Raw genomic sequence first — 115,343 nt, forward strand, 5'->3', positions numbered from 1 at the left:
GTACCTTATATCGAAAATTACAACGCTATGGTTTAAAGCTTAACTAGCCACCACAGCGCTGTGATAAAACACCCCAAGCGATCATTAATGAGCAATTAGTGAATGTTTTTTATTGCAGCAACGTTTCATTGTTGTGGTTTCATTCGCCAATTCAGATTTAGACTCGCAGCAACGTATATGTGTCCCCGAGTCAGATTGGTTATGGCAGTCTTCTTCACCATGAGCGTGTTGATGATCATGGTCATGGTTATGGTTATGCTCATGGTTACAGCAACCACCAGTGGCTTTCTTAGCAATATTATTGATGGATGGTCGCCCCTGACTTGCCTCGGTAAATGGCTCACAGTCCGCTAAATGACTACTGGCAAAATACTCTATTGCAGTACGACCATTTTTTGCGTGAAATACACTCAATTGTTGACTTAATAACTTAGATAAAAGCTGTTGGCCAATGTTACGCACGATGACGCGATCCGCTCCATTTGCCAGTATCATACTGACTAATTGTTGCTTACCCTCACATCCTTCTGTTAATGCTGGGTTGGCAAAGCGCCCTTTTACTTGGCCTTGCTCATCAATGAATAGCATCTCATCGGCACGGCTAAAGTGGTTGGCAATATGTTGGTCTTTCATAGGTATGGCAGTAATCATCATGTCTCCTCATGTGCATTTTTAACAAATCGATTAAACGCAGTTGTTCCAACTTGGTTTATCGACATGCCACTGGGCTTAAAACAGCTTTTGCCGAGAGCGTCCTAGAATCTTCGTTTATTTTTGGAGGCTTGGCATTATCTGCTTAAATTAATCGAATAATAGTAATTGGCATATGCAATATATACGCTTATTAATGGCATATGCCAATAATAATTTCGATTCTGGTTTGAGTTTTGTGACGCGTGACATTATTTATGATGACAAGTATTTTACCTGTCATAAGGCGTGCGAGGATGTAGATAACGATAGAGCGCTATGTAAGCGCCCTATCAATTTTACTATTGTTGCATCATTTGACTGTGTTGTTTCATGATAATAGCCATTAACTCTTCGTGATTAACTAATTTGACGTCTTCACCTTTTACGCTGGCGCGGTCTAAGGTTATCACCGGTGATGCAATAAATTTCTTTGCATTGGTTGAAGAGAAAATCTCTTTGCTACGCACTTGAATATCTTCATCTTTGGTTAGATGTAGACTCCAGTATAACGCATCGGACTTAATAAAATTCGTATCATCTGCTCCTGATGAAAACACATCATAAAACTGTAATTCTATTAAATGTTGACCAGGAGACACCTCCATTTGAGTTTTATTTGATGCCGATTTGCCATCGACCGCAGTAAAGATTAAATAGTCAGGTAATGAGATAGTGGCAGCCATTGCTGCTGAGCTGGCTAAAGATAATAGTGTGATCGCAATGAATTTTTTCATAATAAACTCCGTTAACTTTTTGATGCTTATAGTTTTTTGATGCTTATAGTTGAAGCAACAAAAATCTTTATAAATTAATGTGGGTAACTAATAAACATAAAGAATTAAGCTATCGGAGGCGGATTTTGGCTTACTAGAATAGTGGGTGTTGATGTCCATAAATGCGAACTCACTTTGGCACTCGTTAGTAGAGCATCGGTGAGGTTTGTTGCTGATAACAAAAATGCATTCGCGACCGCATGACAATGGCTAATGCATTGACTCATATCGTTTAAGCAACAGTCATCGTTAGTGTCGCAGTCACTTTGCATCATCGTTGATTGATGCATACTACTCGACTGCATGTCTGACATGGCCATTTCATTAGACATAGCAAAACTTGGAACAAGTAATTGTCCAAGTAGTGAAATTATCATTGCTATGTTTAACAGCGTATTTCGCATTATGTAGGCCATATGATGAGTACGATTCAACATTAACAATTTAATTAGAGTGATAATCAGAGCTGAATCACATTTTAAGGTTTAGCCATAGTTGAATGCCCCAACCTTGCATGTGTTATGGCAGAGCAATACCACTGTTATAATAAACCTTAGTAATATAAAACCTTAGCATTTAATGCTGGGTAAGCATTTCCATTGGGTTGAATATTGAGGTGTGAGTAAATCACGGCGCATGGCCCATTTTTGTTCTATTCCTTGTGCTGCCAGAAACACTGTATCGCGGCCATATCGTTGGTTGATGCCGTCAAGCGTATCCATCAAGGCATAATTGACCTTAGCGGTATTAAATAAATCAAATTGAAAATGTTTCTCGCTGGCTAAATCAACCAGGCCTACACCAATTTTGTAATAACGAACACCATTGCTAAATAATCTCGGGGCGGCGTCTGTCATGGCTTTGGTGAGTTCAATGGTGCAATTGGTTGGACACGGAAAATGTACGATAACTCTATAACTCACAGGCCGCTCGTCGTGGGGCGAATTACTGGCAAATAACAACATGGTTTTGCAATGTGAGCCTTGTTGACGAGCTTTACTTGCTGCGATGCCAACATGTTTACTCAATGCCTGTAATAGCGATTCAAAATCGCAAATACGTTCACCCACACTACGAGTGGAAAAAATTTGTTTTTTATCTGCCCTAGCCTCATCCCATTGTTTACACACTTCGCCGTTAAGTTCTCGCACGGTGCGTTCAATTTGAATACTAAATTGTTTTCTGGCTAGACTCGGTGGCATAGAGGCGAGATCGTATGCGCTGCGAATATTCATCAATTCAAGCTTTTTACTGATGCGCCTGCCAATCCCCCACACCTCTTTAACGGCAAGCTGGCGTAAAATGTCATTACATTGCTGCGCAGTGTCGATAACGCACACTCCTTTGTATCCCGGGATTTTTTTAGCGGCGTGATTGGCTATTTTAGCTAAGGTTAACGTTTGCCCCATGCCCACACAAACCGCCAGGCGGGCTTCTTTCCAAACGGCGCGACGAATTAACTGACCCTGGGTATGTAGGCATTTGATTGCGGGATAACAATGTTTAAAAGACAGAAAGCTTTCATCGATGGAGTACACATGTTGCTCTGGCGCAAAACGGCCTATTATTGCCATCATCTTTGCCGATAAATCGGCATACAATTCATAATTAGATGAACACACAATGACATTGCGCTGAATGCATAATGCTTTAGCTTGAAAGTAAGGCAAAAACTTCTCAATACCCGCCTCTTTTGCTTGCCGATTAGCCGCGACAATACAGCCATCGTTATTGCTCAATACAATAATCGGTCTGCCGCGCCAGTCAGGACGAAAAACCTGTTCTGCACTACAATAAAAAGCATTGGCATCGACTAAGGCAAACATTGTTACCTAACCTTTTTTGCTGATAAGCAGTGGGCTTTGACGATGACAACGAATTGAGCGAATAACCACACCTTCAATACTAAAGTCATCATAGTCGCAGATGGTCACAGGTAAATGTTGCTCATTAGACGACATCAGCATTCGCCGATGCATGTCGAGAATTTTACACACAAACTCACCATTAAAATTAGCCACTATCACGTCGCCATTTCTAGCCGTTTCATGACGATCGACAATCAATAAGTCACCATCATATATTCCCACACCTTGCATCGACTCACCTTGGGCTAAGCCGATAAAAGTGGAACTTGGATGCTGGATTAATATCTCATCAAGGCTGAGGCCTAATTGAAGGTACTCAGCGGCAGGAGATTCAAAACCGGTAATGCCGGCACTGGCTGCAATGGGAATAACGCGCATATGACAATCTCTAATATATATACTGTATAAAAACACAGTATATATTAGCGTTAAATTTTGTCAGCGCAAGTTTATTTGCTTTAAACCGCGACAAGCGGCAGTTATGTTCAATCGTTAACGCCGTTTTTATTGCCTCTGCACAACAACATCGGTCCATAACTAATGCTTCTTCAATGTAGCAAAGCGTCAATACATCAAAGTGATAGCTTCATTATTGATGAAATAATATGTCCAAGGTCAAAATATAATCAACGAGCTTGGTCTACACTGATAACAGGATCAAAAATCAAGCTAACCTATTTATTAAACAAACGAATAGACTTATTTCATATTGGCTCGGGGGTCTAGCATGACACTCGCAACATTCCATATCGACATGCACGATGATAACTGCTTACTGAACCTTGCTGGTGATTGGCAATTAGGCCAAGCACCGCTAGGCGCAGATATTTGTGCTGAGCTGCCATCTAATTGCCAATCTGTCACTTTAATCACCACAGAGTTGTCTCATTGGGATTCAAGCCTCGCCATTGCCTTATTACAATTATCTCGCTGGTGTGAGCAACATAAACTATCACTAGACACTCAACAAACACCTCAAGGGTTGCAGCAACTACTGCTGCTCGCTACCGATGTTGCGGTTTATCAACCCACTAATGAGGGTGCCCTAGGCGGGCTATGGCCGACCTTACGTCGAGGATTGATTAACCAAGGCTTACAAGTACACGATGGATTAGTATTTGTCGGTAACTGCACTTTGGCACTCGGGCGTTGGTTGGTTGGCAGAGCAAGAACTCGCCGGAGTGATATCGTTTTTTTTATCGAACAAGCTGGGCCTAAAGGGCTTGCGATTGTCACCTTAATTAGTCTGCTAGTGGGAATGATTTTGGCTTATTTAGGCTCGGTACAGCTGCGTCAATTAGGCGCCCAGGTATATGTGGCTAATTTAGTGGCTATCGGAATGGTGCGTGAAATGGGTGCCTTAATGACAGGCGTTATTATGGCTGGCCGAACTGGAGCCGCTTATGCTGCGCAATTAGGCACCATGCAAGTTAATGAAGAAATTGATGCGCTGCGAGTGATGGGCATTCCCACTATGGAGTTTCTGGTTTTACCGCGGTTATTAGCATTAATTTTTATTATGCCGCTAATGTGTATTTATTCGGATGTAATAGGCATGATTGGCGGTGCGTTAGTTGCTAACGGCATGGGCGTGAGTTATACCCAATATATTTTGCAAACCCAGGTTGCGATTGATTGGGTAGATATTTCCACTGGTTTAATAAAGAGTTTAATTTTTGGGTTTTTAATTGCGATTGCGGGTTGTCAGGCAGGACTGCTTTGCGGACGTGACTCGAATGCCGTTGGTTTAGCGACGACCCACGCAGTGGTTAAGGCCATTGTTTTTTTGGTTGTCTCCGATGCAGCGCTTAATATCTTATACGATAAATTAGGGATCTAACCATGGTTGATGATGCCTTTATCAGTGTACGTAATCTATCAGTCGGCTACGGCAGTACCGAGGTGCAAAAAAAACTCAACTTCGACATTAACAAGAATGATATCTTTTTTGTCATTGGCGGCAGTGGTTGTGGCAAAACAACCTTGCTCAAATCGATGGTGGGATTACTCACGCCACTACAAGGCGAAGTACTCTATCAAGGCAAAAACTTTTATCAAGCAGATGAACCCGAGCAGGTAGCAATGCTCAAAAATTGGGGGATTACCTTCCAAACAGGCGCATTGTTTTCGAGCATGTCGCTTGGCGAAAATGTGGCTTTACCCCTGCAGCTCTATACCGACCTTTCGGAGCGACAAATTGCAGAAGCCGTTGCCTATAAGCTAGCATTAGTTGGCTTAGCGGGCTTCGAGAAGTTTTACCCTGCCGAGTTAAGTGGCGGTATGCACAAACGCGCAGGATTAGCGCGGGCGCTGGCATTAGACCCTCAATTGTTATTTTTTGATGAACCCTCTGCGGGTTTAGACCCTATTAGCTCGATGCGTTTAGATCAATTGATCGTGCAAATATGCCAGGCGCTAGACTCTACCGTGATCATCGTGTCCCACGAGCTGCCCAGCATATTGTCAATCGGCACTCGCTGTGTGTTTTTGGATAATGAAACCAATACTATGCTCGATTGTGGTGACCCACGAGAATTAAAAATACACAGTAGCCAGCCTAGGGTTCGTCAATTTCTCAATCGCACCGAAAAATCGGAGATATCATGAGTAAAAGCCAACGACTTCCGCTTGCGATTGGTGCCTTTATTTTTGGCGCTATTATCTTAGTGTTTATTGCATTACTGTTCTTTTCTGGGGGGCGTATATTTGCAGAGAAAGCCCCTGTAGTGATGTTTTTCAACAGTTCAGTGCAAGGGTTACAGGTCGGCGCACCGGTAAAATTAAAAGGGGTCATAATAGGTGAAATAAGCGATATCAGTATCGATTTCCCTAACGACAGTAGCCAGGGTGTCACGGCTGCAGTTCATGCCGACTTATTGTTGAAACGTATCAATATTAAGGGGATCCAAGTAGGTGAAGAGTTTTTTTCACATGCCATCGATAACGGCTTACGCGCCCAGCTGAATTATCTGAGTTTACTCACCGGACTGCTATATGTTGAACTGGATTTCTTTCCCAACACCTCGCCGTTATTCCATGGCGAAAAAGACCAATTATTAGAATTGCCGACCATCGCGACTGATTTCGAATCGTTGTCCAAAGATCTGCAATCGTTAAACTTAAAAAGTTTAGTCAACAATGTCGACAATTTAGCCCAGCAGCTCAGTGACATTGCTGCCAGCGGAAAAATACAGCAAGCATTGGATAATTTTGATCATGCTGCCATCGCAGTTAAAAATACCGCGGTTAATTTGGACAGCACTCAGGCAGCGTTAGGTAAAAATGGGCTTGAAGTACTGTTAAAACTCGATAATTTACTGGTGCAATTAAATAATGATGAACCCAAGCTCGTTGAGTCGCTGAACCATAGTTTAACTGAATTACGCAATACACTATTAAGCATGAATCAGCTTGCAAACCAAGCAGGTAACACACTCGACCAAAACTCGCCCTTGTTGATAGAACTCACCAGTACCTTGGAAGAAATCCGCCGCACAGCTCGATCATTACGTAGCTTGACTGAAACCTTAGATGAACAACCTGAGGCCATCATACGCGGTAAAAAAGCCCTACCTTTAGGAGAATAATGTCATGGGGAAATATGGAGTTTGGACCATTAACTGGGGGATCGGTTTACTGCTATTGAGTTTAGTGAGTGGCTGCCAAAGCTCTCCCGAAAAACAGTACTTTGTGTTAACTGCAATACCCAACCAAATAGTGTCGGGCAGTACTGCGTTAGAGTATGACATTGGTATAGGGCCAATTGACGTCGCCGAATACTTACATTTTACACAGCTGATGTATCAACTTGACGATGGTAACCTGCAACGATTTGCCAATAGTTATTGGGCTGAACCGCTTGAACAAGGAATCAGCCGGGTCATGAGTATCAATCTCAGCCAAAGCGATAACCGTCGTAACCTAGTGTTATTTCCTTGGCAAGCAGACAACAGCCCCCTGTACAGCATTAAAATCAAGGTTATTTCCCTCAACCGAGATGGCAATAATGCCAGACTCAATGCCAACTGGGAGCTAACAAACAATCCATTAAACCAAACATTGGCAAAACAAAATTTTATCGCGGTCACTAATGCAGGTTCGACGGCAGCGGAGTTGGTCAGCGCGTACAGCAACTTATTGGCTCAGTTGGCAAAGGAAATTGATAAATCATTACCACAACATTCAGATTAAACACTCCAGCCTACTGTCAGCATTCTCGCGTCAGAGTTGTCGCGTCAGAGTTGTCGCGTCAGAGTTGTCGCGTCAGCGATGTTGTGTAAGCTTTGTTGTGTAAGCTTTGTTGTATGAGCGGTGGTGTGAGCGGTGGAGTAAATCATAAATCTAACTATTAAGCTGTTTTACAGCGTATTGAGTAAACAAACTCAAACAATAACGCTATCTATAGCACTACTTATAGCACTATCAATACTGATGCCAACCCCAAGAAAATACCAACCCAACACAGTTAGGTGGCTTAAGCACTGGCAGCGTTAATATTACAAAGCCTAACTCACTTTTATCCCAAGTTTAGGTTAATTATGCTGATGATAATCAACTGCTCTTATCTGTGCCTCTCAAATAAACAATACAGCCAATAAACATCAAACCAGCACATATTCAGCCACGCATTTCATTGCTTAACTTAGCGTTAGTTAAATTTGCTAACAATTCGAACATTGACATTTTTTGTCAGTCTTTCAATATGGCTAGGCAAATAATTCTGTAAAAATAGACCAAGGAACACGATAACAATGAATAAATCCTTAATTGCGATTGGATTAACCACAGCACTATTAAGTGGTTGCGGCGTATCTGATACAAATAACACTAAGCTTGCAGCCGTGACCTCACCGGCCCCCGCTAAAGCAGAGTTAGGTACTTTTGGTGTGGATTTAGCTGCACGAAATGAAGCCGTTAAACCTGGCGATGACTTTTTTATGTATTCAAGTGGCACTTGGTACGACAACTTTGTCATGCCTGCCGACAAAACTCGTTATGGCGCATTTAATGCCTTAGCTGAGCGCAGTGAAAATCAAGTGAAAGCAATTATCGACGATATTGCCAGCCGCAGCGACTTAACTGCCGAAGAACAATTAATTGCTGATTTTTATCATGCCTATATGGATACCGACACCATTAATAAACTAGGTATCACACCAATTAAAGCCACCTTAGATCAAATTACTGCGATTAGCTCAACTCAAGATTTAACCAAAGTATTCGGTGAAGCATGGCTTACTGGTGCATCGTCCCCTATTTGGGGTGGAATGTGGTTTAACCGTATAGATCCCAATCAATATGAAATGACCATCGGTGCTGGTGGTTTAGGCCTGCCCGATCGCTCGTATTACCTCGAAGACAGTGAGCGTTTCGTTAAAATTCGTAAAGCTTATGTTGAGCATATCGCTGCAATGCTGGCTTTTGCTGGTATAAACGACGGTGCAAAACGTGCCGAGGCAATTCTTGCCCTTGAAACAAAAATAGCACAGGCACAATGGCCTAGAGAAAAACGCCGTGACCGTGATTTAACCTTAAACCAACTCAAACGTGAAGAATTGGTTAAGCAATATCCTGGATTTGATTGGGATATCTATTTCGCACAGAGTGGTTACCAAGTACCACAACTCAACATATCTGAACCTGAACCGGTTAAGGCTATGATTGGCTTAATTAACCAACAACCGCTCACTGTGTGGCAAGACTATTTAACATTCCACACCATTAGTAATAATGCAGGGTTATTGTCTGAAGACATTTTTAATACCAATTTTGCTTTTTTTGGCAAAGAACTCACTGGTCAAGAGCAACCTCGTCCACGCTGGAAACGTGCAGTTGAAGAAATGTCTGGCACTCAGTCTCTAGGTTTCGCTATTGGTAAAGTCTATGTGTCGCGTTATTTCCCTGAGTCGTCTAAACAAAAAATGGCCGAGTTAGTTAAGAACCTGCGCACAGCATTAGGCCAACGCATTGATGGTTTAGATTGGATGGGCGACGAAACTAAAGTGAATGCCCATGCTAAGTTAGCGGCATTTAACCCTAAAATTGGTTACCCTGATGTGTGGCAACAGTTTGATGGCTTAACCCTCACTAAAAATGATTTAATGGGTGATATTAAGAATCTGCGCAAATATTTCCAAGCCGATAGCGTAGCGAAAGAACTGCAAAAAACGGATCGTAATCGTTGGGGTATGACACCGCAAACGGTCAATGCCTATTACAACAGCTCGTTTAATGAAATTGTGTTCCCTGCGGCAATTTTACAACCGCCATTTTTCGATCCAAACGCAGATGCAGCAGTTAACTATGGCAGTATCGGTGCCGTAATTGGTCACGAAATGGGCCATGGTTTTGATGATCAAGGTTCTAAATCAGACGCCAATGGCGTTCAGCGTAACTGGTGGACAGATGAAGATCGTGCCGCTTTTGATGCTAAAGCCGATAAGCTCGCTGCGCAATACAACCAATATGAACCAATCCCTGAAAACTTTGTTAACGGACGTAACAGTCTCGGAGAAAACATTGGCGATGTGGGCGGTTTATCAATGGCATACCATGCTTACAAATTAAGCTTGAATGGTAAAGAAGCCCCGGTGATAGATGGCGTTACTGGCGATCAACGTTTCTTTTTAGCTTGGGCTCAAGTGTGGAAAGAAAAACGTACCGAGCAAAGTATGTTAACTCAGTTACGTGCCGGCACTCATGCACCAGGTCGTTACCGTGCCCTCGCCCCGCGTAACCACGATGCTTGGTATAAAGCCTTTGATGTTAAACCAGGTGATAAGTTGTACTTGCCTGAAGATCAGCGCGTACGTATTTGGTAATTTAGTGCATAAATAGCTGCAATAACGTGCCGCGATAGCAACAAGCAGCCGACATAAAAATGCCCGTCAGTTAACTGACGGGCATTTTTGTATCACTATCTATGCCAATTCCTAAAATAATATCAGCAAGCTTATGGTTAATAGCAGAGGCGAGTGAAGACCTAGACAAACATTCGGATTGATTAATCAGCTACTGGTAATATCGTTTGAACACTTTTCAAGTCGGTTAACAATTTTCTCTTGATAAGCTTTTACCGTAGAGAAACTGTGTATTTTCATAAATAAGTCCGAAGCAGTTTCTTTAGATACACAGGCCGTCCATGGTCTGCTAACGTATTCTTTTATAAAGAGTCTTCAACGGCCTCAAGTTCAGAGTTGAATTTATCAATTTTCAAGTAAGGCATCTAACTCATTTAAGGACATTTACAAGCTAAGGCATCTACTCATATATGAACAGATGATTGCTAACAGCCTTCTTGTCGCCCCAACCTTCACGTCATCCCGGTAATGCTTTTGAGCCGGGATCCAGGTGTTTTTTTGTTTTGTATTTATGGCCTTTATGTATTTATGGCCTGCGGCCACTAACGTCGTGGCGCGTCGCCCACACCAGACTAACATCGCAAGGTTCCACCCTGCACGGGCCAAAAGGGGATCAACAGCAATCCCCTCTTGGATCACCCCTGCCGTTCCGGCAACATTCTCGCTTTTTAACCAAACAACAGCAGCGAAAAAATTGCCACGGAAATTGATCGAGCTTCTGACAGCGTATGTAACCATCTTCGGCCTTATTCGAAAATGCTAACGCTTTCGATGGTACATCCTGTACCGCGAAAGCTAGCCTGACGTCCTGTCAGGCTAACGCTATTTTCTTCAACGGCCTCAGGTTCAAAGCTGAATTTAGACATTTTCAAGCAGTGACTAGCTCGTTTTTGGACAAAAGTTACTTAGAGTAGATCGCACGAAATGTCTCTTTCAGATAATTCTTAGTATCCCAAAACGCCATATAACACACTCTCAATGGTAGATGCTTTTCACCAAGCTCTATTGATCATTTTAGAGTTGATATTTTACCTGTTAGGTTTTGTGGTTATTATCATGCCCAATTTTTCTTAACACGACATGTATTGTCGACAAATAGAAATAAAACATCCAACTAAGCCAGATGGCTGAATCATAAGCTGTTTGCTGCTTATCATTGTGATGCCTTACACCAAAGTTATTGGCAATATTGAATAAATCTTGCTCATCCTTTCTTGATAGCAACTTTTTAACCTTAGGCTTTAAATACTCTAGAACATCAGCAAGATCTCTTACAGCTTGCCGCCTATCATCAAGAGTGGAACCATGGCGTCTAAACTTTGTTGTTGCAGCATTTATTCTATTAACAATGTTGTCGTCTTTAGATGGAACATCTGCTTTGAATATTTGTTCAAAGCCTTCCTCTGGTTTACTTAATACTTGGCCACAAGTGTCCAACTCGTATTTGTTTTTATAGTGTCCCAATACCGTATTAAGTTTATCTAAAAACACAACTTGTCCATCTTTTTTATTAAATGTTTCCCAGTGCATTCCACAATCACCATAGGAGTGCACAGTTCCATCTATAGGTTTAGAAACGTGCTGATAAAGAAACTCAATAACATCTAAAAAGTCATCTTCTTGTATATGACGATGAATATTCGGGAATCGGCCAGAGGTTTTTTTTACGAATAGTCAATAACATTTCAAGCTCAACATCCTTGATCAAACCTTCTATATGGTCGTTATCAATGCACCAAAAACCAAAAGCTTGAGTAAAATAGCCGTCCGATTTAAGTTGATTGTAGACACGTACAAACAAATCAATTGTGTCCGACAATGGCAACCCATCAAGATTTGGATTACTATCATTTCTCTGTGAGTAATACTGGTGATTCATTATTATCCCCGTAAATACTAACGCCAAAATTTGGGAATCATTCTCAAGAGCCTACTACATTATTGTTTTAATCAGCAATAACATAAAGCTTGCTAGCCGATGAAAGAGATACTCGATATGGTCACTGTCAGTAAGCTTAACCTGACTTATCTCTGAGTGACGAATGAAGAAGGCGTTTCCTATGTTTGTTAGAGTTTGAGCTTCTTTTTCAAGTTCTGCTCGAAACATAGGATCAGATGAACAGTTGTCCAGTAAGAGGGTCATTGATTGTTTTTTATTTTTCTCTGGGTCAGACACTGTCTTCATACGTTCATACGCATCCCATAGCTCTTTTATAGCTTCATACCTAACCCGTACATCAGTATTACAAATTTTTCTATTGGCATGTTCAATTAAGTCATTCAGTTCCTGTTCTAATGTTTTCGGCGTTTGTCGAATGACCGAACTTAAAGAACCGCTCACAACTCTTTTAATTTGCCCATCAACTAGCAACTCGTAAGCCAAACCATTTCGAGAAAAAATGGTATCAACTTTTGCCAAGAACTCATTTTGTGCTGATTGGCGGTCAAAAGATGCTATATGGTGGTGACCATAGTACGGATGATATTGACCTAATGTAGGCTTACTCACATTGGCATAGCAAAACTGAATAAGATCAAGCACCTCTAAATAGCTCGGTGTAAACGGCACCATTTTAGAAGCCCAACTATCTTGATCATCTTCTTTCTCTATTACAAAAGGATATTCAATCCCTAAGATTTCGGCTTGAAGAGCTAATGAAAAAGTTCTCTCATTGGTGCCATAGCAACCTTGTCCATCAGGGCAGAGTTCAGGAAATTTCTCACCAAACCATCCACTATCAATCAATCCCTGAATGTATGCAGTCAATCAGAGCCATACATTGTGTGGAATTTCGTTTTTTGTACGAGGCAAAGCACCTCTTTCTGAATCACTAAAATATTTCATAGTCACCTAAGTTCATTAAACGCTAACTATATGGAACACTAAGTTGCCACCAATAAGGTAGACACAGTGAAACATTACTAAAATTTGGTCAACTAGAAACTATCGGCCCTCACAATCTGGAATGCTGCTAGCTTGGAAAGGGGCATAAATGATTTGCATACCTTGCTCGCAATTGGTGTGATTCAACTCTGAACTTGAGGACGTTGAAGAAAATAGCGTGAAGCTCACATGGATGTGAGCTTAGCTTTCGCGGTACAGGATGTACCATCGAAAGCGTTAGCATTTTCGAATAAGGCCGAAGCAGTCTGCAAATGCAGGTCAAAGTTAAATTTAACCCCATGGCGACTTTTCGCAGCTCTTGTTTTGTAAATAGCGAAAATGTTGCGGGGCGGCTGGGTGATCCAAGAGGGAATAGCCGTTGATTTCCTCTTGGTCTGGTGTGGGTGAAGCGCCACGACGTTAGTGGCCACAGGCCATATTCCAAACACATTTTGGGGCAAAACGAGTTAGTTTTCTTGACTTGGAAATGGTGTGATTCAACTCTGAACTTTAGGACGTTGAAGAAAATTGCGTGAAGCTCACATGGCCTTTCTCGCACATCCATGTGCTACAAGGCATTCAGGCATCCTGCCTATCAGATGTGAGCTTAGCTTTCGAGGTACAGGTCGTTTCTTGGCGTCCAGCCATCACGACATTCGTGAATCCATTCACATCAGATGTACCATCGGAAGCGTTAGTATTTTCACTCCTTAATACAAGATGGGCCGAAGTGAGGCTACAAACGAAGTTCAACGCTGGATAAATCCCCATGGCGACTTTTCGCATCTAATATTTAAGTCAATTGGAAAATGTTGCCGGGTGGCTGGGCTAATTCTTTTATAAAGAATAAAGAGGGAACAGCCGTTGGTTTCCTCTTGGTCTGGTGTGGGTGAAGCGCCACGACGTTAGTGGTCGCAGGCCATATTCCGAACTAACTTAGGCCATACATGAATCAGAGTGGTAAACGGATAAACAATAATGCCTACAGCAACTAAAGCCGGATAAAGTACGGTATCGCAACTAAGATTATTCCCATAATCAGCAAAGTAGTCACGCTGGCAACAAAATAAGGAAACACGATTAATGCCATTCCTACACACAAGGGAACAATCGCCCTTTGGCGCTTACCATAAACAAAATACCCCATGCCTATAGCGCCAAATAGCACACTCCACATGATCATTGATGCACTGCCCATCTGTGTTCCTCTTATCTAATCATCTTGCTATTTAAACCTTTAAATAAGGTTATAGCATGATTATTGTTTTTCTATCACGTCTCTATGATAAATCCAGATCATCGTTGGTGACATTATTCAGGCAGTAGAGTTAATCAAACTGCCCTCCCCAGTCCTTAATAACCAACCCTTAATCCTTGAACACTGAAACACTGAACACTTAGCAGAATACATCACCCATATGGATAACATTAATACCTAACATTAGTCGGAGAAGATAAGGCTGTGGTTGTAGAGTGACACACTCAAAAAATCACTGGTGAAAATTGGCTAAAACAAACAGATTTAATCAATATAACTCACGCTATGTGCTCAATGACTCTGCCGTTTTCAATCAATATCGAGCTCATGCTCTACAATCTATATCTGCACGAATGAGGCTATTTAGGGACATAAGGCCCATTTTAAAATGATATTTTATCAATCAAAAACCTAAAAATAACTGCAGCTGTAATGATTTTATGTAAAATCTCTTCGTTTTTTACAACAAACCATCAACCAAAGCCAGATAACATTTAACCTATACAGAACAGTGTCTTATTTTTTATAATTAGTTTCCTATCTTATTTTGTCACTGGAATGTTGTGATCTATATCAAGTTATAACTTGATAATTACAGCACTAATCATTAGTATCGTTATTAATTGAGCGTTCAATTAACAACTCTTAATACAGATAACGGACCCCTTTTATGTCAAGACCTACAATGAAAAACGTCAGACAACAACAGCTGATAGATGCCACGTTAATGTCAATCGAACGTCATGGGTTACAAAACACTACTATTAATACCATTAGTGGATTGGCGGGAATGTCATCAGGGATCATCAGCCACTATTTTGGTGGTAAACAAGGGTTAATTGAAGCCACGCAGAAATTTCTGTTAGAGGAATTGAAGCAAGCATTACTGACAAGAACGTCAGGCAAAACATTAACCCCAATAGATCGGCTTTCAATGATCGTGGAAGCAAACTTTACCGAATTACAACGTTCAACAGCCGCGACAAAAACATGGTTAAGCTTCTGGTCCCAAGCGATGCACGATCCTGGGTTAGCAAGATTGCAAAACATTAATAGTCAGCGGTTATACAGCAACCTGCTTTTTTCGTTTAAACAATTATTACCCAATGCAGCAGCTGTTAATGCAGCCAAGCAAACAGCGGCAGTAATTGATGGTTTTTGGTTACGCAGTGCGTTGAGTACCACCCCAATAGAAGATTTTAAACAAGCCCAAATTTTATCTAAAGCCTTTATCAAGGCTGTGATCGTGCACAACGGAGTAGAATAATGTCATCGTTAGTTATTTATCAAAATTATATCCATGGAAAATACCAATCAAACGGTACAGGCGAAACATTTGAAGTGATCAATCCTGCTACTGGAGAAGTCAGCTATTTAGTTGAAGTAGCAACCGAGTCTGTGCAAAAAGCCGCCATAGAGAGTGCCAAAGCAGGTTTTGCAGTTTGGTCAGCTATGATGCCGATAGAACGTAGCCGCATTTTATTAAAAGCCGTTGCCCTACTCCGTGAGCAAAATGATGAGCTTGCGGCAGGTGAAGTATTGGATACCGGTAAACCATGGCAAGAAGCCTCGGTTGTCGATATCGTTACTGGCGCCGACTCTATAGAGTTCTTTGCCGGACTCGCCCCAAGTATTGAAGGCAATCAACAGCCTGTTGGCGCTGACTTTTATTATACTCGCCGTGAGCCATTAGGTATTTGTGCTGGTATTGGCGCATGGAACTACCCGTTACAAATTGCTTGTTGGAAAGCAGCCCCTGCATTGGCTTGCGGCAACGTAATGATTTTTAAACCTTCAGAAGAAACACCTCGTGGCGCAATGCGTTTAGCAGAAATATTCACTCAAGCGGGTGTACCAAATGGCGTATTTAACGTTGTTCAAGGTGACGGTAGAGTTGGCGCATGGCTAACCACCAATGAAGATATCGCTAAAGTGTCATTTACGGGCGAAGTCGGAACCGGTAAAAAAGTGATGGCCGCTGCTGCGGGTTCACTAAAAGACGTGACCATGGAGCTAGGCGGAAAGTCGCCATTGATTATCTTTAATGATGCCGATGTTGAAAATGCGGTATCTGCAGCAATGTTAGCGAATTTCTATACTCAAGGTGAAGTGTGTACCAACGGTACTCGCGTGTTTGTGCAGCAAGATATTTATCCGCGCTTTATCCAACGCTTAAAAGAACGTACCGAACAAAACATCGTTTGCGGCGACCCAATGCACCCTGACACCAATTTTGGTGCATTGATTTCACGCGACCATCAGCAAAAAGTACTCGACTACATTGAAATCGGTAAAAAAGAAGGTGCCACCTTATTAACAGGCGGAACAGCATTAACGCCTGACAATGCACCGAATGGTTTCTTTGTGGCGCCGACTGTATTTACGGATTGCACTGATGAGATGACGATTTCGAAAGAAGAAATATTCGGCCCTGTGATGTCAGTATTTACCTTTGCTGATGAAGATGAAGTTGTTAAGCGTGCCAATAGTACTCACCTAGGCTTAGCAGCAGGTGTATTTACGCAAGACATTACCCGTGCACATCGTGTTATTCATCAAATGCAAGCCGGTATTTGTTGGATAAATGCTTATGGTGCCTCTCCTGCAGAAATGCCGGTTGGTGGTTACAAGATGTCTGGTATTGGTCGTGAGAATGGCTCTGAAACATTAAAAGCATACACCCAAATAAAAGCTGTTTACGTTGGTATGCAGTCACTTGAAAGCCCATTTTAGGAGTGACCCATTAATGTCTACGCAAATATCTCATGAATACGATTATATTATTGTTGGTGCCGGTAGCGCAGGTTGTGTATTAGCCAACCGCTTAACGGAAAATCCAGACAATAAAGTCCTGATACTTGAAACCGGTGGTAGCGACAAAAGCATTTTTATTCAAATGCCTACGGCGCTATCTATCCCTATGAATACTAAAAAGTATGCATGGCAGTTTGAAACACAAGCCGAACCACATTTGGACAATCGCCGTATGCATTGCCCGCGTGGCAAAGTGTTAGGCGGTTCATCATCAATTAATGGCATGGTCTACGTACGTGGTCATGCGCGTGATTTTGACGAGTGGCAGCAACAAGGTGCAAAAGACTGGGATTACGCTCACTGTCTGCCTTACTTTAAAAAAGCAGAAACATGGTCTTTTGGCGGTAATGTTTATCGCGGTGATAAAGGTCCATTAGCGGTTAATAACGGTAATGAAATGAAAAACCCGTTATATCAAGCTTTTGTGGATGCAGGTGTCGATGCCGGCTATCTAGCCACTGATGATTACAATGCTAGTCAGCAAGAAGGCTTTGGCCCAATGCACATGACCGTTAAAAACGGTGTGCGTTGGTCTACGGCAAATGCGTACCTTCGCCCTGCGATGAAACGTCCGAATTTAACCGTGGTCACTCATGCGCTTGTACATAAAGTGATTATGCAAGGCAAAACGGCTGTCGGCGTTCGTTACGAACGTAAAGGCGAGCTAATAGATGTTAACTGCAATAAAGAAGTGATTTTATCTGCAGGTTCTATTGGTTCACCGCATATTTTACAACTGTCGGGTATTGGTGATTCAAGCACGTTAGCTAGCGCAGGCATTGAACAAGTACATCAATTACCCGGTGTGGGTCAGAATCTGCAAGACCACTTAGAGTTTTACTTCCAATTTAAGTGCTTAAAGCCTATTTCGCTCAATGGCAAAATTGACCCGTTAAACAAATTGTTTATTGGTGCTCGCTGGATTTTTAATAAATCAGGTTTGGGCGCAACTAACCATTTCGAATCATGTGGATTTATCCGCTCAAAAGCGGGTTTAGAGTGGCCGGATCTACAGTACCATTTTTTACCTGCTGCTATGCGTTACGACGGTAAAGAAGCATTTGCTGGCCATGGTTTCCAAGTTCATATTGGCCACAATAAACCTAAAAGCCGTGGTGCCGTAACGGTTGTATCAAATGATGCCAAGGTTGCGCCACAAATTCAGTTCAATTATTTATCGCATCAAGATGATATTGAAGGCTTTAGAGCGTGTGTGCGCTTAACCCGCGAAATTATCAATCAACCGGGTTTAGATGAGTATCGTGGTGAAGAAATTCAACCAGGCTTATCAATACAGACAGATGAAGAAATTGATCGCTTTGTTAGAAGCTCAGTAGAAAGCGCTTATCACCCTTCTTGCTCATGCAAAATGGGTGAAGATGAGATGGCTGTTGTCGACTCTGAAACAAAAGTTCACGGTATTCATGGTTTACGAGTGGTTGACTCGTCAATTTTCCCGACCATTCCAAATGGCAACTTAAACTCCCCGACTATTATGGTCGCCGAGCGCGCTGCCGACATCATTTTAGGCAACAAACCTCTTGCGCCAAGTTTGGCAAAAGTGACTATTGCTGATCAATGGCAAACATCACAACGATTACAAGCGCCTAAACGACAAATTGATTAACACCCATTCGTCGATGTGTATTCATTTATACACATCGACAACAGGTTGATGGCCAACCTACATTTTTGTAAATGGTCTATTTAGCCAAGTTCAATCTATCAGGGTTTAACTATCGTCATCACGATACTTAAGGCTTGAGGGCGTTTTGCCTTTAAAAATTGTTCTATGGCATAAAAAACATACAACAAGGAGCCAACATTATGTTCGCACACACTATTCACCCGGGAGTTAAATAATGACGACCTGGTTATCAATAGGCATTTTATTCACTTTTGCCGCTATCGCATTTGTTATTTATCGTTGGGGTAACATGCAGTGCATTGGTGTGACACCGGTGCGTAAATTTACCTTTATTGCCATTTTGTTCACTTCAGGGCTTGATGTTGGCTTAATCATGTTTCCGTTAACTGAATTTGCTGGTTATGCAGATTTGGCAACCAGTCCAGAATATGGATTTAGTAATCCGTTAGCCATAGAGTTTGGTTTTTGGGCCTGCTTAATTTGGGCGTTTTACTTTTTAACCTGCTTCTACTTTTGTGTTATTGAACCAAGAGTAAAGTATTTTGAAATTCCATTGATAAAGTTTATTAATAACGTAGTGATCATTGGTACATGTGCCTTTACCGCTTATTTATTATTAACTAACTTACCATGGTATTTACCGCAATTAGGTGATGGTGAAACCGTTGTCAGCAGCTTCTATTTAATCGTGTTTATGGTTATTGCCGCCGCAGTGTATTCAAGCACCAGTATTCGCTATGTTCGTTATCTTAGTTTAGGCAGTACCTGGTTGTTCTTTGGTTTAATCGCCATAATGTGGGCGGGCGCATTTTTATCAGACGATTCTAGTGTGGGTGAGTTCTTTACTACATTTGCATTAATTGGTGACTATTTTGGCAACATCCATAACTTTGTACTTCCAATAAACGATTACCACGAATTTTACCTATTCTGGTGGTTTGCATGGAGCATTATGATTGGTCAATTTACCGCTCGTTTTGTGGGTGGAATGAAAACCTATCAAGTATTAATAGCCATGATGGTATTCCCTTCAATCCCAATCGCGATTTGGTTCACGGTTCTGTACTACTACAGCGCGAATGGTATTGATACGTCAGGTTTTTATAATCTAGCAATGGTGATTGTAGGGGTAATGTTTGTTATTAACTCACTCGATTCACTGGTTCGTTTATATACAGATAACTTAAACCTTACCGTTGAACGTTTTGGTAAAGTACCTTATATCATCGGTAATGTAGTGGTACTGAGTGGCTTAACCTTGTTATTCAAACTAGACTTTTTACAAATTCAATGGGTTGGCGCTCTCGCTATTGCCTTGATATTAAGTTGTTTCGGATACATTTTAAAATCGCACTACCGTAAAGTGACTGATATAGAACGTTCTCCAAAAGAAAATAAAATCGATTTTACTAAAATCGAATTAGCAGACTAAACAATAATAATGATCCAAGGAATAATGATGAACACCACAATGAAAAAATTAGCCTTATTAAGCTTATTTGCTTTACCGACTTCAGTGATGGCTGGTGAGTTAAGCACAACCGTTAATGCAACCTCTGACTATACCTTTAATGGTGTTAGCCAAACAGACAATGACCCTGCCTTACAAGCTAGCCTAGACTATGCTGCCGATGACGGTTGGTACGTTGGAGCTTGGGCATCGAATGTTGACTTTGGCAGTGCTGATGACACTTGGCTAGAACTTGATTTTTACGCAGGTAAATATTTTGAACTAACAGACAGAGTGTCTGTAGATGCGGGTATTGCATATTACACTTACCATGGTGATGATGCCTCTGATGAGTATTACTACCCAGAGATTTACACTAAGTTTGGCTATGCTTCATCGCTTGGTCAAAGTGAATTAAACTTTTGGTATTCATGGGATTACTTTGGTGTTGATGCTGACCATTACATCATGATGGTTGCTCATACCTTTACCATTGCAGAAGGTCATGACATCCGTGTTAGTTTTGACCGCTCTACTTCGCAAGACGAAGACAAATGGGCATGGGACGGTGACAAGTCTTACAACCATTATCGCGCAGAGTACTTAACCAGCTGGGAAGGTTTTGACTTCAACGTTGCAGTTGAAGACACGAGCATGGACACAGACTTAAGCGATACCCGCGCAGTATTATCGGTATCACGTACTTTCAGTCTTTAAGTTGTAATTGCTGATAAAATAGCTAAGCAGAATAATGTCTATGACATTATTCTGCTTTTTTTGATATTGGACATGAGTAATAAGCCGAATTCTGCTAAGGTGCATAGTGAATTATGAGGGGATTATGGAAAAATACGAACAACTATTAATTTCATTGCGCCGGGTGATCAGAGCTATTGATATACACTCACGTCAATTAAATAAACTATCGGGTCTAACTGGACCACAATTAATGGTCATACAGAAAATTGATCAACTTGACGCTCCACTGGCCAAACAAATAGCTCAAGAAATTAATTTGAGTGCAGCGACAGTGACGACCATTATTGATCGATTAGAAAATCGTGGCATGGTGATTAGAACGCGCAGCGAAACCGACAAACGGAAAGTTCATTTATCGTTAAGTGACGCAGGTAAAACGTTATTAAATAGCGCACCTAAACCACTGCAAGAACATTTTATTATGCGTTATCAAAACCTTGAAGAATGGGAACAAAGTCAATTATTGTCTGCCGTTGAGCGGATAGCTACCATGATGGATGCCAATGAAATTGATGCTGCCCCTGTTTTATATGTAGGCCAAATTCAACTAGACGATCAGTCTTAGTCACCACCCTTTTCTATTCATAACGTGATGGTTCATAGAGTTACAGGCCTCTCACGTTATGTTTCATTCCTAGACAAGCCTAGCTTCAAGCTAACATTTGATTCCAAAGTGTGACCAGCTATCCGAAGATCTTATTATCAACACCTACTTCTATCGTATTTCCTCATACATCCAATAAAATTAATATTCAGCTCAATTTTCTGAGGATTGCTATTAATACAGCTAGGCAAGCCTGATGTTCAATAAGAGTGCGAGGGATTTTATTCTTTCGATCTAATTCACACATTTCAGACGTAAAAAAGCCCCAACTAATGTTGAGGCTTTTTTACACCACTCTCTATTACTAGAGATTATAATGGTACCCGAGGCCGGACTTGCGCCTGTACGCCTGATGTTCAACCAGAGCGCGAGGGATTTTATTCTTTCGATCTAATTCACACATTTCAGACGTAAAAAAGCCCCAACTAATGTTGAGGCTTTTTTACACCACTCTCTATTACTAGAGATTATAATGGTACCCGAGGCCGGACTTGCGCCTGTACGCCTGATGTTCAACCAGAGCGCGAGGGATTTTATTCTTTCGATCTAATTCACACATTTCAGACGTAAAAAAGCCCCAACTAATGTTGAGGCTTTTTTACACCACTCTCTATTACTAGAGATTATAATGGTACCCGAGGCCGGACTTGCGCCTGTACGCCTGATGTTCAACCAGAGCGCGAGGGATTTTATTCTTTCGATCTAATTCACAAATTTCAGACGTAAAAAAGCCCCAACTAATGTTGAGGCTTTTTTACACCACTCTCAATTACTAGAGATTATAATGGTACCCGAGGCCGAACTTGCGCCTGTACGCCTGATGTTCAACCAGAGCGCGAGGGATTTTATTCTTTCGATCTAATTCACAAATTTCAGACGTAAAAAAGCCCCAACTAATGTTGAGGCTTTTTTACACCACTCTCTATTACTAGAGATTATAATGGTACCCGAGGCCGGACTTGCGCCTGTACGCCTGATGTTCAACCAGAGCGCGAGGGATTTTATTCTTTCGATCTAATTCACAAATTTCAGACGTAAAAAAGCCCCAACTAATGTTGAGGCTTTTTTACACCACTCTCTATTACTAGAGATTATAATGGTACCCGAGGCCGGACTTGAACCGGCACGCTTATTCAGCGAGGGATTTTAAATCCCTTGTGTCTACCGATTCCACCACTCGGGCAAAGTGTTGTTTTAACCGTTACTAAAAGTAACCATCAAACGCAATTTCGTGGAGGCGCGACCCGGAGTCGAACCGAGATCGACGGATTTGCAATCCGTAGCATAGCCATTCTGCCATCGCGCCATGCTTTAACCAAATTCAAATCCATCGGATAAGATAAGAAATTGGAGCGACATATCGGGTTCGAACCGATGACCTATACCTTGGCAAGGTATCGCTCTACCAACTGAGCTAATGTCGCATTTGTATCGCCTATAACCTTTACTAAATTTGTAAGAACAATAACGCCTTTCAAACTTAACAGCTGAAGAAGTTTCCCCTGACTGCGGAATGGCATTCTACCGTTTTAGCCCCGATAGTCAATCAATAAAAACACATTTATTGCAACATAATGACTGTTTGATGCATAAATCATCATTATGATTAAATAAATTACAACGCGCATAAAAAAGCACCTCCAAAGAGATGCTTTATCATAAATATGACGGTAAGTACTCAATAAACAGCGATATTAAGCTTGTACGCCTTTCGAGTATTCACCACCATGAATGGTTAGTTTTTATAACACATTAGCTTTTTGGTAATGATAATGTGGTTAAACCAAGCATTTTTTGCATAACGCCAACAACCTGGCAGCTATAGCCAAATTCGTTGTCATACCATACGTATAAAATGGCACGTTTACCCTCTGCTATCGTCGCTTGCGAATCAACAACTCCGGCATAACGTGAACCGACTAAATCGCTAGATACTATTTCAGTTGATTCAGTAAAATCAATTTGATTTTGTAATCCAGACTGTAATGCGACATCTTTTAAATATTCATTCAGTTCATCACGATTGGTTTCATGTTGTAAATTAACACTAATAATCGCCATTGATACGTTAGGTGTTGGAACTCGGATTGCGTTACCGGTTAGCTTACCCGCTAATACAGGCAATGCTTTAGCAACAGCTTTAGCGGCACCCGTTTCAGTAATCACCATGTTTAACGGTGCACTGCGACCACGACGGTCGGCACTATGGTAATTATCGATTAGATTTTGATCATTCGTATACGAGTGAATCGTTTCTACGTGGCCATTCTCAATAACGTATTTGTCATTAACCGCTTTCAACACTGGCGTAATAGCGTTTGTAGTGCAGCTTGCCGCTGAAACGATTGTGTCTTCATCAAGAATATCGTTTTCATTCACACCATAGACGATATTTTTAATAGCGCCTTTAGCGGGTGCCGTTAACAATACTTTTGAAGCTCCTGGGCTTTTAAGGTGTAAACCTAAACCCTCTTCATCTTTCCAAATACCAGTATTATCGACAATTAATGCATCTTTAATATCATACTGAGTGTAATCAACTTGATCAGGAGAATTTGCGTAAATAATCTGAATATAAGTGCCGTTAGCGATGATTGCGTTGTTTTCTTCATCAACTTCGACAGAGCCATTAAATGGTCCGTGTACCGAGTCACGACGCAATAAGCTAGCACGTTTCTCTAAATCACCCTTTTTACCACCGCGCAACACAATGGCACGCAGACGCAATTTGTTGCTTTTACCGGTACGTTCAATTAATAAACGTGCCAGCAAACGGCCGATACGACCAAAACCATAAAGTACAACATCACGAGCCGGGGTATCATCACCGTGATTAACCGCTTCTGACAATTCTTGTGTCATATAAGCTTCAATACCGCTCGCATCCTTGTTATTACGCCAGTAATTAATCGCTAATTTACCAATATCCACTCTGCAATGTTTAATCGCTAATTTGCTAAGTGCTACAACAAATGGGAAACTTTCACGAAGACGTAATTTTTCACCGACATGACGACGTACTAAACGGTGTGACTTAATGATTTCGATGGTTGATGCATTAAGCAATGGTTTACCATATACCATTACTTCAATGCCTTGGTTACGATACAACTTGCCAAGCAACGGTTGCATTGCTTCTGCCATTTCGAAACGTTCTTGCCAGCTCTGTAAATGTTTATCTGCGCTCATGTAGGGATCCTTTATCTCACTTTTCTCGTTTTTTCAGAAAGGTTTGAGTAACAAAAAGAAAAGACCAATAATTTAGTATATTGTATGGGGGTGGCCCCCTGTTGGTCGCCGACATTGTAATGAAATACAGGTTATTTCGCTAGTAACAAATTTTCGGTAAATGTGTAATTTTATTAGACAATTTACCTCTCGGAGACGATTTTGAGCAAAAATTTTGTATTAATTACATCATTTATAGTTATTGGGGCATTATTTGGCCTTTTTGGCTGCGATAATGACCGTAATAGCGACCTCATTTGTAAAAATAATCCCGAACTTTGTAGCGATTTACACAAAGATAGTTGGTGCCGATTTGAAAAAGGCGACTTGATCCGTCATCGATACGCGTTAAAACAGAGTTCGACACCCACTGGGAAACAACTTTATCAGCAGCTGGTTTATCTAGAAAATTACAGTAACTGCATCGAATTAGCCGCAGGGGTTCAACATAAGTTGAATACCGACCGTACACGAGATCGCGAGCGAGCATTTGCGGTAAGTACTCAAACATTATCTGAACTTCAAGAATTTACCCGCACTAATAATGAGGTGCATTTGGCATTTTATCGTTGGACGCGTTTCAACGATCAAGACGCATTCGCCATTGTTGAACGCACCTATAAGCAAGGTGAACTCACCGACAATGACATTATTACCCAACTAGCAGCTTATTATGTGCGAGTCTCACCTAACGACGCTAAAACGCTTTATTTGCATTTGTTAGCCACAACAGAACCAGCCAAAATCGATGCTGATTGGTTTTTAGCGTTAGCATCAATATATCGGCAACAACAAAATGCTGAAAAAGAATACCTGTTAACTCGAGCAAATTTGTTAATGAGTGACAACCATGCCGATGAAGAAAAGTTATTGGCCATTATTAAAGGTAATAAAACATTAGCGACAGAACTCGATAAACAAGCACTTGAATTAATCTCTGCGGTAATGAGTAAACAATTTGCACAGAGTCGCAGCGAGATGTTACTAAAGTAAGCATAAATCACCTCACTAATCGGCCAATATTATCTCGCTTACGTTAGTGTACAACTTACAAAACTGTGCTTAATTTATATTCAAAATGAGCTTAATGTAAAAAAAATACAAAATTATTGGCTTAATTCGGCATATTTAGGTGATTTAGCTTGATTATTACAGCCAATTTGGTAATTTTACAACCAGGCGATTTACATGCCACCAAATTATTTTAACTTGAGGGATATGAGATGACTATCCGTGTAGCAATTAACGGCTATGGCCGTATCGGTAGAAATGTTTTACGTGCTCTATACGAAAGCGAAAAAAATTACCCAATCGAAATCGTTGCATTAAACGATTTAGGTGATGCATCAATTAATGCTCACTTAACTAAGTACGATACTGTACATGGTCGTTTCAACGCAAAAGTTGATCACGACGATGAAGCTATCTATGTTAATGGCGACAAGATCTTAACTTTCCAAGAACGTGACCCATCAAAGTTACCTTGGGCTGAGTTGAAAATTGACATCGTTTTCGAATGTACTGGTATTTTCACTTCTAAAGAATCTGTGCAACCGCACCTTATTGCTGGCGCTAAGAAAGTACTTATTTCTGCTCCAGGTAAGAATGTTGATGCCACTGTTGTTTACGGCGTAAACAACGAAGTATTAACTGCTGATATGACAGTAGTTTCAAATGCTTCTTGTACTACTAACTGTTTAGCGCCTATTGCTAAGCCGTTAAATGATGAGCTTGGGATTGAGTCTGGTTTAATGACCACTATCCACTCTTACACTAACGATCAGCGTTTATCTGATGTGTATCACACAGATTTACGTCGTGCTCGTGCTGCGGCAATGTCTATGATCCCAACCCAAACCGGTGCAGCTGCTGCAGTAGGTTTAGTGGTTCCTGAGCTTCAAGGCAAATTTGACGGTTTAGCGGTACGTGTACCAACAATTAACGTATCTTTAGTTGACTTAACCTTCTTAGCATCTCGCGACACTACTGTTGAAGAAGTTAATGCCATCATTACTCGTGCTTCACTACAGTCTCCAATGTCTGAAGTATTAGCGATTAATGTAGAACCATTGGTGTCTATCGACTTTAACCATAATCCTTTCTCTTCGAATTTCGACGCAACACAAACTCGTGTTAATGGTCGTTTAGTGAAAGTGATGTCTTGGTATGATAACGAATGGGGTTTCAGTAACCGCATGTTAGACAACGCTGTTGCACTAATGAACGCTAAGTAATCTACAAATATTATTTAATACTTGATAGAAATCTAGTTAGCTTAAGAGCCTCGCATATATGCGGGGCTTTTTGTTTTGGCTGCTGGGTGAGCAACATCCCCTTCTCTTATTGTTTCGATGCAGTGTTGATTTCTGTTTATTAACTTTCTTTTGATCTATGCGGCCTTCGGTCGAGAAGCTAGTGGCGTTTCGCTCACACCTAAGTCAAAGGGTAAAGCGATTGATCCCCTCATCGCTCCAACTAAATATTAATAAAAAAACAAAAAACGACATTAAGTCTGCTGTTAATCATATGTACAAGCTTAAGCGTAGCACTTCACTTTCATATTCAATTCTTTGGCATAATCTAGAATTGAGGTGAGAATGATGAGGGCTTTTATAATTAGCTTTTCGCCGGCGAAGGTCTCATCTGCTTTCGATATGTCTGCTTGGCGCACTGAAATACAATTACTGTGAAGGAATTCATAAATCATTAGCAAAGACCGCTTATTTTTATAACCACAAATGGCATGTGAGCCATTGAACACGGTTTTTTAATAATTTATAGATAGTATTGCGTTCTATAAAAATATTAATTAATGCTAGCTTAAATTTTAAAATCGCTAAAAGGAACAGTACATGGTCAATACATTTAATCTCAATATCGGCAACCGTATAATCTTAGGTATTACGGTCATATTGATCTTGGTCATGGGTACTGTTATCCCCTTCGTACTATCAGAATTCACAACCAATATTGATAGTGCAGAGCAACGCGAGTTACATAAACTCTATGAAACCGCTACCGCTGAAATTGAGTCAACTGGGAAATTAGCCCAAGCGTTGGCAACCGTCGTTGCTCGCAATTCAGACTTACAAAAGTTGTTTGCCGAAGGCGACCGAGAGACGTTAGCATTAAAAACATTACCATTATTTGAAACCTTGAAAGAAGATTATGCCGTTCGTCAATTCCAGTTTCACTTGCCACCTGCTACCTCATTCTTAAGAGTACATAAGCCTGAGAAGTTTGGAGACGATTTATCATCATTTAGACAAACCGTTATCGTTACCAATAGAGACCAAAAACCAGTAAGAGGGCTAGAGAAAGGTGTTGCAGGCATCGGAATTCGTGGGATTATGCCTGTCAATTATCAGAATGCACATATTGGTTCTGTAGAGTTTGGTATGTCTTTCGGCCAGGCATTTTTTGACCAATTTAAGAATGATTATAAGGTCGATATTGCGCTTTACACTCAAAAAAATGGACAATTTGAAGCATTTGGAGCGACGACTGAACCTCATAGTTTTTCTGATAATACTCGTCTAGCACAAGCATTCAATGGGGTAATACTTAACAACCAATCTACATTACATGACACTTCCTATGCTGTTTATTTACATCAAGTAAAAGATTTCTCTGGACAGCCAATAGGTGTCCTAGAAATAGCGTTGGATCGCACACACAATGTAAATGCTATCAATGATGTGACCTTTACTATGATTAGTGTTGGTGTCATTGCCTTGTTATTAGGTATCGCTATTGCTTGGGTTATTAGCAGAAGTATCACCACCCCAATAAATATGACAACCCATACAATGAACAACATTGCCGATGGCGATGGTGATTTAACGCTCCGTTTATCAGTAAGCGGAAATGATGAAATTACCGCATTATCCAAAGCATTCAATCAATTTGCAACAAAGGTACATAATACAATTAATCAAGTTATGTCCGCCACACAGCAACTGAATCACTCTGCCGAGCGTTTATCAGGCATCACACTCGAAACTCAAGCTGATGCAGTAAAACAGCAGCAAGAAACTGAGCAGGTTGCTACAGCAATGAATGAAATGAGCGCGACAGTTCAAGATGTTGCACAAAATGCAACAGAAGCTGCTGATGCTGCTCAAAAAGCAAATGAGGCTACTCAAGCAGGTAAGCAGGTAGTTAGCAAGGTTTCATCGGAAATCAATCAATTGGCTTCTGAAATCAATATTGCAACACATGCAGTGTCCGATTTACAAAACCAAACGACAGCCATTGATAGTGTTCTAGAAGTTATTCGAAATATTTCAGACCAAACAAATTTATTAGCGCTGAATGCAGCTATCGAAGCAGCCCGAGCAGGAGAGCAAGGTCGAGGATTTGCAGTTGTTGCCGACGAGGTTCGTACCTTAGCCAGTCGCACACAAGCTTCCACGCAAGATATACAAGCAATGATAGAACAATTGCAAAGTGGTGCGGCTAAAGCTGTTCAAGTAATGAAAGATAGCGGTAAAGTTACAGACTCATGCGTTACTCAGGCAATAAATGCAGACCATGCCCTCGATGACATTTTTGCAGCGGTAAACACCATTACAGAAATGAATATTCAAATCGCCAGCGCAGCAAACGAACAATGTGCAGTCTCAAATGAAATAAATAAAAACATTACCAATATCAACGATATTGTTACCAAAACAACCGAAGGGTCAATGCAAACAGCAAGTGCAAGTGAAGATCTGGCTGATTTATCTAAACAACTGAATTCCTTAGTAGGCCAATTTAAGATTTAAACAAAACGAAATACAACAAACCAATTTGATAATTAACAAAAAACCAAGTCTACACCACTTGGTTTTTTTGCTTATCCTATAATGGCTCGCTTGGGCATTATATTAATATTTAAGGCTAGCGTACATTAGCGTAAAAGACCCAATAAAAAGCCGACGAGATGTCGGCTTTATGTTTTTATGATCACTAAACCCAAGCTTTTAGGCGTTGCCCTTCACTTTCATGTTCAATTCTTTGGCAAAATCGAGCATGCGGGTGAGTGGGATGAGTGCTTTAATGCGAAGTTCTTCACCCACAAATATTTCATGATTGGTTTTATCGGCATCGACTAATGAAGCTTCGATAGCGGGTAAACCGTTCATGGCCATCCATGGACAGTGGGCGCAGCTTTTACAGGTTGCTCCATTGCCGCCGGTTGGGGCTTCAAGTAATATTTTACCAGGAGCCGCTTGCTGCATTTTATAAAAAATGCCGCGATCGGTAGCGACGATAAACTTGTCGTTTGGCATGGTTTGCGCAGCTTTAATCAGCTGGCTAGTAGAGCCTACAGCATCAGCAAGTTCTACTACACTGGCAGGTGATTCTGGGTGTACTAGAATCGCCGCCGTAGGATGCTGTTTTTTAAGCTCACGAAGTGCTTTGGCTTGAAACTCATCATGCACAATACAATCGCCTTGCCATAACAGCATGTCGGCACCAGTTTGTTTGTTGATGTAAGCGCCTAGGTGACGATCGGGTGCCCAGATAATTTTTTTATCTTGGCTGCCTAAATGCTCGACAATTTCAAGTGCGATGCTTGAGGTTACGACCCAATCCGCACGTGCTTTTACTGCGGCAGAGGTATTAGCATATACCACAACCGTATGGTCGGGATGGGCATCGCAAAACTCACTGAATTGCTCAATCGGGCAACCTAAATCTAATGAACAGGTTGCTTCAAGAGTTGGCATTAAAATGGTTTTTTCTGGGCTTAAGATTTTAGCGGTTTCGCCCATAAACTTAACGCCAGCAACAATTAATGTCTTGGCTGGGTGATCACGACCAAAGCGGGCCATTTCTAATGAATCAGACACACAACCGCCCGTCTCTTCAGCTAATGCTTGAATTTCAGGATCGGTATAATAATGGGCAACAAGTACTGCATTTTGATCAATCAATAACTGTTTAATACGTGCTTTATACTGTGCTTTTTCAGTGTCAGACAACACGGCAGGTTTTGGCGGAAACGGATATTCAATCATTTCAATTTTAGGTGCCGACAGACTCATACAGGTTCCAATCGATTTACATTGTTCGAGTATTATACGAAAAAGCCACTTAAAACAAAAGGACGTGTTAGCGTCCTTTTGGATAAGATAGTGCAATTAACACTAATCATCATTAGCGCATGGCTAATAACATTTCTTGTGGTTGCTCTAGGTAGTGTTTCCACAAATTACAGAAGCGAGCAATGGTGCCACCATCAATAACGCGGTGATCGCCAGACCAACTTACTTGCATAATTTTACGCGCTTCAACTTCACCTTTAGCATTAAAGCGTGGCAGTATTTGTAATTTACCTAACGCCACAATGGCCACTTCCGGCTTGTTAATAATCGGCGTTGCTATGGTACCGCCTAATGCGCCGATATTAGAAATCGAAATGGTACCGTCTTTCAAATCTGCTGGCGACACACGGCCACTGCGTGCGGCGGTGGTTAAGCGTGAAATTTCAGCAGCAATATCCAAAATAGACTTACTTTGTACGTCTTTAACATTCGGTACCAATAAACCCATTTTTGAATCAACGGCCATACCAATGTTATGACGAGACTTGTAAGTGAGTTCGGTACAATCTGCATTAACTTGGCTATTTAATATCGGAAATTCTGTGATCGCTAATGACATGGCCTTCATAAAGAATGGCATCATGGTCAGCTTCACTTCGTCAGTTGAATAGCGTTGCTTCATGCTTTCACGTAAGGCAACGAGTTCGGTAAGGTCAAACTCTTCACAGTAAGTAAAATGAGGGATAGTCGATACTGACTCAACCATCATTTTCGCCATAATAGCTTTGACGCCTTTGATAGGTTCAACCCGATCGTTCGCCGTTACATTACTCACTATGCCGCTATTCACAGAACTGCCAGCTTGAGCATTATCTTGACTCGTTGACGACACTGGCGTTGTGCTTGCTGCAGCTTGAGTGGCATGACCACCTTGCTGATGACGTTCAATATCTTCTTTGTAAACTCGGCCATTTTTGCCTGTGCCAACAACCATAGCAATATTAATGTCCAGTACGCGTGCCATGCGGCGAACGGCTGGGCTAGCTAAGGCTTTACCTTGTGCAACAGGTTCAAGGTTAACTTGTGGCGCAGCTGCTTGTGCTTGTTCAACCACTTCAACAGGAGCTGACGGAGCATTAACTTCAGCTTCGACTTCAATGGCAAATAAAGGTGAGTGCACTTTAGCAAGCTGACCTTTACGATAATGCAGTTTGACAATTTTACCGGCTTTCATCGCCGGGATTTGCACTAACGCTTTATCGGTCATCACATCAGCGATGGGTTGATCTTCAACGACGATATCGCCTTCTTCGACTAACCAATCAACCAATTCACATTCAACAATCCCTTCACCGATATCAGGTAATAAGAACTCTTCAATGTTTGACTGACTGCTGGTTGTGGCCGTAACAGCATTACTGTTGTTAACAGCTGAATCGTTAACCGGTGTCATGGCAGCAACAGGCGCTTCAATGACGCTATCGTTGTCATCTCCATCCATTTCAACTGCGTACAATGGTTGATGCACAATGGCGATTTCACCTTTGGCGTAGTAAAGCTTGGTAATTTTTCCAGCATGCGGCGCCGGAATTTGCACTAAGGCTTTATCTGTCATTACATCAGCAATCGGTTGATCTTCAGTGACAATGTCACCTTCGCTAACTAACCAATCAACTAATTCACATTCCACCACACCTTCGCCGATGTCGGGTAAAATAAAATCTTTAATCATACCTTACTCCTAAAACGACACTGTGGCCTTGATGGCTTCGAAGGTCTTTAATTCATCTGGCATGTATTCTTTTTCATGCACCAATGGATAAGGCGTATCTAATCCGCACACACGATTGATCGGTGATTCAAGCGATAAGAAACATTCTTGCTGAATGGTTGCCGCAATTTCACCAGCAAAACCACCGGTTAATGGCGCTTCATGGTTAATCAGTAAACGACCTGTTTTGGTCACTGATTTTGCGATAGTTTCAACATCCCATGGCGCGATAGTGCGTAAGTCGATAATTTCACATGAAATACCTTCTTTCTCGGCACGTTCGCAGGCTTTTTCGACGATTTCCATCTGTGCGCCCCAAGCCAGAACAGTAATATCACTGCCCTGCTTAACCACTTGTGCTTTGCCTAATTCGATAACGTAGTCACCGGCTGGAACCTCGCCAACAGATGCGCGGTACAAACGTTTAGGTTCAAAGAAAATCACCGGGTTTGGATCGCGAATAGACGCCAGCAACAACCCTTTAGCTTGTTCTGGATTACGCGGAATGACCACTTTTAAACCAGGCGTTTGGGTAAAATAGGCTTCAGGTGATTGAGAGTGGTAATGTCCACCGGCAATACCACCACCGTATGGTGTGCGGAAGGTTAACCCACCCACATCAAATTGATTACCACTGCGGTATCTAAATTTTGCCGATTCATTAACGATTTGATCGAATGCCGGAAAAATATAATCAGCAAACTGAATTTCTGCAACAGCAGTCATGCCATAAGATGCTAGACCATTAGCAAAACCAGCAATACCTTGTTCAGTGAGCGGCGTGTTAAAACAACGGTCGCGACCAAACTGCTCTTGTAAACCAGAAGTCGCGCGAAAAACACCACCGAAGTGGCCAACGTCTTCACCAAAAATCACCATGCGCTCGTCGGCAGTCATGGCTATTGATAACGCCTCGTTGATGGCGTGTAACATATTCATTTGAGCCACGGTTTAGAGTCTCCCTGCGCTTTTTGGATAGGATTTTGGATACTTAGCAATGTGTTCTTTCAGCTCTTTAAGCTGTTTTCTCAATGCTGGAGTCGGTTTATCAAGCACATCTTCAATAATTTCATCTAGTTTCGGAATAGGTAGCTTTTCAGCTACTTTAACCGCTGCTAATACTTCTTCGCGATAACGTTCAAATAACTTGGCTTCATCGGCTTCAGTTATCCAGCCTTTGTTAACCATCCATAATTTAAAACGTTTTACTGGATCGTGTTGCTGCCATTTGGCTTCTTCTTCTTTTGAACGGTAACCAGATGGATCGTCTGATGAAGAATGCGCGCCCAAACGATACGTCATCGCTTCAATCAATACTGGAGCATTATGTTCTAGTGCATGGGCACGAGCTTGTTGCGTGGCGGCTAACACCGCTAGCATGTCGTTACCGTCTACACGAATGGTATGCATACCGTAACCAACTCCCCGACTGGCTATACCGTTACCAGCAAACTGCTCTTCAGTTGGGGTTGAAATAGCATAACCATTGTTACGACAGAAAAAGATGGTCGGAGACTTAAGCACTGCGGCCATGTTCAAACCAGCATGGAAGTCACCTTCTGATGCTGCGCCTTCACCAAAATAACAAATGGCAACGTTACGCTTGCCTTGTAATTTCATGCCATAAGCAACACCTGTGGCTTGTGGAATTTGAGTTGCCAAAGGTGATGAAATAGTTTGGTAGTTGAGTTCACGGCTGCCGTAATGAATCGGCATTTGGCGACCTTTACCTAAATCTTTCTCGTTACTGAACATTTGATTCATAAATTGTTCAGTCGTAAAGCCGCGATAACGCAATGAGGCGTGCTCACGATATTGAGCCAAAATGACGTCGTCTTTATCAAGCGCGGCTGTGCTGCCAATAATTGAGGCTTCTTCACCGGTACAGGTCATGTAAAAACTAATCCGTCCTTGACGCTGCGCACCCAACATACGCTCGTCTAATACGCGTGTAAAAACACAGGTATCAAAGATTTTTTCGGCCAGAGCCTTGTCGATTACTGGTAGAACCGCACTTTCATAAGTGGTGCCATCAGCTTGCAAAATACGCAAGATGGGGATGTGCAATGACGCTTTGTCTAAGAAGCTGACACGGTGCACTGTTTCATTGGTCAGTGGTGCGTTGCTCATATTATGCTCTTGTTATTGTTGAGCCATGTTCAACATAAACATGGCTCTATTTATACTATGCGAGTAGACATTACGTTAACGTAAACTACCTATCAATACTTACTCTCACTGTAAACGCATTTTACTCGCGATTGACATGTATATATTGCTTTACGACTAGATAATAGTTTCGTTCAACGCGGGTACTAAACACAACACCGTACGTTGCCCAACCGGCACGTTCTCATTAGGAAATACGATCGCTTCTAATGGTTGCTCGACTGTGATTTGCTTCCCGCCTTCTGTCGCTAATACCTCGCCCTGACTAAAGGCACTGAAGTTTTCTGCATCGCCTGCAAAGCTAAATTCAAAATTATCAAAGTGCTTGTTAATAGAGCGCGATACCTTATACAAATTGACCTTGCTAGGGTCGAACTCAACAGGTGCTAACTCAGTTTCAGTAATCAACTTTTCAAGCATAGTATGAGTTTGTGCAAAACGACTCATATCATTTTGGCCAAATGGCATTACTTTGCCTAATTCCACAGTAAAAGCATCTGCTTGAAATTGCTCGGACGAATAATAACTAAACGTCGTTGTTGGTTCGTGGTGAAACAACATAGTATCAACGCCACATGCCGCCAAAAACATAATTTGTTCACCGCTAAAAGCACGGCCAGGACGGTATGGGTATATGGCAAACTTTTCATGCTTAGAAGCACGAATAGCAGTATGTAAGTCGTAATGAATACGCTGATTGTCATTATTGGCATTGAAAAAGTCTGCCACGTATTGCTCTAACGCTTTTGCTCGGTGACGCTCCGGATGGCTTAAGCCCTCGCCTTTAGAATGCGCGCCACTAAATAGACGATTCATGTTTTCATCAATAAAACGGGTTTTATTGATGATCGCGGCCGGATTACCAATTAAAAACATCACTCGCTGCTTGGCAACAATTCGTTGGCTGAGCAAATCTTTAATGAGTTGATTACAGATTTCAATCGGTGCAGTTTCATTACCGTGCACAGCACAAGACAGCACGATATCTTTGGTTGCATTAGCCGGAGTAAATACAATCACTCCCGTATCCCATACATCTACACGGGTATGATCTGCCAACATAAAATCAGATGCTTCAGGTAATTGATTTGGATTGGCTAAGGTATAGGCTAAAAAATCATGGTTTATCATCAGGTCAGATAACACTATCAACTCCTTGTCTCATTATTATATGGCGTAGTTAACTTTGACGTAAAACGATGTTAACTATTACTGCCTATTGTCGCGGATTCTATCATAGCCAAACGCTATTTTATTGGTGGCATATGTTAGATTTATTTATTAATAAAAGTTTGCTTGCAAAACTACACAATATTCAACACAATTGTAGCCATCTAGACTTCTATAATTTGTTTTAAGGGTATGTCATGGCGTTAGCAACATTTGGTGCAGGCTGTTTTTGGGGTGTTGAATATTTTTTCCGTGAAATTAACGGCGTCAGTAACGCAACGTGTGGCTACATGGGTGGCAAAGACAGTGCGACCACATATAAAGAAGTGAAGACGGGTTCAACTGGTCACGCAGAAGTGGTTCAAGTTGAGTTTGATCCAGAAATCGTCAGTTACGACGACTTGTTGGACACTTTTTGGAAAAATCACAACCCAACCATGCTGAATATGCAGGGCGGTGACATTGGTACTCAATATCGCAGCACGATTTTTTTTCACGATAAAGAGCAAAAAGCCCAAGCTGAAAGCTCAAAGCTGGCATTAGCACGCAGCGGTAAATGGGGACAGCGTCATATTGTGACTGAAATTGTACCGATACAAACATTCCACATTGCCGAGGAATACCACCAGAATTATTTAGAAAAAAATAATTTACCAACCTGTCACTTGGTTTACTAATTGGATTGAGATAAATAGTACTTTTCTTATTCGTGATCAACCAAAATCACTGAGATTTTTGAGTTTACGACACATTGTTGAAATAAGAGAGATGTCCTTATTTCAACAATGAAACAAAAACACCCTATTTGAGCAACGGCAGAGGGTAATCTCCCCATTTTTAGCTGAGGTCAAAAGTAGAGACTTAGGCCACTAGTGCCAGTTTTTGCTTTAGTGGGACACCACCAATTGCTGTATTGGGTCTTTCATTGTTATAAAACCATAGCCATTGTGTCGCATGTTCCTGTACCTCGGCAATACTATTCCAAAGATATTGGCTCAGCCATTCGTATCGTACAGTCCGATTATAGCGTTCTACATAGGCATTCTGCTGTGGATTGCCAGGCTGAATAAATTTCAGTTCTACATTGTGTTTTTCAGCCCAGGCTGCCAGTACCGCACTTATATACTCTGGACCATTATCACTGCGTATCTGTTTTGGTTTTCCACGCCATTCGATGATTTGATCCAATGTTCTCACCACACGCTCCGCAGGTAAGGAGAAGTCGACCTCTATCGCCAAGCCTTCACGGTTGTAATCATCAATCACGTTCAATAACCTAATGCTGCGACCATCTTCCAGTTGGTCGTGCATAAAGTCCATGGACCAACATTCATTGATTGCCTCTGGCACCGCCAATGCGTCCGGTTTATCACGCTTCAAGCGTTTCCTCGGCTTAATTCGTAGATTTAGCTCCAATTCTCGGTAAATCCTATACACCCGCTTATGGTTCCATCGGTAGCGTTTCACGTTACGTAAAAAGTAATAACATAGCCCAAACCCCCAACTCCGATGGGTTGATGTCAGTTGCTGTAACCAGTCGGCTATTGCAGCGTTTTCATCACTGAGTTTTGCCTGATAGCGATAACAGCTCTCACTGAGTCCAAACAAGGCACACGCAAATGCGATCGAAATGGCTTTATCTTGCACCGCCTTTTGCGCCAGCTCCCGCCGCCGCGACGGCTTTACCACTTTTTTTCGATGGCCTCTTTGAGTATTTCAGCTTTGAGTCGCTCTTCGGCATACATTTTTTTGAGTCGTGAATTCTCAGCCTCTAACTCCTTCAATCGCGCCATCATAGAAGCGTCCATGCCACCGAATTTGGCGCGCCATTTGTAGAAGGTCGCAGAGCTCATGCCATGCTCACGGCAAAGCCCCGGAACTGGGGTGCCAGCTTCGGCTTGTTTAAGGATTGCTAGGATTTGGCTGTCGCTAAATTTTGATGTTTTCATGCAGAATCTCCCTGCGTATATATTACGAGAAAATTCTACTTTTGAAATCTACTATTTTTAGGGGGGATTACCAGAGGATAGATGTTTTTGTTAGCTTTTACTTAATATTACTCATCGATGTAAAATCAATCACCCAGTAACACTACTAACTCTTATGGATATATAGATAGTAAATAATTAATCCAAGAGTAAAAATACTTACCAAAGAAATAATGTAGAACCACGCAAGTTTTTTGTCTTTGCTTCGACTAAAGCGCTTTGTCGCTTCAATATTAACAAGAGAAGCATGACGTTTGAGGTTGGGCCAAGCTATAACCCCAGCGTAAGCAACCATTCGTGCACCAATACCTTTATCCCAAGCTGGGGGCTCTATCCCTTCTTTCAACATTTCTTGCTCAAGATGTTTAATAGTAATGCGGCCAAATAAAAATATGGCAGTACCTCATATAAGCAATACAATAAAAAACACTACAGCCATCCAGCTTTCAGTTGATAGTTCTAACATAAATCCCTCGCTATAGGCTATTTAATCAGTCACCTAAATTAAAGGCTTTATTAGCTCCGAATATCCCAATCCCATTACCGGCCTTAGTCACCACAATACCGATTGTTATCGTCGTATCTAAATATTAAGGCAACCAATTTTGCTAGTTATCAGGGCCGTATAGATAAGCAACAGTGAACATAAGAGTAAAAAACACAACACTAGAGATCTGTACAAATACAGCCAAATACCAGTCGACTTTTCGACTAAAGCGCTTGGTAGCTTCTATGTCAACAATAGAAGCATGCCTTTTAGCGTTAGGGCGCATGATAATACTCGCATAAGCGGGGTATCTCATACCTATGCCTTTATCCCATTCTGCCGGCAATATGTCCTCTTTTGCCATTTCGCGCTCAATATGCTTAACGGTAATTCGGCCAAACAAAAGTACAGCAATACTCCACATACAGAAGGTAATAAAAAAAAATATACCCATCCAGTCTTCAGTTGATAGTTCTGACATGAATACCTCCTTTACAGGCTATTAAGCCAATCTCCGATATTATAGGCTTTATTGGCAGCCCATTTCCCAGCAATATCTCCACCTTTAGCCGCTACAACTCCAACCGTAATGGCAGTACCGATAATAATGACCCATCCAACAGGCGTAGCTAGCATAGCAACACCTAGGCCGGCTGCTACGACTTGACCTCCCCCCCATAAACCAGCAGCTGTACCTATACCAAAACCGGCAGTTTCAACCGCGGCACGCTTTTGCCAATTAGCTCCAGCTAAATAATCAACATGTACATTGCCCGCACGAATCCCAGCATCAAGCACAATTAACCCTTTACCGAGAACATTAGCTCCCATTTCAAAAGCACGTAAATTTTGAAAATCGACTGTAGAGGTAAATTGAATCGGTTTTATGGACCTACCGCTTTTTGCTTTATTGATACCTCGATCAGCATTACTGTAAACAGTACCTCTTTTGCTTTTGACCCGACCAATGTATTTATTGATTTCTGCTTGGAACTTTTGATTAAAGTCTTTCCCTAGTTCCCTTGCGTTTTGTTCTAACATCATCATTTGGGCTTTAGGATATTTTGCTTGTGCGCCAATTCTTACTTTCTCTAATGCATCTTGAAGTTTATTAGCGGCTTTAGCAAAGTTACTTAATCTTGTATCTAAGGCAGTTGATGCTGCGCCTATGGCTCCTATGCTTTCATTGCGCAGCATGGGTGCTAACTCTGCTTGATAAAAATCAGCGAGTGCTTGTAGGTTTTCGCCTCCAAACATATCATCCATCAAAGCGATATTTCGTTTTGCTTGTTGTGGTAAAGATTGTATTTGATTAAGCGTGCAGACTAATTCAGGTCTTTCTTGGCGCCAATTAGTGCCATTAGTGTTGCCATTACGCATAATGAAAGGGGTGCCAGCAGAAACAAAAGCACCATTAATATGTGGATTGTCTTGTTGAAACGTAGCAAAGACTTGTTCGTTATTTGGGTTAACTGGGTAGGTATTACTTTTGCTATAGCATAGCTCTATATTATTTGGCATCGTTTAATCCTTTAAAAAAATCAATCCTATTGAAGCTGCTATGAATCATTTGAGCTTCAGTCAATGAGCAATGAATATATCATCATTAAAAAAAAATGATGTATAATTGTTAACCTAATATAAGGTTTTAGCTATGAGCGATGCCGTTTCATTGGAATAAATGATATTTCTCCGTTCCAAGGTGTGCTATCAGAACAGCAATATTTTAATCGCCATTTTATAAACAATTGTTTTTTTGCACACCTGTTATAATTTGTTCACGATAAAAGGCCTCTTACTATCATTTATATCCTTCATTACTCATTTGATATATTTTAACGTTGAGGTTACTTTTATCTGTGCAGGTCATAATGATTAACTATTCTATTAAAAAATCAACAAGCGCTAACTAGTTTTGATTTGTTTCAGGTAACGTCACTCACCTGAAACGGAATATTTACACAATAGATAACCCCAATCGATTTCCTGCACTCAACTTCACTTTACCCGCAGCGGTAAATTCCATACAATCCCATGCAAATTGCTTAAGGCATGTTATCGGAGAACAAAATCATGAGTGAAGCTCGTCACGTTAACCTACTAATTTTAGGTTCTGGCCCTGCTGGCTATACCGCTGCTGTTTATGCTGCGCGTGCAAATTTAAATCCTGTGATGATCACAGGCATGCAGCAAGGTGGTCAATTAACCACTACGACTGAAGTAGAAAACTGGCCAGGCGATGCTGAAGACTTAACTGGTCCAGCATTAATGGAACGCATGCAAAAGCACGCTGAGAAGTTTGATACCGAAATTATTTTTGATCATATCAACGAAGTGACACTAACTGAGCGACCTTTCCGCTTAAAAGGTGACAACGGCGAGTTTACGTGTGATGCACTCATTATTGCTACTGGCGCATCGGCTAAATATTTAGGCCTCCCGTCTGAAGAAGCATTCATGGGCCGTGGTGTTTCTGCCTGCGCAACATGTGATGGTTTCTTCTATCGTAACCAAAAAGTTGCGGTGGTTGGTGGTGGTAACACTGCAGTTGAAGAAGCACTTTACTTAAGTAATATAGCTTCTGAAGTTCACTTAATTCACCGTCGTGACAGCTTCCGTTCAGAAAAAATTCTGATCAATCGCTTAATGGATAAAGTTGCGAACGGTAATATCATTTTACACCTAGACCAAACACTTGAAGAAGTGACGGGTAACGAGATGGGTGTAACCGGGCTTAAGAAGAAAAGCACTAAAGATGGTTCAGTGACCGATTTAGAAGTCGCTGGTGTGTTTATTGCGATTGGTCACAGCCCTAATACTGGTATTTTTGCTGGTCAATTAGAAATGAATCACGGTTACTTACAAGTAAACAGTGGTTTACAAGGCAATGCGACTCAAACTAGCATTGAAGGCGTATATGCTTGTGGCGACGTAATGGATCAACATTATCGTCAAGCTATTACTTCTGCCGGTACGGGTTGTATGGCTGCACTTGATGCTGAGCGTTATTTAGACGCTAAAAAGTAATCGACAGTATGTAATACAACAAAAGAGCAGCTCAGGCTGCTCTTTTTTATTGCCTTAAAAAACATTACACTGCTTTTTGATAAAACACGGCTTCAGTATCACCTAATGGATCACGGTGAATACTTTTATGCTGAAACGTCATACCAAGTTTTTTCATAATCACAATTGAGGCAATATTTTCCTCTACTGCTATCGCACTCACATGAGTCACGTCATCAGGCTCACTGACAGCATCCATGACCGCTTTGGCAGCTTCTGTAGCATAGCCTTTACCCCAACAAATATGCTTAAACCGCCAACCTAACTCTAAGTTATGCGGTTGTGCTTGGGTAAAAAAGTGCATCGGTCTGACTAATACCCAGCCTAAATACTCGCCGCTTAACCCGTGTTGGTCATTGGCGTAACAATCGAGCGCATGGACTTTCCATAATCCCCAACCTTTTGGCGGATTTAAATATTGAGCCAATCTAGGTAACATGATCGTATCTATCTGATGCTGAGTGGTTTTATTGCCGCCATTAAGAAAGTGCATGACTCGTTCATCTTGGTCTAGTTCAAATAATAGTGCGCTGTCATTAAGAGTCATTAATGACAGTTGTAATCTAGAGGTGTTTTCAATCTGCACAATATCTGTTCCCTAAAGGTTTTATGTCATGAGATCACATGCAAGTAGTTGACACACAAGTTTACACAATGAAACAACAAACACTAAACATATCGATTAACATATACAGTAGAAAAAAGACTATTGGTGGTATGAAATGAACTTACTGCAAAAATATCGGATTATAAAAAGGAAGCATTGTGGCTACTAAAAAACAAATAATATTACCCATCATAGTATTAGGTATTGGAATAGCCGGTTTAGTTGGCATTGCTGCACTAAAAAAACCGCCTGAAGAAAAGCCTGAAGTTGATACCACCCCTTTAGTGTCTGTTCAAGCACTTGAATATAAACCGATGACTTTTTCTGTCAGTTCATACGGTGTTGTCGCGGCAAAATACGACACCGAACTCGTCGCACAAGTCAGTGGTGAAATTATTTATTTAGCCGATAAATTCGTCAAAGGTGGCTTTGTTAAAAAAGGTGATGTTTTAGCTAAAATTGATCCCAGTGACTATGAAGCAGGTTTATTAGATGCTCAAGCAAACATAGCCTCGTCTAAAGCCAACATGGTACAAGAACGAGCCAATGCTGAAGTTGCCTTACGTGAATGGGCCGAAATAACCAGCAGTAAGCCAACTGATCTTAGTTTGCGCAAGCCACAATTAGCACAAGAATTAGCCAAACTAAAAAGTGCTGAAGCGGGTTTATTACGTGCACAACGCGATTTAGAGCGGACTGTTATCCGCGCTCCGTATGATGCACTTATATCCAGCCGTGAAATCGGTTTAGGCGCATACGTCACCACTGGCAGCAAAATTGGTCATGTTTACAATACTGATACAGCAGAAATTCGCTTACCGCTAGCCGATAAAGAAATGCAATATTTGGATAAAAAAGGCACTCATGCTGAAGTACGATTAGCGGGCAACTTTGCCGGAAGCAAACAAGAGTGGATAGGAAAAATTGTTCGCAGTGAAGGCGTGGTAGACAGCAAAAGCCGGATGACATACCTGGTTGCCGAAATAGACGATCCATACGGACTCAATAGCGATAAAAATGAATTACGATTTGGCACCTATGTTACCGCCTATGTTGAAGGCAGTAATGCCGGTAATGTGGCCATTATTCCGCGTCATTTGATTGTAAATGGTTTAGTTGCTGTGATGGATAGCGACAAAACCTTACGCTATAAACCTGTTAACATTATTCGCCAAGAAGGCGCGAATGTCGTGATTTCCGAAGGTCTTGAATCAGGAATGCAAGTAATAACATCAGCGCTTGATTATCCGTTAGAAGGTATGCAACTTGCTCTGCCTGAAGATAAAATCTTACAAGATGAGTCAGTAGAAACAGAACAAACTGAACTTGCGATGGAAGGTAAATAAACATCATGGACGATACTAACAAAGGAATTATCGCCTGGTTTGCCCGCAATAGCGTTGCGGCAAACTTGTTGATGATCATTATCATACTCGGTGGTCTGTTGACCGCTAATACAATCCGTAAACAGTTCTTCCCTGCCGTTGAAGTTAACTGGATTCAATTTAGCGCCGTGTATCCAGGTACTGCACCACAAGAAGTGGAAGAAGGCATTACCATTAAGATTGAACAAGCCTTAGAAAGCGTTCAAGGCTTAAAAAGGGTTATTACCTATTCGAATCGTAATATAGCGCAGGGATATTTTCAGGTTGAAGACTCATATGATCCACAAGTCGTACTTGAAGAGGTTAAGTCTGAAATTGACTCCATCTCAACCTTTCCAGGCGGCATGGAGCCCCCAAAAGTTGAACGGATTAAGTTTCGCCAAGAAGTAATGTATTTAAGCCTTTATGGTGACTTAAACCAAAAGCAACTCAAAGATTTAGGCGAGCGCATTAATGATGAAATCATGCAATTGCCTGGGGTCAACATTAGCGAATATTATAGCGGCTTAAGTTATGAAATTGGTATTGAAGTCAGTAAAGACCGTTTACGTGAGTTTGGGATAACGTTTAATGATGTGGCTGAGGCTGTTCGTGGCTATTCACGCAATATGTCTGCAGGCCAAATCAAAGCAGAAAATGGTTACATCAATTTACGCGTTCAGAATCAAGCCTATGTGGGTTACGAGTTTGAACAGCTGCCTTTATTGACACTAGATGATGGTACCAAAATCTTATTGGGTGATATTGCCACCGTAAATGATGGCTTTGAAGAAGGTATTCAATACTCTAAATTTAATGGTAAAAATTCAGTTACCTTTTTCATTGGCGCGGGTAAAAATCAAAGTATTACTGATGTGGCAGATACCATTAATAGCTTTGTCGATAAACAGCAAAAAATATTACCACAAGGAGTCAAACTTGAACCTTGGGTAGACATGACTTACTACTTGGATGGCCGTTTACAACTGATGCTCGACAGCATGAAAAGTGGTGCGATATTAGTGTTTATCATGCTGGCTTTGTTCTTGCGAGTTCGATTGGCTTTTTGGGTGATGATGGGACTGCCTGTATGTTTCCTCGGTACCCTATTGTTTATGCCAATGGCATTTATTGATGTGACCATTAACGTTATCAGTTTGTTCGCCTTTATCTTAGTGCTGGGGATCGTGGTCGACGATGCCATTGTGATGGGCGAAAGTGCCCACAGTGAGTCAGAAGAACACGGCCAAAGTATTGACAGCGTTATCCGTGGCGTTAAAAAAGTCGCTATGCCAGCTACATTCGGGGTACTGACCACGATTGCCGCTTTCCTACCGATAACCATGGACGATGGCCCATCATCAGCATTTGGGCAAGCAATCGGTTTTATCGTTATTTTATGTTTATTGTTTTCATTAATAGAATCAAAGTTGATTTTGCCTGCGCATTTGGCGCACATGAAAAAACCAACCATTGTTAAACCTGGTTCAAAAAATCCATTAGATTGGTTACGTAATGGGGTTAATTTTGTTCAAGGTAAAATTGATCGCGGTTTAACGAAATTTATTAAGTCTATCTATCGCCCTTCCCTTGAATTAGCGGTTGAGTATCGTTACGCAGTCATCATGTTGTTTATTAGCTTGATCTTAGTATGTGTTGGGCTCTATATGGGCGGTTTGGTTCGTTTTATCGGTCAACCAAAAATTCCACACGACTTTCCTCGAGTCACCGTTGAAATGAACGTTGATGCATCAGAAAAATCGACGCTCGCGGCCGCACTGGCCATAGAGCAGACATTATATGATGTTGATAAAAAGATTGAGCAGCAATATGGCCAGAAAATGATTTCTGACATGCAGGTCGATCTTAAAGGGCAAACAACGGCTGAAGTGATGACTAAATTGGTCGATCCATCACTCAGACCAATGGATACCTTTGCTTTAGCAGACTTATGGCGCAAAGCAATGCCACAAATTCCTGGGGTTAAATCGTTTAGCGTTCAAGACAGTTTAATGGGTGGCGGTCGTGAAGACGGTGACATTAGCTTTAGGCTTGAAGGTAAAGATGAAAGTCAGTTGGTTGCAGCGTCATTAGCTCTAAAAGCCAAGCTAAATTCACTTAAAGGCGTCAGCGACGTAAACGACAGCCGCCAGTCAAGTGCTAAAGAAGTGCAGTTCCAATTAAAGCCATTGGCCAATGCATTGGGCTTAACCTTAGCCAATATCGCCTCACAGGTGGGTAATAGTTTTTACGGTCTTGAAGCACAACGTATCATTCGTAATGGCGAAGAAATCAAAGTGATGCTGCGCTACCCTGAAGAGCAGCGTAACTCAATTGCATTGGTACAAGATGTGATGATTAACACCCCACAAGGTGCAGAGTTACCCTTATCTGAAGTTGCGGAAATCAAGGTCGTGCAAGGCGTAAACAGTATCCGCCGCGAAAATGGTAACCGAACCATTAACGTGTGGGCCAATGTAGATGCAGATCAAACTGAACCGTTTAAATTGGCTAAAGATATCCGTGATAACTTTATGCCAGAGTTGCTGATTAAGTATCCACGCGTCCACAGTGAAGTATCTGGCAGTATTCAAGAGCAATTAGACAGCGCAGATACACAAATGCGTGACTTTATTTTATCGCTGTTGCTGATTTATAGCTTGTTGGCTATTCCACTGCGCTCATATATTCAACCTATTATGATTATGTCGGTGATTCCGTTTGGGGTTATCGGTTCCGTAATGGGACACATCATTTTAGGCATCGATTTAAGTGTGCTATCGATGTTTGGTATTATTGCCGCTGCTGGTGTTGTGGTGAATGACTCACTAGTGATGGTGGATTATGTCAATAACTCCCGCAAAGCGGGTGTGCCGATGAAACAAGCTGTGCTCAATGCAGGTTGCCGACGCTTTAGAGCTATCATGCTTACCTCATTGACAACATTCATTGGTCTAGTGCCGATTATGGCTGAGACCAGTATGCAAGCTCAAATGGTGATCCCAATGGCTGTTTCATTAGCGTTTGGGGTGTTGTTTGCGACTGTGGTAACTTTATGTCTCATTCCATGTTTGTATATTGCTATTGAAGACGGTAAAGCATTGATCCGCAAGGTCATCAATATTTACGTCCCAGCTCCTTCGTCTACGATATCTGTAACCGAACAACATTAAAGCAGTAATAATAACGACAATAACACCGACAATGACAAAGGGCCTAAATGGCCCTTTTTTATTGCATTTTTATGGCCCAGACAATGCTCTGAAATCGAGTCTATCGATGGTTTTTTTTGATGAGATAATTGATTACCAATGATTAAGTGAGTAATTGGTTTTATTCATAAAATGGCCCGTCTGTTAAAATAATCTCTTTATCGTTATTCGATAAAATATTATGCTAATCTAGTGTTAACAACCGTGTTTATTGCCAGCCAGCTAAGGTCACATTTTATGAGTCAACGCAGCATTAATGCACTCTTTAAACCCACTTCGGTGGCAGTCATTGGCGCATCTAACGGCAATAAGCGTGCAGGTAAAGCAATCATGAAAAACCTGCTATCAGGCGGTTTTTCTGGGCCAATAATGCCTGTTACACCCAAATATACCGCAGTAATGGGTGTATTGGCGTACCCCAATATTGAAGCATTACCGATCAAACCTGATTTAGCCATTATTTGCACCAACGCCTTAAGAGTGCCCAGTATTGTTGAACGTTTGGCTCAATTTGGCTGTAAAGTTGCGATTATTATGGCCTCTGGCATGGCATCGCAAACTGACGAGCAAGGTAATAATTTACTTGAACTCACCAAACAATATGCTAAACGATACGGAATGCGCTTATTAGGCCCCAATAGTTTGGGAATGATTTTACCGCCTATTGGACTCAATGCCAGTTTAGCGCACGCTGGAGCCAACGTAGGCAAAATTGCATTTGTGTCGCAATCAGCAGCCATTTGCACCACGGTACTCGATTGGGCCAACAACAAAGGTATTGGCTTTTCGTCGTTTATTTCACTCGGTGATGCCACCGATATCGACTTTGATGAATTACTCGATTATTTAGGCCGCGACAGTAAAACCAGCGCTATCATGCTGTATATCGATTCCATTAACGAAAAACGTCACTTTTTATCTGCCGCTCGCGCTGCCTCACGCAATAAACCCATCTTTGTGATTAAATCCGGTCGCAGCCGTGAAGGTGTGCAAGCCGCAATGCTCCATACTGGTGGTATTGGTGGCAACGATGCCGTTTATGAAGCCGCTTTTAGACGTGCCGGTATGTTAAGAGTAAATGATTTAATTGAATTATTTGCTGCGGTAGAAAGCCTTGCTCATTCGACCCCATTAAAAGGTGAACGATTAGTCATTATGAGTAATGGCGGCGGCCCTGCTGTATTGGCCGCGGATGAGTTGATTATTAAAGGTGGCAAACTGGCACAATTGTCAGAAAAAACCGTCGCTGAACTGAATGCTATTTTACCCAATACTTGGTCACAACAAAATCCTATCGACATGATTGGTGATTCAGACAGCCAACGCTATGCAGATACATTAAAAGTACTTATGAGCAGTAACGATACTGACACTATTTTGGTGCTACATTCACCATCGGTATTAGGTGAAAGTGTTGATATTGCTAACAGTATTATCGACACCATCAATCAACACCCTAACCGCAATAGAATCAATATGCTCACCAATTGGAGCGGTGAAGACTCAGCTTATTTGGCCCGTAAACGGTTTACCAAAGCTGGCATTCCGACCTATCGAACCCCTGAAGGTGCCGTAAGAGCATTTATGCACATGGTCGAATACCGTCGTAACCAAAAGCTACTCCAAGAAGTACCGCAGTCGATACCTGATAATATTCCGACTGACAGCAAAGCGGCACGACTATTATTACAACGCGCTTTGGATAATGGTCAAACAGTGGTTGAAACCCATCAAGCCGTTGATATTTTACGTGCTTACGGACTCAATACCATTGAAACTCGATTTGTAAAAGATGTTGATGAAGCGGTTAATGTCGCCAACCAGGTCGGTTATCCTGTGGCGTTAAAAGTGCAATCACCAGACTTGTTGTATAAATCTGATGTGCACGGTGTAGTGCTAAATTTAGCCTCTGATGAAGATGTCAGTCACGCCGCCCACTCTATTATTGACCGGGTGCATCAAACTAATCCTTCAGCCAAAATTGACGGATTAATTATTCAAAAAATGGCATTAACCGCAGGAGCACAAGAAATTAGGGTGTCGGTAATTAATGACCCTGTATTTGGTCCGGCAATTTGTTTAGGTGAAGGAGGATCCGAATGGGACCCAACACGCGACGCTGCGGTTGCACTGCCACCGTTAAACATGGCACTGGCTCGTTATATGGTGATTCAAGCACTTAAAACCCATAAGCTGCGAGACCGTCATTTGCCACTCGGTCTAGACATGAATGCTTTATGCGTGATGCTGACTCAAATATCTCACTTAATTATTGATTGTCCTGAAATTGCCGAAGTAGACATTAATCCTGTTTTGGCCGCGGGTGAGAAAATCACCTTGTTAGATGTCAATATGCGGCTTCATGCCACCCCGCAAGACAACATTAACCGTTTAGCGATTTTGCCCTATCCAAAAGAATTAGAACAAACTACCACTTTAAAAAATGGTCTTGAGATAATGTTACGGCCTATTTTGCCAGAAGATGAGCCTAAACACTTAGATTTTGATAATTCGTTAAGTGATGAAGACAGATACAAGCGCTATTTTGGAGTGCGATCACGCATGACCCATGAAGAAATGGCAGTATTAACGCAAATTGATTATTCGCGTGAGATGGCATTTATTGCGACGACAATGACAGAGGATGGTGAAGAGCTAACATTAGGGGCTGTGAGAGCGTCTATCGACCCAGATAATACCGAAGCCGAGTTTGCTATGGCGGTTCGCAGTAATTATCAAGGGATTGGCTTAGGCAAGTTACTACTGGAAAAACTGATTGCTTACTATAAAACCAACAATACACTTTATTTAACGGGCTTTACCATGTTTGAAAACCGCAGTATGGCCAACCTCGCCAAGTCACTTGGGTTTACCGTATCATTTGATATGGAAGAACATTTAATAAAGATGCACATGGATTTACAACCAAAGGCGCAATAACATTTTGGTTGTGTTAAATGTAATCAACAGCAGATAAACATAAGCCCACATTGGTCAACCGCTAAAAAGTTGATTCGTTGTGGGCTTAACGTTTTTAAATCAAACATTTGTTACCACAAATATTGGTTACTGCAAACATTTGTTACAGTAAACAAGCTAATTAAAAGAGCATCGCACCGTAAAACCACCGATTAATGTTAACCAAATTTGACGCAATTTTTGCCGGCAGCTTTTGCAATATAAAGTTGTTCGTCAGCCCGCGATAATAAGGTATCTACATCATCACCCGTTTGAATAGTGGCCACTCCAATAGAAACGTTAATATGCCCCAGGTTTTGTTTCTTTTCTTTACCGATAGAAAGCTGTTTTAATGCAATTCTTTCACGTATTTTTTCCGCCACGTTAACGGCATCGATAAGTTTGGCATTGGGTAACATTACCACAAACTCTTCACCACCATAGCGAGCAACCAAATCATCGCCTTTAACGGTATTTTTCATGGCTAAAGCCACATAAGCCAACACTTTATCGCCAATTAAGTGGCCAAAAGTATCATTAAACATCTTAAAATTATCAATATCAATCATCAACAAACTGCATACCGTTTGAGTGTCGACAAACTTGGTGACCTGCTCTGCAGCAAACAACTCATAAGAGCGGCGGTTCTTTAACGATGTAAGTTCATCCGTCATAGCCACTTTACTCAAATTTTCCATTTCGTCTTTAAGGTTAGCAACTTCTTCAGATAATGACTCGAGGCTCGCAGACATTTGGCGATTATTAGCAATGACTTGATCAACTTCGGCGGCAATGGAACCAACGATAAGATTGAGCTCATCAGCATTAGGATTTGTTTGCAGCTTTTCGCCAAATTGATTGAGGTTAGATGAAAAAGATTCCGTGCCAACATTTAACTGCTCAATCTTATTAAGTAAGCTGTTAATCAGAATTTGAGTTTCGATTTGGACGTTTTCAATAATTTCTGGTGATTGTTCTTCAATAAATCGATTGTATAAACCTAAATTAACTTCGGGAGTAAATTGAACACCATTAGCAATTAAACCGTCAATTGCGCGTTTTAGATTAAGGTTACTCTCAGCAAAATAATCAAACCAAATAGCATAGTTTTCTGGCGTGACAGGAATAGCTAAGTCTGCCATTTTAGGTAACGCTAAATGCAGTATATGCGAGGTTTGTTCAAGATTTTGGGTATTATGCATCGAAGGCGATACCTTATTAATAAATACAATGTGTCAAAGGTTATCAGTATGTTATGTCATACTTATGAACTAAACTCAATTATTGATGTTGTCCAATAAACAAGCGTAAATAAAAAATAATCATTTTAACCCTTTTCATGCCAAGCAGCGTTTACACTAAATAACTCATACAACTCTGACGAAAGAGCGAGTAAATAAGGTTAAGCTGGATTGTTTGATGCCAAACCTGCTATGAATTATATGCACAAGTCAATTGGTAGGTAAAAGACGATTTGGCCTCTTTTTCTGGGATTAATTGTGAGAAGTACACACTATACCTTAGCGTTTGTGTGTGCATACGGACAATACAATGCCGTTTTATGCGAGATGGTATTACATGCATTTTAAAAGGACAGAATATGAAACGAATCAGTGTTACAGATACCATAAAATTCGTGATGACGGTTACGGTCATCTGTGCCGGTGTCATCTCGTTTGGATCGCGAGCTACCAGTCCCGTTGACAATCATTATCTGAACACCCTGAAAATTAACACTACGGTTATGGATGTCAGTCAATATCAGCCGCAACGAGCCAGTAAAATGTATCCAGCCCCCACTGAGGGCATGGTACAACATGTACTGACCTTGCCTGAACTGAAAAATGAGCAAGATTACATGTTTGAAGTGCAAATTGGTCAAAATCAAATCGTCGATTGTAATAAGACCAAGCTCATCGGTGACATTGACAAAGTATCATTAGCCGGTTGGGGATATGTCTATTACCTAGTCGAAAAAGTGATGCAAGGTCCGACAACCAAAATGATGTGCACTAACGCTAAATCAGCTGAGTTTATCGTGCTTAATGAAGCACTGACATTACGCTATGACAGCCGTCAACCTAAAGTGTTTTATTTACCAGAAGGCACCGACTTACGATATAGAGTGTGGAAAACTGCGAGCGAGTTTGTGTATAGTGGCCAATAATGATTAGACGCAAAGAGTTTATCTTTATTCTCGGGCTACCTTGTTAATCTGTTGACGATTTATGGGTATTTGATTTGGGTTAGTTGAACCCTGCCTAACGGCCAATGTGGGTGCTGTGGCAAGCGCAATGACATTAGTCGAGCAGATTGATGCGGGAGATGATACTACACTTGTACAATGGCTAAGCGACGATATTGCCATGCTTGGAAACGTGATATGAAAATGGCACATCAATTGTTGAATCACATTGAGAAAAGCTCAAATGATCCACTCTTAATACTCAGCACACCGAGACAATCGTGTGCTGAGCTTAATCGATTAGATTTAGTAACGGCGAACCCTTACCACTTGCATTATTTCAATTTCAAATCCACCCACGACTTCTTTTGCCGGGTAGTAAATTAAATTGACTTTATGATCTAACAAACTCTTGAAACGCTGAGGTCGCTTGTATTTAAATGGCACATCGCAATCTTTAATCATTAACGTTTGAACCACCCATTCTCCAACTTGCCGTTGAATATGGGACACCACCGTCACGCCTTCACTTTGTATTAACTCACCGTGTCGCTCTAACAGTATTTTAGGAACCGGTTTCATGAATTTACCTTCTTAACAGTATCCAGAATATCTTGATATCGATAAGCACTAAAACGTCCAAAGCCATCTAGTTGTTTAACTTTCAAACGACTAAACATTGGCATTATCATACCAGCAAGAAATTTAGCCTGCGTGGCAATGGTTGGAGTGGGTAACGATTTTGCTCGAGCCACTAAAATTAACGGTTCAAGCAATGTTGTCACTGTGGCCGAGTCTGGTAACGGAGCCACAGCCTGTTTGGATAAGACGGCAATTTGCCCACGACAAACGCTGCAGTGACCACATACTTGTGGCACCGAGTGGTCATCAAAATAGTGAGCTAAATTTGCACTTAAACAACGATCAAGTTCAAAAAAATCGACTAGCTTACCAATCCGCACAATCTCTTTATGTTCATTCTCACTAAAATATTGACTGAGTTGCTGGGTCAATTGTTGTAATTGCTGCGGTGTCGCTAATGCCTGCTGTTGTACATCATACACTTGAGTGATTTTTTTTGTCTCAAGAATTATCAAATTCTGTTCAGCTAAATAGTCTAATGCCGCAACAACTCGTTGTCGTTCACAACCATGTTGTTGATATAAACTGTCAAAATCCAGTTGTCCCCACACCTTTTTAAACTGCGTATGGGCAAATACCTGACTCAAGAATTGCTGGCGCTGATCGTTAAACCGACTGAGGATGGCTTGCTGGTCTTCCACAAACCGATATTTAAATTCAGCAAAATAAGCATAGCTTGGGCGGATCACGCCTAAAAGTTCTAACTGCACAAATAATGTTTTCAACGGCAATGAACGAATATTACATGCTGTGGACAATGGCGTTTCTTGTACTTCCCAGCGACCACTTTCGGTTTCATCTGCAATAATGCCTAATAATTGACCTATATTATCTGCTTCAGGTGTATCACCGTAAACAAAATTTTCAACAGTATTTAATCCATCTAAATTTGCTAACGTCACACAATGGGCTAGCAAACCATCACGCCCTGCTCGACCGATTTCTTGGCTGTAATTTTCAATCGACTTAGGTAAATCAAAATGGATAACAAATCGAATATCTGATTTATCAATGCCCATACCAAAAGCAATAGTCGCCACTATCACTTGAATGTGGTTCTGCATAAATTGTTGTTGAATATGTTGTCGAACAGTTTGATCCATACCTGCATGGTACGCAGCAGCATTGATCCCTTGACTGATTAAGTGCGCAGTAACGTCCTCAGCGGTCTTCTGTAGGGTTACATATACTATGCCAGCACCTTGATAGTTTTTAACGGTATACGCGAGCTGAGTGAGCTTTTGTTGCTGATTAACCGCGACAACAGACAAATCTAAATTTGGCCGATAAAAACCGGTTTGCACCACCTGCTCTGGTATCAAACCAAAACGTTTAGCCATATCCAATTTTACTTGCTCAGTTGCCGTCGCTGTTAATAACAAACTTTGAGGGATTGAAAATTCTTGGCAATATTGAGGGATTTTTAAGTAATCAGGCCTGAAATTGTGTCCCCATTCTGAAATACAATGCGCTTCATCAACCACCAGCAACGAAATAGGGACTGACTTAAGAAATTGCCTAAAACGTTCATTTTTAAAACGCTCAACTGACACCATCAAAATTCGTGTACGTTGATCTCGTACATCGCGCATCACTTGTTGCGTTTGTTCATAAGTTAAACTTGAATCAATACTGGCGGCGGCGATGCCTTTACTGGCTAAAAATGCCAGCTGATCTTTCATTAAAGCCAGCAAAGGCGAAATAACTAAGGTTAGGTTGGGTAACTGTTGGGCACAAAACTGATAACACAAGGACTTACCTGAACCGGTAGGAAATATAGCTAACGCAGAATGACCGGCCAAAATGGTTTCAATAACGGCTTGTTGGCCTTCTCTGAACTCAGTAAAACCAAATTGTTGCTGCAACAATTGGTGTAGCGTCTGTTGATCGAAAAATGTTGGAGCGGCATCAGAAGTTGCTGCGTCACTATATGCTGAGGGAGTCATATAAAATCCTGTTATTAACCCCAAACAACATAGGATTATACGATAATTGATAAAACGGTAAGCCTTAGCACTATGGGGAGAGTTAAAGTACAGGCTAAAGTGCTATGAAAGGAATCTAAAACACATGAGCTACATTTACCGTTTACGGGCAATATATTGATTAATTAATTGGGTCAATTTATCTTCAAAACGCTCTTCTATGTCATCAAGGTCTTGATCAAACGAGCTAATAAACTTAACCGCTTTATCACGAGACAACACCTTACCTGCAAGGCTGTATTGAATTTCTATTAAGCTTTTGTCTAAGCGAGGCGCAAGAAACCAATGACACACATCAGCATTTAAGTTTACTAATGCTCGCTCGGCCACCTGGCAAAAAGTGTTGATATGCTCAGCACCATCTGGTCCCAAACAACCGGGTTCAAGACGACACAAAACAACTAATTTTTTAGTATTTATCTCTCTAGCACTGTTTATCAACTCTTCCATAATGTGTACGAAACGATCCTTAATAAAATCCTGCAGATTAGAATGTTGCTTAGGTAAAATTGATAACCTAATAGCGATAACTAACACCATTAACGTTCAGTTAGCATCACGTAATTTAACACAATATGCAACCGTTTGGCGCCGATTAAGCTATTTTTTACCGCCCTCATGACTAGCCTGTAATGCATGTTTAAAAGCATCAATAAACTCAGAAATTGGCGTTAAGGTTTCTTTTGCCCGACGGTTACGCCCAAGCAAGGAAGATTCTACGAATAAATCAAACCAAGTCGATAATGCTACACCATTTTGAGGCTCTTGAGCTGCGGTTAATGCCATTGCCGCGACTTCTGCTGTGCCCAGTTGAAAATCATGGCTGCCTTTACGCAGAGCGTAGGTTGCTAAGGTTTCAGGTGCAAATGAAAGCACTGGCATTTGTTGTAAATACGGGCTTTTACGATACATTTTAATGGCTTCACGCCAACTGCCATCAAGCATAACTAACAAAGGTATTTTGGTTATGCCCTGCTCAGTCGTCAACGAAGTGGCCGTTATTTGCTCAACGACGGCTTGATCGTTCTCAATATATTGTTGTGGGAAGACTAAAAATGGTTGATAAGTTGGATTAGACAATAAAGCCAACATTGCAGTATCGGTCTCGGTTCGAGTCCACAAAAACGCATGGGTATCAGGAATTAAGTCGGCAATCAGCCTACCACTATTGGTTGGTTTTAATACTTCATCGTTATACATAATCAACATAAAGCTGGTGTTGGTATTCAAGTATTGACGATGTTTACATGTGCAAAATAATTCACCCAAGAGACACAAATTACATCTAATAAGTTTCTTTCCTCGCGCGCCAAAGGGCTTTGTCGACAAGGAATTTCGATACTCATGCAAACGGTGAACCGCATGAATTGGCGCTTTAGTGGGTTTAGTCGGTAATTCTGACATTCTGCAACTCTAAGATGAAAAAAATTCATCACCAATGCTGGTGATGAACTGATAAACGCATTATGAGGAAATTATAGAATACGGCGTAATAAAAAGTCTGCTTTTAAACGGCGAATTCGATTCATTATTTTCTTCACCGGTTTAGGGTATTTCTGCAAAGTATCGATTTGGCTATAATGAAATAATCGCTCAGTGTGTAGCAAGATATATTGCTGCTCTTGAATAAACGACTCTTTCCAAGATCCTGACTCATCATGCAATAATAAGCCATTTTCTAAATCCAATGCCCACGCTCGTGGGTTTAGGTTCGAACCCGTTATCAGATGCTTTCGATTATCGGCACTGATGCCCTTCAAATGAAAACTGTTAATACCATCTTTCCATAAATGAATATTCAGTTGTCCGTTCTCAATAGCCCATTGCTGGTTTTTGGCAAATTTACGCAGTGATTGCTCGTACATGTACGGCAACGCACCAATCGTTGAAAAATCTTGATCCGGCGGAATGTAGAAGTCATTCGCCGTTTTGTCACCAACGACAATATCTATTTTTTTGCCATCACGCAGATGTCTTGCTAATGCACGAGTTAAAATCGTTGGCGGGTTGAAATAAGGCGTACAAATAAACAACTCTTTAGTTGATTCATCGACTAACTTAACAATAGTGTCATTTAATCCGTTGTTTTTTCTGCCTAAACCGATCAATGGCGTAACACGGTTACCCACTGTGGTAGAGGTATACTGATAACGGGCCTGAGATAGACGATGTTTAAAACTTTTTACATCGTTCTTTTCAGGGTTATCTTCATTGTCTGCCGCTTGACTTAATACACTTACGGCAGGATCGCTAACGATATTCTGCTTTATCATGTCACGCATACTGCGAGCCAGCTCAGGACAATCGATAACATGGTATCTATCGAAACGGTATTTTTCTTGCTGTTGTAAATAAATGTTGTTAATGCTCGCGCCACTGTAAATAACAGTGTCGTCGATGATAAAGCCTTTAAGATGCAGTACACCCATAAATTCGCGAGACTTCACCGGCACACCGACAATATCAAACGGATGCGTTGCTTGGTCCATTAATTGACGATATAAAATATAATTACCACTGTCGCCCTTTTGACCTATTAGGCCTCGGCGTGCACGATGATAATCCACTAACACTTTGATATCTAATTGTGGGTTTTGGTTCTTTGCGTCTAATAACGCCTGCAATACCTCACGGCCAGCTTCATCATCTTCAACATATAATGCTGCGATGTAAATTGAAGATGTTGCCGATGCAATTTTAGTTAGTAAGGCTTGCTTAAAATCTTTTGGCTTAAGCAACCAAGACACAGCATCTGCATTTAGGGCAATACCACCTAGCTTATCCAGCAAGGCATCCTCCTTAAAATGGGTGACCATTACCATAATCAGTAATGGGATCAAATTTAAAAAACATCACAGCGATATATTGTAATTGTAAGTACGCTGTTCAACTGTTTAGCAAGTAATACATGCCATGCTTACAGATAAATTGAGGGAATAAGTGACTTCAGAATAAGTAACGTCAACCTCAATTGATGATGTTTCTTTTAACGCAATATCGATAGTGCTAACGAGATAACCTTTACAATAATAAATATCATTGCTGAATGGTCTATCGTGGTCTGTCTATCCGCTCTAATCAACTTATATCACACCACAATATGCTGCAAAATAGAACTATTGCAGCTCCGAGGCATCTAATTCTAAAGATTAGTGAGCTTGGCGTTCTGTTAAGCTGATAGAAATTACCGACTAACAAGGTGATGAGCAAGATTTTTCTTACTTAGCTGCGGTTTTAGTACGCTTTTTTGTTGATAATTTGCATAATAAAGCGAGATTGCTTGCTAACTAGTCAACTAAAGCGTCAATGATAATGAGTTAAACATTAATTCTAATTATCATAAATGAGGAAATATAACCAAAAAACATCAAATGCATATCAGCTAAGGATATCATCAGCTAACATAACCTATCGTTACTGAACTCTCACAATAGGCTTTTATGAATTCCCTTCTTTTTTGTCTCCCCCAGCCTCGTTTCTTTTATGAACAACCCTCTTTGCGGTTCACTCAAGCCTTATGTCTGCTAGGAGCATTGATTACCACAAGCCTGTTGAATGTTGCAATCGCAGCAGAAACACCCGACCAAGTAGCACCCAGTCAGCCACAAACAATTCATAGTGATAGTACTAACCAGCAACCTGCAGCATTGTATCTTGATAATATGCTCCAGTTACTAAAACCAACACATTCACAGCTCGGCATCACAGTGTGGGACATGACGACTCAACAAACAGTCTTTAAGTACAACAACCAATCGTTAATGCAACCAGCCAGTGTTCAAAAACTGTTAACCGCATTGGCTGCAACTAAACAACTCGGTAAAGACTTTACCTATCAAACCCGTTTAACTACGTTAGCTGAGCAACCTTTGGATAAAAGCCAAATTAATAATGGCATATATTCTGGCGACATTTACATAGAATTTAGTGGCGACCCAACCTTAAAATATCAAGATTTGCGACAGTTACTCGCCTCTTTAAGTCTGCTAGGTATCACTGAACTGACGGGCAATATTGTATTAACCAGTGAGCAAGATAGCCAACTGCAAGCACCTGGCTGGGTATGGGATGATTTAGGGATTTGCTACGCAGCGCCAATATCGCCTTTCATCATTGATAAAAATTGTGTCTATGGTCGATTAGCAACAACTGGCTACAATAAAGTGGCCAACATCACCATGATGGGAAACCGACCCATTGAAATCACCAATGATGCTTATTTTGTCACCCCAATCATCAACCGACCTGTTGCTAAGCCCACAGTGAAGACATTAACCGATGCGGTTGTGCTTCCTGCATATCTAACAGAATCAGTACCACAGTGTCAGTTAACGTTAAGCCGTTTCGATAATAATCGCTATCATCTTAGTGGCTGCCATGTCGGCGCTAAATCATTGCCTTTGGCAATAGCCATTACCGAACCACAACTGTACGCGCAACAGATCGTAGCCAAACAATTGGCTTCTTTAGGCATTGTGCATCAGCAACCCATTACAGCACGAAACATGAATACAGAACCGCAGTTTATGGCTCAAAGACAAGTGATCGCCAGCCACCAATCTGCAGCCTTGCCTAAATTGCTCGAAACCATGTTGCTTAAATCAGATAATTTAATTGCCGACAGTTTATTAAAAAAATTGGGTGAGGTTTATTATCAAGCACCCAGTGATTTTGCCCGAAGTGGCCAAGCATTAAAAACCATTCTGTATTCTATTGGCATCGATTTATCAAATGCAAACATCGCCGATGGCTCTGGTTTGTCGCGTTATAACTTACTCACACCTGAGCACGTATTAAGTGTACTCACCACCCTATACCAACAACCTGAGTACCACTTTTTACTCGAGTTGTTACCAGAATCTGGTGTTAGTGGCACTTTACGCTATAAACGCTATTTCAATAAATCACCGTTGAAAAACCATGTGTTTGCTAAAACAGGCAGTATGTTGGGCATTGCAAACCTAGCTGGCAGAGTGAATGTCAGTAATGGTCATGATTATTTATTTGTTTTATTTGAAAATGGGTTAAGTCCACAGATTAAAAAACAACAAAAAGCGCCTTTTTCGGCGGTGTTTTTGCAAACCATGATGGATGTCCCAAGATAACCAGTACGAGAGATAGCCTGGACTCGAGATAACATCTCCATAGCCACCACATTTTGTTAAAACTGTGGCGGCTATCTTCTGTTTAATCTAAAAATAATGATTCTGGCCATCTGCATCGACGACCTGAGTAAAAATGCCACTATAAACATCAATAAAGTAACAATTAACGTAAAATCATCATTATATCGACACATTTTTCCTTTCAGCACTAGCGCATATTTCAACTTGCTATAACATTGTTAGCCGTAACCTTAAGATATGAATATTTTATCGTGTGGAGATAATATGGATAAGCAAGTCAGTTCGCGTGGCACCAAAGAAAAAGCCCTTCGTTTAAATCTAGACGAAAAAAAGTACGGCACCATTGTTGAAATTGGTGCAGGACAAGAAGTCGCACGTAACTTTTTTGTGGCTGGCGCTGCTGCGGGTACGATAGCGAAAACCATGTCGGCCTACGATATGAAATTTTCAGATGCCATCTATGGTGTCCAAGAAGATGGCCGTTATGTCAGTAAAGCTCGTGTGCTAGCGATGATGGAGCAAGAGTTTGATTTAGTGGTCGATCGTGTTGGAGCCATTCGCTCTAAGTCTTCACGATATTTTACCTATGCAGCTACTGTCTCAGCCAAGAGCTTTAATCGTAAAAACGAATGCCATGCATGGTGCGGGGTGCGTATTCAAATGTACCCTGGTGCTGAGCCGTCTAATATTATTGTCCATGTACGCATGTTTGATGACAGCGCTGAAGCACAACAACAAGCACTGGGTATTTTAGGGGTTAACCTTATTTACGCCAGCTACTATTATTTTGAAGATCCAAAAATGATTATCGATTCGTTAACCGACAGCCTAAAAGCCAATCGGATTGAAATTGATTGTATCGACTTTCAAGGTCCCTACTTTGAAGATGTCGACAATCAAGCCAAGAATATTCATCTTATTCGCAGCTGGAAAACTCGCGCGATTATGTTCAAAGCCGATGGCAGTGTCGCGGTACCTGCCGATATGCTGTACAAAAAGAACGTGTTAACCATTCGTGGTTCATTTAAACCCATTACCAACCTTAATGTCGATATGATTGAGCAAGGCTACAAAGCCTTTTCGACATTAGAAGGGGTAACCGATAAAAATACCGTGTTAATCGCAGAAATATCACTGAATGACTTACACGGTAAAGATGCCAATATGACCGAGAAGGACATTATGGAACGGGTTAAATTGCTTAACTTATTAGGCTATAACGTAATGATTTCTGATTACACCCGCTATTTTTCATTACGTGCTTATTTTCGTCAGTACACCCAATTACAAATTGGCATTGTGGTGGGCATTGTTAACATTAAACAAATTTTTGATGAAGAATATTATCGTGGCATGGAAGGCGGCATTCTTGAAGCTTTTGGTAAGTTATTTCCTGATAATACGCGTTTGTTTGTCTACCCAGAACGGGATGAAAAAGGCGAGCTAAATGACTTAACCAATGTCAGTGTGCCTAATAACTTGCGTTATTTATTTCGCCACGTGCTTGATAACGGCTTTATCACCAGTATTGAATCAAGCAATCTTGATTTGTTTAATATTTTTTCTCGAGAGATTTTACAACAAATTTGTCGCGGTCAAGGGGAATGGGTTAACGCCGTACCCGAAGCCGTCAGTAAAGCCATCATTGAACAAAAATTATTTGGTTACCGCGGCTAATGAATACATATTGATTCTGTATAAGGCAAGATGTCATTGCGCGGTTAGATGTTTGATACCTCAACGTGCAATGACTAAATATGATGAGAATCGTCGTTAAATAATTGATTTCATTTTCTACTTTAAGTACGCAAAAACAACATTAGTACACTAGTATTTAAATGGTTAACCTATCTTGGGTTAGCCATTTACCTAACAGGCACCTTTTTTACGCTATTTAAAATACACTGTCCTTAATAAATCTACACAAACAACACACCTTCACAACTACATTTTACAGCAATCTTTAATAACAGCTCGCTCGTTTTATCGATTATCCTTCCCTTCTTACCACAGGAAATAGCGATTGTTGCAGATATTGGCTTTATCAATGCTTATTTTAGGACTCTGTATGCTGGTCTTTAGTTTAAGAGCAGTAAACAAAATTTGTGTTAAGGACAATAATACTGGCTGGCGAGTGCTTAGAGGATTGATCATCTTTTTCGTGCTGGGCTATACAGGGGTTTTTTATTACCTGTGTAAACAATCTGACTTGGCAATATCAGATGTCATTTTTTGCATCATCATGTTTTCTGGTGGCGGATTTGTTGTGTTGGTCACTCGACTGAGTTTAATGAGTTTGCTTAAAGTCGAAAAATTAGTCATCAATGAGCGCAGTAATGCGCTGCACGATAGCTTAACAGGTCTACCTAATCGACAATATTTAATGAACTCGTTAAGTCATCATGTCGATGTTGGACTGCCATTCAGCCTGTTGCTGATTGATTTAAACCGTTTTAAACAAGTCAATGATGCTTTAGGCCATTATTATGGTGACTTACTCTTAATTGAAGTCGGTAAGAGTGTTTCGGAACACTTACCCGATGATGCAGCGTTATTTAGACTTGGCGGAGACGAATTTGCTGTCATTGTCACTCAAGTAGAATTAGCTCTGGTTCAACACACCATTAACGCTATACACCAGGCGCTTGAAAAGGCATTTTGCATTGAGAGTTATGATTTATTAGTGGGCGCTAGCGTAGGATTATCTCACTATCCCAGCTACGCAAGTGAAATAGGTCAATTGTTACAGCAAGCCGATATTGCTATGTACTCAAGTAAAAAACTAGCCACCTTATATACCACCTATGATCATAGCCTTGAAACCAATGCCGCCGAAAAAGTGAATATCAGTGCTTTATTAAAACGCGCGATTGAACAACAGGAGTTTGAACTCTGGTATCAACCTATCATAAATCTTCGCGACAACAGCCTTTACGGCGTCGAAGCGCTTATTCGCTGGCCTCGTCCAGATGGCAGTTACACACCCCCAAGTGTGTTTATTAATATTGCCGAACAAACTACCCTTATAAACCAAATAACCGGTTGGGTAATGCAACAAGTTGCAAAGGACGTTGAGCATTTTGAATCCTTGGGGTTGTCTTTGTGTATCCACCTCAATTTGTCCGCTAAAGATTTACAAGATCCAACCCTAATCAATAAAAGTGTGTCACTTGTTAACGGCAATCACTCATCGCAGAAGATAATGTTTGAAATAACCGAAAGTGCAATGATGACCAATGTTGCACAAGCTAAGGATGCGATGACACAGATTACCGCTGCGGGGGGAGCATTCAGTATTGATGATTTTGGAACGGGGTTTTCTTCGCTAGAACTACTGCGTGACCTTCCTGTTACCCAAATTAAAATTGATGGTTCATTTATCAACAGTATCCATCATAGCGATGCAGACTTGGCAATAGTAAAATCAGTCATTTTTCTGTCCCAACACTTAAATTGTAATGTTGTAGCAGAAGGCGTAGAGAACAGTGAAACGGCGACATTACTAGCATCACTGGGTTGCGATCTCGCCCAAGGTTACTACTATAGTAAACCTATGCACATGTCATCTTTTGCCCATTATATTCAAGTACAACAATCAATGAGCACCGCAGTCTAGCATCATAGTCTTTAATGACTTGGATCATGACTTACACCAAATTATTGGCCTAATCTCTATCAACATACTGTTCTATTATCGAACGATTTTTAACAGTCAGCATGACTAATCTTATTGATCAATAAAATCGATTAGCCGGACCGAAAAAAGTCGCTTTCATTCGTAGTCACAGTCAGTTAGCCTGTTATAGAAATCCAGTGATGCATAAAATTTATGCTATTTTTAGTGATAAAGGAACCTATCATGGACAAAGCACAACAAACCCAAGGCAAATGCCCAGTAAACCACGGCGGCAATACCACAGTCGCGAGCGACGTTATGGAGTGGTGGCCTAATGCACTTAATCTCGATATTCTTCATCAGCATGACAATAAAACCGATCCAATGGATCCTAACTTCGATTACCGCGAGGCGTTTAAAAGCCTCGACTTGTCTGCGGTAAAACAAGATCTCCACGCACTCATGACTGATAGCAAAGATTGGTGGCCAGCCGACTGGGGCCATTATGGTGGACTGATGATCCGTATGGCTTGGCACTCTGCTGGTACTTATCGTATAGCAGACGGTCGCGGCGGTGCAGGAACTGGTAACCAACGTTTTGCGCCACTCAACAGCTGGCCAGATAACGCCAATTTAGACAAAGCACGTAGATTACTGTGGCCAATTAAAAAGAAATATGGCAATAAGTTGTCTTGGGCTGATTTGATCATTCTCGCTGGCACCATTGCTTATGAATCTATGGGCCTAAAAACCTTTGGGTTTGCTGGCGGCCGAGCTGACATCTGGCATCCAGAGAAAGACATATACTGGGGTTCAGAAAAAGAATGGCTGGCAACAAGCGATACACCCAATAGCCGCTATTCAGGCGAACGAGATCTCGAAAATCCATTAGCCGCCGTAATGATGGGATTAATTTATGTCAATCCTGAAGGTCCTGATGGCAAGCCAGACCCACTGAGAACCGCACAAGACATTCGTGTCACCTTTGAACGCATGGCAATGAATGACGAAGAAACCGTCGCGCTTACTGCTGGTGGTCACACTGTCGGTAAATGTCACGGCAATGGTCGTGCAGAAAAGCTCGAAGCCGCTCCTGAAGGGGCTGAACTCGAAGACCAAGGTTTAGGCTGGTTAAACAAAACAAGCCGCGGTATTGGCCGTGACACGGTAACAAGCGGTATTGAAGGCGCTTGGACAACCAACCCAACTCAGTGGGACAATGGCTACTTTGAGTTATTGCTTAACTACGAGTGGGAACTTAAAAAGAGCCCTGCTGGTGCATGGCAATGGCAGCCTATCGACATCAAAGAAGAGCATAAGCCTGTTGATGTTGAAGATCCATCGATTCGCCTAAGTCCTATCATGACCGACGCTGATATGGCGATGAAGATGGACCCAGAGTATAGAAAAATTTCAGATCGCTTTTATCAAGATCCAGCTTATTTCTCGGATGTGTTTGCTCGTGCTTGGTTTAAGCTTACCCACAGAGATTTGGGTCCTAAAAGTCGTTATTTAGGCACGGATGTACCTGCTGAAGAGTTAATATGGCAAGATCCTGTTCCACAAGTTGATTACAGCTTAACCGAACAAGAAGTTACCGACACTAAAGCTAAGATTCTGGCCAGTGGATTAAGTATTGCTGAACTTGTGGCTACGGCTTGGGACAGTGCCCGCACTTTCCGAGGTTCAGATTTTCGTGGCGGAGCCAACGGTGCACGTATTCGTTTAGCGCCACAAAAAGACTGGCAAGGTAACGAGCCGACAAGGTTACAAAAAGTATTAGCGGTGTTAACCACTATTCAAGCAGGCCTAACTAAGCCGGTCAGTATTGCAGATTTAATTGTGCTTGGAGGATCAGCCGCAGTAGAGCAAGCTGCTCATGCTGCTGGCGTTAAGATATCGGTGCCTTTTGTTGCCGGACGTGGCGATGCAACGCAAGCTCAAACTGATGTTGAGTCTTTTGATGTGTTAGAGCCTCTACACGATGCATTTAGAAACTGGCAAAAGAAAGACTATATCGTTCAGCCAGAAGAAATGATGCTCGACCGTACTCAATTAATGGGGCTAACCGCGCATGAAATGACAGTATTGGTTGGTGGTATGCGAGTATTAGGGACCAACTACGACAACAGTCAACACGGTGTATTTACCGACAATGTTGGCGTGTTATCAAATGACTTTTTTGTCAACTTAACTGATATGTCGTACAACTGGAAGCCGGCAGGTAAAAATCTGTATCACATTGTGGAGCGCAGCACTGATAAAGTGAAATGGACTGCAACTCGTGTTGATTTAGTCTTTGGCTCAAACTCTATTTTACGTTCGTATGCAGAGATTTATGCACAAGACGACGCAAAAGAGAAGTTTGTTAAAGACTTTGTTAAAACGTGGACTAAAGTAATGAATGCAGACAGGTTTGACCTAGCCTAGTGACGACGGTTAGTCATAATGTATAGTTTGTAAAATAATATCGAGGGCGGAATATATTATTCTGCCCTCGAATTATATTTGGTTAAATCGCTCAATACAGGTTAAGTAACCTCAAGATCAATTCATACGCTTTACTTCAAAATCCATTTTCACTTTCACTGGTACTCGCTTAATATTCGATGCCGCTGGCACATACTGCTGTTTTGGCATCTTATTGACTAATGCTTGCGTCATCCAGCCCTCTGGCTGCGAGCTAATAAGCTCTTTGCTGACTTCGTTACCGTTTGAGTCAATCGTAATATAATATTCGCCCTTACCTGCACCTCTTGGTAACCAATCAGGACGTTTGTTTAACATTACAGGTTTAATCTGCTCCAATGACCAATATTGATTGAGTTGAGAATTTTCAATAGTGATTACCTTTGTATTAAACACGGCTTGAGGTACTTGAACGGTTTGAGTTTGAGTTTGAGTTTGAGTTTGAGTTTGGCAACCCGATAAAATAATCACAGGTAAAGAAAGTAGTGACATATATTTATTCATTAATATCTTCCTTGAAATGACTTAACATTAATTATTAACAACGAACAGTTAAGCCATACTGACAAAAAAATCGCATCAATAGAAGCAAAAAAAGCACTGAAAATCAGTGCTTTTTTTTATTAAACAAGTAACAGTTAACTTAACCTTTCAAAGCTTGATCAATCATAGTCTGTGCTTGAGTAATAATGTCATCCAAATGCTGCTGACTAATAAAGCTTTCGGCGTAGATTTTAAACAAGGCTTCAGTACCTGATGGACGCGCAGCAAACCAGCCATTTTCGGTAGTGACTTTAATCCCGCCAATCGCCGCATTATTACCAGGCGCATGACTTAATATTGCTGTAATCGCCTCACCCGCTAATTCTGTGTCGGTAAAGCTGTCACGATTTAACTGTTCAAACTTAGCTTTTTTCTTAAGACTAATTGGGCTATCGATACGAGTGTAAAAACTTTCACCAAATTGATCGGTTAACTCTTTATAGCGTTGTGCAGGTGTTTTGCCTGTTACTGCTAAAATCTCAGCCGCTAGTAATGCTAAAATAAAGCCGTCTTTATCAGTACACCAGGTACTGCCATCACGTTTTAAAAACGCTGCACCAGCACTTTCTTCGCCACCAAATGCAATGGTGCTATTTGCTAAGCCATCAACAAACCATTTAAAGCCCACAGGCACTTCTAAGCATTGTCGACCTAACGCATTACAAACACGATCAATCATTGCACTTGATACTAAGGTTTTACCCACTGCGAGTGACTCAGCCCATTGTGGACGATGAGTCATTAAATAGTCTATCGCCACCGCCAAATAATGGTTAGGGTTCATCAGTCCAAAGCCAGGGCACACAATACCGTGACGGTCATAATCCGGGTCATTACCGACGCACAAATCATAATCTTCGCTGTACGCTAACAAACCTGCCATGGCATAAGGAGACGAGCAATCCATCCGAATTTTGCCGTCTTTATCTAATGGCATAAAGCCAAATGTGGGATCAACTTTATCATTGACTAAGGTAATATCTACACCATAGTGAGCGGCAATTTGCTCCCAGTAGTAAATACCCGATCCACCTAAAGGATCAACACCTATACGAATGTTGGCTTTTTTAATCGCCTCCATATCAATGACTTCAGCAAGAGATTCAACATAAGGTGCAATAAAATCGACTTCATCAATCCAACCCGACTTAACCGCGACACCGTAATTAACTTTTTTAACGCCTGAGAGTTGATTGGCAAGATATTCATTGGCTTTTGTTTCGATGATTTTAGTAATTTCACCTTCAGCAGGACCGCCATGAGGTGGATTGTACTTAATGCCACCATCTTGTGGAGGATTGTGCGAAGGAGTAATAATTAACCCATCGATTAACGCAGCAGGTGCTGACGAATTTGCACGAACAATCGCTTGAGACACCACTGGTGTTGGGGTAAACCCATCATGCTGTTGAATTAGCATTTTAACTTGGTTTGCAGTTAATACTTCGACCACCGACATAAATGCTGCATAAGACAATGCATGGGTGTCAAAACCCACAATCATTGGCCCGCTTATATTGGCGGAATGACGATAATCGACAACTGCTTGGGTGATAGCCCAAATGTGGTTTTGATTGAAACTCGATGAAAACGCACTGCCTCGATGACCCGATGTACCAAATGTCACTTTTTGTTGCACGTCTTCCACATTAGGAATAATGCGATAATAATGACTCATCAATTTAGGAATATTCACTAAATCCGTTTGTAAAGCTTGCTGTCCTGCGCGTTGATGAATGGCCACGAGTGGTCTCCTAGTTAGTAAATAAAAAATGAATCTTCGACAAAACTCAAAGGTTAAATGTGTTCGGCGATGCTCTTCGCTCTTTCACTGTCACAACCTAAATGTTCCAATACCTCTGTTAGAATAGTTTGTTTTTTGGCGGTATTGTTATTGGTGGTGACCCAAAATCCACTTGATGCGATTTCTTTTGGATTAGAAGATTTACTTGACGTTAATAACGCCTGTTTAGAGCGGGCAAAATACAAACGTCCTTTGCCTTGCACATTAAGCACTTTGTCAAAGTCACTACGAGCAGTGGATTCAAGGCTGGATAATAAATGCATAAAACGCCCAACGGCACCTTTCTGCTGACTTAATAAGTGTTGGCTTACAATGGCATCAAAATCAATAGTTGTTGACGTTGCAATGTCTTCGTCTAATGGAACGTGCTGAATGGCACTCTTTTGCTCAGCGATCACTTTTTCAACAGCCGCTTTGGCTTGATCAAAAACCGGATGACGATTTACTGGCGATTGCGACTCTAAACTTGGATGACTAATGTCTGTGGGTAAGCTTATATCGACATTTTCGACTGACAAGTTCAATAAACGACGCAAAATATCGGAAGCGCTTTCGCCGATGCGTTCAGTTTTACTGGCAATAAAGCGATAAAGTTCTTCGTCAATTTCAATGTATTTCATCAGAGTCATCCTTTTTCTATCAGTCTATTACTGTTGCCAAGATTACATTGGCATCAGATTAAGTCGGGATCGCAGATCGAATTAATAATAATGCGATCAAAAAAATATTGCTTCAGTGTAAGCCATGCTTAACCTACTAATAAAGTGACAAAATCATTTAATGGCCTATATTACTCATATTTTTTTGAAAGCAGTTTAAAATATCAGCAACTATGGCAACATGTGTCAGCAAAACTTGATTTGACCGGCTCATTGCAGCAGAATCTTCCGCATTAAATGTCCAATGAGTTTATTGAATTATGCATTATGTATCTTCTGGTCAAGGTGAAGCCGTCCTGCTTATTCATGGGCTGTTTGGTAATCTTGATAATCTAAAAAACCTCGCCAGTGTGCTTGAGCAACAACATCAAGTCATAAGGGTTGATGTACCTAATCATGGCTTAAGCGAGCATTGGGACAACATGGATTACTCTCAACTGGCTGATGCCATGATTGATGTACTCGATGATTTGCAGATTGAACAAGCCCATGTGGTCGGCCATTCTATGGGCGGAAAAATTGCGATGGCAATGGCACTTTTACACCCTGAACGTGTCAAAAGCTTAGTGATTGCAGATATCGCGCCGGTAGCATACAGCCCAAGACATCAAACCGTATTTGCAGGCTTAACCAGTTTAGTATTAAACAGCGATACCACTCGAAAGTCGGCCATAGCACACTTAATCAACGCCGGTATTGATGAGCCGACATCTCAATTCTTACTCAAGAATCTACAACGCACAGACAGCGGCTTTGAGTGGAAAATGAATTTAACTGGGCTAATCGAATCTTACGACCGTATTATAGGTTGGAATTTGCCTTTAACCGATAACGATCATTTTGATAAACCAGCACTATTTATCCGTGGCGGTGAGTCAAATTATGTCACTGCTGAGCATCGTGATGAAATCATGCGTCAATTTCCACATGCCAGTGCAAAAACATTGAACGGTACAGGCCATTGGTTACATGCACAAAAGCCTGAGATCTTTAATCGCATCGTGTCTGAGTTTATTGAACAAAACCAAGGGTAAATTTTTAATATTTACCTTTTTGAACATAGCCGATTGTATCGTGATGTGATATATTCGCGCCCTCTTTTCGCCAGACACTCAATAGCGAAGGTAGAAGTATGTTAAACCAATACATGGAACAAATTGAAGCAGTAGGCTTGAACTTGTTTTTTGCATCGATATTCTTTTTTATCGGCATGGCTATCCATGATGTGCTTAAACAAGGTGAAGTCCCTAAATTTGGTCGATATATTGTTTGGGCAGTGTTATTCCTCGGCTGCGCCGGGTTTATTGCAAAAGGTATCATTCAGATGACCTGGGAAGGCTCTGGGATCGGTTAAAGAGTACAATGGCAAAAGAAACAACAGATAGAACGACTATTGACCTTTTTGCCGCTGAAACTCGCCGTGGGCGTCCGAGAAGTAACCCTCTTTCTCGGGAGCAGCAATTAAAGATCAATAAACGTAACCAAATTCAGCGCGATCGCGCTAACGGTTTAAAGCGAATAGAGTTAAAGGTGTCACAAGATTTGTATGACGCCTTGAACCAACAAGCTTTGAACAGTAACATCAGCCGTAGCCAGTTAATCGAATTTATTCTGCAACAGCAACTCGACAACTGAGACGTTTTTAGAACATCGCACAACGCGAACTAGATATTTAAAGGATAGACAATGGCAACTGTAGGTCTTTTTTTCGGTAGCGACACTGGCAACACCGAAGCTGTAGCCAAAATGATCCAGAAAAAACTGGGTAAAAGCATGCTCGATGTTAAAGACATCGCAAAGAGTACCAAGGAGCAAATTGCTGAATACGATTTGCTTATGTTTGGTATTCCAACATGGTATTACGGCGAAGCACAGTGTGATTGGGATGACTTTTTCCCAGAGCTTGAGCAAATTGACTTTACCGATAAGCTAGTCGCTATTTTTGGTTGTGGTGACCAAGAAGATTATGCTGAATATTTCCTTGATGCGATGGGCATGATACGTGACATCGTTGAAGCTCGAGGCGGTATTATCATTGGTAATTGGCCATCTGAAAGCTACAATTTCGAAGCCTCTAAGGGCATGGCAGACGACAAGCACTTTGTCGGTTTAGGGATTGATGAAGATCGTCAACCTGAGCTAACTGAAGAACGTGTTGACGGCTGGGTGAAGCTAGTTTATGAAGAAATGTGTCTAGCTGAGTTAGAAGACTAACCCACATCATCAGATTAGTTTTGTGATTGAAAGCGGCTTTATTGCCGCTTTTTTATGTCTATAGTTTGGTTTAACGGTTAAGTAACCACCAATATGTCAGTTAATAATTTCAACCCATTATACCCTCATTGGGATATTTTTTGTGTCGTGGTCGATAACTATGGTGACATAGGTGTCACCTGGCGTTTGGCTAAGCAACTGGTGGCTGAATATGATATTCCCATCAATTTATGGGTCGATGACTTACTGAGTTTTTCGCATATATTACCCATGCTAGATCCACATAAATCGAAGCAAATATTCAATGGTGTGAATATATTTCAATGGAATAACCCAATAGATATAGAGTTTATTGCTGGTAATGTCGTTATTGAAGCATTTGCCTGTGAATTACCATCACAAATAAAATCCACAATAAATCAATTACATCAACACCCTCTTTCTCGAGCCCCTACATGGTTAAACCTTGAATATCTCAGTGCTGAAGATTGGGTAGAGGGTTGTCACGGGTTGCCCTCTTCACAGCCTAGTGGGGTTAAAAAGTGGTTCTATTTTCCTGGTTTTACCCCTAAGACAGGCGGGCTTATCTGTGAGCGGGAATTATTTAATCAACGTGACGAATGGCAAGCTGACTCAAAACATAAATTAGCATTGTTCAACAAACTGGGGTTACAGGGAATAGATGCTAAAGACACGGTTATCAGTGTCTTTAGTTATGAAACGCCAGCCTTAGCTGCTTTGTGTGAATTATGGCAAACATCGCCAAGCCCAATTCATGCACTAATCCCTAAAGGACGCAGTTTACATAGCTTAACGAGCATATTGCCCTGTGACATTAAAGATTTGATGCCCGGTCAACAATTTACAATAGGTAACTTAACCCTACATATATTACCCATGACTGATCAAAATGCTTTTGATCGCTTGCTATGGAGCTGTGATTTTAATATTGTGCGGGGTGAAGATTCGTTTTTACGTGCTCAATGGGCTGCAAAACCCTTCATATGGCACATTTATCCTCAAGAAGATGATTATCACTTGGTAAAATTACAAGCTTTTATGCAAATTTACTGCGATAATCTTGCTCCAGAAATTGCTACCACTTGGTCTGAGGTGAATTTGGCCTTCAACCAGGGGAATACAAACGCGGTAGTAATGCACTGGCAACAATTACATTCTGTTAATTTGTCTTTAATGCAACATGCTATTGAATGGCCAATTAACGCGTTAAATGAAGCAGATCTTGCGAGTCGACTAGTTCAATTCGTTAAAAATAGCTAAGATACTGCTCTATAAATAAAAAAAGTCTAAATATATAGGAAATAGTGAAATGAAAACTGCTCATGAAATCCGTCCTGGTAACGTGATCATGTTAGATGGCAGCCCATGGGTTGTTCAGAAGACTGAAACAACTCGTTCTGGCCGTAACGCTGCAATCGTTAAGTTAAAATTAAAGAACGTATTGCTAGATTCTGGCACTGAACAAACCTTCAAAGGTGAAGACAAATTAGACGATATCATTCTAGAACGTCTTGATTGTACTTACTCATACTTCGCTGACCCTATGTATGTATTCATGGATGAAGAATACAACCAGTATGATGTAGAAGCTGACAACTTAGGTGATGCTGCTGACTATATCATTGATGGTATGGAAGACGTTTGCCAAGTCACCTTCTATGAAGGCAAGGCTATTTCTGTTGAATTACCAGTTCACATTGTCCGTGAAGTTATCTACACCGAGCCTTCTGCTCGTGGTGACACTTCAGGCAAAGTAATGAAGCCAGCTACCATTACTGGTGGTGGTACTGTTACCGTTGCTGATTTTGTTAAAGTCGGTGACAAGATTGAAATAGATACTCGTACAGGCGAGTTCAAGAAGCGCGTTTAAACGTCAGTTAATTTGAGTTATTAGTAAAATAGTAATAACACAAGTCAACTCAGCAAAAGCCAGCACTAAGTGCTGGCTTTTTTGTTGTCAAACACTATACACATACTGATTCACAACCTAAAAACAGCATTTAACACTGAAGCGATAGCTAATTTACTGACAGAATCAGCATTTAACACTAATATTATTATTCATTTTGCTTGTTTGCCTCTTTCACAATGCCAATAAATTCGTTATGGTTCGCTAACTTAAGCCGTATTTAGTTATCGAGAGTAGTAGTATGCGACCCATTATCAAATCCAATAAGCTTGATTCCGTTTGTTATGACATCCGCGGACCAGTACATAAAGAGGCCCGTCGGTTAGAAGACGAAGGTCATCGTATTTTAAAGCTTAATATCGGCAACCCTGCCCCCTTTGGATTTGAAGCCCCAGAAGAAATCGTTCGAGACGTTATTTTAAACTTACCCAGTGCCCAAGGTTACTGCGAGTCAAAAGGCTTATTCTCTGCGCGTAAAGCCATTGTGCAGCATTACCAAGCTCAAGGTATTTTTGGCGTCGATATTGAAGATATCTACATAGGCAATGGTGTCTCTGAATTGATCGTAATGGCCATGCAAGGGCTGCTTAACACCGATGATGAAGTACTGATCCCATCACCTGATTATCCATTATGGACTGCAGCGGCAAACCTCGCTGGTGGTAAAGCAGTACATTATCGCTGCGATGAAGAAGCCGATTGGTTTCCTGATTTAGATGACATAAAGAGTAAAATCAGCAGCCGCACACGTGCGATTGTGATGATCAACCCAAACAACCCTACCGGTGCGGTTTACAGTAAAGAATTGCTGCTAGAGGTTGTTGAGCTATGTCGTCAACACGATTTGATATTATTCGCCGATGAAATTTACGATAAAATTTTATACGACGAGGCCAAGCACATCCCTGCCGCTGGTTTATCTGATGACATTCTGACTATCACCTTTAATGGCTTATCTAAAGCCTATCGCGCCGCAGGTTTCCGTGTGGGTTGGATGATGTTATCGGGTAATTTAAAAGCGGCCAAAAGTTACATTGAAGGCCTAGAAATGCTGGCGTCTATGCGTCTGTGTGCCAATGTACCCAATCAACATGCTATTCAAACCGCATTAGGCGGTTATCAGTCAATTAATGAGCTGATATTACCTAACGGCCGCTTAACCATACAACGCGATGCGGTGTACGAATTGCTTAATCAAATTCCTGGGGTCAGCTGTAAAAAACCTAAAGGTGCCTTGTACGCATTCCCGAAATTAGACATGAAGAAGTTTAATTTACGTGATGATGAACGTTTGGTGCTTGATTTGTTAAAAACCAAAAAAATTCTGTTAGTACAAGGAACTGCCTTTAACTGGCCTGAGCCAGATCACCTTAGAGTGGTTTTTTTACCCTATAAAGAAGACTTGGCTAAAGCACTCACCGAGTTTGGTGATTTCTTGGAAGACTATCGCCAATAGCACCTTAACGAGATATCTGTTCAATAAAACACTAAGCGACTGAACAGTCGCTTTTTTTTATTGATAAGCTCCTGTAAGCTGAGACAAACTATTGAGCGCAGTAAGGAGTCTCATGAGTCATTTATTTGCCCATTTATCTCGGATGAAACTGATCCAACGTTGGCCGTTAATGCATAACGTGCGCCGCGAAAACGTTCAAGAGCATTCACTACAAGTGGCGATGGTCGCTCACGCTTTAGTGATTATCAGCAATAAAAAATTCGCTACCGACTTAGACGCCAATAAAGCGGCAACCATTGCCATCTATCATGATGCTAGCGAAATTTTAACTGGCGATTTACCCACACCAGTAAAATACTTTAATAAAGAAATCGAAGCCGAATATAAAAAGATTGAAGCCATAGCTGAACAGAGAATGTTAGAAATGGTACCAGATGAATTTAAAGACGATTACCGCAGCCTGTTTATCAGTGAAGCAGCGGATCCACAATACAAAGCCATTGTGAAAGCAGCTGATACTCTCTGCGCATATTTAAAGTGCTTAGAAGAACAAAAAGCCGGTAACAGTGAATTTAATAGTGCCCGTAAACGTTTAGAACAAATGTTAGACGACAACCCTAACCCTGCCGTAGCTTATTTCCGTGATTGTTTTATTCCAAGTTTTACATTGAATTTAGACGAAATTAATCAAATGTTGTAAAGGAATTTTATGCCTGATAACACCATCGAGTCCAGTAATACAGAACAGAACAGTCGTTGGCAGCAACGTTTACTCGGTGAAGATAAACAGCGCCGTAATGATCATCGCAGCCCATATCAACGAGACCGCGCACGTATTCTGCATTCAGCAGCATTTCGTCGGCTTCAAGCCAAAACGCAAGTGCTTGGCGTTGGCATGAATGACTTTTACCGTACTCGGCTAACACATTCATTAGAAGTGTCACAAATTGGTACTGGCATTACTGCTCAACTACGTCGAAAATATCCGGACCTTAGGTATTTACTCAATTCAATGAGCCTCATTGAATCGATTTGTTTGGCTCACGACATCGGTCATCCACCTTTTGGCCACGGCGGTGAAGTCGCATTAAATTACATGATGCGCCATCACGGTGGTTTTGAAGGCAACGGCCAAACCTTTCGAATTTTAACTCGTTTAGAACCCTATACCCCTTCATGGGGGATGAACCTTACTCGGCGTACTTTACTTGGAGTAATGAAATACCCAGCAACGTATTCGCAATTGTATATCAATCAAAATAGGCCAGACATAGCCAATCATCGCCAACTAAAACCCTCAGAATGGCCACCGGTAAAAGGATTATTTGATGATGATATACCCATTATTGATTGGGTATTAGCGGCATTATCAGCATCGGATAGGCAGTTGTTTATTAGCAGTGAACAAAGCCATACACATGTAGATTATCCCCATTTAAAAACGCGCTATAAGTCATTTGATTGCTCGATTATGGAATTGGCAGATGACATTGCTTATGCGGTACACGATCTCGAGGATGCTATTGTAATGGGAATTGTCAACCAACATCAGTGGCAGCGCGATGTGGTTGGGCAGTTAACTGAAATCAAAGATCAATGGCTGATATCGGAAATCGCTAACATTGGTGACAAGCTATTCTCTCATGAACATCATTTACGCAAAGATGCTATCGGTACCTTAGTCAACGGTTTCGTCACCGCGATTGGCATTAGTACCAACCCACAATTTGACGAAGACTTATTAAAATATAATGCCGAATTAGAGCCAGACTTTGCAGCAGCATTACATGTACTGAAACAATTAGTTTTCAAGTATGTTATTCGTAAACCTGAAATCCAGATGCTGGAATATAAGGGCCAACAGGTTGTGATGGAATTGTTTGAAGCGTTTGCCTCGGATCCTGAACGTCTGTTACCACTTAATACTCGAGACCGATGGTTAGCAGAGCGTAATGACAATAATAATCCAATGCGGGTGATTGCTGATTATATTTCTGGGATGACCGATGAATTTGCCGGTCGCTTACATCAGCAATTATTTGGTTCAAAAACCGCAGGCATTATGGAGTTAAGTCGCGAGCAATAACATTTATTGCCTCTGTTGATTTTCGATAAAAAAAGCGCTTGGTTATAACAACCAAGCGCTAACGGGTTATATAAAGGGGAAATAACCCAAATTTCACACTTCACACTTCACTAACAAAAACACCAATCAATTTATACCGGGTGCATAAACGCTTGTATTTCATTTAACGTGAGCATTGGCGTAGCGCCATGAGACTGAGCAACCATAGCACCCACAGCGCAAGCAAAATCAATCGCATACTGCGGATTACTATCACTGCATAATTGGTACAGTAACGAGCCTAAAAATGAATCTCCGGCGCCGACGGTATCAACTACATTGACTAAATAACCTGAATTATAATACTTCTGCCCTGCAACACTCAGTAATGCTCCATGACTGCCTTTGGTAACACACAGATAATTGGTTTGGGTTTGCTCAGCAATATAATCCAAGTTTTGTTCTAATGAATTAAATGGCGAGCCCATGGCTTTAGCAATTTCATACAGTTCATCATCATTTAATTTGATAAAATCTGCTTTTTTCATCAAACTAACCACACTATCAATCTGGTAATGCGGTGCACGTAAGTTAACGTCAAATACCGAAAACGAAGCCAATTCAACTACGGCGGTTAAGGTATTGAGAGACACATCATTGCGACCAATTAAACTGCCAAAAACCAACACGTCAGCACGATTAACTTGCTCAATTATATCTTCCGTTAATGCGATATTATCCCACGCAGTATCGGCGACAATGTCATAAGACGCTGACCCATTGTTGTCTAAAGTGACTTGTACTGTGCTGGTGCTTTTAACGGGGTCTATGGCGATACAGTCACGATTAACACCGCGATCGTCAATAAAACTCAGTAACTCGCGACCTAATAAATCATCGCCAACGGCACTGATCATCGAACCTTTAATGCCCAAGGCATTAAGTCTGACGCACACATTTAAAGGTGCCCCGCCAACCCGCTTGCCATCAGGGAAACAATCCCACAATACTTCGCCAAAACAACTGATGTTAATGTCGGCCTTAGCTTTATGATTAATTAATATGCTATTCATACGGCTTAACCTTTCGCTTGTAATCTTGCTTGCATAATCGATTTAATGTCACTGCCCGGTGCATATAAAGCCGTAATCGCTTGACGATAATCTTTACAAAAGCTTGCTTGATTATTTAGATCACCAAATAAGTCGGTTAGCTGTAAAAACGCTAACGGATCTTGTGCTGTTCTGCTAGCAAACTCATGTAACTGTGCTGACATTTGGTCGTTAATGTCTAACGCTTGCCCTTGCTGATCAACACGTTTATCACTGTATAAACACCAGGTAGCAATGACCAATGTGGCCAGTGAAGTATCACGGCCTAATTCGATATTTTCATTAATAGACGCAATGATAAATTTTGGTAACTTGGCTGAGCTTTCGAGACAAATTCGCGCCAAGCTGTCTTTAATGTTCGGATTGGAAAAACGTTCAATTAGGGTATCTTTGTATTGAGTTAAATCAATGCCTTCAAGTTGCTCAATTAACGGCGTGACTTCATCGTCCATAAATTTACGCAAATATGTTGCAAATAAAGGATCAGATACCGATTCATCAATCGTCGCAAAACCATGTATAGAACCTAATAAACCTAATACTGAATGGCCTGCGTTTAATAAACGGATCTTCATTTTTTCAAACGGAGTCACGTCACTGACAAATTGTGCACCAACGGTATCTAACGCCGGACGGCCATCACTAAAGTTGTCTTCTATGACCCATTGAGTGAAGGCTTCGCACGTGATTGGCCATTCATCGTTAATGTGTAATGTGTTAGCCACATATTCGATGTCTGCTTTGGTTGTCACTGGGGTAATACGGTCAACCATTGCGTTTGGAAACGCTACATTCGTTTCAACCCATTGGCCTAAATCAGCGTCATTTTTATTCACAAACGCCAATAGCATTTTACGAGTCATGTCACCGTTATGCTGAATGTTGTCACAAGACTGAATGGTAAAAGGCTTCATGCCCTTGGCTTTACGCTGTTTAAGTGCTGCAGTTAAATAACCAAACGCGGTGATTGGGTCATTAGGATTCGCCATATCATGGATTATGTCTGGATTGTTGAAATCAAACTCACCGGTTGCAGGATTAAAGTTATAACCGCCTTCTGTGATGGTCAATGACACAATTTTAGTGTCTGAGTGAATCAGTTTATCAATGACCTGTTGTTTGTTTTCTGGTGCAAATAAAAAGTCAATCATCGAGCCCATCACTTGATGATCAATCTGACCATTCGGGTGACGTACCGTTAAACTGTACAGATAGTCTTGTTTCACCAACACATCACGTAGACTGCGGTTAGCTTCTAACAAACCGACACCACAAATTGCCCAAGACTCAGAACCAGGTTGCTTCAATAACTCATTGATATACATTGCTTGATGAGCACGATGAAAGCCACCGACACCAATATGCACAATCCCAGCGGTTAACTGGCTACGATCGTATTTCGGCACATCAACATTAGCAGGTAATGTTGACAAACTTTGTAGGTTTAACGTGTTCAGTTGAACATTTGAATCTTGAGAATGATCCATGTGGATTGTGCCTCATAAAATAATTAAACAATATGGATGGTTGTGTTATCTAATGAAATAACACGGCTAACTCAAGGCTAATGTTTTATTAACATCATTAGGCTTAAGCTATTAAGATCAGCCATTAGCCCTGAGTTATTAATAGTGCGGTTACGAGTTTATTTTTTTATGTCGTTTAAGAGCAACATATGAACAACTAAAATAAATTATCGTACAGACAAAACAAACTGTTTCAAATAAAGATTTATTCTCTGCATAGATTGTCATTGTTGGGCTATAAAACATCACTTTCGCAGCCAGAATGCTAATAACCACTAAAGAAACAACCGCAAAGCTATTTAATACCTTGGTGAACTGACTGCAGTCTTCAACATGAGGCTTATCATCTTTAGCCATTTCATCTTGGTATTCGGCAATTTGTTGCTGTTCTTTCTCATCTAATAATATAGCGTCTGTATAATCTAAATCGGCACCATATTTTTTAGCTAATACAGTATAAATAATAATGGTGAATATCCATGTTGGAATAAATAAGTAATAGAATGAAATAATATCAAGACTATTTAAACCAAACCCAAATACTAACGCTAATGCCCAAGATGCAATTGCCGGTGTACTTTTAGACAGGTTTTGATACTTAGCCCAATAGCGGGTTAAGCCAATTTTAGGGAACAACACGTGCTCAGCAAATACAATCCCCCCCACTGGTACAACTAATAGACCTGCATACGTCAGTAACGGTAACATCTGCGAAAACACAAATGGGAAACACGCTATCACGACAGTGACTAAACCCACAATGGCGGTAGTACGTTCACGAGATTGGTTTACAAAGATTGACTGCGCGGCAAGGCCTGCACGGTATAAATTCGCGTTAGCCGTTGTCCAACCAGCGATAATGATAATCACAAAGCCTGAAAAACCTAAAGCATGGTAAGCAACATCACCTGGATCGAGTTGAGTAATAGTTGTTTTTAATAGTACAGCAGTACCTGCCCCCATAATACCAGCAGAGATCCATGCTAAGTAGTGGCCGAAGAACATGCCAACACCTGAAATCAAACCATAACTTTTACGCTTTGCGAAGCGGAAAATAGCCATGTCTATCAAACCGAAGTGAGTAATTGAGTTAGCTGCCCACGCAAAGCCTATCACTTCAAGTAAACCAATACCGGGTTCACCTTTGTCATTTAATCCTGTCCAAATTGAGCTGTCACCTATGGTCATGAAGTCTTGCCAGCCCGTTAATGTGGTACTGCCAATAACATGATTTGATAACACTGGAAATAAGGTAAATGAACCCGCAATAAAAATAACAAATAACCACGGCGCACAAATTTTAGAAAAGTCAGCCACGGTAGAGAAACCATACATGGCGACGACAACGACGATAGATCCTACCGCTAACACAATCATCACAAACCATAGACTGCTAGGGTACCAATTTAATTGTGCCGGAATGTCGAATAAGAAACGAACGGCTGTCGACGATACTGTGATCATCGCTGCGGATATCACCGAGAAGATAACGACATTTGCCCAGTTATAGAGCTTGGTCATTGAGTCGCCGGCAATCTTATTTAAATAATTATATAAACTGAGTCGAGTTTCAACAGCAATAGGTGCCGTTAATAACCACCACGAACACATCGCTAATAGATTACCAATTAATAGTCCAAGTAATATATCAATAGTTGAGGCACCTAGAGCAACAAAAGTGGCACCAATAACAAACTCCGTCGCGGCAACATGCTCCCCAGCATATAAACCTGCAAAGTGTTTCCAACCATGTAATTTATTTTTAGCTACAGGCAGCTGCTCTTCATTCATTTGTTTGAATGAAGCCTCATGTTGACTTGTTGTCATTATTTTTATATTCCTATTTAGGGAATAAGTAAAACCCTCACCAAAAATCGATGATAAAGTGATACTACATCTCCTTTACTGACTACTTATTATTTCTATTGAGTTGAAATAATAACCCCATTCATATTCACATTATTTTTATAAATTATTCACGCGTTATTGATCTAATTTCAATGTTAAACATCATTTTATTTAATCATTTACTTTAGCTTTGCTAATATTCTTTCAGCTGTATATTCATTGGTTATCAATGAATTAATTAACCGACCTTGCAATGCTGAAAATATTGCATCAACTTTATGTTGACCAGCAGCAATGCCATAAACAGGTTTATTTGAATCAATTCTCAACGGTGAGCTCATCACCAATTGATTCATTGAATGCTCGAGTAACTGCCCTTGCTGGTTATACACCCAACTGATAATTTCACCAGTGGCATTGTCATTAATTAGCTCGGTTAACTGTGACTGATTAATGAAACCATCGAGCAATAATGGTGACTCTGCGCCCATATGCCCAATACCAACAAAAGTGGCATCTGCTTGTTTAACTAATTCAAAAATACTTTTTACCGGCGCTAAGTCATGCAATAACTGCTTTTCCGCTACTGAAGTCGCAATAACGGGTAATGGCATAGGGTAATGCTTAGCCTGCACTCGATTAGCCATGCTGACTACGATATCAAATGCTGATGCAGAACCGTCTAACATCATGTTGCCTAATAACGATACTATTTTATGCTGTGGACATTGCATAGAAGGTAACTCATCGATACAAGCTTTGAGTGCTCGTCCGGTACCAAAGGCTAAAGTTTTAGGTTGTTCAGACTTTAAGTACCGCTCTAACACGCCTGCACCACATTGCGCTAAACCGTGCACGGAACTGTCATCAGCAGGATCGCTGGGTACAATTTCGCATTCCAATAAATTAAAAGCTTGGGTTAACTGTTGGCCCAACTCCATACATTTACCAATGGGGTGATCTAAACGGACTTTAATTAACCCTTCACTAACCGCTAATGCGACTAAACGTTGTGCTGACTGTCTTGATACTTCTAATTTTTGGGCAATTTCATCTTGAGTATTCTTCGCGACGTAATATAACCACGCAGCTCTTGCCGCTTGCTCTAATCGCGCGAGTTCTGAATTCGACTTGTTATCCATGTTGTCCCTTATATTCAGTATCAACGCATTAACGCTGGCATTAGACGATTAAAATGTTGCCAATGACTTAGTACAGCAATCTCTGGGTAAGCCTGTGACACTGGGTGTAACTCATCGCTAACGTTATCGACTATATGACCACCGCCAATATAATGAATCACTTTCATTTTGGCCGCGACAGCTGCACTAACGCCAAAAAAGCTATCTTCAATCACCAAACAATGCTGTGGCTCGACCCCCATGCGTTTAGCCGCATACAAAAACAAATCAGGTGCCGGCTTACCTCGTTTGACTTCGCTGGCCGTAAAAACATTCAAACCAAACACATCCGTTAACCCTACTACTTCTAATGCGCTAGTTGTACGCGGTAAACTGCTGCTGGTTGCTATGCAATACGGTACTTTCAAATCTGCCAATATCGATCTAATACCGTCTGTTACGGTTAAATTACGCTCAAACTCAGACAATAGTTGCTGACGATATTCTGCTTCAAATTGTTCAGGTAATGTCAGTGCCAGCAAACGCTTTACTTTGTCGGCGACGGTAGCAAATTGACAACCTAGAAAATGCTGTTGTACAAAAGCCATATCAATGCAGGCGCCTAATTGAGCAAGTTTTTCGATTAACACATTAGCGCTAATCACCTCACTGTCGATCACAACCCCATCGCAGTCGAATATTATTAATTGTGTATTTATGTTCATATGCTCGCCTTACCAGATCAAGTCAGATAACTAACCATATTTTACAGCGTGCTGAACCTGAAACCACAATAATAAATCCAACATCACATTCTGTAGAGTTCTACAAAACTCAAATAACGTGGATAAGTGACCACATTACACTAACTAGAGTAAACATTCGCACCACGAGTGAGCATATGCCCTAGCAGTGAGCATATTCCCTTTTATAAATATTGATGTCAATCACAATTCTCTAATTAAATAAGCAAAACAAGCTTTAGCGATTGCTTATACATGCAACCCAATTATAAAATATTATTTAAATTCAATAGAATATTTTCAACATAGTTGATTCAATTTATTATTTCATCAATGTAAAAGTTCAAAAAACAGACTATTTCTATTGTAAAACAATTGTAAATTATCGCTTTTTTAGTTGAAAATCGTACTAAAGGTAAGCGACAAGATAAAGAATGAATACGCAATATATGCATTACTTTGGTGCTAAAAACAGGTCTTAGTTATGAATTAATGCCAATTTGGGTGATGTTTACATGCCTAGACAAACGGAAGTTAAATATTCAACAAAATATAGCGTTCATAAAACAAGCTATTACTGTAATAAAATTACATTCCGTTATGCATTTGTGGTCATCATCACAGCAAATAGCGCATTAAAGTTGTAATTTTATTTACAAAGAATATTTTGCAAAACTGATTTGTTGAATATTTTTAAAGGAAACCACTATGACAGTTACCAATACACAAGAGCTTGATTTATTAGTTGAGCGCGTTGCCAAAGCTCAAGCCGAGTTTGCAAACTTTAGCCAAGAAAAAGTCGATACTATCTTTAGAGCGGCTGCTTTAGCTGCAGCAGATGCACGCATATCTCTGGCAAAAATGGCCGTAACCGAAACCGGCATGGGTGTATTAGAAGATAAAGTGATTAAAAACCACTTCGCATCTGAATACATTTATAACAAATACAAAGATGAAAAAACCTGCGGTATTTTATCTGAGGACTTAACCTTCGGTACCATTACTATTGCAGAGCCGGTCGGAATTATTTGCGGTATTGTCCCCACAACTAACCCTACTTCTACTGCTATTTTTAAAGCGCTTATTAGCTTAAAAACCCGTAATGGCATTATTTTCTCACCACACCCAAGAGCTAAAAACTCAACGACTACAGCGGCTAAAATTGTATTAGATGCCGCAGTTGCAGCAGGTGCACCTAAAGATATTATTGGCTGGATTGACCAACCAAGCGTGGCATTGTCTAATCAGTTAATGACTCATGCAAAAGTTAACCTCATTTTAGCCACCGGTGGACCAGGCATGGTTAAAGCAGCGTATTCATCAGGTAAACCAGCCATTGGTGTTGGCGCAGGTAATACACCTATTGTTATCGATGAAACAGCAGACATCAAACGCGCGGTAAGCTCTATATTAATGTCAAAGACCTTTGACAATGGTGTGGTATGTGCTTCTGAACAAGCGGTGATTGTAGTCGACAGCATTTATAAGCAAGTTAAAGAGCGTTTTATCAGTCACGGTGGTCATATTCTGTCTAAAGCGGAAACTGCGGCAATGCAAAGTGTCATCCTTAAAAACGGTGGCCTTAATGCCGATATCGTTGGCCAGAGTGCTGTTGCGATAGCCGCAATGGCAGGTTTTGAAGTGCCTAGTACCACCAAAGTGCTTATTGGTGAAGTGACTGATATTGATGATGCTGAAGCCTTTGCTCACGAGAAATTATCTCCGTTATTAGGGATGTATAAAGCAAAAGACTTTAATGAGGCAATGGACAAAGCGGAAGCCTTAGTTACCTTGGGCGGTATTGGTCATACATCTGGTTTATATACCAATCAAGACACCCAGGATGAGCGCGTTAAAGCCTTTGGTTTTAGAATGAAAACAGCCCGTATTTTGATTAACACTCCTGCTTCTCAAGGTGGTATTGGTGACTTATATAACTTCAAGTTAGCCCCATCATTAACACTAGGTTGTGGTTCATGGGGCGGTAATTCAATTTCTGAGAACGTCGGACCAAGTCACTTAATCAATAAAAAAATGGTCGCTAAGAGGGCTGAAAACATGTTGTGGCATAAGCTTCCATCATCTATTTATTTCCGTCGCGGTAGCTTACCAATAGCACTTGAAGAGTTAAGTGATAAAAAACGCGCGCTGATCATTACTGACAAGTTTTTATTTAATAACGGTTACTGTAATGAAACCTTAAAAATTCTGAAAGCACAGGGGCTTGAAACCGAAATTTTTTATGAAGTAGAAGCTGACCCAACCTTAGCCATTGTGCGCCAAGGCGCTAAAGTTGCGCAAAGCTTCCAACCTGATGTGATTATTGCATTAGGCGGTGGTTCGCCAATGGATGCTGCTAAAATCATTTGGGTTATGTACGAACATCCTGAAGTTGATTTTGCCGATCTAGCGCTGCGTTTCATGGACATTCGTAAACGTATTTATAAATTTCCTAAGATGGGCGTTAAAGCTCAAATGGTTGCCATTCCGACAACCTCAGGTACTGGATCAGAAGTGACTCCTTTTGCCGTGGTAACCGATGAAGTAACCGGAAAGAAATACCCTATTGCGGACTATCAATTAACCCCAAATATGGCGATTGTCGATCCTAACTTAGTCATGGACATGCCAAAATCACTGACCGCTTTTGGTGGTATTGATGCTGTCACACATGCGTTAGAAGCTTATGTGAGTGTGATGGCGAACGAATACAGTGATGGCCAAGCACTGCAGGCATTAGACCTATTGTTTAAGTACCTTCCGGACTCTTATGAATTTGGTGCTAAAGCACCCGTTGCTCGTGAAAAAGTCCATAATGGTGCCACCATAGCCGGTATTGCTTTTGCCAATGCATTCTTAGGCGTTTGTCACTCAATGGCGCACAAATTAGGTGCTGAGTTTCACTTAGCTCATGGTTTGGCTAATGCATTATTAATCTCTAACGTGATCCGCTTTAACGCGACAGATATGCCAACCAAGCAAGCAGCATTTAGTCAATACGACCGCCCTAAAGCGTTGTGTCGTTATGCGGCCATTGCAGATTATTTAAAGCTAGGCGGTAAAACCGATGCTCAAAAAGTTGAAAAACTGATTGAGAAAATCGAACAGCTAAAAACAACTATTGGTATTCCTGCATCAATTCAAGATGCTGGCGTTAATGAAGCAGATTTTATCGCCAAACTGGATGAACTGGCTGAAGATGCATTTGATGATCAGTGTACCGGCGCCAATCCACGTTACCCGTTGATTAAAGAGCTAAAACAAGTGTTATTAGACAGCTTCTATGGCCGAGCTTATAAAGACTAGTCGATTCGATAATAAGCAGTAAGCTTTTAACATTACGCCTTACCATATTGTAAGGCGTTTTTTATGTCTTAAACATGCATCCGAAAACGAGTCTGTTTCAAATCAACACGGCTAGCGGAGCAAAGTGTCGTTTACAATCTGTTGATTATCTCGAAAACTGTCTACTGAGATAATGCCAGCATAACGGCCTTATTGGCATGTATTTGAGTCGTATCATACAAAGGAACATGGGTATGTTGCTGCTGCACTAGCAAGGCTATTTCAGTACAACCTAAAATTACCGCCTCAGCTCCTTGTGCATATAATTTATCAATAATACCAAGATAGCATTGCCGTGAGTGCGGATTAATCGTGCCCAGACATAACTCTTGATATATCACGTCATGGATTAATGTTTGCTCGTCTGATGAAGGTACTAGTACTTCAATGGGATAGTTAACGCTTATCCGCTGCTTATAAAAGTCCTGTTCCATGGTAAAGCGCGTGCCGAGTAGGCCGACTTTACTGATCCCATCGGCTAACAACACCTCAGCAGTGGCATCAGCAATATGCAAAATGGGTATAGAGATTTGTGCTTGGATCTCATCAGCCACTTTGTGCATGGTATTGGTACAAATCAACAAAAAATCTGCCCCGCCAGCTTCAACCGCTTTCGCTGCAGTCGATAAGTGAATAGCAGTGTCATTCCACAACCCCTTATGTTGTAGGGTTTCTATTTCAGCAAAATCAACACTGTATAAACAAATCTTGGCTGAATGCAGTCCGCCTAGGGCAGACTTCACGCCTTGATTAATGGCTTTGTAGTAATTGAGTGTCGACTCCCAACTCATACCACCTATCATACCGATTGTTTTCATACTCACTCCGGTCACTGAATGCTGTAGGTCTATAAAGACATTATTATCATGATAGAAACATAATGTGGGATAACAAGCTTAATGGCGGATCGATATTGTCTATTTCAGGCTTAGGTCGATTAACCGCTTTGTGGCTCCAAGGTGTCATGACTGACGATAAATACCTGACTGTGGTAGATTCATTTTTAGGTAGATAACAAAAAACCAGCTAATGCTGGTTTTATTCTAGCCATATAAAATGGTGCTATCAATGGATAAGTGTTTTGTTGGTTACGACTTAAATGGCATTGCACCTAAGTAGTCTTTTTTGCCCACTTCAACACCATTATGACGCAAAATTGCATAGGTAGTTGTCACATGGAAATAAATATTAGGAATGGCATGTTCAAAAGCGAAATCACGCCCAGTAAGATATTTATCTTCCCAACGACGATGAGTAATTTTACGCGTTTCTGCACCAGCAAAGTCTTCGGCTGTAAACGTGGCCAAATAATCGACAACAGAAGCGATACGAGCTTGTAACTCCGCTAATGTCGTCTCATTATCTTCATGTTTTGGCGCACTATCTTCTTGGCCAGTTAAACGCGCGACGGCTAATTTGGCTGTATCGCACGCAATTTGCACTTGGCGAGTTAAGTTAAATTGATCAGGCGCTAAACGTGAATTAAGTAACACCGACATTTCAATTTTTTTAGCTTCTGCAAAGCCTTCACCTTTGACAAGGATTGCACTTAGGTTATTAAGCATTTTACTAAATTGTACAACCGTTAAATCATAAAGCATGGAGAATACCTCTTAATATGAATGAACTTGCTTTGTTATCGACTTAAACCATCAATAAATTTGTGTTAAATCATTCATCATCATTTTATGGAATCGCGATGAATGGTGCTGCTATGAAAAGTTTATCTCACATATCATAGTGATTAGTGATTAGTGATTAGTGAGTATTTTAGTAAGCTGCATCAATGTGCTAAACATTATACGGTTTCTAATAAAACACCAGTAAATACATATAAAAAAACCAGCAGATGCTGGTTTTTGAATCATCACACAATAAAGAGATTACAGTGCAGCAAGTGCTTCTTTACACAGTTGGGTAATGCGATCCCACTCTTCGTTGTCTACTGCATCAGTCGGTGCTATCCAGCTACCGCCAATACAATCAACATTTGATAGTGCTAAGTAATCTTTATAAGTCGCAGGGCTAATACCGCCTGTTGGACAGAAACGAATATCAGACAATGGGCCAGAGAATGATTTCAGTGCATTGACGCCACCAGAAGCTTCTGCTGGGAAAAACTTGAAGTGAGTGTAACCCAACTCCATACCCACCATGATCTCAGAAATACTAGCCACACCGGGGATCAATGGCACAGTACCTTTCTTGGCGGCTTTTAGTAAATCAACCGTTGCACCAGGAGTGATAATAAACTGTGAACCAGCAGCAACCGCTTGGTTTAGCTGAGCTTCATTTAAAATAGTCCCTGCGCCTACCAATGCTTCAGGCACTTCTTTAGCAATTTTAGCAATCGCTTCTAACGCACAAGGAGTACGTAAAGTAACTTCTAAAACACTAATTCCGCCAGCCACTAAGGCTTTTGCTAAAGGCACAGCATGTTCAATTTTATTAATGACCATGACCGGAACTACCGGGCTGCGTTTAAACACGTCATGTGGTTGAAGCAACCAGTTATTAGGCTCAATCATATTACCGACTTCCTTTTATTTTTAATATAATTCATCAATAGCGTTAGTACTGCGAGCACCTGTTTCAGGGCTGCTTAAACTACGTCGAAGCGCGCCAAACAATTCACGGCCCATGCCATAACTTGAATGATGCAAATCCACTTTACCTGCAGTTCGACTTGCAAGTGTTTTCTCGTCTACAAACAGGGTTAATTCACCCGTTGTCGCATCAACACGAATGATATCGCCGTTTTCAACTTTGGCAATCAGACCACCATCAAGTGCTTCTGGGGTTAAATGAATTGCAGCAGGAACCTTACCAGAGGCTCCAGACATACGGCCATCGGTGACCAACGCCACTTTGAAACCTTTGTCTTGTAAGGTGCCTAAATAAGGTGTGAGCTTATGAAGCTCAGGCATACCATTAGCTTTAGGGCCTTGACCTCGAACAACCACAACACAATCTCTGTCAAGCTCGCCTGCCTGAAATAGTGCGTCGAGTTTGTTTTGATCATCAATCACAATCGCAGGACCTTCAATCACACGATTATTATCAGGTACTGCAGACACTTTAATCACCGCACGACCTAAATTACCTTTCAATAATTTCAAGCCGCCATTGCTTTGGAACGGTGTAGCAAGGTGGGTTAATACTTCTTTGTCTAAGCTTTCTGTCACGCCATCAACCCACTTAAGTTCGCCATCAAGCAAACGAGGTTCTTGGGTATAACGACGCAAGCCGTAACCAGCAACGGTATTGACATCTTCATGCAATAAACCGCCATCAAGTAACTCTTTGATCAACAATGCCATGCCGCCAGCAGCGTGGAAGTGATTAATATCGGCATGACCATTTGGATAAACACGGGCTAATAATGGTACTGCATCAGATAAATCAGAAAAATCATCCCAATTAACGATAATGCCTGCGGCGCGAGCTGCTGCGACAATGTGCATGGTTAAGTTAGTTGAACCACCTGTCGCAAGAATACCCACAATGCCGTTCACTACTGACTTTTCAGATACCACTTCACCAATTGGTGTGTACTGAGTGCCCATTGACGTTAAACGACAAACTTGTTTAGCAGCCATTTTGCTCAATTCATCACGTAATGGATCGTCAGGATTAACAAACGATGAACCAGGTAATTGTAAGCCCATAATTTCAAGCATTAACTGGTTAGAGTTAGCCGTACCATAGAAAGTACAAGTGCCAGCGCTATGATATGACTTAGCTTCAGCTTCAAGCAGTACAGCACGATCAACTTGCCCTTGAGCAAATTGTTGACGAATACGCGCTTTTTCTTTGTTTGGAATACCCGACTTCATTGGCCCAGCAGGCACAAATAGCATCGGCAAATGACCAAAACTTAACGCGCCAATTAATAAACCCGGGACGATTTTGTCGCAAATACCCAGCAGTAACGCGCCATCAAACATGTTGTGCGATAAACCTATCGCAGTAGACATCGCAATGACTTCACGACTCAGTAGACTTAACTCCATGCCCGGCTGACCTTGGGTCACGCCGTCACACATAGCAGGAACACCGGCAGCAACCTGCGCCACACTGCCTACGTCCACACATGCTTGCTTAAGCATATTTGGATAGGTTTCGTAGGGTTGATGCGCTGACAACATGTCGTTAAATGCGGTTACGATACCAATATTGGCTTTCGTCAGTTGACGTAAAGAGTCTTTGTCCGCTGGCTGACAGGCCGCGAATCCATGAGCCAAATTGCCACAACTTAGGGCGCTACGATGAACACCTTTGGCTTTGGCATCGTTTAAGGCCGTTAAATACGTTGAACGAGACTGTTTACTGCGTGCGATAATTCTATCGGTGACGGCTTGTACTACTGAGTGCATGGTAAAACTCCTTACGCGCTATAGAACACATCAACGGGCGTTTTACGCTGCGCTAATACGGCTCTAATGGGCATTTGGGTAACATCATCATTCTCAAGAGCCTGATGATAAACAGTTAATTTTGGTTCTCCGACAAGATGCAAATAAATCTGACGACTATTTAAAATGGCATCTTTAGACAAAGTGATACGTGCATGTGGAGCCGTAGTCGGATTGACCGCAACACACAAAGCTTTAGTGGTTAATGCATTATCAAGTTCTGCGCTGCAAGGGAACCACGAACAAGTATGCCCATCAGTACCCATCCCCAATATCACCACATCAAAAGGACGCGGGAAATTAGCCAATGATTCACTGGTCATATCGCAACCGGCTTCAGGGGTTGCGAACATATTTTTTAAACCACGAAACTTTCCACTGGCAGCGCGGTTTTGCAATAAATGCTCGCGAACCAATCTTTCATTTGAATCTTTTTCATCAGAGCCAACCCAACGTTCATCAGCCAAAGTGATATAAACATCACTCCAGTCGACGAGCTTATGGCTTAATAGCCCAAATAATTTCAACGGTGTTGAACCACCCGATACCACTAAGCTGGCTTTGCCACGAGTGTCGACAGCATCTTGTAATTGCTTCGCAATTTTGTCGGCTAATTTAGCTTCTAAATCAGCTGGAGTGTCGAACGATTTAAATACAGTATCTTTAATCATGTAAGCTCCCTACTCGTCCCAAGAACGACCATCTTTGGTTATCAATGCAACCGATGCCACAGGTCCCCATGTTCCACAAGGATAAGGCTTAGGCCTTTCGCCACTTTGTTCCCAAGACTGAATGATGCCATCGACCCATTTCCACGCTTGCTCAACTTCATCACGACGCACAAACAGCGCTTGATTACCAAGCATCGCTTCTAATAACAAACGTTCATATGCATCTGCAATACGTTCGTTTTTAAAAGTGTCACTGAAACTTAAATCAAGCTTGGTCGTTTGTAGACGTTGCTTTTGCTCAAGACCAGGAACTTTATTCATCATCTGAATTTCAACCCCTTCATGAGGTTGTAAGCGGATGGTCAATTTGTTTGGTGGCAGATTACGCAAGCTTGCTCGGTACAAGTTATGCGGTGGGTTTTTAAAATACACCACAATTTCACTGCTCTTGAACGGCATACGCTTGCCACTACGTAAATAGAATGGCACACCAGCCCAACGCCAATTATCAATATCAACACGAAGTGCCACAAAGGTTTCGGTGTTTGATTGTGTATTGGCATCTTCTTCTTCGAGATAACCAGGAACAGGCGAGCCTTTTAAGAAACCCGCACTGTATTGACCACGAACGGTATTTTCATACACATTGTCTTGGTTAATTGGACGCAGTGACTTGAGTACTTTTACTTTTTCATCACGAATACTGTCAGCGTCTAAATTGACTGGAGGATCCATCGCAACCAAAGTTAACACTTGTAGTAAATGGTTTTGGATCATGTCACGCATTTGGCCTGCGCCATCAAAGTAGCCCCAGCGCCCTTCAATACCCACTTCTTCAGCTACAGTAATCTGGACATGATCAATCGTGCGATTATCCCACTTAGAGGCAAACAATGAGTTAGCAAAACGTAAAGCAATCAAGTTTTGTACTGTTTCTTTACCTAAGTAATGGTCTATGCGGTAAACCTGGTTCTCATTAAAGAACTCGGCAACTTGGTCATTAATCACATGCGATGATTCTAAATCGGTACCAATTGGCTTTTCCAGCACAACACGGGTATCAGATTGAATAAGGTCTTGTGCATGTAAACAACGGCAGATGGCACCGAAAATCGAAGGAGGTGTCGCGAAGTAGTTCACCATGACGCGTTTACTTGGTTCAAGTAAATCGTGGAAGGCACTGTAGCCTTCAGGATCTGTAAAATTAGTACCGATATAATGACAACGACTGAGGAAGCGCGCTAACGTTGTTGGGCAAAGTTCGTCTTTAACAAATGTATTTAGTGCTTTAGTAACGAGGGCGATAAACTCTTCTTGAGTGAATGCGTCTTTTGCTACACCGATTACCTTGGTTTCTTTATCAAGTAATTCTGCTTTATCTAGCTGATATAGAGAAGGTAATAATTTACGCCTAGCTAAATCGCCTTTTGTACCGAAAAGTACGAAGTCGCAAGCCTTGGCTCCAATTGATTTGCCCATTGCTGAAAGCTCTCCTAATAATATGTGTGTGTCATGTTCGAATTCGGTCGATGAATAAAAGCACACTTTTGTTGTAATATAACAACAGAATTTAAATATTGCATCTTTAATTTGCATTTATTCTATTGTTGTTAATCTAGTCATGTGTATCTATTATCTGCTATGATTTTCTACCAATTACAAGGCTTGAGAACCATTCAACCGTGATCTATGTCTTGAAAAATAACTACAGATTACTGTCAAAGGTAAATAAATAACTTAAATCACGTAATTCCTGTAAGTTATGATATAAAATTACATTACCTACTTTTAGCTACTTTTTAGCGGATGCTTGCTTATGAATACCCTTGAAAAGGTTCAAAAAAGCCTTACCCAATTTAGTAAATCGGAACGTAAAGTTGCCGAAGTCATATTAGCCTCACCGCAAACAGCTATACATTCAAGTATTGCCACATTAGCCAAAATGGCTGATGTTAGTGAACCAACTGTTAACCGATTTTGTCGTCGATTAGACACAAAAGGGTTCCCTGATTTTAAGTTACATTTGGCTCAAAGTCTTGCTAACGGTACACCTTATGTTAGTCGACATGTTGAAGAAGATGATACGCCTGAGTCGTACACAACAAAAATCTTCGAATCTTCAATGGCATCGCTCGATACTGCCCGTCAAAGTTTAGATACATCAGCGATAAATAAAGCAGTAGATATTCTCACTCAAGCCAAGACTATTTCGTTTTTTGGCCTTGGTGCATCAGCGTCTGTAGCCCACGATGCCCAAAACAAGTTCTTTCGTTTTAATGTACCAGTAATATGCTTCGATGACGTGTTAATGCAGCGAATGAGCTGTATTAACTGTAATGAAGGCGACGTAGTCGTATTGATTTCGCATACTGGCCGGACTAAATCACTGATTGAAATAGCTCGTATTGCACGTGAAAACGGCGCTGCTGTGATTGGTATTACCGCCCGTAATTCACCATTGTCTTATGAGTGTACATTGCCTGTAACGATGGAAGTGCCCGAAGACACCGACATGTATTTACCGATGGCATCGCGCTTAGCGCAATTGGTTACTATAGATGTGTTGGCAACAGGCTTTACCTTACGCCGCGGCCCTCGTTTCCGTGATAATTTAAAACGTGTAAAAGAAGTGTTGAAAGAATCTCGCGTGAACAAGGATTTAACCATCTAAATTGATGGACGGTTAAATAAACATATCTTATGGATTATTTAACTGCGTAAATTGTTTGTTTTAGGCTGCATAAAGATAGAGTCTATACTCTATAAAGTGATAATTTTGCATGAAGCTTTCAAGATAACTGGTAAATAATTACACAATTCAGTTATGTTTGATCGCGTAAAATATCATCGACAGCAATCAAATATTGTTCTTAAGGCCAAACGGTTTAGTCTGTTTGGCCTTTTTTATTATAAAAATCGCTAATCTGTCACATAAATTACATATTAAAAACGATCATTTTGTTGGTAACTTTACTACATTTTCCCAGAATGTCTGTTAATATAGTTGCATCATTTAAGTGCTAAGATTGTTTAAGTACTTTAAATAACCAAATTCAATTTAACAAAAAATCTTTCTTATCATTAACGGAGTATCTTATGTTCCGCAGAACTAAAATCGTTACGACACTTGGACCAGCAACTGACCGCGATGACAATTTGCGTAAAATTATCGCCGCAGGAGCTAACGTTGTTAGACTTAACTTCTCACATGGTTCACCAGAAGATCATTTAAAACGTGCTACAGATACACGTAGAATCGCTAAAGAATTGGGCAAGCATGTCGCTATTTTAGGTGACTTACAAGGTCCTAAAATACGTATTTCTACCTTCAAAGATAACCAAAAAATCAAACTTAACTTAGGTGATAGCTTTATTCTTGATGCTGACTTAGCAAAAGGCGAAGGCGATGATAAACAAGTTGGTATTGATTACAAGCAATTGCCTAATGATGTAGTCATTGGCGATATACTAATGCTTGATGATGGTCGAGTGCAGTTAAGAGTTGACCGTGTTGAAGGCCACAAAGTCTTCACAACGGTTACTGTAGCTGGCCCGTTATCTAATAACAAAGGCATCAATAAGAAAGGTGGCGGCTTAACCGCTCCGGCCCTAACTGAAAAAGACATGGCAGATATTAAAACTGCAGCCTTAATTGATGTTGATTTTTTAGCTGTATCATTCCCACGTACTGGTGCTGATCTTGATCTAGCACGTGCGTTAGCACTTGAAGCCGGCAGTAAAGCGCTAATTGTCGCTAAAGTTGAACGTGCTGAAGCCGTTGAAAGCGATGAAGCAATGGATGATGTTATCCGCGCATCAGATGTAGTCATGGTTGCTCGTGGTGATTTGGGTGTCGAAATTGGTGATGCTGCACTTGTTGCCGTACAAAAACGCCTAATTGAACGCTCGCGTCAACTCAACAAAGCTGTGATCACTGCGACCCAAATGATGGAGTCGATGATTACCAGCCCAATGCCAACACGTGCAGAAGTAATGGACGTGGCTAACGCAGTGTTAGACGGTACTGATGCGGTAATGCTTTCAGCAGAAACTGCCGCTGGTGACTTCCCTGAAGAAACCGTTATGGCAATGGCTAACGTTTGTTTAGGCGCTGAATTACACCCAAGTGTCAATGTGTCTAAGCACCGCATGGATCAACGCTTCTCTTCTGTTGAAGAAACGATTGCCCTTTCAACCATGTATGCGGCTAACCATTTACCTGGCGTTAAAGCGATTATTTCGTTAACAGAATCTGGCGCGACAGCTAAATTAATGTCACGTATTAGCTCTGGTTTACCTATTTTTGCATTATCTCGTCATCAAAAGACATTAGCCAGCATGGCAATGTACCGTGGTGTACAACCAATTGAGTTTGACTCAACTGCGTACCCTGCCGATGAGCTAGCTAAAGAAGCATTAAATTGCATGGTGAACAGAGGTTATTTAGTCAGTGGTGATATGGTACTGATGACTAAAGGTGACGCGATGGAAACCATCGGTGGCACTAACACTTGCAAAGTGTTGATCGTTGCTTAATCAAGCCGAGCATAATGAGTAACATTCACTAACGTACATGCAGTGATATACACTCGTTAATAATAAAGCCAATCTTCGGATTGGCTTTTTTATCCGTTATTTTTGAGCTCTTGCGACATAGCGCAATAAAGTGACGTTAAACGTTGCAACCGCTTATTCGCTTGTTCGCTTATTCGCTTGTTCGCTTGTTCGCTTGTTCGCTTAACAGCTTCCCCCCAGAACGTGATGGATAAAAAAAACCCCGACAAAGTCAGGGCCAATTTGTTTCAAAGATCTATATCAAATTAATCAACTGAGATTATAGTTTCTCAAAGTCATTCACGTTGATAGCAGCTAAACGTAATACGTCCGCCTCAACAAGCTGTTTATGCTCAGCTTCAGTGATAATGTCTTTCTCTAACGCCACGTCAAATAACTCAAGCATAGGAAGCTTAGATTTTATATGGCCACTACGTTGTGCCTTCTTAAGTTTCTTATACAAATCTTTCGCTGCATATTTAGCTAAGAACGCATTTTCAACTTCAGCAATACCACTAGTGTCACCTTCAAACTCTCCACAAAGGAAAGTAATGCGATCACGAGCAGGTCCAGGCTTAAGCATACCTTTGACTAAATCAACTGCATATTTATCACTTGGTGCATTGAAGTGGTTACCTAATGGGAAAATCAACACTCGTAGTAATACCGCAGTAATTTTACTCGGGAAATTACGAATCGCGTCATTAAGCGCTTTAGCCGCTAAATGTAAACGCTCAGTCATAACATAATGTACTGCCGGTAAATCATCTTGCTGACGACCATTGTCTTCAAACAGTTTTAACGTTGCAGATGCAAGATATAACTGACTTAGCACATCCCCCATACGCGCAGAAAGCATTTCTTTACGCTTAAGGTCCCCGCCCATAATTAACATCGATAAATCAGTCATAATGGCCAGTGACGAAGAGATACGCGTCATGTCACGATAATACTGCTGCGTTGGGCCACTCACTGGTGCACTGGCAAAACGGCTGCCTGTTAATGCACTACCAAATGAACGTAATGCATTACCCATCGCATAACCAATGTGACCTAGCAACAAAGAATCAAAACGATCTAATGCAGAAGTTTCATCTTCCATTGCTGCGGCTTCCATTTCAGCCAAAACATATGGATGACAACGGGTTGCACCTTGACCAAAAATCATCAATGAACGAGTAAGAATGTTTGCACCTTCTACCGTAATTGAAATAGGTGTTGCCATATAAGCATGACCTAAATAGTTTTTAGGCCCTAATTGAATACCTTTACCTGATTGAATGTCCATCGCATCTTCTAACACATCACGGCCTAGCTCTGTCATGTGGTATTTTGCAATTGCAGTCACCACTGAAGGTTTAACTTTTAAGTCGATACCTTGTGTGGTTAAACGTCGTGCAGCTTCCAGCTGGTAAGTATTGGCGATGATACGCGCCATCGCTTCTTGTACGCCTTCAAAAAGACCAATAGGCATACCAAACTGCTGACGAACGTAACTGTAGGCTGTGGTCGTTTTGGTACAGACATGGCCCGATGCGGTTGCCAGAGCAGGTAATGAGATACCACGTCCTGCAGATAAGCATTCAACCAGCATACGCCAGCCTTTACCGGCAAACTGTGGTCCACCAATAATCCAATCTAATGGAATAAATACATCTTCACCACTTGTTGTACCGTTCATAAACGCCATCATTAATGGGTTATGTCGACGACCAATCTCAACACCTTTATGGTCAGTTGGGATCAACGCACACGTAATGCCTATGTTTTTAACGTCACCGAGTAAACCGTCCGGATCGCGCATTTGGAACGCTAAACCGAGCACGGTAGCAACTGGTGCTAAGGTAATATAGCGTTTGTTCCACGTTAGGCTTAAACCTAATGTCTCTTCGCCTTCAAATTCGCGCAGGCAAACAACACCGATATCGGGTATCGCACCAGCATCACTGCCCGCTTCTGGGCCCGTGAGCGCGAAACAGGGAATGTCTTTACCAACAGCAAGTGAAGGTAACCAACGCTCCTTTTGCTCTTGAGTACCATAATGGGTCAACAACTCTCCAGGGCCTAAAGAGTTAGGTACCATTACGGTCACGGCAGCACTGACACTACGCGTGGCTATCTTGGCTACAATCGTTGAGTTTGCATAAGCAGAAAACTCGCGTCCACCGTACTTTTTAGGAATGATTAACGCAAAGAAACCTTGTTCTTTAAAGTATTGCCATAACTCTGGCGGAAGATCTTTGCGATTGTGGACGATATCAAAATCGTCGATCATGGTTAATGCGGTTTGAACTTGATTATCAATAAAGTCTTGTTCTTCAGCGCTTAACGTTGGTTTACCGTAGCTGTGTAAGGTATTCCAGTTTGGCTTTCCGCGGAATAACTCACCTTCCCACCAAACATCACCCGCTTCCATTGCTTCTTTCTCGGTACTCGACAAAGGAGGCAATACTTTTTTGAAAAACGAAAATACTGGACGCGTAATAAATTGCATCCTGATATTACGCACGCCAAAGAGGACAATGATCGCTATAACTAGCAATATGACGATACTCATTTTATACCTTCTTAGTTTGTTAACACAGGGACAGCAACGCCTGCTGCCATGTAGGGGATTACTTTACGGATAATGGCTTCAATATTGTTATGTTCACCATAATCTGCTGTGGCAATTTCATTTAATGCATCTGCAGAAGCCATAGTGAACACAATAGTCCCTAAAGTGAAGTGCAAACGCCAAAACATTTCTGCTGCAGGTATGTGAGGTGCACTGGCTGATACCGCTTGTACAAACGTCGCTAAATGCTCACCATAATGCGTGGTAATAAACCAGCGCAAATGACCTTGGCTTTCAATATAACCGCGACCTAACAGCTGCAAGAAAATAATCGTGCCACCGTTGCGTACTTTATTGAGTTCAAGTAACGGTTTAATTAAAGCAGAAAAAATCTCGTTTAGTGACGCATTCTCTGGCGCATGATGTATACGTTTAATCTCTACCGCGGCGCTGGGCATAAAGACATCTAAGTATCTTGCTAACACAGCTCGAATTAATTCTTTTTTTGAACCAAAATGGTAATTAACAGATGCCAAATTGACTTCAGCTTTGCTGGTGATCAGTCGTAACGACGTTTCAGAAAAACCTCTTTCAGCAAACAACTTTTCAGCTGCATCGAGTATTCTTGTTTTTGTATCAGTACGGCTTGCCATTCCCAGACCCAAGTTAATTTAAACACCTGTTTAAATTAATCATTGAGCGCACAGATGTCAATCGAAATTGTCAGCTTTCTTTATTAAGACAAATAACAAAAATCGTAACAACCACACCAGATTGTTAACTAATATGCAATACATGCTGTTTTTCGGTACACTGATGCCGATAATAAAAACAAGGATGCACACAACATGAACTTGCCTTTAAAACGACCGTCTCAAATTGCACTTATTGTTTCAATAGCATTAGGCTTAAGTGCCTGTAGCGACACGACTGCGACCACTCAGATACCTACTGAAAAGATAGATACTGCTGCGGCTATCGATTTTGTCAATAGAGCTGAAGCCGATTTAGCCAATTTATCAATTGAAGCTAATCGGGCTGAATGGATTTATTCCAATTTTATCACTGATGACACCGCGGCGTTGTCTGCCGCTATGGGTGAAAAAGTCACCTCAACATCTGTGCGCTATGCAACTGAAGCGGCGAAATATGCCAATGTAGAGCTTGATGCTGTTAATGCAAGAAAACTTAACAGCTTACGCAGTAGCCTTGTTTTACCAGCCCCTCTAGACCCAGCTAAAAACGCAGAACTTGCCAGCATCGCGTCTGAACTTAACGGTTTATATGGTAAAGGCAAATACTGCTTTGCCGACGGTCGCTGCCTCACTCAACCAGAGCTTTCCAATATAATGGCAGAGTCGAAAGACCCTGCAGTGCTTTTAGAAGCTTGGAAAGGTTGGCGTGAAATAGCCAAACCAATGCGTCCACTATTTGAACGAGAAGTCGAATTAGCTAATCAAGGTGCACAAGATTTAGGCTACGCCGACTTATCTGAATTATGGCGAAGTCAGTATGACATGGAGCCAGAAGCATTCTCTGCCGAATTAGATCGTCTATGGGCACAAATTAAGCCTCTATATGATTCATTACATTGTTATGTTCGTGGTGAACTAAATGAGCAATACGGTGACGACGTTGCACCTAAAACAGGCCCTATCCCTGCACATTTATTGGGCAATATGTGGGCTCAGCAATGGGGCACGATTTATAATAGTGTCGCACCTAAAGATGCAGACCCAGGTTACAACGTTACCGAATTGTTAGCCCAGAATGGCTACGATGAAACAAAAATGGTCAAACAAGCTGAAGGCTTTTTCACTTCACTTGGCTTTGGTGCATTACCAGAAACATTCTGGACTCGCTCAATGTTTGTTCAGCCTCAAGACCGTGATGTGGTGTGTCATGCATCTGCATGGGATTTAGACGACCAAGATGATCTTCGGATAAAGATGTGCATTCAGAAAAATGCTGAAGACTTTAGCGTTATTCATCACGAATTAGGCCATAACTTTTATCAACGTGCTTATAAAAATCAGCCGTTTATCTTTAAAAACTCTGCCAACGATGGTTTCCATGAAGCCATTGGTGACACGATTGCCTTATCGATTACTCCTAAATATTTGCAAAAAATTGGCTTGCTCGAAACCGTACCCGATGCGTCAAAAGACATCGGCTTATTGTTAAAGCAAGCATTAGATAAAATTGCCTTTATGCCTTTCGGTTTGATGATCGACCAATGGCGCTGGCAAGTATTTAACGGCACCATTAAACCGGAGCAATATAACCAAGCCTGGTGGGACTTACGTGAAAAGTACCAAGGTGTTAAAGCGCCAATTGAACGTACTGAAGCCGACTTCGACCCTGGTGCTAAATACCATGTTCCTGGTAATGTTCCCTATACGCGTTATTTCTTAGCGCATGTTTTGCAGTTCCAATTCCACAAAGCACTGTGTGATATTGCAGGTGATACCGGCCCAGTTCATCGCTGTAGCATTTATGGAAATAAAGAAGCGGGGGCTAAGTTGAATGAAATGCTCGAAATGGGCGCCAGCAAACCTTGGCCGGAAGCACTGAGTGTAGTGACGGGTTCCGATAAAATGGATGCCAAGGCAGTATTAGATTACTTTGCACCTTTGCAAGTGTGGTTAGATGAGCAAAATACCCAAGCTAATCGTCAGTGTGGCTGGTAACGCTAGTGATGACCAATTGTACTAATGAACTGTACTAATGATCTGTACTAAAGGGTTATAGCAATTAGTTGAATTAATAAATAATAGGGCTGAATCAGTAGCTGACTCAAATAAATGGTCACTCAGAAACTCGCATTTTATCATCTAATTAATTCACTCTTGAAAAGGACGCCAATATAAATTGGCGTCCTTTTTATTTATACCGATAATTAATTAGCTTAAAACCTATCTAAAACCGCGACCTTTTCTATTCAGCTCACTATTTTCAATCCTTTTTTGCTGTGATTTTTTTAGCATCACAAATACAGCGCCAACGCCACCACTCTGTTTAGTAGCCGAATGGTATGCGATTACGGGGTCAATAAAGCGTAACCAATGACAGACTGCGGATTTAAGCAATCCTGGATAAGGTTTACTTTTATACCCCTTTCCATGGATAACCAGTATGTTACGTTCGCCGCGCTCATAAGCACTTAACACACAATTAAGTAAGCTTTCACGAGCCTGTAAAAGCCGATATTCATGTAAGTCTAATACGGTTTGAAAACGGTATTTTCCAAGACTAAGTTGTTTAAATACTTGGTCTTGGATGCCATCCATTTTATAACTCACCACATCGTCTGGCTTAAGGGGTGCAAATAAATAAGCCTCAGTGGGTAATAACTGTAACAACTCATGTTGCTCAGCTGCCGCTCGCTTTGCCAGTTGCGCATCTGTTAAACTTAATGGATTAAGCCATATTTGGGTGGTTTGTGGTTGATGTTCATATTTAAGAGGGGTCACATCGGCCATTTCTTGCAAAAATAATTCGTCATCACTTAACGACATATGTCACCTCCTACATACTTTGTAAAGATTCTATCCTTTAGCAAAGTTGCTCAATAATTTATAGTTGTGCTAACGGTATCGCTTGCCATTATTGATTTACATTAGATAAAAAGAGAATAATTCCTTGATAAGAATATTGACCATTTTGAATACGCCATGGCTATCTTCACTGCTTCTTGCAGTGAGCCTGTGCGTTAGCAGTTCGAATGTTTATGCCACTGAATCGATCCCTCACCAGGTTTTGAATGCCAATTTTACAAAATTGACTAACGCTTTTGAACAACTCGATTTAGCCGCTATGGAAAACATATATACTGACGATGCAGTTTATATTTCTGAAACACAAGACAGAGGAATTATTAGCGGTAAAGAAAATATCCTCAATCTGTATAGCCGATTTTTTAATAAAATTAAACGTAAGAACGCTAAACTTGAAGTCGATTTTCGTGTACTTGTACGTTATAGCGAGCCAAATAGCGCAACTGACATCGGTTATTATTTAGTCCGTTTTCACCCAGGAAAAGAATCTGGCGAACCGGTCAGTGAGTTTGCCGGTAAATTTGTGACTGTGTTTACCAAAGACAGTAAACAACAGTGGAAAATTAGTGTCGACTCTAACACTCACGCCGCGCCACATTTTTACTATGACGCTAAACCAGTACCGAATCTTTATTACGGCCGACAATTTATCGCTGCCACGTCAAAAGAATTACCTGATGAACAATAGTGATTTATCCGCGATAAAGCAGGCATCTTGTCCGTGTGGCAGTAGTTTGCCCTACTACCAGTGCTGTGAAGCCTATCATGCCGGTCTTGTTGTAGCAGAGATGCCAGAGCGTTTAATGCGCTCTCGCTATAGTGCTTTTGTATTACGTCAGTTTAGCTACTTGATTGCCACGCATCATCCAGACTATTTACACGGTTTGACTGAACAACAGCTTGCCCAAGGTAAAACTCAGTGGTTAGGTTTACAGGTATTATCATCGAATCAACAGGCTGACTGTGGTGAAGTGACATTTAAAGCGTGGTTTATTGAAAATAAGCATATTGATGCGGTTTATGAATGTTCGTCATTTATCAAAAAAGATGGCTTATGGTTTTACACCGATGGACAGCAAATGCAAACTCGTTTACCCGGCAGAAATGATGCTTGTATCTGTTACAGCGGAAAAAAGTTTAAACAATGTTGTGCTAAACGTATGAGTTAACATCAATAAATAATGCTTAGCCCTTCTTATTGATAATAAATACTGGTGCAGAGTGACTATGTAGATACTAAGCAATCGTAAAACCATTATTTAAATGGGCACTAATTAACAATAGCGACGAAATAGCAATAGATGCGAGTTGCACAATCTTAATCGTCATCAGTAAAGTCCGATTCGCACAACAAGGAATACGCTGACTAAACCAATGAATTGCTCATTAATACTAATTTCTGCGGTTTAGACTCATGGGCATGAATAAACAAAGCAAAATCATTAACACGGATTGCAGGGCTATACAAAAATCCTTGTGCATGATGACAAGCACTTAATGTTAAAAACTCCTCTTGCTCTTTAGTTTCAACCCCTTCAGCAGTTAACGAAATATTCAATGCTTTTGCCATCGCGATAATCGCACTGACAATCTCACGACTTTCGTGGCTAGAAGATATATCCATGATAAACGAGCGATCAATTTTTAATTTAGATATCGGAAATTGCTTTAAGTACTTCATTGAACTGTAACCCGTCCCAAAGTCATCAATCGCTAAACCGACGCCTAACTCTGCCAACTCATGGCATAGATTGATAGCATATCGAATGTCACCCATGAGTTCAGTTTCAGTGATTTCAAGAATTAACGTTTTAGGCTTGATACGATAACGGGTGATTAAGCGCCAAACTTGTTCGTACAAGTTGCCACTAAAAAATTGCCTCGCAGCAACATTCACATGCATCGTAATATTGACGTTTTTATGCTGCCATAAATTCAGTTGCTTACAGGCCGTTTCTAATACCCATTCGCCAATTTGGTTAATCAACCCGGTTTGTTCTGCGATTTCGATAAACGCACCTGGATATAACACGCCTTTTTTAGGGTGATTCCAACGAATTAATGCTTCAGCGCCAATATACTGATTATGTTGTAAGTCCATTAAGGGTTGATAATACAACTCAAATTCTCGACCACGAATAGCACTATGTAAATCACGCTCTATTTCAGCGTTGGTGGTAAACGTTTCAAGTAGTGCTTCATTAAAAAACTGGTAATGTGCACCATTTTTCTTTTTAGCATGTTGTAAGGTAATATCGGCACAAGATAACGGGGCAAACATCCCAACAACAGACTTAATATCAACCACTGCAAGCGCCGGTTTTGGCTCAACTTTCTCACGCGAGATAACCGATGGCGCAGCTAGGTTCATATATAACCGGCTGATCATTTGTTCGACATCGGTCTCAGAGTGCATGGGTGGCAATAACACAGCAAATTCATCGCTACCTATTCTGGCAACATCAATAGCATTAACAGATACAGCAAAGTGTTTTAAGCGCCGTGCGATTTCGATTAAAAGGCTATCGCCTTGAACATGACCATGGGTATCGTTAAAGCGCTTGAAGCCTAATAAATCAATCAGAATCAGTATCCCAGCAGTGGCACGATCTAATTGAGGAGTAAAATGACTACGATTGTGCAAGCCTGTCAAAGAACAATGCCATGCTAAACGCTCTAATTCCGCTTTGTGAAAATATTCTGCCGAATTATCATAACTAGACACTAACGCATAATGCTTACCCTGCTCCGTTACAAACGGGGTAATATGATAATTTAGCCAATATTCACTGCCATCAATCCGCGCGAGCTTAAGGTTACCTTTAACAATCTCACTATTACGTAATTTATTGATTAGATCGTCAAGTAATTGTGGGGTATTTCTAAAAATATCAAGACTCGATGCACTATGGTGCTCAACAGTTTCCCGTGGCAACCCAGTCATTTTCTCATGGGCACTATTAACATACTCGATGATTAGACTATCGGTATTCACCAGCATCACGACATGTTCGGATTGCTCGGTTGCATTGCGCAATAAGTAAATTTGTTCATTGCTATCATAGGTATAACGAGTCGCTAGCGTCAAAGCTAATTGGTCAGCACATTGAATAGCAAACTGAATATCAGATTTTATCCAATTAACCTTTTCACAGCTTTCAACCGATAACACACCTTCAATATGTCCATTAATTCGGATGGCAATATCGATACTGGTGACAATGTTATGATGTTGGTAGTAATCTGAAAATGTTTCAACGAGATTTATGTGCGAGTTATCAGAGGATAAAATATAACGGTGAGATCGTAATTCATTAAAATATTGAGGATCTATTGTGATGTGTCTCAGGTGAGATAAATGACTCAATGATTCATCAATCTTACTGGCTACTAGAGTATGCTGACAAGTAAAATTGTCTTCATCATCAGCAGTAAAATCATCATTCGCAGATTGACTTACGAGAGTCCACACGGATACAAATGACGCAGCAAAATACTCACGCAGCAGTTGACACACTAACTCTGCAGTTTTTGAGAAATCACCTTGTTGTTTAGCACTGGAATTTACAATTAATTCCAATAAGTGCTGTTGCTCTTTTCGATTCATTTACATCCCGAAAAATGGCTTCATAACCCTAAATTTTTACATTATTAATCAGTACACTTGTTATTATTAGTTCTGAAAATCAGAATTTGAGTGATAATGTTACAATAATACATAGGGAGTGAAGTTCGCGTTAAAGGTATGAATAACGTTACATTACCATACGCTACTATACCTTTTTGTTATGTAAAGCAGATTACACGCGATACTAAAAAACAGCAATCCTTTACTAATATATTGTTACGCTTTATTTGGATTGTTGACACGCTAAACCCACTCCCACAAAATGTGTTTAACATCAATTATATGACAGTGTATATTTCTAATACAAACGACTGAAATCTACAGTTGATTTTCAAGTTGAAAAATCATTTTCTCTACGCTGAACGCAAAATCAAGCTTCAATGAAATAGTGCTATCTTCATCAATAATGTCCGCTTTAGTATCAGGAAAACGCTCTTGAGCCACTTGCAGCATAGATTGAGCTTGCAATAAGGCATCGTCTCCTACAAAGCTAAGCAGTAATAACGTATCTTCTGCTTCCACAACCGCGCCAATATCTACATAACTGCCGCATTCAGTACAACTGTCACTGACATTTCCTTGCTGCTGTTTAATTTGCTTAATCATTATGTCACCCCATCTGTTTGAACCACGTCAAATGGCAAATATAACTGAGTTTTGGCAAGCTTTTATTTGCCATGCTCACAATTATCAAAATTAAATCATAGTCTCAGGATTTTAGCCTGAAATCTCAGCAGTTAAGCCAGTTGTAAAGATAACGTATTAGATATTTTACGTTGCGTGCTGAGTTGTTCTAAAAAATGCATATCTTCTAATGGGGTGTGTTGTTGGTAAGCATTAATCGCTTTATGCTTAGTTAAGTAATCACAGTTACTTAATACTTCAACCATCGCATCAGATTGAGCGCCTCTTATCACTAGCGCTTCAGGTGTCAATGCTTGTTGTAGTTGAAACTGCCGTGCGCCTTGCTGCTGAAATAACATCGCGTTATCAATAGTGTCTGGGTGAATAGAAATATCATCTACTAATAACTGGGGTTGAGGTACAGAAAATTGTTGTCGCAGTTTTTGTGTGCTTTCTACATCATTATCTAACTGAAATTGAGCCATATCGCGAGCATCAACTGACAACATAGCCAATAGCAAACCAAATTCACCGCGACGATTGTTTTCAATCGCAACGTTTAATCGGCTCCCTATTTGTAACTCATTGACTAATGTTGACTCAATTTGCATATAAAAACATCACTACCACTGCTCGATGCTATTTTATCGACCAAACAGTCATAAACTTTAGTAAAATATTCAATTATCCACTTTACATATAAAAGGTTTCTGACTACTATGGCGACCGCAATTGAGGAGGGGTTCCCGAGTGGCCAAAGGGATCAGACTGTAAATCTGACGGCTCAGCCTTCGAAGGTTCGAATCCTTCTCCCTCCACCATTTGCGTTGCTTCAAAGTTCAAATCTAAAAGTGTTAAAGATGTAAAGAGTTAGAATGTAAAAAGAGAGTAAGAAAAAAAGAAAATATGTGGAGGGGTTCCCGAGTGGCCAAAGGGATCAGACTGTAAATCTGACGGCTCAGCCTTCGAAGGTTCGAATCCTTCTCCCTCCACCATCTTTCTTTTATTCCTATTTATCTTGCTGTGGAGGGGTTCCCGAGTGGCCAAAGGGATCAGACTGTAAATCTGACGGCTCAGCCTTCGAAGGTTCGAATCCTTCTCCCTCCACCATTTTACATTTTGCGATTGTTAATTGTATTTTAATCCAGATAACAATAAAAACACCATCAGTTCAAGTGCTAGAATCATTCCTCCTGTCATTTTTTGTCTCGTTAATACTTTCTGTTTTACCCTATCTCAGTGTTACAATTTATTGATATTCCTTACCTAATTACTTTCTGTATTACCTCGTGCTGTCATCTGTTGATTCTCCGGTACTGTCTTTCGTCTGCTATTTTTAATTAAATATGTTTGCTTATGTCGATAAACACTACTCTTAACTTTATATTTTAGTTATTATTTATTCCTTTTTGGAATAACGAGTATCATTGCATGTCATCTACTTGGGTCAATCAGGCCATCGCAAAAATAGAAGCCGATTTTCAACGGTCTGCAGACACCCATCTAATAAAATTAGATCTTCCACAACTTGTTGGAATAGACATTTATTTAAAAGATGAAAGTACTCATCCAACAGGTAGCTTGAAACATCGCTTAGCTCGATCACTGTTTCTATATGCGTTATGTAATGGCTGGATAAAAAAAGACACGCCCATTATTGAATCTTCATCTGGCAGTACCGCTGTTTCTGAAGCCTATTTTGCAAGATTACTCGGATTACCGTTTTTCGCTGTCATGCCAAAAACGACCGCAAAAAAGAAGATTCAACAAATAGAGTTTTACGGTGCACGATGTCACTTTGTCGATAATGGCAGTCAAATGTATGCTGAATCAGAAAGATTAGCCGCTGAGTTGCAAGGCCATTATATGGACCAATTCACTTATGCTGAACGCGCCACCGATTGGCGGGGTAATAACAATATTGCTGATTCAATCTTTAACCAAATGGAAAAAGAGCCTCATCCTATTCCAAGTTGGATTGTCATGAGCCCAGGTACCGGTGGCACTAGCGCAACTATTGGTCGCTATATTCGTTATCAACAACAACAGACGCAACTGTGCGTAGTCGATCCGGAAAACTCGGTATTCTACGATTACTTTCAAAGTGGTGATGCGAGCATTATTAGCGATAAGAGCAGTAAAATAGAAGGAATTGGCCGGCCACGTGTTGAACCGTCATTTATTGCTGGTGTTGTTGACTGCATGATTAAGATCCCTGATGCCGCCTCTATCGCAACGATTCAGTGGTTAGAACAACTCATAGGGCGTAAAACGGGTGCATCTACTGGCACCAACTTATATGGGGCGTTGTTGCTGGCAACACAAATGCGTAATGAAGGTCAAACAGGCTCTATTGTGACCTTAATTTGTGATGCGGGTGAGCGCTATCTCGATACCTATTACAACCCGCAATGGATAGAAGACAATATAGGCTGTTTCGAACACTACCGAGAAAAACTCATCGCGTTTAATCAATCTGGTTTACTTGGTTAACCTGTTGAAATTAAAAAGCCGTTGAATATAGATTCAACGGCTTTTTCGTTTCACCACTGGATATAATCTTAATTTTCACTAAGAAACACTTTAGTCTATATTCAAATACTTATGGGTTTGAATCGATAAACGCCAGTTACGGCTAATACACACCTTCATGGCAAGTTCTGTTGCGCGCGCCTTTTGGCTAATAGGTTGTAAGCAAATGGTTTTATCAGTGACATCAATATTCAGCAATAATTCATCTAACTCTTCAATATGGTGTTCAGTGGCGATCGGATGCTTAATTTCATTAGCACGATTTAATGCTTGTTCGAGTACCTTGTAGCCACCTTTCATATTGATTTTAGGTGATACAGTCACCCAAACATCTGTATGACATTTCACCTCAAAAGTACCACTGGTTTCTATTTGTACCTGATAACCAGCCTCAATAAAAATCGTGGTTAATTCTGTTAAATCGTACAAACACGGCTCACCACCGGTTAGCACAATGTGCTTAGCAGTAAAGCCTTTATCTTGGAATGCTTGCACTAATGTGTGACCAGTATGATCAGCCCATCTGCCGATAGTGCCATCAACTTGAATCACTTGCTCGGCAGTCACTTTATTTTCGGGTAACACATCCCACGTTTGCTTAGTATCACACCATGCACAACCTACAGGACAACCCTGCAAGCGAACGAACAGTGCAGGAACACCAGTATATGTGCCCTCACCTTGTATTGTTTCAAATACTTCGTTAACGGGATATTTCATTGTTTACCTTACTTCTGCTGACAAGTATTGGCTACCTGGCTTATAACGGGGCGGCATTTATAGAGTATTTTAGCGTTAGCTGCAAGTATTTACACCTACAGCTTTGCAGTTGGGTCTGGCTTAGGTAACATATCAGTTCTATTTACCTGAACCACTAGGCGTTGATCACACCGATCTTACGAGTCAGTTCAGTACGTTAAGAGTATATCCATGTCAGATGCAAAGCAAAACACCCCAACTAAAGCCCTTGTTGTTTTCAGTGGCGGTCAAGATTCAACTACTTGCCTTATCCAGGCTTTATCTCAATATGATGAAGTGCATGGGATCACATTTGATTATGGTCAACGCCATCGTCAAGAAATCGAAGTGGCAAAATCTTTAGCAACAGAGTTGAAACTAACTAGCCATAAAGTCATGGACACCACCTTATTAAACGAGTTAGCCATTTCAGCATTAACACGTGATGCTATACCGGTATCACATGAGTTGATGAATAATGGCTTGCCGAATACTTTTGTGCCTGGACGTAATATTTTATTTTTAACCTTAGCAGGCATCTACGCTTATCAATTAGGTTGCGATGCTATTATTACAGGCGTGTGTGAGACCGACTTTTCTGGCTATCCAGATTGTCGTAATGAATTTGTTCAATCAATGCAAAACTCATTAGCGCTAGGAATGGATAAACCCCTCAAGATAATTACTCCATTAATGTGGCTTAATAAAGCTGAAACCTGGGCGCTGGCTGATAAATATCAGCAATTAGCTTTAGTGCAACATCAAACGTTAACTTGCTATAACGGCATTATTGGTAAAGGTTGTGGTGATTGCCCCGCTTGTGTCTTACGTCAACGTGGCCTTGATGATTACTTGCAAAATAGTCAATCAGTGATGGACTCATTAAACAGTAAGCTATAATAGTATCGATAACATGCTGTCACTAACCGCAACGGATTAATGCAACTCGGCGGCAGCGCTATTTTGATGACGACACCTACAGGCACACAGGTTAACGCCATGCGTTAATTTTGCGCTACAGTTAAGTTTAGTGTCTTTAGATAAATTAAATTGGCTTGTTTTGACGGTGCGAAAAGAGGATATTTTGCTAAATCATAAATCAAACACTGTTGGACTTTATCACTTTGTCGTTGCCATCAGCCTTATTTGTATTGGGCTTTTTGCGGCAGATATACCAACGCCTGCATTTTTGCCCATTGATCAGTATTTAAGTTATCAATATGACGCCATTACTGATGGACAAATATGGCGATTAATCACCGGTAACCTGTTACATACTAATTTATGGCATTTACTGATGAATTTGGCAGGATTATGGGTAATTGTGTTTTTACATGAAGTCCATTACAAGCGTCATCCAGGCAAATTTACATTGCTGTTTATCAGTTTGTGTATCTTGGAAGGTATTGGTTTATATTTGTTTTATCCTAGTTTAAAAGCCTATGTTGGGTTAAGTGGTTTGTTGCATGGATTATTTGCTTTTGGTGCGGTAATGGATATCCACAAGGGTTACCGTTCAGGTTATTTACTGTTGCTTGGTGTGATCATTAAGGTTGGATACGAGCAGATATTTGGCGCGACAAACAGTATCACCCAGTTAATTAATGCCAGAGTTGCCACTGAATCACATCTGGTGGGTCTCATTTGTGGCATCTTGTGTGCGTTATGCTGGTCAACGATTGCCCACCGCTTTAAATACCACAATTTACCTTAACGCTACACGCAAACGGTGTTTATTTTAACGCTGATTGCACATACTGATTGTACATACTGGACAAACAGTATGTGGAATTAATTTATTATAGGCTCTGCTGACTCAGACTCAATCTCTGGCCCATCCATTTCCTTAGACATCCCTGATTCAGGAACTTTTTCCGATTCAGATTCAATATCTTGGATTGCTGTATTTGATTGAGCTCGTTCAACTAACTTATCGTATTCAGCTTGAGTAATAAGATAACTTTTTAACGGAGGTAATGGTTTTGTTGTCTGTTCATCAGTCACCGGGACTTCTGTCATACCACTAATATCAACTCGACCAAATATCAACGCGATAGTGATAACGAACACATGTATTAAAATCACGACCAATGTGGTGTAACGACTATTACTCACTGAAGCCACAAAACGTTGCCAAGCATTACCACTAATGATTGGTTGATTGGGCTGCAATAAAAGTTCACTATTATCTGATACGGATCCCATCGCGCCAGTTAACTGCAACTGAATTTCATCAGCGACTTGTTGTTGATGATGTTGTAATTGTTTTTCATCTACCACTTCATCTTCTGTCTCAACAAAAGGTGTCACGCCTTTATCAAATTCAATACTCGCACTGTCAATACTCGCACTATCAACTTGCTGTGATAGTTTGTTATCCCAACGTGGATCAGCGCTATTAGTTATCGCAGATTGAAGCGAACTGGACTGTGGTTTTTTTTCAGACATAAAGACTAATTCACCAAGAATGATGGGCTAAGTATAACGTCAACAACGTCATTGAGTAGCACCTTATTTGTGCTGTTAATGTTTGAATTGGATTAATAAACGTTTACCCAATCAAACGTTAAAATAAAATTATCAGTAACCCAAATGTGGACAATATTTTCAGCTTACACGTGTTCACCTAAATATAGCTATTTGGTTTTGAGGCTGATAGACTAACCTTGCTCAACATCCAATCAGCGTGATTTACAGGATATTATGAATTCATTATCAAACACTTTGGCGTCTCAGCAAACAGTTGCGGTATCGAGCGGATCAGATTACTGCCAAGCAGAAGAAAAAGCTAATGCCCTTTCACATGCATTAGGTGTTATTGCTGGCATCATCGGCTTAATGTTAATGCTGATAAAAGCCCCCGATCATTTAACCTTAGTGCAAATTACTGGTGTGGCAATTTATGGCATTAGCATAATCGCATTGTTTCTTGCCTCTACATTATATCACTCAAGTAAAAGTGCACTGTGGCGTAAACGCTATAAAATGGCAGATCACTGTGCTATTTACACGTTAATTGCCGGCACCTACACGCCAATGATGCTAATCAGTTTACAAAGCACACAAGCCACGGTGGTACTTACTGCTATTTGGTCTTTAGCTTTGGGCGGGGTTATCTTTAAAACATTGTTTATCGGTCGCTTTAAAGCATTTAGCGTAGTGCTTTATTTAGTAATGGGTTGGTTATGCGTCACTGTAATGGGCGATTTAAAAACTCACATGAGCGATTTAGGCTTAAGCTTACTGCTTGCTGGCGGTTTATTTTATAGTCTAGGGGTGATTTTTTATGTTGGAAAACGCATTCCGTTTAATCATGCCATTTGGCATTTTTTTGTACTTGGTGGCGCATTCAGTCATTTTTTATGTATTTATCTCACCGTTTTATAACTGTTAAACGTAAAATCATATCTCATAAAATTACGGTTGTACTATGGCCGCAATTTTTCTATTATCTGTTGCTAATACACCACTAAACTCTGCTTGAAGACGTTATATGGGAGCACATGACTAAACTGACGCCAATGGAGCGAATATGGTTTATTGTAAATATTATCCCTCAAGGCACTGTGCTACCTTATGGAATTGTTGCTGATTTAGCAGGGTTACCTGGTCGAGCACGTTATGTCTCTAGAGCATTGAAATTAGCGCCTGAAACACTTGGGCTCCCATGGCATAGGGTTATCAATAGTCAAGGTAAGATTTCCTTTGCAAAAAATACCGAACCGTTTCAAACACAGCAAGAATTATTAAGATTAGAAGGTATCACAGTGAACATAGGCAAGGTTTCGTTGTCTCAATATCAATGGAAACCCGATCTAGCCACCCTGGTAATGACATTACCATTTTAATCTTAGCTTATTCAGAATTCTAAACTTTAAGGTAATTATACATTGGTCAATAAATTAACTCGCTTATTCACTCTGATGTTGTCCACCTGTCCGGTTTTTTTCGCACAGGCAACTGACATTCAACAACTCACTGCAGATACTGAGTCTACGGCTAAATTGGCTGTGTCAGAAACGGCTGTGATTACAGAAAAACTCGAGCAAATTAATGTCCCGGCTTCATTAGATGCAATCCAACAAGCTGCTATCTTATCGCCATTAACAGCCCACAGTGCTAAATATAATGTGTTTTATGGCAGCTTCGAACTAGGTGAAGCAAATTATCGTTTACCCGCTACCGACAGCGGTTTTTACAGCTATCATTTCGACAGCGATGTCAGTTTATTAATGCTGTCTGATCAACGTCATCTTACCAGCGAATTCACCCTTGAAAATGGTAAATTAGTCCCATTTCGATACATACAAGAACGCACTGGTACTGGCAGTGATTACACTGAACAGACTGCTTTTGCTAAAGCACAGAAATTTATTCATACCATTTATAAGCAAGAAGCATTAAAGCTACCATATGAAGAAAAGGTGTTTGATCCGTTAATGGTTCAATTACAATTCAGAATGGATCTAGCAGCCAACATACGACCATTAGATTATAAAATGGTTAAAGAAAAAGAAGTCGATGACTATCAATTTAGAGTCATAGGCAAAGAAAAAGTCACCATAAAAAGTGGTACTTACGATACCGTCAAAGTTGAAGTGGTGCGTGACAGTACCAAAAGACAAACATTTTTCTGGATGGCGCCTGATTTAGCTTATCTACCCGTTCGTTTAAGCCACTTTTCAAAAGGCAGCAAACAGCTCGATATTCAGCTAGCCAGCTACCAATTCGAAAAACCATTGCCTCCCATGACGCCCGTCGTCATCGACGGTCCTAAGCCTGAAGCTTCAACTACTGTGGATGAACTAGTCTCTGAAGCTGAAAATGACGCTGGCATTAGTGAGTCTGAATTAGATGAAATAAAACAGCTAGCTGTTGATTAACTCGCCTTTACGGAATAACTTCCACTCACCTGGTTGTAAAACAACCCAATTTTCATTATTGGTTAATGGTCTAGTCGCAATCACAGTCACCACGTCATTTGGCGTGGTTTCTTGACTAAAATCGATAACTACATTGGTATCAATCAAGGTAGCTTGTCCAAATGGAGCACGGCGAGTGATGTGACATAGGTTGTTAGTGCAATAGGTCATTAAGTCTATGCCATTGCTCAACAACATATTAAACACACCTAATTGTCTTATTTCATCTGCGAGCAGGCTTATATACTGAAACACTTCATTCATGTTTTCAGGTTCATACTCGCCAAACTTATTAACCACTGATTCCAATATCCAGCAAAAAGCCAGTTCACTGTCAGTATCGCCAACAGGCTGAAAACGTGACACTGAAAAAGTGGATTGATAATCGGTTAATTGGCCATTGTGCGCATAAGTCCAATAACGGCCCCATAGCTCACGACTAAATGGGTGAGTATTGACTAAGGAAACACAACCTCGATTAGCTTGGCGAATATGACTTATCACGATTTCACTTTTAATCGGATATGACTTAATAAGTTCGGCAATATGTGACTTACTGCTAGGACAAGCATCTTTAAAAGTACGGTTACCTTTACCTTCATAGAAAGTAATTCCCCAGCCATCAACATGAGGACCAGTAACGCCACCGCGTTCAGCTAAGCCGGTAAAACTAAAAACAATATCCGTTGGCACATTGGCACTCATCGCCAGTAATTCACACATTAGCCTTGCCTTTTATGTTGCTATATTGAGCTAAACACTTTTGAAGAACGTATTGTAACTACTAAGCTAATTGAGTGGAACATTTCAGACACACAAATATTTAAACAATTGTTTGAAAAACACTTGTATTCGAGGCCCCATAAGGTTAACTTTTACGTGACACAGGTCTGACCACGTTCATTCTTGTGAATGAGATCAATAATAAATAAGCTATTTTGTCTACATAAATAGCTTTAAGGAGAAGTACATTGACCACCCTACTTTGGATCATCGCGATGATCTTTGTGCTCGGCGCCATGGCATACCTGCGGGTATCGTTATTATCTACAACAATTGCTGCGGCGATTGTGTTAGTTGTCGGTAGCAC

General features: G+C 41.0%; 96 protein-coding genes and 6 tRNA genes (2 of these 102 running past the window's edge). 51 read left to right on the plus strand and 51 right to left on the minus strand.

Translation table 11 applies throughout. The features are described 5' to 3' along the window. Positions 1–47 carry the final stretch of a sigma-54-dependent Fis family transcriptional regulator gene (locus CXF88_RS18790; protein WP_101088327.1) on the plus strand. 1,270 nt of this gene lie to the left of the window's left edge, so 47 of the gene's 1,317 nt are visible here — the last part of the coding sequence; its start codon lies beyond the left edge, outside the window; its stop codon occupies positions 45–47. A gap of 37 nt (positions 48–84) precedes the next feature. Here CXF88_RS18790 and CXF88_RS18795 read toward each other — a convergent pair whose 3' ends face one another. The 5 genes from CXF88_RS18795 to umuD all read right to left on the minus strand — a co-directional run bounded on the left by CXF88_RS18795 (position 85) and on the right by umuD (position 3,712). Beyond that, positions 85–654, minus strand: coding sequence for a NifB/NifX family molybdenum-iron cluster-binding protein (locus tag CXF88_RS18795; RefSeq protein WP_101088328.1), 570 nt, complete (start codon positions 652–654; stop codon positions 85–87). A gap of 338 nt (positions 655–992) precedes the next feature. Then, complete coding sequence (locus CXF88_RS18800; RefSeq protein ID WP_101088329.1) at positions 993–1,427, minus strand: DUF2057 family protein; 435 nt, start codon at positions 1,425–1,427, stop codon at positions 993–995. Positions 1,428–1,531: 104 nt separating this feature from the next. Then, positions 1,532–1,870, minus strand: a complete 339-nt coding sequence (locus tag CXF88_RS18805) for a hypothetical protein (RefSeq protein WP_242445206.1) — start codon at positions 1,868–1,870, stop codon at positions 1,532–1,534. A gap of 165 nt (positions 1,871–2,035) precedes the next feature. Beyond that, positions 2,036–3,292: a Y-family DNA polymerase gene (locus CXF88_RS18810; protein WP_101088331.1), complete on the minus strand. Its 1,257-nt coding sequence runs from the start codon at positions 3,290–3,292 to the stop codon at positions 2,036–2,038. Between the two features lie 6 nt (positions 3,293–3,298). Beyond that, entirely contained in the window at positions 3,299–3,712 is a 414-nt protein-coding gene (umuD, locus tag CXF88_RS18815; protein WP_011637424.1) for a translesion error-prone DNA polymerase V autoproteolytic subunit, read from the minus strand. 349 nt (positions 3,713–4,061) lie between these two features. Between umuD and CXF88_RS18820 the strand changes: the two genes are divergently transcribed. The 5 genes from CXF88_RS18820 to CXF88_RS18840 all read left to right on the plus strand — a co-directional run bounded on the left by CXF88_RS18820 (position 4,062) and on the right by CXF88_RS18840 (position 10,155). After that, positions 4,062–5,174: an ABC transporter permease gene (locus CXF88_RS18820; RefSeq protein WP_101088332.1), complete on the plus strand. Its 1,113-nt coding sequence runs from the start codon at positions 4,062–4,064 to the stop codon at positions 5,172–5,174. Between the two features lie 2 nt (positions 5,175–5,176). Continuing rightward, the gene (locus tag CXF88_RS18825; protein ID WP_101088333.1) at positions 5,177–5,941 is read left to right on the plus strand and encodes an ATP-binding cassette domain-containing protein; all 765 of its coding nucleotides are present in this window, start codon (positions 5,177–5,179) and stop codon (positions 5,939–5,941) included. Then, entirely contained in the window at positions 5,938–6,921 is a 984-nt protein-coding gene (locus CXF88_RS18830) for an MlaD family protein (RefSeq protein WP_101088334.1), read from the plus strand. The genes CXF88_RS18825 and CXF88_RS18830 overlap by 4 nt, the downstream gene beginning before the upstream one ends. Before the next feature lie 4 nt (positions 6,922–6,925). Then, the gene (locus tag CXF88_RS18835; protein WP_101088335.1) at positions 6,926–7,525 is read left to right on the plus strand and encodes a PqiC family protein; all 600 of its coding nucleotides are present in this window, start codon (positions 6,926–6,928) and stop codon (positions 7,523–7,525) included. A 560-nt stretch (positions 7,526–8,085) separates the two neighbouring features. After that, positions 8,086–10,155 carry a M13 family metallopeptidase gene (locus CXF88_RS18840; protein ID WP_101088336.1) on the plus strand — a complete coding sequence of 690 codons (2,070 nt, stop codon included), beginning with the start codon at positions 8,086–8,088 and terminating at the stop codon, positions 10,153–10,155. Positions 10,156–11,229: 1,074 nt separating this feature from the next. On the opposite strand, the gene CXF88_RS22145 is transcribed toward CXF88_RS18840, so the two are convergent. The 3 genes from CXF88_RS22145 to CXF88_RS18865 form a co-directional block, all read right to left on the minus strand. Beyond that, the gene (locus CXF88_RS22145) at positions 11,230–11,724 is read right to left on the minus strand and encodes a hypothetical protein (RefSeq protein WP_242445207.1); all 495 of its coding nucleotides are present in this window, start codon (positions 11,722–11,724) and stop codon (positions 11,230–11,232) included. 403 nt (positions 11,725–12,127) lie between these two features. After that, positions 12,128–12,961: a hypothetical protein gene (locus CXF88_RS18855; RefSeq protein WP_197708469.1), complete on the minus strand. Its 834-nt coding sequence runs from the start codon at positions 12,959–12,961 to the stop codon at positions 12,128–12,130. 1,108 nt (positions 12,962–14,069) lie between these two features. Continuing rightward, entirely contained in the window at positions 14,070–14,276 is a 207-nt protein-coding gene (locus CXF88_RS18865; protein WP_101088339.1) for a hypothetical protein, read from the minus strand. A 730-nt stretch (positions 14,277–15,006) separates the two neighbouring features. On the opposite strand from CXF88_RS18865, the gene betI reads away from it, so the two are divergent. The 6 genes from betI to CXF88_RS18895 all read left to right on the plus strand — a co-directional run bounded on the left by betI (position 15,007) and on the right by CXF88_RS18895 (position 21,572). Next, positions 15,007–15,603 (plus strand): transcriptional regulator BetI, encoded by a 597-nt coding sequence (gene betI, locus CXF88_RS18870; RefSeq protein WP_101088340.1) that lies wholly within the window; start codon positions 15,007–15,009, stop codon positions 15,601–15,603. Continuing rightward, positions 15,603–17,069: a betaine-aldehyde dehydrogenase gene (gene betB, locus CXF88_RS18875; RefSeq protein ID WP_101088341.1), complete on the plus strand. Its 1,467-nt coding sequence runs from the start codon at positions 15,603–15,605 to the stop codon at positions 17,067–17,069. The genes betI and betB overlap by 1 nt, the downstream gene beginning before the upstream one ends. 13 nt (positions 17,070–17,082) lie before the next feature. Then, complete coding sequence (gene betA / locus CXF88_RS18880) at positions 17,083–18,777, plus strand: choline dehydrogenase (protein WP_101088342.1); 1,695 nt, start codon at positions 17,083–17,085, stop codon at positions 18,775–18,777. Between the two features lie 235 nt (positions 18,778–19,012). Further along, on the plus strand, positions 19,013–20,230 hold the full coding sequence (locus CXF88_RS18885; RefSeq protein ID WP_101088343.1) for a choline transporter: 1,218 nt from the start codon (positions 19,013–19,015) through the stop codon (positions 20,228–20,230). Between the two features lie 27 nt (positions 20,231–20,257). Next, positions 20,258–20,965 (plus strand): TorF family putative porin, encoded by a 708-nt coding sequence (locus CXF88_RS18890; protein ID WP_101088344.1) that lies wholly within the window; start codon positions 20,258–20,260, stop codon positions 20,963–20,965. A gap of 124 nt (positions 20,966–21,089) precedes the next feature. Beyond that, the gene (locus tag CXF88_RS18895) at positions 21,090–21,572 is read left to right on the plus strand and encodes a MarR family transcriptional regulator (RefSeq protein ID WP_101088345.1); all 483 of its coding nucleotides are present in this window, start codon (positions 21,090–21,092) and stop codon (positions 21,570–21,572) included. Positions 21,573–22,708: 1,136 nt separating this feature from the next. Here CXF88_RS18895 and CXF88_RS18900 read toward each other — a convergent pair. The 4 genes from CXF88_RS18900 to CXF88_RS18915 form a co-directional block, all read right to left on the minus strand. Continuing rightward, positions 22,709–22,794: transfer RNA gene (locus tag CXF88_RS18900), tRNA-Leu, on the minus strand. Positions 22,795–22,843: 49 nt separating this feature from the next. Further along, positions 22,844–22,917: transfer RNA gene (locus tag CXF88_RS18905), tRNA-Cys, on the minus strand. A gap of 42 nt (positions 22,918–22,959) precedes the next feature. Further along, positions 22,960–23,035, minus strand: a tRNA-Gly gene (locus tag CXF88_RS18910). A 328-nt stretch (positions 23,036–23,363) separates the two neighbouring features. After that, entirely contained in the window at positions 23,364–24,800 is a 1,437-nt protein-coding gene (locus tag CXF88_RS18915) for a glyceraldehyde-3-phosphate dehydrogenase (protein WP_011637403.1), read from the minus strand. 201 nt (positions 24,801–25,001) lie between these two features. Here CXF88_RS18915 and CXF88_RS18920 point away from each other — a divergent pair, with 201 nt between their 5' ends. The 3 genes from CXF88_RS18920 (at position 25,002) to CXF88_RS18930 (ending at position 29,608) form a co-directional block, all read left to right on the plus strand. Beyond that, entirely contained in the window at positions 25,002–25,832 is an 831-nt protein-coding gene (locus CXF88_RS18920) for a DUF2989 domain-containing protein (RefSeq protein WP_101088346.1), read from the plus strand. Positions 25,833–26,062: 230 nt separating this feature from the next. Continuing rightward, positions 26,063–27,073 (plus strand): type I glyceraldehyde-3-phosphate dehydrogenase, encoded by a 1,011-nt coding sequence (gap, locus tag CXF88_RS18925; protein WP_101088347.1) that lies wholly within the window; start codon positions 26,063–26,065, stop codon positions 27,071–27,073. A 618-nt stretch (positions 27,074–27,691) separates the two neighbouring features. Continuing rightward, positions 27,692–29,608, plus strand: a complete 1,917-nt coding sequence (locus tag CXF88_RS18930) for a methyl-accepting chemotaxis protein (RefSeq protein WP_011637400.1) — start codon at positions 27,692–27,694, stop codon at positions 29,606–29,608. 198 nt (positions 29,609–29,806) lie between these two features. Here CXF88_RS18930 and nadA read toward each other — a convergent pair whose 3' ends face one another. The 5 genes from nadA to astE all read right to left on the minus strand — a co-directional run bounded on the left by nadA (position 29,807) and on the right by astE (position 35,960). Further along, complete coding sequence (nadA, locus tag CXF88_RS18935) at positions 29,807–30,874, minus strand: quinolinate synthase NadA (protein WP_101088348.1); 1,068 nt, start codon at positions 30,872–30,874, stop codon at positions 29,807–29,809. A gap of 112 nt (positions 30,875–30,986) precedes the next feature. Further along, the gene (locus tag CXF88_RS18940) at positions 30,987–32,606 is read right to left on the minus strand and encodes a dihydrolipoyllysine-residue acetyltransferase (RefSeq protein ID WP_101088349.1); all 1,620 of its coding nucleotides are present in this window, start codon (positions 32,604–32,606) and stop codon (positions 30,987–30,989) included. Between the two features lie 9 nt (positions 32,607–32,615). Next, on the minus strand, positions 32,616–33,593 hold the full coding sequence (locus tag CXF88_RS18945) for a transketolase C-terminal domain-containing protein (RefSeq protein ID WP_101088350.1): 978 nt from the start codon (positions 33,591–33,593) through the stop codon (positions 32,616–32,618). 3 nt (positions 33,594–33,596) lie between these two features. After that, positions 33,597–34,775: a thiamine pyrophosphate-dependent dehydrogenase E1 component subunit alpha gene (locus tag CXF88_RS18950; protein ID WP_101088351.1), complete on the minus strand. Its 1,179-nt coding sequence runs from the start codon at positions 34,773–34,775 to the stop codon at positions 33,597–33,599. Between the two features lie 156 nt (positions 34,776–34,931). Further along, positions 34,932–35,960 carry a succinylglutamate desuccinylase gene (gene astE, locus CXF88_RS18955; protein ID WP_101088352.1) on the minus strand — a complete coding sequence of 343 codons (1,029 nt, stop codon included), beginning with the start codon at positions 35,958–35,960 and terminating at the stop codon, positions 34,932–34,934. Positions 35,961–36,181: 221 nt separating this feature from the next. Between astE and msrA the strand changes: the two genes are divergently transcribed. Next, positions 36,182–36,661, plus strand: coding sequence for a peptide-methionine (S)-S-oxide reductase MsrA (msrA, locus tag CXF88_RS18960; protein ID WP_101088353.1), 480 nt, complete (start codon positions 36,182–36,184; stop codon positions 36,659–36,661). Between the two features lie 184 nt (positions 36,662–36,845). Here the strand turns inward: msrA and CXF88_RS18965 are convergent. From CXF88_RS18965 to CXF88_RS18980, 4 genes are all read right to left on the minus strand, one after another. After that, a protein-coding gene (locus tag CXF88_RS18965; RefSeq protein WP_101088354.1) for an IS3-like element ISShfr8 family transposase occupies positions 36,846–37,933 on the minus strand; the annotation gives its coding sequence in 2 pieces (ribosomal slippage) (positions 36,846–37,672 and positions 37,672–37,933; 1,089 coding nt in all). A 145-nt stretch (positions 37,934–38,078) separates the two neighbouring features. Then, the gene (locus CXF88_RS18970) at positions 38,079–38,321 is read right to left on the minus strand and encodes a hypothetical protein (RefSeq protein WP_101088355.1); all 243 of its coding nucleotides are present in this window, start codon (positions 38,319–38,321) and stop codon (positions 38,079–38,081) included. Positions 38,322–38,580: 259 nt separating this feature from the next. Next, a complete protein-coding gene (locus CXF88_RS18975) occupies positions 38,581–38,940 on the minus strand; it encodes a hypothetical protein (protein WP_101088356.1) in 360 nt (119 codons plus the stop codon). 11 nt (positions 38,941–38,951) lie between these two features. Then, on the minus strand, positions 38,952–39,980 hold the full coding sequence (locus CXF88_RS18980) for a hypothetical protein (RefSeq protein WP_101088357.1): 1,029 nt from the start codon (positions 39,978–39,980) through the stop codon (positions 38,952–38,954). Positions 39,981–40,532: 552 nt separating this feature from the next. On the opposite strand from CXF88_RS18980, the gene trxB reads away from it, so the two are divergent. Next, positions 40,533–41,486, plus strand: coding sequence for a thioredoxin-disulfide reductase (trxB, locus tag CXF88_RS18985; RefSeq protein WP_101088358.1), 954 nt, complete (start codon positions 40,533–40,535; stop codon positions 41,484–41,486). A gap of 64 nt (positions 41,487–41,550) precedes the next feature. On the opposite strand, the gene CXF88_RS18990 is transcribed toward trxB, so the two are convergent. Continuing rightward, positions 41,551–42,111 (minus strand): GNAT family N-acetyltransferase, encoded by a 561-nt coding sequence (locus CXF88_RS18990; RefSeq protein WP_101088359.1) that lies wholly within the window; start codon positions 42,109–42,111, stop codon positions 41,551–41,553. Between the two features lie 179 nt (positions 42,112–42,290). Between CXF88_RS18990 and CXF88_RS18995 the strand changes: the two genes are divergently transcribed. The 3 genes from CXF88_RS18995 to CXF88_RS19005 all read left to right on the plus strand — a co-directional run bounded on the left by CXF88_RS18995 (position 42,291) and on the right by CXF88_RS19005 (position 49,648). Next, complete coding sequence (locus tag CXF88_RS18995; protein ID WP_101088360.1) at positions 42,291–43,478, plus strand: efflux RND transporter periplasmic adaptor subunit; 1,188 nt, start codon at positions 42,291–42,293, stop codon at positions 43,476–43,478. 5 nt (positions 43,479–43,483) lie between these two features. Next, positions 43,484–46,669, plus strand: coding sequence for an efflux RND transporter permease subunit (locus CXF88_RS19000; protein ID WP_101088361.1), 3,186 nt, complete (start codon positions 43,484–43,486; stop codon positions 46,667–46,669). A gap of 276 nt (positions 46,670–46,945) precedes the next feature. Continuing rightward, complete coding sequence (locus tag CXF88_RS19005; RefSeq protein ID WP_101088362.1) at positions 46,946–49,648, plus strand: acetate--CoA ligase family protein; 2,703 nt, start codon at positions 46,946–46,948, stop codon at positions 49,646–49,648. A gap of 197 nt (positions 49,649–49,845) precedes the next feature. On the opposite strand, the gene CXF88_RS19010 is transcribed toward CXF88_RS19005, so the two are convergent. Beyond that, the gene (locus CXF88_RS19010) at positions 49,846–50,868 is read right to left on the minus strand and encodes a GGDEF domain-containing protein (RefSeq protein ID WP_101088363.1); all 1,023 of its coding nucleotides are present in this window, start codon (positions 50,866–50,868) and stop codon (positions 49,846–49,848) included. A 398-nt stretch (positions 50,869–51,266) separates the two neighbouring features. Here CXF88_RS19010 and eco point away from each other — a divergent pair, with 398 nt between their 5' ends. Further along, positions 51,267–51,833, plus strand: a complete 567-nt coding sequence (gene eco, locus CXF88_RS19015) for a serine protease inhibitor ecotin (RefSeq protein ID WP_101088364.1) — start codon at positions 51,267–51,269, stop codon at positions 51,831–51,833. Between the two features lie 324 nt (positions 51,834–52,157). Here eco and CXF88_RS19020 read toward each other — a convergent pair whose 3' ends face one another. The 5 genes from CXF88_RS19020 to pssA all read right to left on the minus strand — a co-directional run bounded on the left by CXF88_RS19020 (position 52,158) and on the right by pssA (position 57,294). Further along, positions 52,158–52,433 (minus strand): hypothetical protein, encoded by a 276-nt coding sequence (locus CXF88_RS19020; RefSeq protein ID WP_011637386.1) that lies wholly within the window; start codon positions 52,431–52,433, stop codon positions 52,158–52,160. After that, the gene (locus tag CXF88_RS19025) at positions 52,430–54,439 is read right to left on the minus strand and encodes a RecQ family ATP-dependent DNA helicase (RefSeq protein WP_101088365.1); all 2,010 of its coding nucleotides are present in this window, start codon (positions 54,437–54,439) and stop codon (positions 52,430–52,432) included. Before CXF88_RS19025 ends, CXF88_RS19020 begins: the two co-directional genes overlap by 4 nt. Before the next feature lie 135 nt (positions 54,440–54,574). Continuing rightward, positions 54,575–54,928: a hypothetical protein gene (locus CXF88_RS19030; RefSeq protein ID WP_101088488.1), complete on the minus strand. Its 354-nt coding sequence runs from the start codon at positions 54,926–54,928 to the stop codon at positions 54,575–54,577. 150 nt (positions 54,929–55,078) lie between these two features. Continuing rightward, entirely contained in the window at positions 55,079–55,882 is an 804-nt protein-coding gene (locus CXF88_RS19035; RefSeq protein ID WP_101088366.1) for a DTW domain-containing protein, read from the minus strand. A 71-nt stretch (positions 55,883–55,953) separates the two neighbouring features. Further along, positions 55,954–57,294 (minus strand): CDP-diacylglycerol--serine O-phosphatidyltransferase, encoded by a 1,341-nt coding sequence (gene pssA / locus CXF88_RS19040; RefSeq protein ID WP_101088367.1) that lies wholly within the window; start codon positions 57,292–57,294, stop codon positions 55,954–55,956. 624 nt (positions 57,295–57,918) lie between these two features. On the opposite strand from pssA, the gene dacB reads away from it, so the two are divergent. From dacB to katG, 4 genes are all read left to right on the plus strand, one after another. Continuing rightward, a complete protein-coding gene (gene dacB / locus CXF88_RS19045; protein WP_101088368.1) occupies positions 57,919–59,583 on the plus strand; it encodes a D-alanyl-D-alanine carboxypeptidase/D-alanyl-D-alanine-endopeptidase in 1,665 nt (554 codons plus the stop codon). A 285-nt stretch (positions 59,584–59,868) separates the two neighbouring features. After that, positions 59,869–61,281: a nicotinate-nucleotide adenylyltransferase gene (locus tag CXF88_RS19050; RefSeq protein WP_101088369.1), complete on the plus strand. Its 1,413-nt coding sequence runs from the start codon at positions 59,869–59,871 to the stop codon at positions 61,279–61,281. A gap of 391 nt (positions 61,282–61,672) precedes the next feature. After that, positions 61,673–63,220, plus strand: coding sequence for an EAL domain-containing protein (locus tag CXF88_RS19055; RefSeq protein WP_101088370.1), 1,548 nt, complete (start codon positions 61,673–61,675; stop codon positions 63,218–63,220). 243 nt (positions 63,221–63,463) lie between these two features. Beyond that, entirely contained in the window at positions 63,464–65,650 is a 2,187-nt protein-coding gene (gene katG, locus CXF88_RS19060; protein ID WP_101088371.1) for a catalase/peroxidase HPI, read from the plus strand. A 117-nt stretch (positions 65,651–65,767) separates the two neighbouring features. Here the strand turns inward: katG and CXF88_RS19065 are convergent, their stop codons facing one another. The 3 genes from CXF88_RS19065 to seqA all read right to left on the minus strand — a co-directional run bounded on the left by CXF88_RS19065 (position 65,768) and on the right by seqA (position 68,656). Then, positions 65,768–66,193, minus strand: coding sequence for a hypothetical protein (locus CXF88_RS19065; protein ID WP_101088372.1), 426 nt, complete (start codon positions 66,191–66,193; stop codon positions 65,768–65,770). Positions 66,194–66,332: 139 nt separating this feature from the next. Continuing rightward, positions 66,333–67,976 (minus strand): phosphoglucomutase (alpha-D-glucose-1,6-bisphosphate-dependent), encoded by a 1,644-nt coding sequence (pgm, locus tag CXF88_RS19070; RefSeq protein ID WP_101088373.1) that lies wholly within the window; start codon positions 67,974–67,976, stop codon positions 66,333–66,335. Between the two features lie 53 nt (positions 67,977–68,029). Continuing rightward, positions 68,030–68,656: a replication initiation negative regulator SeqA gene (gene seqA, locus CXF88_RS19075; RefSeq protein WP_101088374.1), complete on the minus strand. Its 627-nt coding sequence runs from the start codon at positions 68,654–68,656 to the stop codon at positions 68,030–68,032. A 299-nt stretch (positions 68,657–68,955) separates the two neighbouring features. Between seqA and CXF88_RS19080 the strand changes: the two genes are divergently transcribed. From CXF88_RS19080 to CXF88_RS19120, 9 genes are all read left to right on the plus strand, one after another. After that, positions 68,956–69,729 (plus strand): alpha/beta fold hydrolase, encoded by a 774-nt coding sequence (locus CXF88_RS19080; RefSeq protein WP_101088375.1) that lies wholly within the window; start codon positions 68,956–68,958, stop codon positions 69,727–69,729. A 98-nt stretch (positions 69,730–69,827) separates the two neighbouring features. Continuing rightward, the gene (locus CXF88_RS19085; RefSeq protein WP_059744892.1) at positions 69,828–70,049 is read left to right on the plus strand and encodes a DUF2788 domain-containing protein; all 222 of its coding nucleotides are present in this window, start codon (positions 69,828–69,830) and stop codon (positions 70,047–70,049) included. 8 nt (positions 70,050–70,057) lie between these two features. Beyond that, the gene (gene ybfE / locus CXF88_RS19090; RefSeq protein ID WP_011637372.1) at positions 70,058–70,330 is read left to right on the plus strand and encodes a LexA regulated protein; all 273 of its coding nucleotides are present in this window, start codon (positions 70,058–70,060) and stop codon (positions 70,328–70,330) included. 51 nt (positions 70,331–70,381) lie between these two features. Continuing rightward, complete coding sequence (gene fldA, locus CXF88_RS19095) at positions 70,382–70,909, plus strand: flavodoxin FldA (RefSeq protein ID WP_101088376.1); 528 nt, start codon at positions 70,382–70,384, stop codon at positions 70,907–70,909. Between the two features lie 93 nt (positions 70,910–71,002). Beyond that, positions 71,003–72,190 (plus strand): elongation factor P maturation arginine rhamnosyltransferase EarP, encoded by a 1,188-nt coding sequence (earP, locus tag CXF88_RS19100; protein WP_101088377.1) that lies wholly within the window; start codon positions 71,003–71,005, stop codon positions 72,188–72,190. A gap of 49 nt (positions 72,191–72,239) precedes the next feature. Further along, on the plus strand, positions 72,240–72,800 hold the full coding sequence (gene efp / locus CXF88_RS19105; protein ID WP_011637369.1) for an elongation factor P: 561 nt from the start codon (positions 72,240–72,242) through the stop codon (positions 72,798–72,800). A 280-nt stretch (positions 72,801–73,080) separates the two neighbouring features. Further along, complete coding sequence (locus tag CXF88_RS19110) at positions 73,081–74,295, plus strand: pyridoxal phosphate-dependent aminotransferase (protein ID WP_101088378.1); 1,215 nt, start codon at positions 73,081–73,083, stop codon at positions 74,293–74,295. 112 nt (positions 74,296–74,407) lie between these two features. Then, positions 74,408–74,995 carry a 5'-deoxynucleotidase gene (gene yfbR, locus CXF88_RS19115; protein ID WP_101088379.1) on the plus strand — a complete coding sequence of 196 codons (588 nt, stop codon included), beginning with the start codon at positions 74,408–74,410 and terminating at the stop codon, positions 74,993–74,995. Positions 74,996–75,004: 9 nt separating this feature from the next. Next, positions 75,005–76,381, plus strand: coding sequence for an anti-phage deoxyguanosine triphosphatase (locus tag CXF88_RS19120; RefSeq protein ID WP_101088380.1), 1,377 nt, complete (start codon positions 75,005–75,007; stop codon positions 76,379–76,381). A gap of 131 nt (positions 76,382–76,512) precedes the next feature. On the opposite strand, the gene CXF88_RS19125 is transcribed toward CXF88_RS19120, so the two are convergent. From CXF88_RS19125 to CXF88_RS19145, 5 genes are all read right to left on the minus strand, one after another. Beyond that, positions 76,513–77,433, minus strand: a complete 921-nt coding sequence (locus tag CXF88_RS19125) for a carbohydrate kinase (protein ID WP_101088381.1) — start codon at positions 77,431–77,433, stop codon at positions 76,513–76,515. A 5-nt stretch (positions 77,434–77,438) separates the two neighbouring features. After that, positions 77,439–78,959, minus strand: coding sequence for a mannitol dehydrogenase family protein (locus CXF88_RS19130; protein WP_101088382.1), 1,521 nt, complete (start codon positions 78,957–78,959; stop codon positions 77,439–77,441). A 150-nt stretch (positions 78,960–79,109) separates the two neighbouring features. Further along, positions 79,110–80,825, minus strand: a complete 1,716-nt coding sequence (locus CXF88_RS19135; protein ID WP_101088383.1) for a hypothetical protein — start codon at positions 80,823–80,825, stop codon at positions 79,110–79,112. A gap of 200 nt (positions 80,826–81,025) precedes the next feature. After that, complete coding sequence (locus CXF88_RS19140; RefSeq protein ID WP_101088384.1) at positions 81,026–81,988, minus strand: sugar-binding transcriptional regulator; 963 nt, start codon at positions 81,986–81,988, stop codon at positions 81,026–81,028. A gap of 20 nt (positions 81,989–82,008) precedes the next feature. Next, complete coding sequence (locus CXF88_RS19145) at positions 82,009–82,692, minus strand: HAD family hydrolase (protein WP_101088385.1); 684 nt, start codon at positions 82,690–82,692, stop codon at positions 82,009–82,011. A gap of 726 nt (positions 82,693–83,418) precedes the next feature. Between CXF88_RS19145 and adhE the strand changes: the two genes are divergently transcribed. After that, positions 83,419–86,016: a bifunctional acetaldehyde-CoA/alcohol dehydrogenase gene (gene adhE / locus CXF88_RS19150; protein WP_101088386.1), complete on the plus strand. Its 2,598-nt coding sequence runs from the start codon at positions 83,419–83,421 to the stop codon at positions 86,014–86,016. A 161-nt stretch (positions 86,017–86,177) separates the two neighbouring features. On the opposite strand, the gene CXF88_RS19155 is transcribed toward adhE, so the two are convergent. Further along, a complete protein-coding gene (locus tag CXF88_RS19155) occupies positions 86,178–86,873 on the minus strand; it encodes an aspartate/glutamate racemase family protein (protein WP_101088387.1) in 696 nt (231 codons plus the stop codon). Between the two features lie 62 nt (positions 86,874–86,935). On the opposite strand from CXF88_RS19155, the gene CXF88_RS22210 reads away from it, so the two are divergent. Beyond that, the gene (locus CXF88_RS22210; RefSeq protein WP_277949099.1) at positions 86,936–87,070 is read left to right on the plus strand and encodes a hypothetical protein; all 135 of its coding nucleotides are present in this window, start codon (positions 86,936–86,938) and stop codon (positions 87,068–87,070) included. A gap of 73 nt (positions 87,071–87,143) precedes the next feature. Here the strand turns inward: CXF88_RS22210 and CXF88_RS19160 are convergent, their stop codons facing one another. The 5 genes from CXF88_RS19160 to zwf all read right to left on the minus strand — a co-directional run bounded on the left by CXF88_RS19160 (position 87,144) and on the right by zwf (position 92,620). Further along, positions 87,144–87,656: a DUF1993 domain-containing protein gene (locus tag CXF88_RS19160; RefSeq protein WP_101088388.1), complete on the minus strand. Its 513-nt coding sequence runs from the start codon at positions 87,654–87,656 to the stop codon at positions 87,144–87,146. A gap of 282 nt (positions 87,657–87,938) precedes the next feature. Then, positions 87,939–88,583 (minus strand): bifunctional 4-hydroxy-2-oxoglutarate aldolase/2-dehydro-3-deoxy-phosphogluconate aldolase, encoded by a 645-nt coding sequence (locus CXF88_RS19165; protein WP_101088389.1) that lies wholly within the window; start codon positions 88,581–88,583, stop codon positions 87,939–87,941. A gap of 21 nt (positions 88,584–88,604) precedes the next feature. Beyond that, entirely contained in the window at positions 88,605–90,431 is a 1,827-nt protein-coding gene (gene edd / locus CXF88_RS19170; protein ID WP_101088390.1) for a phosphogluconate dehydratase, read from the minus strand. 11 nt (positions 90,432–90,442) lie between these two features. Beyond that, on the minus strand, positions 90,443–91,141 hold the full coding sequence (pgl, locus tag CXF88_RS19175) for a 6-phosphogluconolactonase (RefSeq protein WP_101088391.1): 699 nt from the start codon (positions 91,139–91,141) through the stop codon (positions 90,443–90,445). A 9-nt stretch (positions 91,142–91,150) separates the two neighbouring features. Beyond that, positions 91,151–92,620 carry a glucose-6-phosphate dehydrogenase gene (gene zwf / locus CXF88_RS19180; protein WP_101088392.1) on the minus strand — a complete coding sequence of 490 codons (1,470 nt, stop codon included), beginning with the start codon at positions 92,618–92,620 and terminating at the stop codon, positions 91,151–91,153. Positions 92,621–92,957: 337 nt separating this feature from the next. Between zwf and CXF88_RS19185 the strand changes: the two genes are divergently transcribed. Together CXF88_RS19185 and pyk are read left to right on the plus strand one after the other, a co-directional pair. Continuing rightward, positions 92,958–93,812 carry a MurR/RpiR family transcriptional regulator gene (locus CXF88_RS19185; protein WP_011637353.1) on the plus strand — a complete coding sequence of 285 codons (855 nt, stop codon included), beginning with the start codon at positions 92,958–92,960 and terminating at the stop codon, positions 93,810–93,812. Positions 93,813–94,237: 425 nt separating this feature from the next. Continuing rightward, on the plus strand, positions 94,238–95,677 hold the full coding sequence (pyk, locus tag CXF88_RS19190; protein WP_101088393.1) for a pyruvate kinase: 1,440 nt from the start codon (positions 94,238–94,240) through the stop codon (positions 95,675–95,677). Positions 95,678–95,975: 298 nt separating this feature from the next. On the opposite strand, the gene CXF88_RS19195 is transcribed toward pyk, so the two are convergent. Further along, on the minus strand, positions 95,976–98,252 hold the full coding sequence (locus CXF88_RS19195; RefSeq protein ID WP_101088394.1) for an acyl-CoA dehydrogenase: 2,277 nt from the start codon (positions 98,250–98,252) through the stop codon (positions 95,976–95,978). A gap of 11 nt (positions 98,253–98,263) precedes the next feature. Beyond that, positions 98,264–98,905: a TetR/AcrR family transcriptional regulator gene (locus tag CXF88_RS19200; protein WP_101088395.1), complete on the minus strand. Its 642-nt coding sequence runs from the start codon at positions 98,903–98,905 to the stop codon at positions 98,264–98,266. Positions 98,906–99,100: 195 nt separating this feature from the next. On the opposite strand from CXF88_RS19200, the gene CXF88_RS19205 reads away from it, so the two are divergent. Next, entirely contained in the window at positions 99,101–100,942 is a 1,842-nt protein-coding gene (locus CXF88_RS19205; RefSeq protein ID WP_101088396.1) for a M2 family metallopeptidase, read from the plus strand. Positions 100,943–101,167: 225 nt separating this feature from the next. On the opposite strand, the gene smrA is transcribed toward CXF88_RS19205, so the two are convergent. Next, positions 101,168–101,770 carry a DNA endonuclease SmrA gene (gene smrA, locus CXF88_RS19210; protein WP_101088397.1) on the minus strand — a complete coding sequence of 201 codons (603 nt, stop codon included), beginning with the start codon at positions 101,768–101,770 and terminating at the stop codon, positions 101,168–101,170. 124 nt (positions 101,771–101,894) lie between these two features. On the opposite strand from smrA, the gene CXF88_RS19215 reads away from it, so the two are divergent. Then, positions 101,895–102,497 carry a DUF4440 domain-containing protein gene (locus CXF88_RS19215; RefSeq protein ID WP_242445209.1) on the plus strand — a complete coding sequence of 201 codons (603 nt, stop codon included), beginning with the start codon at positions 101,895–101,897 and terminating at the stop codon, positions 102,495–102,497. Next, the gene (locus CXF88_RS19220) at positions 102,487–102,978 is read left to right on the plus strand and encodes a YchJ family protein (RefSeq protein ID WP_101088398.1); all 492 of its coding nucleotides are present in this window, start codon (positions 102,487–102,489) and stop codon (positions 102,976–102,978) included. Before CXF88_RS19215 ends, CXF88_RS19220 begins: the two co-directional genes overlap by 11 nt. A 197-nt stretch (positions 102,979–103,175) precedes the next feature. Here the strand turns inward: CXF88_RS19220 and CXF88_RS19225 are convergent, their stop codons facing one another. The 3 genes from CXF88_RS19225 to CXF88_RS19235 all read right to left on the minus strand — a co-directional run bounded on the left by CXF88_RS19225 (position 103,176) and on the right by CXF88_RS19235 (position 106,672). Further along, positions 103,176–105,416: an EAL domain-containing protein gene (locus CXF88_RS19225; protein WP_101088399.1), complete on the minus strand. Its 2,241-nt coding sequence runs from the start codon at positions 105,414–105,416 to the stop codon at positions 103,176–103,178. Positions 105,417–105,755: 339 nt separating this feature from the next. Further along, positions 105,756–106,043 carry a DUF406 family protein gene (locus CXF88_RS19230; protein WP_101088400.1) on the minus strand — a complete coding sequence of 96 codons (288 nt, stop codon included), beginning with the start codon at positions 106,041–106,043 and terminating at the stop codon, positions 105,756–105,758. Positions 106,044–106,174: 131 nt separating this feature from the next. Then, a complete protein-coding gene (locus tag CXF88_RS19235; protein ID WP_101088401.1) occupies positions 106,175–106,672 on the minus strand; it encodes a VC2046/SO_2500 family protein in 498 nt (165 codons plus the stop codon). A 125-nt stretch (positions 106,673–106,797) separates the two neighbouring features. Between CXF88_RS19235 and CXF88_RS19240 the strand changes: the two genes are divergently transcribed. The 4 genes from CXF88_RS19240 to CXF88_RS19255 all read left to right on the plus strand — a co-directional run bounded on the left by CXF88_RS19240 (position 106,798) and on the right by CXF88_RS19255 (position 108,554). Beyond that, a tRNA-Tyr gene (locus CXF88_RS19240) sits at positions 106,798–106,882 on the plus strand. An 89-nt stretch (positions 106,883–106,971) separates the two neighbouring features. After that, positions 106,972–107,056, plus strand: a tRNA-Tyr gene (locus CXF88_RS19245). Between the two features lie 30 nt (positions 107,057–107,086). Continuing rightward, positions 107,087–107,171, plus strand: a tRNA-Tyr gene (locus tag CXF88_RS19250). Positions 107,172–107,492: 321 nt separating this feature from the next. Continuing rightward, positions 107,493–108,554: a PLP-dependent cysteine synthase family protein gene (locus tag CXF88_RS19255; protein ID WP_101088402.1), complete on the plus strand. Its 1,062-nt coding sequence runs from the start codon at positions 107,493–107,495 to the stop codon at positions 108,552–108,554. 90 nt (positions 108,555–108,644) lie between these two features. On the opposite strand, the gene queE is transcribed toward CXF88_RS19255, so the two are convergent. Continuing rightward, on the minus strand, positions 108,645–109,313 hold the full coding sequence (queE, locus tag CXF88_RS19260; protein WP_101088403.1) for a 7-carboxy-7-deazaguanine synthase QueE: 669 nt from the start codon (positions 109,311–109,313) through the stop codon (positions 108,645–108,647). Between the two features lie 210 nt (positions 109,314–109,523). Between queE and queC the strand changes: the two genes are divergently transcribed. Further along, a complete protein-coding gene (gene queC / locus CXF88_RS19265) occupies positions 109,524–110,231 on the plus strand; it encodes a 7-cyano-7-deazaguanine synthase QueC (RefSeq protein WP_101088404.1) in 708 nt (235 codons plus the stop codon). 184 nt (positions 110,232–110,415) lie between these two features. Further along, complete coding sequence (gene rrtA, locus CXF88_RS19270) at positions 110,416–111,045, plus strand: rhombosortase (protein ID WP_101088405.1); 630 nt, start codon at positions 110,416–110,418, stop codon at positions 111,043–111,045. Positions 111,046–111,122: 77 nt separating this feature from the next. On the opposite strand, the gene CXF88_RS19275 is transcribed toward rrtA, so the two are convergent. Further along, positions 111,123–111,779 carry a hypothetical protein gene (locus CXF88_RS19275; RefSeq protein WP_101088406.1) on the minus strand — a complete coding sequence of 219 codons (657 nt, stop codon included), beginning with the start codon at positions 111,777–111,779 and terminating at the stop codon, positions 111,123–111,125. A 255-nt stretch (positions 111,780–112,034) separates the two neighbouring features. On the opposite strand from CXF88_RS19275, the gene CXF88_RS19280 reads away from it, so the two are divergent. The 3 genes from CXF88_RS19280 to CXF88_RS19290 all read left to right on the plus strand — a co-directional run bounded on the left by CXF88_RS19280 (position 112,035) and on the right by CXF88_RS19290 (position 114,214). Then, positions 112,035–112,718 (plus strand): hemolysin III family protein, encoded by a 684-nt coding sequence (locus tag CXF88_RS19280; protein ID WP_101088407.1) that lies wholly within the window; start codon positions 112,035–112,037, stop codon positions 112,716–112,718. 116 nt (positions 112,719–112,834) lie between these two features. Beyond that, the gene (locus CXF88_RS19285; protein ID WP_101088408.1) at positions 112,835–113,179 is read left to right on the plus strand and encodes an MGMT family protein; all 345 of its coding nucleotides are present in this window, start codon (positions 112,835–112,837) and stop codon (positions 113,177–113,179) included. A 75-nt stretch (positions 113,180–113,254) separates the two neighbouring features. Further along, entirely contained in the window at positions 113,255–114,214 is a 960-nt protein-coding gene (locus CXF88_RS19290) for a DUF3108 domain-containing protein (RefSeq protein WP_101088490.1), read from the plus strand. Here the strand turns inward: CXF88_RS19290 and CXF88_RS19295 are convergent. After that, positions 114,200–114,976, minus strand: coding sequence for a class II glutamine amidotransferase (locus tag CXF88_RS19295; RefSeq protein WP_101088409.1), 777 nt, complete (start codon positions 114,974–114,976; stop codon positions 114,200–114,202). The genes CXF88_RS19290 and CXF88_RS19295 overlap by 15 nt on opposite strands. Positions 114,977–115,224: 248 nt before the next feature. Here CXF88_RS19295 and fadE point away from each other — a divergent pair, with 248 nt between their 5' ends. Continuing rightward, positions 115,225–115,343 carry the 5' portion of an acyl-CoA dehydrogenase FadE gene (gene fadE, locus CXF88_RS19300; protein ID WP_101088410.1) on the plus strand. The gene runs 2,329 nt beyond the window's last position, so the window shows 119 of its 2,448 coding nt (coding positions 1–119); its start codon is at positions 115,225–115,227; its stop codon lies off the right edge, out of view.

The sequence above is a fragment of the Shewanella sp. ALD9 genome (genome assembly GCF_002836315.1).
Lineage (GTDB): Bacteria > Pseudomonadota > Gammaproteobacteria > Enterobacterales > Shewanellaceae > Shewanella.

Coding starts and splice junctions, on each gene's coding strand:
- CXF88_RS18795 (WP_101088328.1), bottom strand. CDS start 654: ATGATGATTACTGCCATACCTATGAAAGACCAACATATTGCCAACCAC.
- CXF88_RS18800 (WP_101088329.1), bottom strand. CDS start 1,427: ATGAAAAAATTCATTGCGATCACACTATTATCTTTAGCCAGCTCAGCA.
- CXF88_RS18805 (WP_242445206.1), bottom strand. CDS start 1,870: ATGCGAAATACGCTGTTAAACATAGCAATGATAATTTCACTACTTGGA.
- CXF88_RS18810 (WP_101088331.1), bottom strand. CDS start 3,292: ATGTTTGCCTTAGTCGATGCCAATGCTTTTTATTGTAGTGCAGAACAG.
- umuD (WP_011637424.1), bottom strand. CDS start 3,712: ATGCGCGTTATTCCCATTGCAGCCAGTGCCGGCATTACCGGTTTTGAA.
- CXF88_RS18820 (WP_101088332.1), top strand. CDS start 4,062: ATGACACTCGCAACATTCCATATCGACATGCACGATGATAACTGCTTA.
- CXF88_RS18825 (WP_101088333.1), top strand. CDS start 5,177: ATGGTTGATGATGCCTTTATCAGTGTACGTAATCTATCAGTCGGCTAC.
- CXF88_RS18830 (WP_101088334.1), top strand. CDS start 5,938: ATGAGTAAAAGCCAACGACTTCCGCTTGCGATTGGTGCCTTTATTTTT.
- CXF88_RS18835 (WP_101088335.1), top strand. CDS start 6,926: ATGGGGAAATATGGAGTTTGGACCATTAACTGGGGGATCGGTTTACTG.
- CXF88_RS18840 (WP_101088336.1), top strand. CDS start 8,086: ATGAATAAATCCTTAATTGCGATTGGATTAACCACAGCACTATTAAGT.
- CXF88_RS22145 (WP_242445207.1), bottom strand. CDS start 11,724: ATGCACTGGGAAACATTTAATAAAAAAGATGGACAAGTTGTGTTTTTA.
- CXF88_RS18865 (WP_101088339.1), bottom strand. CDS start 14,276: ATGGGCAGTGCATCAATGATCATGTGGAGTGTGCTATTTGGCGCTATA.
- betI (WP_101088340.1), top strand. CDS start 15,007: ATGTCAAGACCTACAATGAAAAACGTCAGACAACAACAGCTGATAGAT.
- betB (WP_101088341.1), top strand. CDS start 15,603: ATGTCATCGTTAGTTATTTATCAAAATTATATCCATGGAAAATACCAA.
- betA (WP_101088342.1), top strand. CDS start 17,083: ATGTCTACGCAAATATCTCATGAATACGATTATATTATTGTTGGTGCC.
- CXF88_RS18885 (WP_101088343.1), top strand. CDS start 19,013: ATGACGACCTGGTTATCAATAGGCATTTTATTCACTTTTGCCGCTATC.
- CXF88_RS18890 (WP_101088344.1), top strand. CDS start 20,258: ATGAACACCACAATGAAAAAATTAGCCTTATTAAGCTTATTTGCTTTA.
- CXF88_RS18895 (WP_101088345.1), top strand. CDS start 21,090: ATGGAAAAATACGAACAACTATTAATTTCATTGCGCCGGGTGATCAGA.
- CXF88_RS18915 (WP_011637403.1), bottom strand. CDS start 24,800: ATGAGCGCAGATAAACATTTACAGAGCTGGCAAGAACGTTTCGAAATG.
- gap (WP_101088347.1), top strand. CDS start 26,063: ATGACTATCCGTGTAGCAATTAACGGCTATGGCCGTATCGGTAGAAAT.
- CXF88_RS18930 (WP_011637400.1), top strand. CDS start 27,692: ATGGTCAATACATTTAATCTCAATATCGGCAACCGTATAATCTTAGGT.
- nadA (WP_101088348.1), bottom strand. CDS start 30,874: ATGAGTCTGTCGGCACCTAAAATTGAAATGATTGAATATCCGTTTCCG.
- CXF88_RS18940 (WP_101088349.1), bottom strand. CDS start 32,606: ATGATTAAAGATTTTATTTTACCCGACATCGGCGAAGGTGTGGTGGAA.
- CXF88_RS18950 (WP_101088351.1), bottom strand. CDS start 34,775: ATGAGCAACGCACCACTGACCAATGAAACAGTGCACCGTGTCAGCTTC.
- msrA (WP_101088353.1), top strand. CDS start 36,182: ATGGCGTTAGCAACATTTGGTGCAGGCTGTTTTTGGGGTGTTGAATAT.
- CXF88_RS18970 (WP_101088355.1), bottom strand. CDS start 38,321: ATGTTGAAAGAAGGGATAGAGCCCCCAGCTTGGGATAAAGGTATTGGT.
- CXF88_RS18975 (WP_101088356.1), bottom strand. CDS start 38,940: ATGTCAGAACTATCAACTGAAGACTGGATGGGTATATTTTTTTTTATT.
- CXF88_RS18980 (WP_101088357.1), bottom strand. CDS start 39,980: ATGCCAAATAATATAGAGCTATGCTATAGCAAAAGTAATACCTACCCA.
- trxB (WP_101088358.1), top strand. CDS start 40,533: ATGAGTGAAGCTCGTCACGTTAACCTACTAATTTTAGGTTCTGGCCCT.
- CXF88_RS19000 (WP_101088361.1), top strand. CDS start 43,484: ATGGACGATACTAACAAAGGAATTATCGCCTGGTTTGCCCGCAATAGC.
- CXF88_RS19005 (WP_101088362.1), top strand. CDS start 46,946: ATGAGTCAACGCAGCATTAATGCACTCTTTAAACCCACTTCGGTGGCA.
- CXF88_RS19010 (WP_101088363.1), bottom strand. CDS start 50,868: ATGCATAATACCCAAAATCTTGAACAAACCTCGCATATACTGCATTTA.
- eco (WP_101088364.1), top strand. CDS start 51,267: ATGAAACGAATCAGTGTTACAGATACCATAAAATTCGTGATGACGGTT.
- CXF88_RS19020 (WP_011637386.1), bottom strand. CDS start 52,433: ATGAAACCGGTTCCTAAAATACTGTTAGAGCGACACGGTGAGTTAATA.
- CXF88_RS19025 (WP_101088365.1), bottom strand. CDS start 54,439: ATGACTCCCTCAGCATATAGTGACGCAGCAACTTCTGATGCCGCTCCA.
- CXF88_RS19030 (WP_101088488.1), bottom strand. CDS start 54,928: ATGGAAGAGTTGATAAACAGTGCTAGAGAGATAAATACTAAAAAATTA.
- CXF88_RS19035 (WP_101088366.1), bottom strand. CDS start 55,882: ATGTCAGAATTACCGACTAAACCCACTAAAGCGCCAATTCATGCGGTT.
- pssA (WP_101088367.1), bottom strand. CDS start 57,294: ATGGTCACCCATTTTAAGGAGGATGCCTTGCTGGATAAGCTAGGTGGT.
- dacB (WP_101088368.1), top strand. CDS start 57,919: ATGAATTCCCTTCTTTTTTGTCTCCCCCAGCCTCGTTTCTTTTATGAA.
- CXF88_RS19050 (WP_101088369.1), top strand. CDS start 59,869: ATGGATAAGCAAGTCAGTTCGCGTGGCACCAAAGAAAAAGCCCTTCGT.
- CXF88_RS19055 (WP_101088370.1), top strand. CDS start 61,673: ATGCTGGTCTTTAGTTTAAGAGCAGTAAACAAAATTTGTGTTAAGGAC.
- katG (WP_101088371.1), top strand. CDS start 63,464: ATGGACAAAGCACAACAAACCCAAGGCAAATGCCCAGTAAACCACGGC.
- CXF88_RS19065 (WP_101088372.1), bottom strand. CDS start 66,193: ATGAATAAATATATGTCACTACTTTCTTTACCTGTGATTATTTTATCG.
- seqA (WP_101088374.1), bottom strand. CDS start 68,656: ATGAAATACATTGAAATTGACGAAGAACTTTATCGCTTTATTGCCAGT.
- CXF88_RS19080 (WP_101088375.1), top strand. CDS start 68,956: ATGCATTATGTATCTTCTGGTCAAGGTGAAGCCGTCCTGCTTATTCAT.
- CXF88_RS19085 (WP_059744892.1), top strand. CDS start 69,828: ATGTTAAACCAATACATGGAACAAATTGAAGCAGTAGGCTTGAACTTG.
- ybfE (WP_011637372.1), top strand. CDS start 70,058: ATGGCAAAAGAAACAACAGATAGAACGACTATTGACCTTTTTGCCGCT.
- fldA (WP_101088376.1), top strand. CDS start 70,382: ATGGCAACTGTAGGTCTTTTTTTCGGTAGCGACACTGGCAACACCGAA.
- earP (WP_101088377.1), top strand. CDS start 71,003: ATGTCAGTTAATAATTTCAACCCATTATACCCTCATTGGGATATTTTT.
- efp (WP_011637369.1), top strand. CDS start 72,240: ATGAAAACTGCTCATGAAATCCGTCCTGGTAACGTGATCATGTTAGAT.
- CXF88_RS19110 (WP_101088378.1), top strand. CDS start 73,081: ATGCGACCCATTATCAAATCCAATAAGCTTGATTCCGTTTGTTATGAC.
- yfbR (WP_101088379.1), top strand. CDS start 74,408: ATGAGTCATTTATTTGCCCATTTATCTCGGATGAAACTGATCCAACGT.
- CXF88_RS19120 (WP_101088380.1), top strand. CDS start 75,005: ATGCCTGATAACACCATCGAGTCCAGTAATACAGAACAGAACAGTCGT.
- CXF88_RS19125 (WP_101088381.1), bottom strand. CDS start 77,433: ATGAATAGCATATTAATTAATCATAAAGCTAAGGCCGACATTAACATC.
- CXF88_RS19130 (WP_101088382.1), bottom strand. CDS start 78,959: ATGGATCATTCTCAAGATTCAAATGTTCAACTGAACACGTTAAACCTA.
- CXF88_RS19135 (WP_101088383.1), bottom strand. CDS start 80,825: ATGACAACAAGTCAACATGAGGCTTCATTCAAACAAATGAATGAAGAG.
- CXF88_RS19140 (WP_101088384.1), bottom strand. CDS start 81,988: ATGGATAACAAGTCGAATTCAGAACTCGCGCGATTAGAGCAAGCGGCA.
- CXF88_RS19145 (WP_101088385.1), bottom strand. CDS start 82,692: ATGAACATAAATACACAATTAATAATATTCGACTGCGATGGGGTTGTG.
- adhE (WP_101088386.1), top strand. CDS start 83,419: ATGACAGTTACCAATACACAAGAGCTTGATTTATTAGTTGAGCGCGTT.
- CXF88_RS19155 (WP_101088387.1), bottom strand. CDS start 86,873: ATGAAAACAATCGGTATGATAGGTGGTATGAGTTGGGAGTCGACACTC.
- CXF88_RS22210 (WP_277949099.1), top strand. CDS start 86,936: ATGTGGGATAACAAGCTTAATGGCGGATCGATATTGTCTATTTCAGGC.
- CXF88_RS19160 (WP_101088388.1), bottom strand. CDS start 87,656: ATGCTTTATGATTTAACGGTTGTACAATTTAGTAAAATGCTTAATAAC.
- CXF88_RS19165 (WP_101088389.1), bottom strand. CDS start 88,583: ATGATTGAGCCTAATAACTGGTTGCTTCAACCACATGACGTGTTTAAA.
- edd (WP_101088390.1), bottom strand. CDS start 90,431: ATGCACTCAGTAGTACAAGCCGTCACCGATAGAATTATCGCACGCAGT.
- pgl (WP_101088391.1), bottom strand. CDS start 91,141: ATGATTAAAGATACTGTATTTAAATCGTTCGACACTCCAGCTGATTTA.
- zwf (WP_101088392.1), bottom strand. CDS start 92,620: ATGGGCAAATCAATTGGAGCCAAGGCTTGCGACTTCGTACTTTTCGGT.
- CXF88_RS19185 (WP_011637353.1), top strand. CDS start 92,958: ATGAATACCCTTGAAAAGGTTCAAAAAAGCCTTACCCAATTTAGTAAA.
- pyk (WP_101088393.1), top strand. CDS start 94,238: ATGTTCCGCAGAACTAAAATCGTTACGACACTTGGACCAGCAACTGAC.
- CXF88_RS19195 (WP_101088394.1), bottom strand. CDS start 98,252: ATGAGTATCGTCATATTGCTAGTTATAGCGATCATTGTCCTCTTTGGC.
- CXF88_RS19200 (WP_101088395.1), bottom strand. CDS start 98,905: ATGGCAAGCCGTACTGATACAAAAACAAGAATACTCGATGCAGCTGAA.
- CXF88_RS19205 (WP_101088396.1), top strand. CDS start 99,101: ATGAACTTGCCTTTAAAACGACCGTCTCAAATTGCACTTATTGTTTCA.
- smrA (WP_101088397.1), bottom strand. CDS start 101,770: ATGTCGTTAAGTGATGACGAATTATTTTTGCAAGAAATGGCCGATGTG.
- CXF88_RS19220 (WP_101088398.1), top strand. CDS start 102,487: ATGAACAATAGTGATTTATCCGCGATAAAGCAGGCATCTTGTCCGTGT.
- CXF88_RS19225 (WP_101088399.1), bottom strand. CDS start 105,416: ATGAATCGAAAAGAGCAACAGCACTTATTGGAATTAATTGTAAATTCC.
- CXF88_RS19230 (WP_101088400.1), bottom strand. CDS start 106,043: ATGATTAAGCAAATTAAACAGCAGCAAGGAAATGTCAGTGACAGTTGT.
- CXF88_RS19235 (WP_101088401.1), bottom strand. CDS start 106,672: ATGCAAATTGAGTCAACATTAGTCAATGAGTTACAAATAGGGAGCCGA.
- CXF88_RS19255 (WP_101088402.1), top strand. CDS start 107,493: ATGTCATCTACTTGGGTCAATCAGGCCATCGCAAAAATAGAAGCCGAT.
- queE (WP_101088403.1), bottom strand. CDS start 109,313: ATGAAATATCCCGTTAACGAAGTATTTGAAACAATACAAGGTGAGGGC.
- queC (WP_101088404.1), top strand. CDS start 109,524: ATGTCAGATGCAAAGCAAAACACCCCAACTAAAGCCCTTGTTGTTTTC.
- CXF88_RS19275 (WP_101088406.1), bottom strand. CDS start 111,779: ATGTCTGAAAAAAAACCACAGTCCAGTTCGCTTCAATCTGCGATAACT.
- CXF88_RS19280 (WP_101088407.1), top strand. CDS start 112,035: ATGAATTCATTATCAAACACTTTGGCGTCTCAGCAAACAGTTGCGGTA.
- CXF88_RS19285 (WP_101088408.1), top strand. CDS start 112,835: ATGACTAAACTGACGCCAATGGAGCGAATATGGTTTATTGTAAATATT.
- CXF88_RS19290 (WP_101088490.1), top strand. CDS start 113,255: ATGTTGTCCACCTGTCCGGTTTTTTTCGCACAGGCAACTGACATTCAA.
- CXF88_RS19295 (WP_101088409.1), bottom strand. CDS start 114,976: ATGTGTGAATTACTGGCGATGAGTGCCAATGTGCCAACGGATATTGTT.